The organism is Pseudomonas sp. 5.2 (assembly GCF_059025405.1).
Window position 1 is genome coordinate 284,082 of record NZ_JBYBHH010000001.1, and the last position, 113,338, is coordinate 397,419.

Genomic DNA, 113,338 nt, shown 5'->3' on the forward strand with positions numbered 1-113,338 from the left:
GCCTGGTACAGCAGCCAGCACCACATGCGCCGTATCCTGGGCCGCCACAACAAGGCACTGGTCCTGGAATACGCCGGCCGCGACGCCTCTGCCGCGCCAGCCTGTGGTTACGCTTCGAAGCACGCCGAACAGCAGGAAAAACTGCTGCAAGACGCCTTCACTGTTTAACGCCTTCGCGCACCTGAAACCGAATTTAAGGAAACACTGATAATGGCTATCGAGATCAAAGCCCCAACCTTCCCGGAATCGGTCGCCGACGGCACCGTTGCCACCTGGCACAAGAAGCCGGGCGACGCCGTCAAGCGTGACGAGCTGATCGTCGACATCGAGACTGACAAAGTCGTCCTGGAAGTCCTGGCCACTGCTGATGGCGTGCTGGGCGACATCGTCAAGGGCGAGGGCGATACCGTCCTGTCCGACGAGCTGCTGGGTTCGATCGTTGAAGGTGGCGCTGCCGCTGCGCCTGCTGCTGCTCCGGCCGCTGCTGCCCCGGCTGCCGCTGCCGCCGATGCTGGCGAAGACGACCCGGTTGCCGCGCCTGCCGCACGCAAGCTGGCTGAAGAGAACGGCATCGACCTGGCTACCGTTGCCGGCACCGGCAAAGGCGGTCGCGTCACCAAGGAAGACGTTGTCGCTGCAGTCGCCAACAAGAAGTCTGCACCTGCTGCTGCGCCGGCTGCCAAGCCTGCCGCTGCCGCTGCTGCCCCGGTTGTGACCGCCGCTGGCGATCGCACCGAGAAGCGCGTGCCGATGACCCGTCTGCGTGCCAAGATCGCTGAGCGTCTGGTCGAAGCCCAGTCCAACATGGCGATGCTGACCACCTTCAACGAAGTCGACATGACCGAAGTCATGGCCCTGCGTTCGAAGTACAAGGACCTGTTCGAGAAGACCCACAACGGCGTACGCCTGGGCTTCATGTCGTTCTTCGTCAAGGCTGCCACCGAAGCCCTGAAGCGCTTCCCGGCTGTGAACGCCTCGATCGACGGCAACGACATCGTCTACCACGGTTTCGCCGACGTCGGCGTTGCCGTCTCCAGCGACCGTGGCCTGGTAGTACCGGTGCTGCGTAACGCCGAGTCGATGAGCCTGGCTGAAATCGAGAACGGCATCGCCACCTTCGGCAAGAAGGCCCGTGATGGCAAACTGTCGATCGAAGAAATGACCGGCGGCACCTTCACCATCACCAACGGTGGTACCTTCGGTTCGATGATGTCGACCCCGATCGTCAACCCGCCGCAGGCTGCCATTCTCGGCATGCACAACATCATCCAGCGCCCGATGGCCATCAATGGTCAAGTGGTCATCCGCCCGATGATGTACCTGGCGCTGTCGTACGATCACCGCCTGATCGACGGCAAGGAAGCGGTAACCTTCCTGGTCACCATCAAGAACCTGCTGGAAGATCCGTCTCGCCTGCTGCTGGACATCTAACCCTCTGGCTGCGTACCGTTCGGCCCCTGGCTTCGAAAGAGGCGGGGCCGCGCGGTTCGCGGCTTGTAGCTTGTAGCTGATAAGGAATCTTTTATGACCCAGAAATTCGACGTAGTGGTGATTGGTGCAGGTCCTGGCGGCTATGTGGCTGCCATCAAGGCTGCCCAACTTGGTCTGAAGACTGCCTGTATCGAGAAATACACCGACGCCGAGGGCAAACTGGCCCTGGGCGGCACCTGCCTGAACGTAGGTTGCATTCCGTCCAAGGCGCTGCTGGACAGCTCCTGGAAGTACAAGGAAGCCAAAGAGAGCTTCAACGTCCACGGTATCTCCACTGGCGAAGTGAAGATGGACGTCGCCGCGATGGTTGGCCGCAAGGCTGGCATCGTCAAGAACCTGACCGGTGGCGTTGCTACCCTGTTCAAGGCTAACGGCGTTACTTCGATCCAGGGCCACGGCAAACTGCTGGCCGGCAAGAAAGTCGAAGTCACCAAAGCTGACGGCACCACCGAAATCATCGAAGCCGACAACGTGATCCTGGCCTCCGGCTCGCGTCCGATCGACATTCCGCCGGCTCCTGTCGACCAGAACGTCATCGTCGACTCCACCGGCGCCCTGGAATTCCAATCGGTTCCAAAGCGTCTGGGTGTGATCGGTGCGGGCGTGATCGGCCTGGAGCTGGGCTCTGTATGGGCTCGCCTGGGCGCTGAAGTCACCGTCCTGGAAGCCCTGGACACCTTCCTGATGGCTGCCGACACCGCCGTGTCGAAAGAAGCCCAGAAGACCCTGACCAAGCAAGGCCTGGACATCAAGCTGGGCGCTCGCGTCACCGGCTCGAAAGTCAACGGCAACGAAGTCGAAGTGACTTACACCAATGCCGAAGGCGAACAGAAGATCACCTTCGACAAGCTGATCGTTGCGGTCGGCCGTCGTCCAGTGACCACTGATCTGCTGGCTTCCGACAGCGGCGTCACCATCGACGAACGTGGCTACATCTTCGTCGACGATCACTGCGCTACCAGCGTGCCGGGCGTGTTCGCCATCGGTGACGTGGTACGTGGCATGATGCTGGCGCACAAGGCCTCGGAAGAGGGCATCATGGTTGTCGAGCGCATCAAAGGCCACAAGGCCCAGATGAACTACGACCTGATCCCATCGGTTATCTACACCCATCCGGAAATCGCGTGGGTCGGCAAGACCGAACAGTCCTTGAAGGCCGAGGGTGTTGAGGTTAACGTAGGCACCTTCCCGTTCGCGGCCAGCGGCCGTGCGATGGCAGCCAACGACACCGGTGGTTTCGTCAAGGTTATCGCTGACGCCAAGACCGACCGCGTACTGGGTGTGCACGTGATTGGCCCATCGGCTGCCGAATTGGTACAGCAGGGCGCAATCGCAATGGAATTCGGCACCAGTGCCGAGGATCTGGGCATGATGGTCTTCAGCCATCCAACCCTGTCCGAAGCGTTGCATGAAGCAGCGCTGGCAGTGAATGGCGGCGCCATTCACGTGGCCAACCGTAAGAAGCGTTAATTATAAGAAACCACGGCGGGCTGCCCGTCGTGAGTCTTGCGTGCATGACTCACCGCGGAAAGTCCGCCGGATCGGACTACACGGGATAACCCGGGGTTAACGGTCACAGGTGGTGCGGCGCCAGCAATGGCGCAGCGCCGAAGCGCAGTACCTAACGAAGACGGTAAAAAGCATGAATCTTCACGAGTATCAGGGTAAGCAGCTGTTCGCTGAATACGGCCTGCCAGTTTCCAAGGGTTTCGCTGTCGATACCCCTGAAGCTGCAGCAGAAGCTTGCGACAAGATCGGCGGTTCCGAGTGGGTTGTTAAAGCCCAGGTTCACGCAGGTGGTCGCGGTAAAGCGGGCGGCGTCAAGCTGGTTCGCAGCAAGGAAGACGCCAAGGCGTTCGCTGCGCAATGGTTGGGCAAGCGCCTGGTAACCTACCAGACCGACGCCAACGGTCAGCCAGTGACCAAGATCCTGGTCGAATCCTGCACTGACATCGCCAAAGAGCTGTACCTGGGCGCTGTAGTCGATCGCTCGAGCCGCCGCATCGTGTTCATGGCCTCCACCGAAGGTGGCGTGGACATCGAGAAAGTCGCTCACGAAACTCCTGAGAAGATCATCAAGGCTACTATCGATCCGCTGGTCGGCGCTCAGCCGTTCCAGGGTCGTGAACTGGCATTCCAGCTGGGTCTGGAAGGCAAGCAAGTTGCACAGTTCGCCAAGATTTTCGTAGGCCTGGCCAAGCTGTTCAAAGAACACGACCTGGCCCTGCTGGAAGTCAACCCGCTGGTCATCAAGGCCGACGGCGACCTGCACTGCCTGGATGCGAAGATCAACATCGACGCAAACGCCATGTACCGTCAGCCTAAGCTGAAAACCTTCCACGACCCGTCGCAGGACGATCCTCGTGAAGCCCACGCTGCCAGCTTCGAGCTGAACTACGTGGCCCTGGAAGGCAACATCGGCTGCATGGTCAACGGTGCCGGCCTGGCCATGGGTACCATGGACATCGTCAACCTGCACGGCGGCAAGCCAGCCAACTTCCTCGACGTAGGTGGTGGTGCTACCAAAGAGCGCGTTACCGAAGCCTTCAAGATCATTCTGTCCGACAGCAATGTCGCGGCCGTTCTGGTCAACATCTTCGGCGGCATCGTTCGCTGCGACATGATTGCCGAAGGCATCATCGGTGCAGTGAAAGAAGTCGGCGTTAAAGTTCCGGTCGTCGTTCGCCTCGAAGGCAACAACGCCGAACTGGGCGCTAAAGTACTGGCAGAAAGCGGTTTGAACATCATTGCGGCAACCAGCCTGACCGACGCTGCTCAACAAGTTGTCAAAGCTGCGGAGGGCAAGTAATGAGCGTCCTGATCAATAAAGACACCAAAGTCATCTGCCAGGGCTTCACCGGCTCGCAGGGTACTTTCCACTCCGAACAAGCCATCGCCTACGGCACCAAGATGGTCGGCGGCGTTACCCCAGGCAAGGGTGGCACCACCCACCTGGGCCTGCCGGTGTTCAACACCGTCAAGGAAGCTGTGGAAGCGACTGGCGCTGATGCTTCGGTCATCTACGTTCCGGCTCCGTTCTGCAAAGACTCGATCCTGGAAGCGGCCTTCGGCGGCATCAAGCTGATCGTCTGCATCACCGAAGGCATTCCTACCCTGGACATGCTGGATGCCAAGGTCAAGTGCGACGAGCTGGGCGTTACCCTGATCGGCCCTAACTGCCCAGGCGTCATCACCCCAGGCGAGTGCAAGATCGGCATCATGCCAGGTCACATTCACTTGCCAGGCAAGGTCGGTATCGTTTCGCGTTCCGGCACCCTGACCTATGAAGCCGTTAAGCAGACCACCGACGCCGGCTTCGGCCAGTCGACCTGCGTCGGCATCGGCGGTGACCCGATCCCAGGCTCCAACTTCATCGACATCCTGAAGCTGTTCCAGGAAGACCCGAAGACCGAAGCGATCGTCATGATCGGTGAGATCGGCGGTTCGGCTGAAGAAGAAGCCGCGGCCTACATCAAGGCCCACGTCACCAAGCCTGTCGTTTCCTACATCGCTGGTGTTACCGCACCTGCGGGCAAGCGCATGGGCCACGCTGGCGCCATCATCTCTGGCGGCAAAGGCACTGCGGACGAGAAGTTCGCTGCGCTGCAGGACGCAGGTGTTAAAACCGTGCGTTCGCTGGCCGACATCGGCAAGGCCCTGGCCGAGCTGACTGGCTGGGAAGCCAAGAAGTAATACGCTTCACCCCCCACGCGCACAGAGGCCACCTTCGGGTGGCCTTTGTCGTTTACGGGTTGCGGCAATCCACAGCTAGCCGATTCTGTAGGAGCAGCCTTGTGCTGCGAAGAGGCCGGTGTGGGCATTAAAGATTAGTGATAGCTGCACTGGCCCCTTCGCATCACAAGGCTGCTCCTACAAGGGGAGAGGCATGAAGTGGGTTTTTCGATGGGTTTGATAGGGATTTTCACACAGACACTTTCCGCCGCGCTGCGATAATTACCCCGTCCCCGGTCGCACAGACGACAAACACATACGCACATCGGACAAGCAGCACTGTGCCAGTGCGTTTAACTGCTAAAACAGTTAATCTACGCGTTCACTCTGTGCCCGTCCCCCAAAAGGGAACGACACGCTAAACGGGTCTGGCTCACCAAGCCGGGCAGCATTTCCCTCATCCATAGGGAAATCCCCTCTCGAATCCCGATTTCAGCAGTGTGGTACTACCTTAAATGAAAGTTCTAAAAGGCCAGGATATCCTGGCGCTTGGCTTTATGACGTTTGCGCTTTTCGTGGGCGCCGGCAATATCATCTTCCCGCCTATCGTCGGTCTGCAGTCTGGCCCGCACGTGTGGATGGCGGCCCTTGGCTTCCTGGTGACCGCCGTGGGCCTACCCGTCATCACCGTGGTCGCGCTGGCCAAGGTCGGTGGCGGCATGGATGCCCTGAGCAGCCCGATCGGCAAGTTCTTCGGTGGCCTGCTGGCCGCCGTGTGCTACCTGTCGGTTGGCCCGCTGTTCGCGACGCCGCGTACCGCGACCGTGTCGTTCGAGGTCGGTGTGGCGCCGTTGACCGGTGAAAGCCCGTTGGCGTTGTTCATCTACAGCCTGGTGTATTTCATCGTGGTGCTGGCGGTGTCCATGTATCCGGGCAAACTGCTTGATACCGTGGGGCGTTTCCTTGCACCGCTGAAGATCATCGCCTTGGCCGTGCTGGGCATCGCTGCGTTCGCGCTGCCTGCCGGCACCATTGGTGAAGCGCAACCGGCCTATGCCGCCGCGGCGTTTTCCAAGGGCTTCTCCGATGGTTACCTGACCATGGACACCCTGGGCGCGCTGGTCTTCGGTATCGTCATCGTCAATGCCATCCGCTCGCGCGGTGTCGAATCGCCGAAGCTGATCACCCGCTATGCCATCATCGCCGGCCTGATTGCGGGTGTGGGCCTGGCACTGGTGTACATCAGCCTGTTCCGCCTGGGTGCCGGCAGCCACGAAATCGCGGCTGACGCTACCAACGGCGCAGCCGTACTGCATGCCTACGTGCAGCACACCTTCGGTTCGCTGGGCAGCGGCTTCCTGGCCGTGCTGATCGCCCTGGCGTGCCTGGTGACCGCGGTTGGCCTGACCTGCGCGTGCGCCGAGTACTTCAGCCAGATTCTGCCGCTGTCGTACCGCGCACTGGTGGTGATCCTGGCGGGCTTCTCGCTGCTGATTTCCAACCTGGGCCTGACCAAGCTGATCATGTTCTCGATCCCGGTGCTTACGGCGATCTACCCGCCGTGCATCGTGGTGGTGGGCCTGAGCTTCGTGAAGGACCTGTGGAACTCGCCAACGCGCATTCTTGCGCCGGTCATGCTGGTGTCGCTGGTGTTCGGTATTGTCGACGCGATCAAAGGCAGCAGCTTGGCGCATGTCCTGCCGGACGCCGCTGCACACCTGCCGCTGAGCGATCAAGGCCTGGCCTGGCTGGTGCCGTCGGTGGTCACCCTGGCCGCTGCTGTGGTCTGCGACCGCATGCTGGGCAAGCCGCGCGAAGCGCTGGCTTGATAGGTTGAAGCCTGAGGGCGGCACCGGCCACAAGCCGTAGGGTGCCTGCCAGCGGTTCTCACCTGAAAACCCCGCGTCCGAAAGGGCGCGGGGTTTTTGTTTGTGTGCAACGGCGATGGGCTGGGCAGGCAAAAACAATTTGTGACAGCGGTGTGTCTTTCCGTGCTTGCGGGCGTCGAAATGCGGTCTCTACTCTTGTGCACCTGGCTTTCGGGAAACCTGCATGAACTTCATTCAAAGCAATCTCAACAACCTGCTGGCAATCGCCTGGTTTGTCGCCTGCTGGGGCGGCTATACCCGCTATGCCATCTGGAAAGGCCGCGACACCGCCTGCCTGGCCAGCGTGCTGCACTTGTACCGTGAAGACTGGATGCGCCGCATGTTGCTGCGCGACAACCGCATTGCTGACGCCAGCGTGATCGGCAACCTGGAGCGCAATGCCTCGTTTTTTGCCTCCAGCACGCTGATTATCCTTGCTGGTATTCTGACTGTGCTCGGCGCTTCGGACCGGGCGCTGTCGCTGCTGGCTGACCTGCCTTTGGTGCAGCAGGCGTCCCAGGGCATGTCGGAAATCAAGCTGCTGTGCCTGGCGACCGTGTTCGTCTATGCCTTTTTCACCTTCAGTTGGTGCATGCGCCAGTACAACTTTGCAGCCGTGCTGGTCGGCTCGGCGCCGATGATTGGTGAGCGCCTGGTCAATGAACTGGAGCGCAAGGCTTTTGCCTCACGTGCGGCGAGGGTGCTGTCGCTGGCGGCCAACCAGTTCAACTTCGGGTTGCGCGCTTATTACTTTGGCATGGCCATGTTGAGCTGGTTTATCAGCCCGTGGTTATTTATGGGCATGAGTGTCGGCGTAGTGCTGATTCTGTACCGCCGCGAGTTCCATTCCGATGTGCTGGATGTGATGGTGTACACGCCCACGGAAAGTGCGCCGATTGATACCGCTAAAGAAAGTTCCGTTTCCGGTGCCTGAAACGTTTAATCTTTAAACTGCAGATACAAAAAAACCCGACATTGTCGGGTTTTTTTGTACGCGCCGATTACTGCTTGGCAGGTTCGGCCGGAGTAGCAGGTGCTGCTTCCGTCGACGGAGCGGCTTCTTCAGCTGCCTTCTGCTGCGCTTCGGCCTGATCTTTGGCGGCTTCGGCGTTTTCCTTGGCGGCTTCGTTCATCTTATCCTGAGCTTCGCCCATCTTTTCCTGGGCTTGCTCAGCGTGTTGCTGCGCGTCCTGGGCTTTATCTTCGCTCGCTTTATCGCAAGCGGCCAGGCCCATGGTAGCAGCCAGCATGAGAGCAAAAGCAAAAGGTTTACGCATGGGGGTGTTTCTCCTTGGTGGAATAAGTGACTTGTTCCTTCGAGTGCAACTACGCGGAAGAAGTTCCGCGAAGGTTACAGATATATAACCCCCCGTTCTATATAGACTTTTTAACGTTTTTATGCCGTTGCATCAGCGGCCCGGGAACTTGCGATGAGCGATTCAAGCTTGATGGCCATGGCCGAACGTTTTCTGTCGGCCTTGAAGCATTGTCAGTTGTTGCACATGCGCGTGGCACATGCCGACGCCGACGGCATGACGTTGATCCTGCCGTGGTCGCCTGCGATCGTCGGCAACCCGCAAACCGGCGCGGTCCACGGCGGGGCGCTGACCACGTTGCTGGACACCACCTGCGGCATGGCCACCCTGTGTGCACTGCCGCGATTCGAGGTGTGCCCGACCTTGGACCTGCGCATCGACTACATGCACGCGGCCGAATCCGGCAAGGACATCTTTGGCCACGCCCAGTGTTATCGGGTTACCCGGGATGTGATCTTCACCCGTGGCAGCGCCTACCAGGACGACCCCGACCGGCCGATCTGCCAGGTGGTAGGCACGTTCATGCGCCTGGGGCCGCAAGTCAAGGGCGGCCTGGGCTTTGGCAACCGGCTCAAGGAAGGTGACGCATGATCCCTCTAGAGGTCCGTCAACAGCTCAATGCGGCCCATGCGGTCGGTGACTACCGGCCCCTGCTGGCGTTGATTCCCTATGCTGGCTTGATCGGCATCGAATGCGAGCGCGAGGGCGAGGACCTGTTGTTTCGCCTGCCCGCCAGTGCAGACAACATTGGTAACCCTTTACTGCCCGCGATCCACGGCGGGGTGATCGCAGGCTTCATGGAGCTTTCTGCGGCGCTGTATCTGCTGATCTTCAGCGAGAGTGCGAGCATTCCCAAGGTCATCGACTTCTCCATCGACTACCTGCGCGCCGGGCATTTTCGCGACACGTATGCCCAGTGCCAGCTGTGGCGCCAGGGGCGACGGGTGACCAATGTCGCCATCACTGCCTGGCAGGGTGATCGGCAGTCGCCAATTGCCACTGCGCGGGCGCATTTCAAGATCGAACCGGAAAAGCCCTTGAAATCGTCTGGGCAGCCCCCATCTGCATGACATCCGCCATTAACGCAGGCCGAACTGGCTGCCAGGCGCCCACTGTCATCTGATCGGAGTTTTGAAGACCATGAGTGTGGAAACACAAAAGGAAACCCTGGGCTTCCAGACCGAGGTAAAGCAGCTGCTGCACCTCATGATTCACTCGCTGTATTCCAACAAGGAAATCTTCCTGCGTGAGCTGGTTTCCAACGCCTCCGACGCCGCTGACAAGCTGCGCTTCGAGGCCTTGGCCAAGCCGGAACTGCTCGAAGGCGGCGCGGATCTGCGCATTCGGCTGAGCTTCGACAAGGACGCCGGTACGATCACGCTCGACGACAACGGCATCGGCATGAGCCGCGAAGACGTCATCACCCACCTGGGTACCATCGCCAAGTCCGGCACCGCCGACTTCATGAAGAACCTCACCGGTGACCAGAAGAAGGACTCCCACCTGATCGGTCAGTTTGGTGTGGGCTTCTATTCGGCCTTCATCGTGGCTGACAAGGTCGACGTCTACAGCCGTCGTGCTGGCCAGCCAGCCTCCGAGGGTGTGCACTGGTCGTCGAAAGGCGAGGGCGAGTTCGAAGTCGCAACCGTCGACAAGCCAGAGCGCGGTACCCGCATCGTCCTGCACCTGAAGAAGGACGAGCAGGAGTTTGCTGATGGCTGGCGCCTGCGCAACCTGGTCAAGAAGTACTCCGACCACATTGCCCTGCCGATCCAGTTGCCAAAGGAGCAAGCCGCTGCCGAAGGCGAAGAACAGCCCGCCGAGGAATGGGAAACCGTCAACCGCGCCAGCGCCCTGTGGACCCGTCCGCGTACCGAAATCAAGGACGAGGAGTACCAGGAGTTCTACAAGCATATCGGCCATGACTTCGAAAACCCGCTGGCCTGGAGCCACAACAAGGTCGAAGGCAAGCTCGAATACAACTCGCTGCTGTACGTGCCGGCCCGCGCGCCGTTCGACCTGTACCAGCGTGAAGCACCGCGTGGCCTGAAGCTGTATGTGCAGCGCGTTTTCATCATGGACCAGGCTGAGTCGTTCCTGCCGCTGTACCTGCGCTTCATCAAAGGCGTGGTCGACTCCAACGACCTGTCGCTGAACGTGTCGCGCGAGATCCTGCAGAAAGACCCGATCATCGATTCGATGAAGACTGCGCTGACCAAGCGCGTGCTGGACATGCTGGAGAAGCTGGCGAAGAACGAGCCTGAGCAGTACAAGGGCTTCTGGAAAAACTTCGGCCAGGTGCTGAAGGAAGGCCCGGCCGAGGACTTCGCCAACAAAGAGAAGATCGCAGGCCTGCTGCGCTTCGCCTCCACCCATGACGACAGCGGTGAGCAGAGCGTCGCCCTGGCCGACTACCTGGCCCGTGCCAAGGAAGGCCAGGACAAGATCTACTTCCTCACCGGCGAGACCTACGCGCAGGTCAAGAACAGCCCGCACCTGGAAGTCTTCCGCAAGAAAGGCATCGAGGTCCTGCTGCTGACCGACCGTATCGATGAGTGGCTGATGAGCTACCTCAACGAGTTCGACGGCAAGAGCTTCGTCGACGTTGCCCGCGGCGACCTGGACCTGGGCAAGCTGGACTCCGAGGAAGACAAGAAGGCTCAGGAAGAAGTCGCTAAAGACAAGGAAGGCCTGGTCGAGCGCCTGAAAGGCGCGCTGGGTGAAAGCGTTGCCGAGGTGCGTGTCTCCCACCGCCTGACCGACTCGCCGGCTATCCTCGCCATCGGCGAACAGGACCTGGGCCTGCAGATGCGTCAGATCCTCGAAGCCAGCGGGCAGAAGGTGCCGGATTCCAAGCCGATCTTCGAGTTCAACCCGACCCACCCGCTGATCGAGAAGCTGGATAACGAGCAGAGCGAAGACCGCTTCGCCGAGCTGTCGCACATCCTGTTCGATCAGGCGGCCCTGGCGGCCGGTGACAGCTTGAAAGACCCGGCGGCCTACGTTCGTCGCCTGAACAAGCTGCTGGTCGAGCTATCTGCTTGAGTTGATGCAAAGGAAAGCCCGCTTCGGCGGGCTTTTTTCATGGTGAAGCCTTAAGGAGTGCTTGATGAGCAAGGTAATCGTCGAATCGCTGGTTTATCACCTGTCCGGCAAAACGTATGAAAGCCGTCTGGTCCATGAGCCCGGTGCGCTACCTAAGCCTGGCCTGGTGATGGCGCCGAACTGGATGGGGATTGGCGAAGGTGCCGAGCGCATTGCCAAGGAAGTGGCCGAGAAGGGCTATGTGGTGCTGATTGCCGACCTCTATGGGCAGTCGGTGCGGCCGACCAATGCCGATGAGGCAGGTGTGGCGATGATGCCACTGAAGAACGACCGCACCGAGCTGCGCAAGCGCATGAATGAAGCGCTGTCGCAGTTGCTGGCGCAGTCGAAGGCACTGCTGGACCCTGGCAAGGTGGCCACCTTCGGCTTCTGCTTCGGCGGTTGCTGTGCCTTGGAGCTGGCGCGTACGGGCGCCGACCTGAAGGCGGCGGTGTCGTTCCATGGCACGCTGGACACCCCGAACCCTGAAGATGCCAAGCGTATCAAGGGCTCGGTGCTGGTGTTGCACGGCGCAGCGGACCCGCTGGTGCCGAAGGCGCAACTGCCGGCGTTCGAGGAGGAGATGAACGCGGCCAAGGTCGATTGGCAGCTGCTTAGCTATGGTGGTGCGGTGCACTCGTTCACTGACCCGAATGCCAATGTACCGGGCAAGATGCAGTACGACCGCAAGACATCGGAGCGGGCGTTCCGCTCGATGCACAATCTGCTGACTGAAGTGTTCCAGCGCTGACAGTGCATGAGGGCCGCTGCGCGGCCCTTTCGCCGGCAAGCCGGCTCCCACCCGAACTGTGTAGCCTCCAAGTCTAGCGCCGCACCTGTGGGAGCAACTGTCTTGTGGTGCTTGTCCCGGCCTCTTCGCGGGCAAGCCCGCTCCCACAGGTATCTGCGCAGGCTCAGACCCTGTGAGGACCCTGTGGGAGCTGGCTTGCCAGCGATTGGGGCGCAAAGCGGCCCCCCATTTATCTTGGTAACGCGATCCGCGATGTCTCCCCCGGTACCGTAGGCCAATCCCCCGCAGCCCACCTCACCCTGGCCTGCTCGATCAAGGCCGGATCGCTCGCCACGAAATTCCAGTTCATCCGCCTCGGCCCATCCAGTGGCTCGCCGCCGATCAACACCAGCTGGCATTCACCCTCTGCATACAATGTCATCTGCTCACCCTCGGGCAGTACCACCAGGCTGCATGGCTCAACCTCCTCATCATTGAGCATCAACTCGCCATCCAGCAGGTAGAGCGCCCGTTGCACTGGCTCATCAGGTACCCGCAATGCAGTGGCGGGCTGCATCTGCACATGCGCGTAAAGGGTAGGGGAGAGCACGGGTACCGGCGATTCCAGGCAAAAGCCACTGCCCGCAATCATGCAGATGCGCACACCAAGGCTATCGCTCACCGGCAGGCTAGCCGCCGGGTGGTGGCTGTAATGGGGCGTGCCTTGTTCGAGCGCGCGGGGTGACGCCAACCACACCTGCAGGCCATGCAGGCGCGAGCCGCGGGCAAGCGCACCGGCAGGGGTGCGCTCGACATGCGCCACGCCACTGCCTGCCGTCATCCAGCTGACATCGCCTGGCTTCACGTGCTGTTCGGAGCCGAGGCTGTCCTTGTGCAGGATCTCGCCTTCGAACAGGTACGTCAGCGTCGACAGGCCGATATGCGGGTGCTGGCGGATGTCCATGCCATGGCCTGGGGCGTAGTCCGTTTCGAGCATGTGGTCGAAGAACACGAACGGGCCGACACTGCGGCATTGGGCCGAGGGCAGCGGGCGAAAAATCGGCTGGCCCTCGACCGACTCGGCACGTGGGCGGATGACCAGGGGGCTGCTCATGAGGGGCTCCAGGCAGGTTGCAAGTGCTCCAAGCATAGCGGTTTGCCGGGCAGGGCTGAACTGCTGCGCTTGGCGGTCGGTCTACCCTGTTCGAACCAGGAGAAGGAAGCTGCCCATGATCGCCAGAATGCTGGCTGGCGCGTTGTTGTGCGCAGGGGTGTGCCTGACGGCGCAGGCGCGTGATTACCGCTACAGTGACGCCCACCTGCACTACGTCGACTTTTTCCAGGAGACGGAGGGCATGCCGGCCTTGATCAAGGCCATGGATGAAGCCGGCATCGAGCAGTCGATGATTTCTGGTATTCCGGTGGCCAAGAAATGGCATGAGGACGAACCCAAGCGCCCGCGCTACTACGCCGGGGACGACGCCGATGCCTATTGGTACAGCGCGACCGATACCTACGTGGCGGCAGCGGTGCAAGAACTGCCCGCAGCGCAGCGCAAGCGCTTTCATCCGTTTCTGACCGGCTTCAACCCGGTGGACAAGAACGCGGTCAGCCATATCGAGCGCATGCTCGATCTCTACCCAGGGCTCTGGCAGGGCATTGGCGAGGTGTTCACCCGCCACGACGACCTGACGGCGTTGACCAGCGGTGACACCCCGCGCGCCAACAACGAGGCCATGACCCGCATCTATCACCTGGCGGCCGAGCGGGACTTGCCAGTGCTGCTGCACTCCAACATCACCTCCAAGCGTGAACGCAACCCACTGTACCTGGCCGAAATCGAAGAGCCGCTGCGCAATCACCCGCACACGCGTTTCATCTGGGCGCATGCTGGCAGCAGCATGGAAATTCATCGGCATCAGACGCAGATGGACTTTCTGCTGCCGGTGCTGACGCGCTTGCTGGAGGATTACCCGAACCTGTATGTCGACCTGTCGTGGAGCGTGCTCGAGCCTTATCTGCTGGATGACAAGGGTGTGCCGCGCAAGGCTTGGGTGGCGTTGGTAGAGCGTTACCCGGAGCGGTTCATGCTCGGGTCGGATGTGGTGGGCAAGTTTGGGAGCCTTGGCGAGCAGATGCACGGGTTCAAGCCGTTTCTGGATGCGTTGCCGGAGGCGGTGGCGCACAAGGTGGCCAAGGATAATTTTCTGGCTGTGTTGCCCAAGGCTAGGTAACACAAAAGAAAACGCCCCGAACCAGTCGGGGCGTTTTCATTACTGCTTCAAGGCCTTACTTGCCTTCCCAGCGCTTGAGCACCAGGGTAGCGTTGGTGCCGCCGAAGCCGAAGCTGTTGCTCATGACCGTATCGATCTTGGCGTTTTCTTCGGTTTGACGCAGGATCGGCAGGTCGGCGACCTCCGGGTCCAGCTCGTCAATGTTGGCGGAGCCGGCGATGAAGTTGTTTTCCATCATCAGCAGGCAGTAGATCGCCTCGTGCACGCCAGCGGCGCCCAGCGAGTGGCCCGACAGGCTCTTGGTCGAGCTGATCTTCGGTGCCTTGTCGCCGAACACGGCGCGAACACCTTTGATCTCGGCAACATCACCGACCGGGGTCGAGGTGCCGTGGGTGTTCAGGTAGTCGATCGGGGTGTCGACGGTGGACAGCGCCTGCTGCATGCAGCGGATGGCGCCTTCGCCGCTTGGGGCAACCATGTCGTAGCCGTCGGAGGTCGCGCCGTAGCCGACGATTTCGGCGTAGATCTTGGCGCCACGGGCCAGAGCGTGCTCCAGCTCCTCGACTACCACCATGCCGCCACCGCCCGCGATGACGAAGCCATCACGGTCGTTGTCGTAGGCGCGCGAGGCCAGTTCCGGGGTTTCGTTGCGCTTGGTCGACAGGGCGCCCATGGCATCGAACAGGAACGACTGGCTCCAATGCTCTTCTTCACCACCACCGGCGAAGACGATGTCTTGCTTGCCCCACTGGATTTGCTCCAGCGCGGTGCCGATGCAGTGTGCACTGGTGGCGCAGGCGGAGGAGATCGAGTAGTTCAGGCCCTTGATCTTGAACGGCGTGGCCAGGCAAGCCGAAACGGTGCTGCCCATGGTGCGGGTAACACGGTATGGGCCGACGCGCTTGACGCCTTTCTCGCGCAGGGTGTCCAGCGCTTCCATCTGGTTCAGGGTCGAGGCGCCGCCGGAGCCGGCAACCAGGCCGGTACGCGGGTTGGAAACCTGCTCTTCAGTCAGGCCGGCGTCCTTGATCGCGTCCTGCATCGCCAGGTAGGCGTAGGCCGCGGCGTGGCCGACGAAGCGGTAGACCTTGCGGTCGATCAGTTCTTCGAGGTTGAGGTCGATCGACCCGGAAACCTGGCTGCGCAGCCCCATTTCCTTGTATTCCGGGTTGAAACGGATACCCGGACGGCTGTTACGCAGGTTTTCGGTGACGGTCTCTTTGTCATTGCCCAGGCACGATACGATGCCCAGACCAGTGATAACGACGCGGCGCATGCGAATAACCCTTAGAAATTGTCAGTGGAGGTGAACACGCCGACCCGCAGGGCTTCGGCGGTGTAGATCTCGCGGCCGTCGACGCTGACCGAGCCATCGGCGATGGCCATGTTCAGCTTGCCCTTCAGGACGCGCTTGATATGAATGTTGTAAGTGACTTTCTTGGCGGTAGGCAATACCTGGCCGAAGAACTTCACTTCACCCGAACCCAGCGCACGGCCGCGGCCCGGCAGGCCTTGCCAGCCGAGGAAGAAACCGACCAGCTGCCACATGGCGTCAAGGCCCAGGCAGCCCGGCATCACCGGGTCGCCTTCGAAGTGGCAGGCGAAGAACCACAGGTCCGGATTGATATCCAGCTCGGCGACCAATTCACCTTTGCCGTACTTGCCGCCTTCTTCGCTGATATGGGTGATGCGATCGACCATCAGCATGTTCGGCGCGGGCAGTTGCGCATTACCTGGGCCGAACAGCTCACCGCGACTGCAGCGCAGCAGGTCTTCCCGAGTAAAGGCGTGTTGTTTGGTCATGCGAGCTCCTCAATAACCCCCTGCGGCAGGGGATGAATCTTCCCGGCCGGCCCGAAAAGCGATGACTCCGGGGCGGCAGCCTACAGGTAGACTATTGCGTTGTGGTGAAAGTCACAGTGCACCTGGCGAAAGAAGTACAGGTGTTCACTGAAACGTCTATTTTCAGGTCCGAAGAACGTCCTGTCCAGTCCTTAAGACTGCCGCACTTTAGCATTTATCGCCAGTCGCGGTTGTCTGACCGGGTAACCAGCGTTGCAGCGCCCGCTGCAGCTCGGTGCGGCGCAAGGGTTTGCTCAGGTAGTCGTCCATGCCCGCGGCCATGCAACGCTCACGGTCGCCCTGCAAGGCGTTCGCGGTCAAGGCGATGATCGGCACGTGGATGCCGTTTGGCAGCAGGCGGATGCGCTGGGTGGCTTCATAGCCATCCAGGTTCGGCAACCGGCAGTCCATCAGAATGGCGGCGAACGGTTGCTGGCTGACCTGTTCGACCGCCTGGATACCGTCTGCCGCCACGCTCACCTCAAGCCCCAGGCTGCGCAGCATGGCTTCGATGACGTTCTGGTTGACCGGGTTGTCCTCCACCAGCAGCACCCGCTCGCTGCCGGTAAGTGGGCGCTGTTCACGCACCGCCCCGGGCAGTGGCGCCTGGGCCGGTGCGGCCAGGGCCAAGGGCATTTCCAGGGTAAAGGTCGAGCCCAGGCCTTCGCGGCTCTCACCGCGCAGCTTGCCGCCCATGCGTTCGGCCAGCGTACGTGCGATCGACAGGCCCAGGCCCGTGCCGCCATAGCGCCGGGAAATCGAGCTGTCGGCCTGCTGGAAGGCCACGAACATCATTTCCAGGCGGTCGCTGTCGATGCCGATACCGGTATCGCGCACGCTGCAGGTGAACCACAGCAGTTGGCGGTCCAGCACCTGGCAGCGCGCTTCGACCTGCACCTGGCCCTGCTCGGTGAATTTCAGGGCATTGCCGACAAGGTTCAGCAGAATCTGCCGAATACGCGTGGGGTCGCCGTTCACGTTCAGGTGCTCGATGCCCGTCGGCATGTTCAGGTGCAAGCCAAGGCCACGTTGCTGGGCACTGTGCTGGAACGACTGGACACTGCTGGCGATCAGCTCGCCGAGGTTGAAGTCGATGCGCTCCAGCTCCAGTGCGGTGCGTTCGATGCGCGAGAAATCGAGAATGTCGTTGATGACCTTGAGCAGGTGCCCGGTGGACTCGCTGGCAACGGCGGTGTACTCGGCCTGCTCGCTGGTCAGGGGCGTGGTTTCGAGCAATTGCAGCATGCCCAGCACGCCATTCATGGGGGTGCGCAGCTCATGGCTCATCATCGCCAAGAAGTCCGACTTGGCCCGGTTGGCCTGTTCGGCTTCTTCACGGGCCTGGGTCAACTGGGCGATGGCGCGCTTCTGCTCGTCACTGGCTTGCTCCAGGGCGTTGGCCAGGTTGTTGATGTGGTGCGCCAGATGGCCCAGTTCACTGTCATCCACCACGGGCAGGGGCGTGTTGTACTCGCCTTGCTGAATGGCCTTGACCGCGTGGCCCATGTCGCTGATCGGCTTGGCCAGGCTCATGGCCAGGCGGCGGGCCAGCAGGAAGGTGAACAGCAGGGCGAACAGGGCCAGGATGCCCGCCTTGATGACGATTTCCTGCTGGCGCTGGCTGAAGGCGTCATCGGACATGCCCACGATCACCCGCCCCAGGTAGTCGTCGCCAATGGCCGGCGTGGAGGTGTTGCCGGGCTGCAGGAAGTCGGTGTCCAGGCGGATTTGCTGAAGGCGGATGGGCGCTTGGAACACTTCCACTTGCTGCGCCCGGTTGGCGCTTTCGTCGGACTGCTCAACGTAGACCAGGATGTGGTTGCGGCTGTCCTGCACCTCGAGAAAGCGCACGTGCGGAATGCTCAGGGTGGCGCGCATCAGCCCTTCGAGCACCTCGTTGTTGCCCGAGATAACCCCGTACTCGGAGGCGGGCGCCAGCTGGTTGGCGATCAGTTGGCCGGTGTGGTTGAGTTCCTGGCGCAAGTCCTGGATACGCACGAAGGTAAAGAAGCTGATCAGCAGCAAGGTCAGCAGCAGGGCCGGGCCAAGGCTGATGATCTGGGTGCGGGTGTGGATGTCCCAGCTCAGGCGTCTGCTCATGGGGTGGATTCTCCTTCGGCCAGGGCCTTGGCAGCGGCGTTCGGGTCGATCGGTTCAAGGCCCAGGGCGCGTGCCACCTGCTGGTTGCCACTGACGCCGTAGCGCGCCGGGTAAAGGCTTCGCGGCCAGCGCGCGGGTGGCTGGTCGAGCAAATGGTCGAGCACGGCCAGCCAGTCGTCCTGGTCGCTGTAGGTGCTGGCCAGGGCGCCTGCGCGAACGAAGCCGGCATTTGGGCCAATCAACGCCATTTGCCGGCCGTAGCTGCTGAGCAGCAGGTTTTTCGCCGTCTTGGGGTTGTACAGGGCGGGGTCGTCGAGGCCCAGCAGTACATCGCTGTTGCCTAACAGCTGTTGCAGGGGCCGGCTGTCACGTTGGTCGGGCCAGTCCTGGGCAATGATCTCAAGGCCCAGCGGGCGGGCGGCATGGCGCAGTTCATCCAGCAAAAAGGCACTTTGCCTACCGTAAAGCACCCCGATGCGTTGCGCCTGTGGCAGCAGGTAGCGCGCCAGGCGCAGTTGCCGGGCCAGGGGCGGGTCGCTCCACAGCAGTGTAAGGAAGGGGGGGCGCGACTTTCCCAGGCGCTGTTCAGCCTGTACTCGGCTGACCCGCATGGCCAATGCTGGTGGCCCGGCGTTTTCACTCAGGCGCCAGTCCAGCGCGGCACTGTCAAGCAGCACCAGGCGTTGATCGCCCTTGAGCTGGCTTGGGCGGGGCAAGTCGGCAGTGGTTTGGAAACGCACCCGATCATGCGGGCGATGGCTTTCGAATGCGGCGACGAAGCTGCGAATGCCGGGCTGATCCTCGCCACCGACCAGCAAGATTTCACCGGCGGACAGCGGCCCCAGGGGCCACAGGCAAAGCAGCAGCACGCGCAGCAAGCGGGCCATCAGAACTCCAGCTCCGCGCTGACACTCAGGCGGTGGCGGCTGTCGTAGCGGTTTTGCAGCGCAGTCGTGGGCTCATCGTCCAGGCGTTGTTGCCACAGCGCCGCCAGCTCAAGGTTGCTGCCCTGTACCCGGAAGCGCTTGGCCAGGCGCAGGTCCAGGCGCTCGTAGCGGTACTGGTTGAGGGCATCGTCACCGTAATAGAACAGCGCACTCGACCAGCCGTCGCCCCACTCGCGCATCCAGCCCGCCGAGCCGCTGTTGCGGGCGCTGAGGCGGCGGTCGTCGGGGTTGCTGGCCCAGGCGTCGACGTAGGCGTAGGTCACGCGCAGGCGGTCACGCAGGGTGGGGCGCCAGTCCAGTTGCGCCTCGCTGCCGGTGAAACGCGCCTTGTTGCTGTTGCTGGCGATGTATTGGTTGTTCTTCAAAGGCTCGCTGATCATTCCGGTGATCTCGTCGTAGAACAGCTTCACATCCATGCTCAGGTCGATGTCGCTGAAATAGCCGTTGTAGCCCAGCTCGCGCGAGCGCATGCGCTCTTGCTCGAGGTCGCCCGGGCCGCGGGTCTTGACGAAATACTCACCGTGCGGCTGGCCAAACGCACTGGGGTTGAGGTTTTTGACCGTGTAGCTCCAGTTGACGTTGTTCTCGAACATGTCGGGGGAGCGAACCGCTTCGGAATAGACAGCACGCAGGCCATGGCGCGGGGTGATCAGGTAGTTGACCGCCACCCGTGGGGTCAGCGAACTGCCAGACAGGCGCGCGTCTTCGAACATCGCCCCGCCCTGGATGATCCAGTGTTCGTCGGCCCGCCATTCCAGCTGGCCGAACAGGCGCCAGGTCTGGTCGACGAGGCTGCCATTGAAGTACGTCTGCGAGTCGGCACGATCATAGCGGTAGTTCATGCCGCTGAGCAGGCGCAGGCTGTCGGTCAGGCTCAGGGTGTCCTGGATTTCCAGGTCGTAGCGGGTTTCGCGGGTGCTCTGGTCGACATCGCCGCAGACCACATCGCGGCCACCTTGGTTGTTCCACTGGTCCTTGATGGCATCGACCAGCGCCTGTTCTTCGGGGTTGCTGCTGCGCGGTGGAGCGTTTGCGCCGCGCGCCACCAGCTCGGCAAAGTTCGGGTTCAACTGCCACAGGCGGGTCAGCTCTGGGCTGAACGACAGCGCCGCATCGCAGGCGCGCCAGACTTGCTGGCGGTCGAAGTGCTGGGCCGAACCCTGGACGTACAGGCTGTGCTCGGGGTTGAAGTCGATGTTCCAGCGTACCGAACCCGCGTAATCCTTGGCGTTGGCGTCGGTGTTGTCGCCGCGCTCGGTGACGTAGGGGAACACCGGCTGGTAGGTATAGGGGCGCTGGTTGCTGCCTTCTTTGGCCGCCAGTTGCCATTCCAGGGTCTGGTCGGGGGCCAGGGTGTGGCTGGCGCTGAGGTTGAAGCGGGTGAGGCGGCGGCTGTCACGGTAGTCCTGGCCGTACTGGTCCTGATCGAAGCCATCGTCTTGCTGGCCGGACACCGACAGGCGCATGTCGCCGCCGTCCCAGCCAAAACCATGGCTGGCGTAGAAATCGTTGATGCCATCCTCGCCGCGGGTGACCTTGAGGCGCGTGCCATGGCTGTCCGCCGGGTTGCGGGTGAGGATGTTGACCACGGCCATCAAGGCGTTGGCGCCATAGCTGACCGTGTTGGGGCCGCGGAACACCTCGATGCGCTCGATGTCTTCCATGGCCAGGGGGATGTCGCTCCAGTCCACCGTCGCCAGGCCCGCGCGGTACACCGAGCGGCCATCGATCAGCACCTGCATGCGCCGCGCGTCGTTGACGTTGCTGCCATGGTAGTTGACCGTCGGCTGGTTGCCGGCGCCGTAGCCGATCATCATGCCCGGCACCAGGCGCAGCAGTTCGGGGATATCGCGGGCGCCGCTGGCGCGGATCAGCTCACTGTCGAGCACGGTCATGCTGCCAGGGACCGCCGCCGGGGATTGTTTGAGCCGGGTGGCGGTCAGAACCTGCGGCAGGTCGGTGTTGTCGATGAACAGATCGTCGGCCATGGCCGGGCCGCCGAGCAGGGCAGTCAGAAGCAGAAGACGCGGGTAAGGAGGCGTGCCTGGGAACACGGTACGACCTTGTTTCAGGGATGAAACAGGCATGTTAACCGACCGCAGGGCTTTTGCCAGTGATCAGGGCTTCCTTGCCAGCCCTTTCGTAGGCGCTGGCACTGGCCCTGTCGAATACGCACCGTATAATGCAGCGTCGCCACTTAACTTTTGGCTTTAACGGATTAGATATGACTGAACAGCAGCCTGTTGCAGTTCTGGGAGGCGGCAGCTTCGGCACCGCCGTGGCGAACCTGCTGGCGGAAAACGGTGTGCCGGTGCGCCAATGGATGCGCGACCCCGAGCAGGCCGAGGCCATGCGTGTCAACCGCGAGAACCCACGCTACCTCAAAGGCATTCGCCTGCACGACGGCGTAGAGCCGGTCAACGACCTGCTGGGCACCTTGCAGGCCTGCGACCTGGTGTTCGTCGCTTTGCCGTCGAGCGCCTTGCGCAGCGTGCTGGCACCCCATGCCGAGTTGTTGCGCGGCAAGGGCCTGGTCAGCCTGACCAAGGGTATCGAGGCGCAGAGCTTCAAGCTGATGAGCCAGATCATCGAAGAAATCGCACCTCAAGCCCGTATCGGCGTCCTGTCGGGGCCAAACCTGGCCCGCGAAATCGCCGAACATGCGCTGACCGCCACCGTGGTCGCCAGCGAAGATGAACAACTCTGCCAACAGGTGCAGGCCGTATTGCACGGGCGTACCTTCCGCGTCTACGCAAGTGCTGACCGCTTCGGGGTCGAGCTGGGCGGGGCACTGAAAAACGTCTACGCCATTATTGCCGGCATGGCCGTGGCCCTGGGCATGGGCGAGAACACCAAGAGCATGCTAATTACCCGTGCCCTGGCCGAGATGACCCGCTTCGCCGTGAGCCAGGGTGCCAACCCCATGACCTTCCTGGGCCTGGCCGGTGTCGGTGACCTGATCGTTACGTGTTCCTCGCCCAAGAGCCGCAACTATCAGGTCGGCCACGCCCTGGGCCAAGGCCTGAGCCTGGAGCAGGCCGTCAATCGGCTGGGCGAAGTTGCCGAAGGGGTGAACACCCTCAAGGTGCTCAAGGCCAAGGCGCAGGAAGTTCAGGTGTACATGCCGCTGGTGGCGGGCCTGCACGCCATCCTGTTCGAGGGCCGTACCTTGAACCAGGTGATCGAGCACCTGATGCGCGCCGAACCCAAGACCGACGTCGATTTCATTTCCATCAGTGGTTTTAATTAAGCCGTCAGCGGCTTCGACCGGAACAAGGAGCGACACATGAACGATACGCCCGAACGCGCCCAGCGCGAGTCGATCATCCTGCGGGTGCTGTGGATGTTGGTGTTCCTGGTGGTCTGGCAATTGGCCGAGCTGCTGTTGGGCGGCCTGGTGCTGGTACAGCTGATCTACCGCTTGGTCTACGGCGCCCCCAGCGCCAGCCTGATGAACTTCGGCGATAGCCTCAGCCAGTACCTGGCGCAGATCGGCCGCTTCGGCAGCTTTCACAGCGACCAGAAGCCTTGGCCATTCGCCGACTGGCCAGCCCCGCGCGCCCCAGAAGGTGAGGCGCCCCATGCTGTGGCACCCGCGCCGCACCCGGTGCGTGACGAAGAGCCCAAGCTGTGAAGCTGTGGGTGCTGCGCCACGGTGAGGCAGAGCCTCGGGCCAACAGCGACGCCGAACGCCGCCTGACCAGCCATGGCCGCGAGCAGGTGCTGCACACTGCCGCGCGCCTGCTTGGGCAGCCGTTGCAGGCCATCATCGCCAGCCCTTATGTCCGTGCCCAGCAAACGGCAGCGCTGGTGCATGACACCTTGGATTTCCCCGCGCCAGTGCGCACCGCGGCCTGGCTGACGCCGGACAGCAATGTGCAGCAGGTGATCGGTGAAATCGAAAAGCTCGGCCTGGAGCACGTGCTGTTGGTTAGCCACCAACCACTGGTGGGGGCCTTGGTCTGTGCCCTGGAGCATGGTCATGTACAGCAACCGGCGCCCATGAGCACCGCCAGCCTGGCGGAGCTGGAAGGGGAGTGGCCGTTGGCAGGCCTGATGACCTTGCGCGCAATCAGTTCGCCAGCCTGACGCCTCTTGGCAACTGGCATTTCTGCCAGTTGCCGCTTCACTCGACCGCTTGCTAGCGTGGCGCCACATCGAATGAGTGGCCAGGCAGGGAGCAGTTGATGAAGGGTGATATGCAAGCGCTGTTACGTTCACTGGACTTGCAACCCACAGTAGACAAAGTGCAGGAAGGCGTGGTGCTGGACTTTGCCCGGTACAGCGTGTTGCGCGACTCGGCCGACGCCAAGCTTTATCACCTGATGGGCAAGGTGGGCGATGCTAAAGACGACCTGGGCGAGCTGCAGGAAGCCTGCCTGCGGGTGTCCCGCTTGCTGCAGACCAGTTGCCTGGCGCTGCGCCGATTGCAGCTCGACTATGAGGACCAGTGCCTGGCGCGTGAAGTGCTCGAGAGCCAGCTGGCCTATATGCAGGCCTGCCTGCAGCGTTCGCTGGCCAGTTTTGTGCGTACCCGATGACCTGATAGCCCTCGCCGATGACCTTTCCGGACATTGCCGAGCGGCCCCGCGATGCCGACAATGGGCCATCCTCCCACCGTCCGGACCAGGCGCCATGTCGCAGCACATCTTCTTTGCCCACGCCAATGGTTTCCCGTCTGCCACCTACGGCAAGCTGTTCGCTGCCCTGGCGCCGGACTATCACGTTCACCACCTGCCCCAGCATGCCCACGACCCGCGCTTCCCGGTGAATGAAAACTGGCAGAACCTGGTCGATGAATTGCTGCACCACCTGGCGCAGCAGGACGCGCCGGTCTGGGGGGTTGGCCATTCGTTGGGCGGGGTACTGCACTTGCATGCCGCCTTGCGTTGCCCCGAGTATTACCGCGGGGTGGTGATGCTCGACTCGCCGGTGCTGACCCGCGCCGATCAGTGGCTGCTGCGCACTGCCAAGCGTTTTGGCTTTATCGACCGCATCACCCCGGCCGGCCGCACTTTGGGGCGGCGCGAGGCGTTTGCCGATCGCGACAGCGCACGGGACTATTTCGCCAGCAAACGCTTGTTCCGCCACTTTGACCCCGACTGCCTGGAAGCCTACCTGGAGCATGGCTTGGAGCCCGCGCAAGAAGGGCTGCGCCTGCGTTTCGACCCGGCTACCGAGATCAGTATCTACCGCAGCATCCCCCATGCCAGCCCAGCGCCTGCCCGGCAACTGCAGGTACCACTGGCGATGGTGCGCGGCGAGCGCAGCAACGTGATCCGCCGGCACCACACGCTGGCCGTGCGCGGCATGGCCAAAGGCGAGTACCACAGCGTGCCGGGCGGGCACATGTTCCCCCTGGAACGCCCGACCGACACCGCCAGCCTGATCAAAGGCCTGTTCGACCGTTGGAGCCACGAATGAGCGCGCACATGGAGGAAATCCGCCTGAGCCTGGGCCATATCGAGCTGGCTGCGCACCTGTTCGGCCCTGAGGATGGGCTGCCGGTGATTGCCCTGCACGGCTGGCTGGACAACGCCAACAGCTTTGCCCGGCTGGCGCCGCGGCTGCAGGGCCTGCGCATCGTCGCCCTGGACCTGGCGGGCCATGGTTACTCGGAGCATCGCCCGCCTGGCGCCAGTTATGCCCTGGCCGACTACGCCCACGATGTGTTGCGGGTGGCCGAGCAGTTGGGTTGGCAGCGCTTTGCCTTGCTGGGCCATTCACTGGGGGCGATCATCTCAGTGCAACTGGCGGGCGCCTTGCCGGAGCGGGTCAGCCACCTGGCGCTGATCGATGGCGTCATTCCGCCCACCGGGGCCGAGCAGGACGCCGGTGAACGCCTGGGCATGGCATTGCAGGCGCAGCTGCGCCTGGATGGCAAACGTAAATCCGTCTACCCGGCGTTGGAGCAGGGCGTGCAGGCGCGCATGAAGGGTATGGTCGCCGTCAGCCGCGAGGCAGCCGAACTGTTGGCCCAGCGTGGGCTGATGCCAGTAGCGGGGGGGTACAGCTGGCGCAGCGACAGCCGCCTGACCTTGCCGTCCCCTGTTCGCCTGAGCCACGCGCAAGCCATGGCCTTTGTCAGGCGGGTGAGTTGCCCGGCCTGCCTGGTGGTGGCCGCCGATGGCATGCTGGCGCGCCACACCGAGTTGCTGGAGCAGCTACGCTTTGAGCAGGTGACGCTGCCTGGGGGGCATCACCTGCACCTGAACGATGAGCAGGGCGCGGCCCTTGTCGCAGACTGTTTCAATCGCTTCTTTGGCTTTGCTTGACTTGCACCGGACAAGTGCCGAGGCTTGGCGGGTTGAACAGGGAGACAACCATGCACATGCCAGACACGCTGGACCTTAGCTTCGGCGCTCCGCGCCGACTGGGCTGCCGATGAGCGCGCCCGTAACCCTCCGTACTACCCTCGCTGCCTGCTTCGTGCTCGCCAGCCCCTTGCTGTGGGCAGGTAGCCTGCCCGTTCCCGTGGATGCCAAAGTGGTCGACCAACGCCCTGCAGTGGAGCAGGAGCGCGTGTACCCCATGGGGCCTTTGCGCAAGATCAGCGGCCGCCTGCGGGTCGACGACAAGGTCGAAAGCCGTGGCCAGGTCAGCTCGGTCACCTATGAACTGCCGGTGGAGCGCACGGCCCGCGAAGCGTTCACCAGCGCCCGCGAAGCACTGCAACACGACGGGGGTTACCCGTTGTTCTGGTGCCAGGGCCGCGACTGCGGCGAAGCCAGCCTTTGGGCCAATGATGTATTCGGCAGTGCACGGCTCAATGGCGGAGACGAGCAGCAGGCGTTCATCCTCCTACGCCGTTCTGCAGAAGAGGCCGACACACTGGTGGCGTTGTACAGCGTCACCCGCGGCAACCGCCGCGCCTACCTGCACGTGGAAGAGTTCGTCGCTGCCAGCCCGCTGGGTGAGCTGCTGCCCACGGCCGCCACGGTGCTGCGCGAAATGCGCGACACCGGCAAGCTCGACTACCCTGACCTGAGCACGCCGCAACCTGCCTGGGTGGCGTTGTTGGGGCGTAGCCTCAACCTGGACAGCACCTTGCGCGCCAGCCTCAGCGGCAAAGAGGCCGAAGCGTGGCGTGAGCAACTGGTCAAGGCGGGCGTGCGCAGCAACCGGCTCGAGGTCGGCAACGCCCCCACCGATGGCCTGCACCTGGAACTGATCCGTTGAACGAGCACCGCCATGGCCAATAATGACCGCCTGCTGATCCAGATCGTCCTGTTGACGCTGCTCGGCGCTGCGTTGTGGGTCATGGCACCGTTCATTTCGGCGCTGCTGTGGGGCGCCATTTTGGCCTTTGCCAGCTGGCCGCTGATGCGCTTGCTGACGCGTGCGCTGGGCGGGCGCGAAACGTTGGCCGCCAGCCTGCTGACGGCGGCCTGGATTCTTATCGTGGCGTTGCCGCTGGTATGGCTGGGTTTCAACCTGGCGGATCACATTCGTGATGCCACGGCGTTTGTCCGTGATGTGCAGGTGGATGGCCTGCCCGAGGCGCCGGCCTGGCTGGGCAGCATTCCCCTGGTGGGTGAGCGCATGGTCAATTGGTGGCAATCGCTCGACCAGCAAGGTGCGGCCTTGATCGCTTCGATCAAGCCTTACCTGGGCCAGGTGGGCAACTGGTTGCTGGCGCGCAGTGCGCAGATTGGCAGCGGCATGCTCGAACTGAGCTTGAGCCTGGTCTTCGTGTTCTTCTTCTACCGTGACGGCCCGCGCCTGTCGGCGTTCGTGCTGCGCCTGTTGCAGCGCTTGACCGGCGATCGCGCCGAGTACTACCTGGACCTGGTGGCGGGCACCGTGCAACGCGTGGTCAACGGTGTCATCGGCACGGCAGCGGCCCAGGCCTTGCTTGCGCTGATCGGCTTCCTGATTGCCGGCGTCCCCGGGGCCATCGTGCTGGGCCTGGTGACCTTCATGCTCAGCCTGATCCCCATGGGGCCACCCCTGGCGTGGATCCCCGCGACGGCCTGGTTGGCGTGGAAAGGGGAGTACGGCATGGCGGTGTTCCTGGGTATCTGGGGCACCTTCGTCATCAGTGGCGTGGACAACGTGCTCAAGCCCTACCTGATCAGCCGTGGCGGCAACCTGCCGCTGGTCATCGTGCTGCTCGGTGTGTTCGGCGGGTTGATCGCCTTTGGCTTCATTGGCCTGTTCATCGGGCCGACTTTGCTGGCGGTGGGGTATAGCCTGCTGCTGGACTGGAGCCGCAACGCCGGGCAGCAAACACCGTAGCGCCCTTGAACGGGGCGCGTTTTTTACACATTCTTTATGCGTTGATCCATCCCTCGATCTCGCCCCTTTACGCCCCTCCCTCGGACAATTTCCCCAAAGCGGCCCAAGCGCCGCACCACGGGGAGCTCCACACATGAACATGCTCGACGGGCTGTCACTGCTGCTGGCAGTGGCATTGGCGATTTACCTGCTGATGGCGCTGCTGCGCGCCGATCGCAGCTAGGGAGTGGCCATGCACAGTTACGACTTTGCCTTGTTACTGGCGTTTTTCGCCATCGTGCTGCTACCGGCACCTTGGCTTGGGCGGTTCTACTACAAGGTGATGGAAGGCCAACGCACCTGGCTGTCACCGGTGGTGGGCCCGGTTGAGCAGGCCTGCTATCGACTGGCAGGCGTACGCGCCGACCAGGAGCAGAACTGGAAGCAATACACCCTGGCGTTGCTGGCCTTCAACCTGGCCGGGTTCCTGTTGTTGTTTGCCGTGCTGTTGTTGCAGGGCTACTTGCCGCTCAACCCACAGCAACTGCCCGGGCAGGAATGGTCGCTGGCGTTCAACACCGCCGTAAGCTTCGTCACCAACACCAACTGGCAGGCTTACAGCGGCGAGTCATCGGTCAGCTACCTGAGCCAGTTGCTGGGCCTGACGGTGCAGAACTTCGTCAGTGCTGCCACTGGCCTGGCAGTACTTGTGGCCCTGTGCCGCGGCATTGCCCGCCGTTCGGCCGCCACCCTGGGCAACTTCTGGGTCGACATGACTCGGGCCACGCTCTACGGGTTGTTGCCCCTGTGCCTGGTGCTGGCGCTGCTGCTGGTGTGGCAGGGTGTGCCGCAGACCTTTGCCGACTATGCGCACGCACTGACCCTGCAAGGCACTGACCAGACCATCCCGCTCGGTCCGGCCGCCAGCCAGATCGCCATCAAGCAGCTGGGCACCAACGGCGGCGGCTTCTTCGGCGTCAACGCGGCACACCCGTTCGAAAACCCCACGGCGTGGAGCAACCTGTTCGAGGTGGCGTCGATCATTCTCATCCCGGCGGCGCTGGTGTTCACCTTCGGCCATTACGTGAAAGACCTGCGCCAGAGCCGGGCGATTCTTGCCTGCATGCTGAGCCTGTTCCTTATCGGTGGGGCTACAGCGCTGTGGTCCGAATACCAGCCCAACCCGGCCTTGCAGAGTGCGCAGGTGCAGCAAAGCGCGCCGCTGGAAGGCAAGGAAAGCCGCTTCGGCACCACCGGATCGGTGCTGTGGACAGTGACCACTACGGCAGCCTCCAATGGCTCGGTCAATGCCATGCACGACAGCCTCAACCCGCTGACCGGCATGGTTGCGATGGTCAACATGATGGTCGGCGAGGTGATCTTCGGCGGCGTCGGTGCGGGGCTCTACGGCATGCTGTTGTTCGTGCTGATCGCCGTGTTCCTGGCCGGCCTGATGATTGGCCGTACCCCGGAATACCTGGGCAAGAAGCTGCAAGCGCGTGAGGTGCAACTGTTGGTGGCGACTTTGCTGGTGATGCCGGTCGGCGTGCTGGTGCTGGGCGCCATCGCCGCCAGCCTGCCGGGCCCGGCGGCGGCGGTGAGCAACCCCGGTGCCCATGGCTTTAGCCAACTGCTGTACGCCTACACCTCCGGCACCGCCAACAACGGTTCGGCCTTTGCTGGTTTTGGCGCCAACACGGTGTACCACAACCTGATGATCGGCCTGGCCATGCTGGTCGGCCGCTTCGGCTACATCCTGCCGATATTGGCCCTGGCCGGCAGCCTGGCGGCGAAAAAGAGCGCACCCCAGGGGCTGAACAGCTTCCCCACCCACGGCCCGCTGTTCACCGGCCTGTTGCTGGTGACCATCCTGTTGGTGGGTGGCCTGACCTTCCTGCCGACCTTGGCCCTCGGGCCAATTGCCGAACACCTGAGCCTGGGCTTCTGAGGAACCACCATGAACATGCCCATTCCTGAAGTAAAAGCCCCCCACAGCGCCAAGGACCAGACCCGCTTCGCCGCGCTCTGGCGCCCGGCCCTGATCCAGGCCTTCGTTAAACTGGACCCTCGGCAGCTCAAGCGCTCGCCGGTGATGCTGGTGGTGGCGCTGACTGCCGCGCTGACCACTGTGTTGTGTTTTGCCCCCGGCAGTGGCGTGAGCACAACAGTGGCGGTGCAAATTGCCTTGTGGCTGTGGTTTACCGTGGTGTTCGCCAACTTCGCCGAAGCCCTCGCCGAAGGCCGTGGCAAGGCCCGCGCCGACAGCCTCAAGGCTGGGAGCCAGGGGTTGAGTGCCCAGCGTCGCGACAGCGCTGGCGCTTTCGAAACGGTTGCCGCGACCGCGCTGCGCAAGGGCGATGTGGTCAAGGTGATCGCGGGTGAACTGATCCCGGGTGACGGTGAGGTAATCGAAGGCATCGCGGCGGTCAACGAGGCGGCCATCACCGGTGAGTCGGCCCCGGTGATCCGCGAGTCCGGCGGCGACCGTTCGGCGGTCACCGGCAACACGCGGCTGGTGTCTGACTGGTTGCTGATCCGCATCACCAGCAACCCTGGCGAGTCGACCCTGGACCGCATGATCGCCTTGGTCGAAGGGGCCAAACGGCAGAAGACGCCCAACGAGATTGCCCTGGATATCCTGCTGATTGGCCTGACCCTGATCTTCCTGATCGTGGTCGTGACCCTACAGCCGTTCGCCCACTTTGCCGGCGGTAGCCTGCCGTTGATCTTCCTGGCCGCACTGCTGGTGACGTTGATCCCCACCACCATCGGCGGCTTGCTGTCGGCCATTGGTATTGCCGGCATGGACCGCCTGGTCCGGCTCAACGTCATTGCCCGCTCCGGCCGCGCGGTGGAAGCTGCGGGCGACGTGCACACCCTGATGCTCGACAAGACCGGCACCATCACCTTCGGCAACCGCCGCTGCAGCGCGCTGCATGCCGCGCCGGGCGTCACCGCCAAGGAGCTGGGGGAGGGTGCCTTGTTCGCCTCGCTGGCCGATGACACAGCCGAGGGCAAGTCGATCGTCGAGTACCTGCGCCAGTTGCACGACTTCGTCGAACCCTCCGGGCAGCAGCTCGAACCGATCGCCTTCAGCGCCGAGACACGGTTGTCGGGTGTCGACTTCCAGCAGCACCGCTACCGCAAGGGTGCTGTCGATGCGGTGCTGGCATTCGTTGGCCTGCAACGGCTGGAAATGCCGCCGGCATTGGCCCGCGAGGTCGAGCGCATTGCCCAGAGTGGCGGCACGCCGCTGCTGGTGTGTGTCGACCAGCGCTTGCTTGGGGTGATCCACCTCAAGGACGTGGTCAAGCCGGGTATTCGCGAGCGCTTTGCCGAGCTGCGCAAGCTGGGTATCCGCACCGTGATGGTAACCGGTGACAACCCGCTGACGGCCGCTGCCATTGCCGCCGAGGCCGGGGTCGATGACGTGCTGGCCGAGGCCACCCCAGAGAAGAAGCTGGCGCGCATCCGTCAGGAGCAAAACGACGGCCGCCTGGTCGCCATGTGCGGCGACGGCGCCAACGACGCCCCGGCGCTGGCCCAGGCCGATGTGGGCATGGCCATGAACGACGGCACCCAGGCAGCCCGTGAGGCGGCCAACATGGTCGACCTGGACAGCGACCCGACCAAGCTGCTCGACGTGGTCCAGGTGGGCAAGGAACTGCTGGTGACCCGTGGCGCCTTGACCACCTTCTCGATTGCCAACGACGTGGCCAAGTACTTCGCTATCCTGCCGGCGTTGTTCGCGGCCATCTACCCGCAGCTGGGCGTGCTCAACCTGATGCACCTGGCCAGCCCGCAGAGCGCGATCTTGTCGGCGATCGTGTTCAACGCGCTGATCATCATCGTGTTGATCCCGCTGGCGCTGCGCGGTGTGCGGGTGCACGCGGCGAGCGCGGCCCACCTGCTGCGGCGCAACCTGCTGATCTACGGGCTGGGCGGGATCATCGTGCCGTTCGCCGGGATCAAGCTGATCGACATGCTGCTCAATGCCTTGCACCTGGTCTGAGGAGGCCGCCATGAACACTTATGTACGCCCGGCCTTGAGCCTGGCCTTGTTGATGACGCTGGTCACCGGCGCGTTGTACCCGCTGGCGGTGACCGGTATTGCCCAGGTCGCCTTCCCTGAACAGGCCAATGGCAGCCTGGTGCGTGACGTGCGCGGCGAGGTGCGCGGCTCGGCACTGATCGCCCAGGATTTCCAAGGCGATGGCTGGTTCCATTCGCGGCCCTCGGCAGGGGCTTATGCCACGGTTGCCAGCAGTGCCAGCAACCTGTCGCCGAGCAACCCGGCGCTGGCCGAGCGGGTGGGCAGCGAGGCCGCGAAGCTGTACCGGGCTGAGCAAGGGCCTGTGCCGCAAGCCTTGCTGACCACCTCAGGCAGTGGCCTGGACCCGCATTTGCCGCCGGAGGCGGTGGCTTATCAGGTAGCGCGTGTGGCAGCGGCCCGCAAGGTGCCCGTTGAGCGCTTGCAAGCCCTGGTGGAAGAGGCCACCCTCCACCCATTGATCGGGCCGCCTGTGGTCAATGTCCTGGCGCTGAACCAGGCCCTGGAGATATTGGGCCGCTGACAGTTGGGCCGCGTTGCGGCCCTTCGCGGGTAAACCCGCTCCCACAGTAATAGCGCAGCTGCAGAATGTGGCGCGGTACCTGTAGGAGCGGGCTTGCCCGCGAAGGCCTGCAGAGCAGGCCCAGATTCACCGATCGCCGCACAATCGAAGGATGAAACATGAGTGATTCCGCCCGCGCAGACGCGCTGTTGGCCAACCTCCCGCGCGAAGGCCGCGGCAGGCTCAAGGTATTCCTCGGCGCCGCACCGGGTGTGGGCAAGACCTACGCCATGCTGCAAGCCGCCCACAGCCAGCAACGCCAGGGCGTACACCTGCTGGCCGGGGTCGTCGAAACCCATGGCCGCGCCGAAACCGAGTCGCTGCTTGGTGGCCTGCCCCAGCAGCCCCTGCTGCGCAGCGAGTACCGCGGCGTCACCCTTGAGGAAATGGACCTCGACGGCCTGCTCAAGGCCGCACCTGCGTTGGCCCTGGTCGACGAACTGGCCCACACCAACGCCCCCGGCAGCCGCCACGCCAAGCGCTGGCAGGACGTTCAGGAACTGCTCGCCGCCGGCATCGACGTGTACACCACGGTCAACGTCCAGCACCTGGAAAGCCTCAACGACAAGGTCCGCGATATCACCGGCGTGCAGGTGCGCGAAACCCTGCCGGACTGGGTACTGCAGGAAGCGTTCGAATTGGTCTTGATCGACCTGCCACCGCGCGAATTGCTGGAGCGCTTGCGCGAAGGCAAGGTGTACGTGCCCGAGCAGGCGCGGGCTGCGATCGATGCCTATTTCTCCCAGACCAACCTCACCGCATTGCGCGAGCTGGCCATGCAGACCGCCGCCGCCCAGGTCGACGCCGACCTGGCCCACGGCTACCGCCAGCGCGGGCAGGAGGCTCCGGCCCTGCGCGGGCGCCTGCTGGTGGGCATCGATGACGACGACCAGGCCGAACGCCTGGTGCGCCACGCCAGCCGCGTAGCGCAACGCCGGCACCTGCCCTGGAGCCTGGTGCATGTCGACAACGGTAAGTTGCGCGACGAAGCCGCACGCCAACGCCTGCAAGCCGCGCAGCAACTGGCTGAGCGCCTGGGCGGCGAAGTGGTGCTGCTGCGCGCTGGTGAAGTGGCGCGCACGCTGATCCAGCATGCCGGCGAGCGGCGTGCCAGCCTGGTGCTGGTGGGGCAGTCGCGTGATCGCCTGCGCCGTCGCTTCTTCGGCGCCGGTGTAGCGGCGCGGCTGCTGCGCGAAAGCCACGGCCTGGAGATCAACGTGCTCGACCGCGATGCCCAGCCGCCCCGGGCCAGTGCGGCCGTGCAACGGGTATGGGTGTGGCGGCACTACCTGCTGGCCCTGGTTGCCACGCTGCTGGCGGCCGGTTTGTCGTGGGCCGTGTCCAGCGTGCTGGCGCTGCCCAATATCTCCCTGGTGTTCCTTGCCGCCGTGCTGCTGGTAGCGGTGCGCAGCAGCCTGGGGCCGGCCTTGGCCTGTGCTGCCCTGTCGTTTCTGACCTACGACTTCCTGTTCATCCCGCCCAATTTCTCGTTCAGCATCCAGCGCGAAGAAGACGTGCTCACCCTGGTGTTCTTCCTGCTGATGGCGGCCCTCACCGGCAACCTTGCGGCTCGCCAGCGCCGCCAGTTGCAGGCGCTGCGCGAGACGCAGGCGCAGACCAACCAGTTGCTTGATTTATCCCGCCGCCTGACCGTTGCCGCCGACCGCCAAGCGGTGTTCAACGCCGCCGGCCAACACCTTGACGGCTGGCAGGATGTGCAAGTCTGCCTGCTCGAACGTAACCCCGAAGGCCAGCTGCACCTGGCCAGCGGCGAGGCCCACGGCCTCAGCGACAACGAGCGCGCCGCCGCCGAGTGGGCCTGGCAGCACGGGCAGGCGGCGGGCCATGGCAGCGACACCTTGCCCAATGGCCGCTGGTGGTGGTGGCCGCTGGCGGTCGATGACCACCCGCTGGCCTTGCTCGGCGTGCGCCCGCGCTCTGGCGACCCGCTCAGCGCCCAGCGCCGGCGCCTGCTCATGGCCCTCGGCCAACCCCTGGCCCAAGCCCTGGCCCGCGCCCGCCTGGCCGAACAATTGGAAGCGGCGCGCCTGCATGGCGAAACCGAGCAACTGCGCAGCGCCTTGTTAGCCTCGGTCTCCCACGACCTGCGCACGCCCTTGACCGCCATGCGCGGCAGCATTGACAGCTTGCTGGCGCTGGGCGAGGCGATCCCCGAGGACGACCGCCGCGAGCTGCTGGAAGGCACCCGCAACGAGGCCGAGCGCCTGGACCGCTACATCCAGAACCTGCTCGACATGACCCGCCTGGGCCATGGCGGCCTCAAGCTGGCCCGCGACTGGGTGGCCCCCGCAGACATCGTCGGCAGTGCGCTGAACCGCCTGCGGGTGGTGCTTGCGCCCCTGCGCGTGCACACCGATGTGCCGGCCGAGCTGCCGTTGCTGTTCGTGCATGCGGCGCTGATCGAGCAGGCCTTGGTCAACGTGCTGGAGAACGCTGCACGCTTCTCGCCGGCCCAGGGTCGGCTGGAACTGCAGGTGTCGGTGCAGGGCGAACAACTGCGCATTGCCGTCAGCGACCAGGGCCCAGGCATTCCTGTGGCCGAGCGGGAGAAGATTTTCGACATGTTCTACACCGCCGCCCGCGGTGACCGGGGCGGGCAGGGCACTGGCCTGGGCCTGGCGATCTGCCAGGGCATGATCGGCGCCCATGGCGGGCAGATCCTGGTGGGTGAAGGGATCGATGGCCAGGGCACCGGCATCACTTTATGCTTGCCGCTGCCCCCTCAACCTGAAGCCGAAAGCGAAGCCCCATGAGCCAGTCCGCCACCCTCCTGGTCATCGACGACGAACCGCAGATCCGCAAGTTTTTGCGCATCAGCCTGACGTCCCAGGGCTACAAGGTGATCGAGGCCGCCACCGGCAGCGAGGGCCTGGCGCAGGCTGCCTTGGGCAAGCCCGACCTGGTGGTGCTCGACCTCGGCCTGCCGGACATGGACGGCCAGCAAGTGCTGCGCGAACTGCGTGAGTGGAGCGCAGTGCCGGTGCTGGTGCTGTCGGTGCGGGCCAGTGAGGTGCAGAAGGTCGATGCGCTGGACGGCGGCGCGAATGACTACGTGACCAAGCCGTTTGGTATTCAGGAATTTCTGGCGCGGGTGCGCGCCTTGCTGCGCCAGGTGCCGCAGGCCGGCGGGGGCGAGGTGGCGGCCAGTTTTGGGCCGTTGACCGTGGACTTTGCCTTCCGCCGCGTGACCCTGGAAGGCGTCGAGGTGGCGCTGACCCGCAAGGAGTATGCGTTGCTGGCCCAGCTGGCCGGGCACCCGGGCCGGGTGATTACCCAGCAGCAGTTGCTCAAGGACATTTGGGGGCCGACCCATGTGGACGATACCCACTACCTGCGGATCGTGGTCGGGCACCTGCGGCAAAAACTCGGGGATGACCCCATGGCGCCGCGTTTCATCATCACCGAGGCGGGCGTCGGCTACCGGTTGGTCGCGCCCGCCTGATGATGCCGGCCGCTGTTACCACCCTAACTGCTTGTGCAAGCCCAGGGCGTCGTAGTAGTCCCCTTGGTAGATGATCTTGCCGTCTTTGACCTTCACATAGCTCACCCCATCGAACGACAGTGCTTTGTGGGTGGCGGGCGTTTGCGCGTCCCAGGCGCCAGTGTTGGTGCCGCTGAAGGTCCACTGGAAGGCGATGCCGTCTTTGTCGACGATCGGCGTGCCGTTGATCTTCCATTTGAGGTCTGGCACGGCGCCCACGAACACCTTGATCACGTTGTCGCGTGCGGCTTCGCGGCCCTTTTGCGGGGTGCCGACGGTGACGTCGAAGTACTCGGCGTCCTTGGCCAGGTAGCTGGCGGCCTTTTCGGCGTCATGGGCGTTCCAGGCTGCCATGTAGGCGTCGACGATCTGCCTGGGGGTTTCGGCCGCCTGGGCGAGGCTGGCGAAGGTGAACAGCGACAGCAGGTAGAACGCTCTAATCAAAGGACGCATGTTTGCCTCGCTTGCGGGCGTGCCCGCGGGTTGTCGGCCGGACGGCCATTGCGCGTGGTCAGGCCCTTGGCGGCTCCTTTTCGAACAGTTGCCGTACGACTTCCAGGTAGCGCCGCGCGCCCAGGCCCAGTGGCCGCGGTTTGACCCAGATGATGTCGACCCACAGCCGTAAGCGGCTGGCCATGTTGTCGAAGCGCACCTCGGCCAAGGCGCCCGAGGCAATCAACGGTTCGACCAGCGGCTGCGGCAGGTAGGCCCACCCCAGGCCGGATTGCACCAGATCCAGCGTAGCCAGATAACTGTCGGTCAGCCAGATGCGCCGCGACAACACCATGCGCGGGTCGGAGCCGGTGGCTTTGCCGGAGGCCACGATGATTTGCCGTTGCTCGGCGAAGGCTTCTTCGGGCAGTGGCGTGCCGCTGTTGCGCCCGGCGGGGTGGCGGGGGGACGCGACGGCGACCAGCAACTGGCTGCCGGCTTCAAGAAACGACTCACGCTCATCGATGCCGGGCCGTTCGAAAACCAGCGCCAGCTGCACGCTGCCGTCATGCAGCAAACGAATCGCTTCGGCTTGTGTGGCCGAACGCACTTCGATCTCAAGGCTTGGGAATTCTTGCGCGAGGGTTTCCAGCGGTTGGCTCCAGCGGCCGGTTTGCAGCTCTGGGGCCATGGCGATGGTCAGGCGCTTTTCCAGCCCCTTGTGCAGTTGCAGGGCCTGGGCGTCGAGCAGGTTGAGCTGGCAGATCACCTGCCGGGCCTGGGGTTCGAGGGCCAAGGCGGCGCTGGTTGGCAAGGCTTTGCGCGTGGCCCGGTCGAACAGGGCCATGTCCAGCTCGGCTTCCAGCTGGGCGATGGCCATGCTCACGGCAGAAGGCACGCGGCCCAGCTTGCGCGCTGCTGCGGAAAACGACCCTGCCTCCAGTACGGCCAGAAAAACTGCAAGTGAGTCGCTGGTGAAGGCCATTGTCAGAAAACCTGATTGATCGGTTGAGCCGCGTAGCGTGTAGGAGCAGCCTTGTGCTGCGAAGAGGCCGGTGACAGCAGCAAGATTCACTGTGCGGTCCTATGGCCTCTTCGCAGCACAAGGCTGCTCCTACAGGGGATCGGGATAGTGCGAAGGCACTGGCCTCACAGCCTATAACAATCCCTCTCGGGCAGGTTACAGATCTTCCGACAGGATACGGTCCACGCTGTCGACAAAGTAGTCCACGCTCGCCAGTGTGGTGCACATCGGTGGTTTGATCTTGAGGATGTTCAGGTAGTCGCCGGTCGGCTGCATGAAGATGCCCAGGTCACGCAAGCGGTCGCACAGCAGCAAGGTCTCCTCGGTCGCCGGCTCCAGCGTCTGCCGGTCGCGCACCAACTCAAGCCCCAGGTAGAAGCCCGAGCCATGCGCCGCACCTGCGAGCGGGTGCTTGTCGACCAGCGCCTGCAAGCGCGCCTTGAAGTAGCGGCCGGTGTCGCGGGCGTTGTCCCACAGCCCTTCCTCTTGCATCACGTCCAGCACCGCCATGCCGATGCGGCAACTGACCGGGCTGCCCCCCGCCGATGAGAAGAAGTAACCCTGCGCCTCCAGTGCCTCGGCGATTTCGCGCCGGGTGATCACTACCCCCAGCGGCTGGCCGTTGCCCATGCCCTTGGCCATGGTGATGATGTCGGGCACCACCCCTTGCTCCTCGAAGCCCCAGAAGTACTCGCCCAGTCGGCCATAACCCACCTGCACCTCGTCGGCGATGCACACGCCACCGCGGGCGCGCACCTTGGCGTAGGCGTCCTGCAGGTAGCCCGCTGGCAGCGAGATGCCCCCGGCGTTGCCGTACACCGGCTCGCAGATGAAGCCGGCCAGTTGGCGGCCACGGGCATCCAGGTCGGCCAGCTTGGCGTCGACGTCGCGCAGGTAGTCGGCGGCGCTGTCGGCTCCACGGAAGCGCCCACGGAAGGTGTTCGGTGCCTCGACCGGGTGCACCCAGTCTGGCCGGGTTTCCAGGGCTTGCGGGTTGTCGGCGATAGAGGTGGAAATGGCGTCTGTAGCCACCGACCAGCCGTGGTAGGCCTCCAGCACGCTGAGCAGGTCGCGCCCGCCGCTGTAGGCCCAGGCCAGGCGAATGGCCAGGTCGTTGGCCTCGGTGCCGCTGTTGACCAGGAACACCCGGTCGAAGCCTGCTGGCGCCAGCTTCAGCAGGCGTTCGGAGAACTCGGCGATGGCCGCGTAGTGGAAGCGCGAGTTGGTGTTCAGCAGCGACCATTGCCGCGCCGATTCCGCCACCATGCGTGGGTGCCCGTGGCCAAGCACGGCCACGTTGTTGAGCATGTCCAGGTAAGACCGGCCCTGCATGTCGATCAAGTAATTGCGCCAGCCGCGTTCGATATGGGGCGGTTGCGCGTAGTAGTGCTTTTGCGAACGGGCGAAGCTGGCATCACGACGTGCCAGCAGCGCCTGTGCATCGGGCAGCGGTTCGGCGTCGCAATCAAAGCCCAGCAGCGCGGCAGGCGACGGGCACAGCGCCAGCCAGGCAGCGGCCTGGGAGGGGGTGGCGAAAAACGGCGGGCGGGCGTCGTTATCCAGGCACAGCTGAATGCTGAGCAAGCCACCGCTGCTGCCCAATTTTTGACCTTTTGCCAGGGCCTGCCCATCTGCCGGAGCATCCTCCAGGCCACCTAGCCACAGGCTCCAGTGGGGTGTGCGCAGGCAGCCGCGGCCATCGCCATGGCGCTGCCAGGTACCGGCCTGCGGCGCCTGCACGGTGCTGGCGTTGGGCACATGCAATTCGACACCCAGCGCGCAGGTGGCAGGTTCTTCAGCGCGGTCGATATGGGTTTGTGACAGACGGTACTGGCCATGCAGCGTGCACGCCGGGGCCGGTTGTGCAGCCAGCAGGCGCTGGTCGAAGCCTGGCTGTTCCCAGTTGCCTGCTTCGCAGTGCGGGCTGAGCACGCCCAGGTCGAGGCGAGCCACCGGCTGGCCGACCCGTTCAGGCAGCAGGGGCGCGCAACTGGCCAGGTCGGGCCGGCTGGGTTGAACACCGGCCGCCTGCAGAATAGCCGCCTCCATCAGCGCGAAAGGCACGGCAGTTGCGGTGTCGAAAATCTCCCATTCGTGCGCGATGTTGTTGCGGATGTACTGATTGCCCGGGTCTACAGCCAGCTGTTGCTCGCTGCTCAGCACCAATACCGCGGCGCGGTTGAGCACCAGCGGCCACAGGGCACGCAGTTCGGCTTCGCTCAGCGGGTTGAGGGCCTGGTAGGCCCGCACCGCCGGCAGAATGCGCAGTGGGTCGCCTTCGGCATGGTGCAGCAGTGCCGCGCAGGTCACCGAGAGGTCGGCAATGCGCCAGGTACGCAGCAGGTCGCCAAAATCGATGACGCCCTGCACCTGCCACTGGCGCTCGTCATCGCGGGCCCACACGGCGTTGTCATCGGTGATGTCCAGGTGCACGGCTTGGCTTGGCAACTGCTCCACCAGCGGCGCCAGGCGCTCGGCAGCCAGTTGAGTGGTTTGCTCGACACGGGCGCGTTGCCCGGCGTTTTGCAGCACCGGCAGCAGGTGCTGGATCAACGCCTGCGCGTGCTGCGGGTCCCATTGCAGGGTACGGTTCAAGCCAGGGTGGTCAAATTCGGCCAAGGCTTGATCCACTTTCGCGCAGAGCCCGCCCAGCTCGGCAATCAGGCGCGGCGCCATGTGCTTGAGGCGGGTCAGCGGTTGGCCGTCGATGTAGTCGAGCAGGCGCACCCGCAGCGGTTGCCCGTCGATGTCCAGGGCCAGCAATGCCTGCCCGTTTTGCGCCGGGCGCACTGCGGGTACCGGCAAGCCCTGTTCGCGCAGGTACGCCAGCGCGGCATGCTGGGCCTCCAGTTCGACCTGGGCATAGCTGCCGTGGCAGGCCTTGAGCACGAAACGGCCCTGGGCGGCATCCACGCGGAAGTTCAAGTCTTGCTGGCTGCCCAGCGATGACAGGCTGCCCGCCAGGCCGTAGTGTGCCTTCAGCAAGGCGTGTGCCTGGGCCTCGCTGAGCGCAGGGCTGGGCAGGGCGGAGCGCTGGATCAGGATGTCCAGGGCAGGGGAGGCGGGCGTTTGGTGGTGGCTGGGCATTGGGCTCTACCGTTGGTGCTGGGGGTTGACGGTAAAGAATTTATGCCCGTTTTGGCTGATGATGGAAGACGATTGTTGTCAGAATTTTTGATGGTTGGGTGTGGGTGCATGTCTTGAGTTTTGCGGCGCCTATGAGATCGAGCGCCGCCCGCGCGGCGCTTCGCAGCACAAGGCTGCTCCTACATCTGTTTCAGGCCAGTGAGGCCTGTGATATCTGCGCGCGACCGCCTCAGGAATAATTGGCCCCAAAAATGTAGGAGCAGCCTTGTGCTGCGAAGCGCCGCGCGGGCGGCGCTCGATCTGACAGGCGCTGCAAATCCATCGCCATGCACCTGGCGGCCCTATCTCAATCTACCGCCACCCACCCTCACATCAAAAACTGGCCTTGACCGACACCATGAAATTACGCGGCTCCCCATAATAATTACCAAACGTCTCCGTCCCGATACTGGCGTAATAACGCTTGTCGAACAGGTTGTTGCCGTTAACCGCCACCGACCAGGTATCGTCGATCCGGTAACCGATCCGGCCATTCCAAACCGCATACCCCGCCTGGCTGATCTTCTCGCCACTGGCAGGCGAAACCCGGAAGTTATCGCTCTGCGCATTCACCCCGGCACCCAGGCTGAACCGCTCAAAAGCGCCACCGAGTGCGTACTCGCCCCACAGGCGCAGCACGTGCCGAGGCACATAGCTGTTGAACGCCGCGCCGTTCAGGCTGGTGTCGATATCGTCGAGGGTCTTGGTCTGGGTGTAGGTGTAGCCCGCCAGCAATTGCAGGCGCTCGATGACTTCGCCGCTGATCTCGGCCTCGAAACCCTGGGCGCGGACCTTGCCAGCGTTGACATAGCAGTAGCCATCCGAGGAGGGGCACGACGAGTTGTAGTCGGTCTGCGCCTGGTCCTTCTGAATGGTGCGGAACAGGTTGAAGGCGCCGTTCAAACGCCCGTCGAACCAGGCCCCCTTGATCCCCAGTTCATAGCTCTGGCCCACCAGCGGTTTGAGCGCCGAACCTTGTTCGTCCCGGTAGCTGCCTTGCGGGGTGAAGATGTCCGAGTAGCTGGCGTAGGCCGTCAGGTTTTCGTTCAGGTCCAGCAGCACGCCGGCAAAGGGTGTGACCTGCCCGGTCTCGCGGGCGTTGGAGTGCTGCGGCGGCGTGGCGGTGTCGATGAAGACGGTATCGGTCTCGGCGTTATACCAACTCACCCGGCCCCCCATCACCAGGGTCAACGGGTCGGCCAGTTTCAGGCGCAGGGTCGAGTAGAGGCCTTTTTGTGTGGTCACGGACTTGACCGGGCCACCGCGCGACGAGTGCTCGATGAAGTAGCTGTCATCTGGCTCAGGGATGAACTTGTCGGGGTTGAACACATTCTGCCGTTGCGCAAGGAACGCCACCGAGTAGAAGTCATCTTTCTTCGAGCGGCTGGCGTTCATGCCCAGCACCAGTTCATGTTGCTGGCCGAAGGCATCAAACTTGCCATCCACATAGGCATCCAGGCCGTAATCGACCTGGTCATAGTCATACATACTGCCCAGCATGCCAGTGGTATCAATGCCAGGCGTCACCGCACCGGAGGCGAAGGCGTACTTGATGTCCTGGGTGTTCTTTGTATAAACGCTCGCCACCTTGAGCTTCCAGTCTTCGTCGAGCTGGTGGGTGAGGTCGGTGAACACCGTGGTGCGCTGGCTGCGCCAGGTATTCCACGAAGGGTCGAGGCAGGTCGAGCGGCTGAGGTTCAGATCGCTGCGGTCCCGGTAGCGCGGCAGGCCGCCCCAGCAGGGGTTGGCATCCACGTCCTCGTAGGCAACGCCTAGGCCCAAAGTCGTGTCGGGGCTGACATCGAAGTCGAGGGCGCCGTAGTACACCTGGTCCTTGCGGTTGGCATCGTCGACCGAGTAATGCCGGCTCTGCTCCGCCACGACTGCCCGGCCACGCAAGGTGCCGGCTGCGTTCATCGGCCCACCGGTGTCGAGCTGCCCGCGGTAGTTGTCCCAACTGCCCCCGGACAGGGTGATGTCGGTATGCGCCGCCGCCAGGCCACGCTTGCGCACGAAGTTCACCCCGCCAGCGGTACCGCCCGACCCTTTCATCATGCCGGCTGCGCCGCGCAACACTTCGACCCGGTCGTAGTAGGCCATGTCACTGCTGAAGCTGTCGGCCTGGACATAGAGGTTGCCCATGTCCAGCGGCACACCGTCGTACTGGTACTGGCCCGACATGCGGAACCCGCGCGAATAGAAGTATTTGCCGCCCATGGTCGAGTCGTACACGGTGATGCCGGGCGTCTTTTCCATGACCTGATCGATGGTGTACAGGTTCTGGTCGTCCATCATCTTGCGCGTCATCACCGTGACCGATTGCGGCGTCTCCTTGAGCGAGTGCTCGCCCTTGCCGATGGTCACCGCGCCCGTGGTGTACGAGCCGCTGTTCTCAGTGGTTGCACCCAGCACCTGGCTGGTGATGTTGGTGGCCCCCAGCTCCAGCGCCGAGCCCGACGACGGCACCGCCTGCAGCACATAAGTGCCGTTTGACCGCGGCTCGGCCTGCAGGCCGCTGCCTGCCAGTATCTGGGTAAAGCCCTCGCTGACACCGAACGCACCTTTCAGGCCGGGGCTCTGCAAACCGTCTGTTTGCCGGGCATCGAACGAAATCGCAGCGCCCGCCGCACTGGCGAAGCGGCTGAGGACTTCAGTCAGGCTGCCCCCCGCAATATTGTACGACCGGACGGCACTTTGCTGCGTCGGCTGCGGCGCTGCATACGTCGTCATGGGCCAGGCACCGGCGGTGGTTGCCGTCAACAGCCCGACATTTATTGCAGTCGCCAGACGACCACGCTTGAACACAGCAGACATACCAATCCTCCCCCTGAAAACGATCAATAGAACCCTTTGGGGGATGAGCCGAACGTCGTGTAAGAAAAGTGCAAAACCCGCGAAAGTTTTTTCAGCCCGCTGGGGGAGGGGGCGGCGATACGGTGACCCAAAAACGGCTGTAGCGCGTGACGCGCAGCGCAAACCCGGTCTCCAGTGCAGCCAATGCCCGGTCGGTGTCATCGATGGGGAACGCGCCAGAAACCTTCAGCTGGGCAATGCGGGGATCACAGCGCAGCACCCCGGTGCGATAGCGCGACAGGTCCACCAGCAGTTCACCCAAGGGGCGATCCAGGGCGATGATGCTGCCTTGTTGCCAGGCCCCTACAGAGGCGTCATTGCGCCGTATTGCCCCCACCGAACGGTCAGAAAACGCAATGGATTGCCCAGCTTCAACACGCACTGCCAAAGCACCGCTGGATGCCCTCACTTCCACCGCCTTCTCGAGCACGGCCACGTCACCCTCCAAGGCTTGGGAGCGAACCAGAAAACGCGTGCCCAGCGCCCGTACCTGGCCATGCCGGGTGCGCACAATGAACGGCCGTTGCGCGGGGTCGGCCGCCGTGGTCACCAGAATTTCGCCGCGCAACAGTTCCAGCACCCGTTGCTGGCCGTCGTACTTGAGGTTCACCGACGTGTCGGTGTTCAGCAGCAGCGAGCCGCCATCGGGCAAGCGAAACGCGCGGCGTTCACCCACAGCGGTGCGGTAGTCGGCCAGCAGCTGCTGCGAGGTGTCGCTGCGCCAACCCAGCCAGCCCAGCGAAGTGGCCGGCACCAGTATCACGACACTGCGCAACAGCTGGCGCCGAGAGCGCTCGGCGCCGCGCAAGGCAGGGGCCGCCAGGGCGCCGGGCACGCGGGTCATCTGCTCGCCCACGGCGGCCATGCGTTGCCAGGCCTGACGGTGGGCCGGGTCGGCAACCAGCCAGTCGTTCCAGGCGCTGCGGTCGGCGTCGGTGGCGATGCCCGAGTGCAGCCGCGCGTACCAGCGCGCGGCGACACTGATGGCGTTCAACTCGGCGGGCGACAGGCTCATGCCAGTTGCAACTGCATCAAACAGCAATGCTCCATGGCTTTGGCCATGTAGTTGTTGACGCTGCGCACGCTGATGTTCATGTGCTCGGCAATCTGCGGGTAGGTCAGGCCGTCGAACTGCGACAGCATGAACACCTGCTTCACCTTCGGGCCAAGCCCTTGCAGCAGGCGGTCGATTTCTACCAGTGCCTGCAACAGGATCGCCTGTTCCTCCAGCGAAGGCTGCAACGCCTCCGGCAGGCTAGCCAAGGCCTCCAGGTAGGCCTGCTCCAGTGAGCGCCGTCGGAACAGATCGATCAGCAGGCCTTTGGCGATTCGCGACAGGTAGGGGCGTGGCTCGCGAATATCCAGCGCACTGCGTGCCTTGATCACCCGCACGAAGGTGTCCTGCGTCAGGTCGGCGGCATCGAACGCATTGCCCAGGCGTTTGCGCAGCCAGCCATTGAGCCAGCCGTGATGTTCGCAGTACAGATCATTGACGGCGCTACGCAGGGATAGATCGTTGGCGGGCATGGTGATGGAATGGTTCGCGAGTGGTAATGAATCTTATTGTCGTGCGGGCTGTGGTTTTTTTGCAAGCGCTACAAAGATTCAAGAAACGCACGTATCGCCTGCCGCTCGCCCTTGCCCAGCGCCGCATAGCGCTGCCGGGCCACTTCTGCTTCACCGCCATGCCAGACAATCGCTTCTTCCAGGGTGCGCGCTCGGCCGTCGTGCAGATAGCCGCTGCCGGGGGTAATCCGCTCGCTCAGGCCAAGCCCCCACAGCGCCGCCGTGCGCCACTGCCGGCCGTTGGCGAGATAGTCTTCACGGCCATCGGCCAGGCCGGGGCCCATGTCGTGCAGTAACAGGTCGGTATACGGCGCGATGCGTTGCTGTGTCAGGGCGGGATAAAGCGGGTGTGTGCCGGTGATCAGCTCGGGGCGGTGACAGGCGGTGCAGCCACTGGCAGCGAACAGTTTTTCGCCCTCAATGACCGCAGGTTCGCCCTGTTGTCGACGGGCCGGTACGGCCAGGTGAGCGAGGTAGAAATGCAGGTCGCCGAGTTGCAGGGCGTCCAGCTCCGGCTCGCCGCCGTGCGCTGCGTGGGCACAGGCCTGTTGAGTGGGCGTGCAGTTCTGCACCGGGGCGAGCGGGGAGGTGATGCCAAGATCACCTAGCATGGCGTGGGCGATCTGTTGGCGCAGGTCCGGCTGATTGGCCTTGAGGCCAAAGCGGCCTGCCTCGGTGCGTTGTCGCTCGACACTCCACACCTGATTGACCTGCCCCGTCACGCCGTCTGGTTTAGCTTCGGAGGCCATGGCGTGCAGGGTGCGCTCATCGATAGCCTCCAGCAAACCAAGGCCAATGACTGGCGAACCCACGCGTGCCGACGTTAACACCGCGTCCAATGGCCCATAAGCCAGCTCACGCAGCTCGACACGCGGCTTGCGCAGCATGACGGTTTCGCCATCGCCCAGCGACACCGCCTGCTCCTCCCAGTGCACATGGGCGCGCCCTTCACCCGGCACGCCAGGCACACCCTGGTCGTTCAGCTGATCGCCGTATATGGGGTGCGGCTTTGGCCCGCCATGGCCGTCGTGCCCTGGCAGGGCCAAGCGCAGCAACATGCTGCGCATCGGCTGCCCGTGTTCAGGCGCCTGGCCACGGCCGTTCTTGGGGTGGCAGGCGATGCACGACACCCGGTTGTACAGCGGCCCAAGGCCATCCACCGCCTCGTCTCGGGACGGTGCAACCACCCAGGCCTGGCGGAACAGGCTGCGCCCGCGGAAGAAACGTTCCAGTTGGCCTTCGTCCAGCCCGCTGAACGGTTGGGCGTAGGCTTCACGGTTGGCCGCCGTGTGCGTGGTCTCGGCGCTGGCGAGCAGGCTAGTCAGCACACCCATCGTTAACCAAGCGGCGCGCACGGCAGTCACTGCCCCAAACCATCGAGCAAACGGGCTGCCTCTGCTCGGTGAAGCGCGGCCTGGAACTGCCAGCTGATTTCCCGGCGGCCGAGTTCGTCCGCGTCGGTGGCCGGCGCTTGCGTCATGCCCTGGTCCTGGCGCGCCGCGAACAGTGCCAGCAAGGGCTTCGCTTCGGCTTGTTCGGCATCCAGGGGCGGTGCAGTCAACTGTTGGCGTATGGCGGTGACGTCCAGCCCAGCTGCTTCGGCCGCGTGCAGCCGAGCCCAGAGCTCGCCCAAGGCTTCATGGGGCATGCCGAGCCAGTGGGTGAACAATGAGCTGATCAAGGCCAGGCGTTCGCGTGAGCTGCCGTTGCCGTAGTCATAGGCGCCCAGGCCGGCAGCAACGAACGGGTCATGGTAGTCCGCCGGCAACTGCCGATAGACACTGGGGCGCACGGGCAGTTTGCGGATATCGGCATCGGCCAGCAGCCCTTGGCCTGCTTCCGACAGCACGAACTGCGCAAACGCTCGGGCACCCGCCAATGCCTGGCTGTGGGCGGTAATAGCGATGAAGGCTGGGTTAAGGCCGCCATGCGCCGGATAGACGAAATCCACCGGCTCGCCATTGGCTTTGGCCGAGGCGACAAAGAAATCGATCGACAACCCGACTGCTGCACGCCCGCTGGTCACTTCATCACTGACCAGGGTGCCACCCCGCGTTACCAGGCGCGCCTGGCCGGCCAGTTCACTCCAGAGGGCCCAGCCGCGTTCCCAGCCATAGGCACGCAAGACGATATCCAGCAGGACCGGTGCAAAGCCGACCCGGCCTGGGTCTGGCAGCGCAATGCGCCCGCGCAGTCGTGGGTCGAGCAAGTCTGGCCAGTCCCTTGGTACCGGAACCCCCAGTTCGCCCAGCGACGTGGCGTTGATGGCAAAGCCATAGCCCGCGAGCTCGGTTGCCTGGTACAGCTGGCGTTGGTCACGCAATGACAAACCACCGATCTGTGCCGGCAGGCCCTTCAGGCTGATCCCCAGGGGTTGCCAGCTACCGGCTTTCGCCAGCCGGGCGAAGTTGCCCGGCGACGGTGCCCAATAGACATCGACACCCCCCTGCTGTGCTTGCAGCAGATAGGGCAGGGCATCGAAGCCCTGGCGCCAGAGGATGTGCAGGCGATAGCCCGGGTGGGCTTGAGCAAACCCGTCCTCGATCCGCGTCATTACCTCTTCGGGGTAGCTGGTCATGACCACCACGGTTTGCGGGGCAGCGCTCAGCAGCGTGCTGACCGTCAGCAGCAGGCCGGCTAGCCAGCGGTTACAGCGGCACATTGAATTGCACGAAGTATTGACGGCCCATTTCAGGGTAGCCCTCGCTGTACTCATACAGCCGGTCGAACAGGTTGCGAATGCCGCCCTCGATCAGCACATCGTTGCTGAAGCGGTAGCCGCTCTTGAGGTTGTACACCGCGTAGCCGGGCGCCATTTGGTTGCCGTCCGAGGTGTTGTAGCGACGCGATGCAGCTTCCACGCTGGCAGTGTGTTGCCAGTCACCCAGATGCCACGAGGCCGAGCCGAACGCGCTGTGGCGTGGGGTGTCGGTAGGGTGCAGGTCGTGGTCGCTGAGGTTCTCGCGGTCGAGCCAGGTGTAGTTTGCCGCCAATTCCCAGTTGCCCAGGTCGCCGTTGATGCCAAGCTCCACACCCTGGTTTCGCGCTTTGGCAATGTTCTGGTACTGGCCACAGGGCGCGGCGCAGTTAGGCTGCGCCGGTACCGTGACGTTTTGAATGGAGTCCTCGATGTTGGCCACGAACAGCGTGGCGTCCAGCTTCCATTGCGGGGCGATCTGGCCGCTGTAGCCGAGCTCATAGTGAGTCGCCCGCTCAGACTTCAAGTCGGGGCTGGGGATCACCGTGCCGAAGCGCGTCGAGTAGCGATCCTTGATGGTCGCGAAGCGGCTTTTGCGTGCCACGGTCAGGCGCAGTTGGCCGTCGTCGTGGGTGCCCAGCAGCGGGTTGGTATTGGCGAACAGGCCCAGTTGCGCGTTGACGGCGTCGTTGCTGCCGGTGGGTTCGTCGTAGAGCGTGGCCTGCGATGGCGAGCTGGCGTTGGTGCCGTAGTTCTGTGCGTCCAGGCTCTTGCGGTAGTTGTACGAGACGCCGCCCACCACGCTGAAGATGTCGTTCAGGCGCAGGGTGTCTTCCAGGGCAATCGACTGAGTCTGATCGCGGAAGTGGGTCTGGGGGTTGGCGCCATCACGCGAGCGATGCACATCGTCTTTGAAGTGATAGGCAATGCCCAGGCGGTTGGCCTCGCTCAAGGCCAAGTCGCCTTCCACCGAAAAGCCGCTGCTCTCGTCATCGTATTTGCTGGGGAAGCCCGGCTGCAAAGCGCCGACCACGCCATTGCGATAGGTGAAGCTTTCCAGCGAGTTCTTGAAGGTGTCGTGGTACACGCGCGTTTTCAGGGCGTGCTCGCCAAAGCCGGTCTTGGTGGCGATGAAGACACTGGTATTGTCCGACCGCGGCCATTCCCACCAGCGCGCACGTTGGCCGGTGGTCGGCAGGTCGCCGGCATACGGCGGTTGGCCCTTGCTGCCTTCCTGCTGAACGTAGCCGAGCACGTATTCATCGGTTTCACTGGGGGTGAAGCCCACTTTGAAGCTGAATTTGCTGTCGCGGTGGTTGCTGTTCTCGCGCCGCCCCGTGCCCTGCTGGTTGTTGGTCGGCTTGAAGTCATCGGGCAGCAGGGTGTAGTCGTAATCGACATACGACACGCCGCCCTGAACCCACCACAGGCCCTGGTTGGAACCCACGTTGGCGTAACTGCGGTAGGCATTCACGTTACCGTGATCGGTCAGCTCCAGCCCCCCACCCACTTCGCCCTCGAACGCTTGCGTGGGGCGGCGGGTCACCAGGTTGATCGCCCCGCCCAGGGTGTTGGGGCCGTACAGCAGCGAGGCGAAGCCCTTGTCCACCTGGATGCGTGACAGGTCGTAGGTGGTGAAGCGCCCCAGATCGATGTTGCCGTCGTAAGGCACGTAGGTGGGAATGCCGTCGATGAACACCGGCACCTGCAAGCGATCGAAACCGCGTACGAATACCACCTGCTCGGCGCGACCGCCGATGTAACCGAGGTTGACCCCAGGGGCCAATGTGAGCGCGCTGCCGACGGTCTCGCGGTCGTGCAGCCGAATGTCTTTCAAGTCGATGACGCTACCACCCGTGGACAGCGTTTCGTCCCGTGGTGCGGAGATTTGGATTTCGCCGAGGTTGAAGGTGTTGTTCTGTTCGGCGACAGCGGGTTGAGCACCGAGGGCTGCGACGGCAACCATCACGGTGCGCGGTGTTAGCGGCTTCATTACTGCTCCTGGGTCGGCCATGGCAGTGGCGGGCCTGGCGACGTTATATATTGTTGTATATAGCGATAGGCGAAATTAACCGACCACGACCTCCCCAGGGCGTGATCAGTCAGCAATCGCAAAAAGAGATAGCAGGATGGCAGATGGCCAACCGCGGGGAATCCTAGCGTTGTTTACGGGGGGTTACAACGATGTATACAAAAATATATAGCGTGTGCCGAGATCGGTAGGGAGGGAGGTCGCAATGGTGCCCCTCCGGTCATGCGCGATCTGTGTAGGAGCAGCCTTGTGCTGCGAAGAGGCCGGTGGCAGCGCTGAAGATTCCCGGTGGGGTCACGGGCCTCTTCGCAGCACAAGGCTGCTCCTGCAGTGGAAGGCGTATGCCTGGAGGATCAAACAACGCTCCGAAACCTAGCTCGCCGTCTCAACTTCCAAAAACGCCGCCTCCAACAACTGCCGCGTATACGCATGCTGCGGCGCGTGGAAGATCGCCTGCGCATTCCCTTGCTCCACCACCTGCCCCTGCTTGATCACCATCAACTGATGGCTCAGCGCCTTGACCACTGCCAGGTCATGGCTGATGAACAGGTAGGTCAGGTTGTACTTCTGCTGCAAGCTGCGCAGCAACTCCACCACCTGCCGCTGCACCGTGCGGTCCAGCGCCGAGGTGGGTTCATCGAGCAGGATCAACGCCGGTTTCAACACCAACGCCCGGGCAATCGCAATGCGCTGGCGCTGCCCGCCCGAGAACTCATGCGGGTAGCGGTGGCGTGTCCGCGGGTCGAGCCCCACTTCTTCCAGCGCAGCAATGATCGCCGCTTCCTGCTCTTCAGCGGTGCCGATGCGGTGAATTCGCAACCCTTCACCCACGATGTCTGCCACGCACATGCGTGGGCTGAGGCTGCCAAACGGGTCTTGGAACACCACCTGCATTTCTCGCCGCAGCGGGCGTACTGCCTTCTGGTTCAGCCCTGCGAGGTCCTGGCCGTGAAAGCGAATGCCGCCCTGGCTTGAAATCAAGCGCAAGATGGCCAGCCCGAGCGTCGACTTACCCGAGCCACTCTCGCCGACAATCCCCAGCGTCTGCCCTTGGGGCAAGCTGAAGTTGATGCCGTCCACCGCCTTCACATGGTCGACTGTACGCCGCAAGAAGCCTTTCTTGATCGGGAACCAGACCTTGAGGTCATCCACCTCCAGCAGCGGCGCGCCGACTGGGTTGTGGGCAGGTTGGCCGCTGGGTTCGGCATTGATCAGCATCTGCGTGTAGTGATGCTGCGGTGCACTGAACAGCGTCGCGCAATCCGCCTGCTCGACAATCTGCCCGCGCTGCATCACGCACACGCGGTGGGCAATGCGCCGCACCAGGTTCAGGTCATGGCTGATCAACAGCAGCGCCATGCCCAAGCGTGCCTGCAGCTCCTTGAGCAGGTCGAGAATCTTCAACTGCACGGTCACGTCCAGCGCGGTGGTGGGTTCGTCGGCAATGAGCAGTTCTGGCTCGTTGGCCAGCGCCATGGCGATCATTACCCGCTGCCGCTGCCCACCCGACAGCTCGTGGGGCAGGGCCTTGAGGCGCTTGCGCGGTTCGGGAATCCCAACCAGTTCCAACAGCTCCAGCGTGCGTGCGGTGGCTTCCTTGCCGGTCAGGCCTTTGTGCAGCAGCAGGATTTCGTTGATCTGCTTCTCGATGCAGTGCAGCGGGTTCAGCGAGGTCATCGGCTCCTGGAAGATCATGGCAATGCGGTTGCCACGGATATGCCGCAAGGCCTTCTCGCTCTGCTGCAGCAGGTCTTTGCCCTCGTAGCGGATGCTGCCGCTGGGGTGGCGGGCGAGGGGGTAGGGCAGCAGGCGCAGGATCGAGTGGGCGGTCACCGATTTGCCCGAGCCGCTCTCGCCGACCAGGGCCAGGGTCTCGCCCTTGCGGATGTCGAAACTGATGCCGTCGACCACCCGGTTGACCTGCTCGCCGGTGACGAACTCCACCGCGAGATCACGCACTTCGATCAGGTTATGTTCGCTCATGTCATTTCCTTGGGTCGAAGGCATCGCGGGCGGATTCGCCGATGAACACCAGCAAGCTCAGCATCACCGCCAGCACGGCGAATGCGCTGATGCCCAGCCATGGCGCCTGCAGGTTGGATTTGCCTTGGGCGACCAGCTCGCCCAGCGACGGCGAGCCGGCCGGCAGGCCGAAGCCGAGGAAGTCCAGGGCGGTTAGCGTGCCGATGGCGCCGGTGAGGATGAACGGCATGAAGGTCATGGTCGAGATCATCGCGTTGGGCAGAATGTGCCGGTACATGATCGCGCCATTGCGCATGCCCAGGGCGCGGGCGGCGCGCACGTATTCAAGGTTGCGGCCACGCAGGAACTCGGCGCGCACCACGTCCACCAAGCTCATCCACGAGAACAACAGCATGATCCCCAGCAGCCACCAGAAGTTGGGCTGCACGAAGCTTGCGAGGATGATCAGCAGGTACAGCACCGGCAAGCCCGACCAGATCTCCAGAAAGCGCTGGCCGGCCAGGTCGACCCAGCCGCCATAAAAGCCCTGCAAGGCACCGGCGATGACGCCGACGATGGAACTGAGGATGGTCAGGGTCAGGGCGAACAGCACCGACACGCGGAAGCCGTAGATCACCCGCGCCATCACATCACGGCCCTGGTCATCGGTGCCCAGCCAGTTGTCCGCCGAAGGCGGGGCGGGGGCCGGGACCTTGAGGTCGTAGTTGATGCTTTGGTAACTGAAGGGGATTGGCGCCCACAGCACGAAGCTGTCTTTCTTGGCCAGCAGTTCGCGGATGTACGGGCTCTTGTAGTTGGCCTCCAGTGGGAACTCGCCGCCAAAGGTGGTCTCCGGGTAGCGCTTGAACGCAGGGAAGTACCACTCGCCGTCGTAACGCACGGCAATCGGTTTGTCGTTGGCGATCAGCTCGGCGCCCAGGCTCAGGCCGAACAGGATGAGGAACAGCCACAACGACCACCAGCCGCGGCGGTTGGCCTTGAAGCGCTCGAAGCGCCGGCGGTTGAGAGGGGACAGTGCCATGTCAGTGCTCCCGGCTGGCGAAGTCGATGCGTGGATCGACCAGGGTGTAGGTCAGGTCGCCGATCAGTTTCACCACCAGCCCCAGCAGGGTGAAGATGAACAGGGTGCCGAAGACCACCGGGTAGTCGCGGTTGATGGCCGCCTCGAAGCTCATCAGGCCCAGGCCGTCGAGCGAGAAAATCACCTCGATCAGCAGCGAGCCTGTAAAGAAGATGCCGATGAAGGCCGAAGGGAAACCGGCAATCACCAGCAGCATGGCGTTACGGAACACATGCCCGTACAGCACCCGCGAGCGGCTCAGGCCCTTGGCCTTGGCGGTGACCACGTATTGCTTGTTGATCTCGTCGAGGAAGCTGTTTTTGGTCAGCAGGGTCATGGTGGCGAAGTTGCCGATGACCAGTGCGGTGATCGGCAGCACCAGGTGCCAGAAGTAGTCCAGCACCTTGCCGGTAGTGGACAGTTCATCGAAGTTGTTCGAGGTCAGCCCCCGCAGCGGGAACCAGTCGAAGTAACTGCCACCGGCGAACAATACGATCAGCAGGATGGCGAACAGGAACGCCGGGATGGCGTAGCCGACGATGATCGCCGAACTGGTCCAGACGTCGAAGTGGCTGCCGTGGCGCACGGCCTTGGCGATGCCCAGGGGGATGGACACCAGGTACATGATCAGGGTGCTCCATAACCCTAGCGAGATCGACACCGGCATCTTCTCGATGATCAGGTCGATGACCTTGGCATCGCGGAAGAAGCTGTCGCCAAAATCCAGCTGGGCGTAGTTCTTGATCATGATCCACAGGCGTTCGGGCGGCGACTTGTCGAAGCCGTACATACGCTCGATTTCGGCAATCAGCGCCGGGTCCAGGCCCTGCGCGCCGCGGTAGCTGGAGCCGGCCACCGAGACTTCGGCGCCGCCGCCGGCGATGCGGCTGGTGGCGCCTTCGAAGCCTTCGAGCTTGGCGATCATTTGCTCGACCGGGCCGCCGGGAGCGGCCTGGACGATGATGAAGTTGATGATCAGGATGCCGAACAGAGTCGGGATGATCAGCAGCAGGCGGCGCAGGATATAGGCCAGCATCTCAGTTGGCCTCGCCCGCGGAGGCATCGGTGACGGCTGGGGTCACGCCAGGCTTGATCCACCAGGTGTCGATGCCGATGTCGTACTTGGGCGACACGCTCGGGTGGCCGATGTGGTTCCAGTAGGCCACGCGCCAGGTCTTGATGTGCCAGTTGGGGATCACGTAGTAGCCCCACAGCAGTACGCGGTCGAGCGCCCGTGCGTGGTTGATCAGGCTCTGGCGTGAGTCGGCGTTGATCAACTGTTCCACCAGTTGGTCGATGGCCGGGTCACGCAGGCCGATGAAGTTGCGGCTGCCGGGGTTGTCGGCGGCGGCGCTGGACCAGAATTCGCGCTGTTCGTTGCCCGGCGAATTGGATTGCGGGTAACCGCCGACAATCATGTCGTAGTCGCGTGAGCGCAGGCGGTTGATGTATTGCGAAACGTCGACCCGGCGGATGTTCAGGTCAATGCCCAAGTCGGCAAGGTTGCGTTTGAACGGCAGCAGAATGCGCTCGAATTCGGTCTGGGCCAGCAGAAACTCGATGGACACCGGCTTGCCGTCCTTGTCGACCATCTTGTCGTCGACGATTTTCCAGCCGGCTTCCTGCAGAAGCTTGTAGGCCTGGCGCTGCTGTTCACGGATCATGCCGCTGGCGTCGGTGACCGGGTTGTGGAACGCCTCGCTATAGACCTGCTCGGGCACCTTGCCGCGCAGCGGTTCGAGTATTTTCAGCTCGTCAGGGGAGGGCACGCCCCTGGCGGCCATGTCGGAGTTTTCGAAGTAGCTGCCGGTGCGGGTATAGGCGCCGTTGAACAGCTGCTTGTTGGTCCACTCGAAGTCCAGCAGCAGGCTCAGCGCCTGGCGCACGCGGATGTCCTGGAAGACCGGTTTGCGCAGGTTGAAGATGAAGCCCTGCATGCCGGTGGGGTTGCCGTTGGGCAGTTCTTCCTTGATCAAGCGGCCATCGCGGACCGCCGGGACGTTGTAGGCGGTGGCCCAGTTTTTTGCGCTTACCTCGAGCGCATAGTCGAACGCCCCAGCCTTCAATGCCTCCAGCGCTACGGCCGTGTCGCGGTAAGCGTCGAAGGTCATGGCATCGAAGTTGAACTGACCACGGTTGATCGGCAGGTCTTTGGCCCAGTAGTCCTTGACCCGCTCGTAGCGGATGGTACGCCCGGCCTTGACCTCGGCGACCTTGTACGGGCCGCTGCCCAGCGGTATTTCCAGGTTGCCGCGGTTGAAGTCGCGGTTTTCGTACCAGTGTTTGGGTAGCACAGGTAGCTGGCCGAGAATCAGCGGCAGTTCGCGGTTGTTCTGGTGCTTGAATTTGAACAGCACCCGCAGCGGGTCTTCGGCGACCACTTCGGCAACGTCGGCGTAGTACTGGCGGTACAGCGGCGCGCCGTCCTTGATCAGGGCATTGAAGGTGAAGACCACGTCGTCGGCACGCATCGGGTGGCCGTCATGGAAGCGGGCTTCGGGGCGCAGGTAGAAGCGTACCCAGCTGTTGTCCGGGGCTTTTTCGATCTTGCCGGCAACCAGGCCGTATTCGGTGAACGGCTCGTCCTGGCTCTGGCGCATCAGGGTGTCGTAGATGACGCTGATGTTTTCGGCGGACACACCCTTGTTGATGAAGGGGTTGAGGCTGTCGAAGCCGCCGAAGCTGGACTGGCGGAACGTGCCGCCCTTGGGCGCATCGGGGTTCACATAGTCGAAATGCTTGAAGTCGGCGGGGTATTTTGGCGCCTCGTCGTAGAGCGTCAGCGCGTGTTGCGGGGCGGCCAGCGTGGGCAGGCTCAGGCACGCGAGCAGCAGGCTGCCGGCCAGCTGGCGCAGGCGGTGCGTTGGCATCATTTGGCTTTCTCCGAAGGCTTGATCCACCAGCTATTCAGCCCGAGGGTGTAGGGCGGCGTGGTGACAAAGGCGAACCGGTTGCGGTAGGCCAGGCGGTGATTGTCGAGATACCAGTTGGGGATCATGTAGTACTGCCATGAAAGCACGCGGTCCAGGGCGCGGGCGGCGGCGACCTGGTCGTCGCGGGTGCGCGCGGCGAGCAAGGTGTCGAGCAGGTGGTCGACCACCGGGTCCTTGACCCCAGCATAGTTCTTGCTGCCCTTGGTCGCGGCTTGGCTTGAGTGAAAGTACAGCCACTGTTCTAGGCCTGGGCTCAAGGTCTGGTTCAGGGTCATCAGAATCATGTCGAAATCGAACTGGTCCAGGCGTTGTTTGTACTGGGCGCGGTCCACGGTGCGCAAGCGTGCGTCGATACCGATGCTGGACAGATTTTCGACATAAGGTTGCAGGATACGTTCGAGGTTCGGGTTTACCAGCAGTAGCTCCAGGCGCAACTGCTGGCCTTTGCTGTCCACCAGGCGCTGGCCGTTGAGCTTCCAGCCCGCTTCGCCGAGCAGGGCCAGGGCTTGGCGCAGGGTTTGGCGGTTGATGCCACGGCCATCGGTCTGGCTGACCTTGTAGGGCTCGCTGAACAGCTTTTCGGGCAGTTGGTCGCGGAACGGTGCCAGCAGCAGCCATTCCTTGCCGGTGGGCAGGCCGCTGGCGGCGAATTCGCTGTTGGGGTAGTAGCTGGTCGAACGGCGGTAGGCGCTGCTGAACAGGGCGCGGTTGGTCCACTCGAAGTCGAGCATCAGGCCCAGTGCCTGGCGCACGCGCGGGTCGCTGAACGTGGCCCTGCGGCTGTTCATGAACAGGCCTTGGGTCTGGGTCGGAATACGGTGCGGGATCTGTGCTTTGATCACATCACCGCGGCGCACCGCCGGGAAGTTGTAGCCATTGGCCCAGTTCTTGGCCTGGTGTTCGATATAGATATCGAACTCGCCGGCCTTGAACGCTTCGAACGCCACGGTGGCGTCACGGTAGAACTCGTATTCGACCCGCTTGAAGTTGTACTTGCCACGGTTGACGGCGAGGTCCTTGCCCCAGTAGTTCTTCACCCGCTCGAATACCAGCCGCCGGCCAGGCTCAACCTGGGTAATGCGGTAGGGGCCGCTGCCCAGCGGCGGCTCGAAGGTGGTCGCCTTGAAATCGCGGCCCTGCCAGTAATGTTTGGGCAGCACCGGCATTTCGCCCAGGCGCAGGATCAGCAGCGGGTTGCCGGCGCGCTTGAAGACGAAGCGGATGCGCAAGGGGCCAAGTATGTCTACCCGCTGCACTTCCTGCAGGTTGGTGCGGTAGAGGGGGTGGCCATCCTTGAGCAGCGTGCGATAGGAGAACGCGACGTCCGCTGAGGTGATCGGGTGGCCGTCATGGAACCGTGCCTGCGGGCGCAGGTTGAACACGACCCAGCTGCGGTCCTCGCTGTACTCCACCGAGCGCGCGATCAGGCCGTAGCTTGAGGTCGGTTCGTCGCCCGAGGGGTCGTATTGCCCGGTGCCGATCATCAACGGCTCGTTCAGCTCGCTGATGCCATATTGCTGGAAGTTTGGCGTGGTAATCGGGCTCGATCCCTTGAAAGTGTAAGGGTTGAGCGTGTCGAAGGTACCGAATGCCATGGCCCGCAAGGTGCCGCCTTTAGGCGCTTGCGGGTTGACCCAGTCGAAGTGGGTGAATGTGGCTGGGTACTTGAGCGTGCCGAACTGCGCGTATCCGTGGCTTTCGCTCACCATCGCGACGGCGGGAAAGCTCAAGGCCAGGCTGATTGACAGCAGGAGGGGACGTATCAAGTCGGCATCCGATCCAGAGGCGTTGGGCTTTGATCGAGTACAGTAACAGCTTGGTGGGGTTGGAAAAAGAGAGGTTTTGAAGGCGGTATTGGCGGGAAAGCCCAGTGCAGGTAATGCTGTACCTGTAGGAGCGGCCTTGCGTCGCATAAGGGCCGCAGCGCGGCCCCTGGCGTTACATCAATGCGACAGGTAAACAGTCAGCGTCTGACCGGGTTTGAGCGCATGCCCGCTGCGCGGGTTCCAGCGCTTGAGGTGCTTCATCTCGACATTGAAGCGCTTGGCCACGAGGTACAGCGAGTCGCCCTTGCGCACCTTGTATTGGGTTGAACGCTGCGAAGACGCCGCTACCCGGTTGCCCGCGGCGCTCGGCGCATTACCACCGCGCAGTGCCAATACCTGGCCTGCCTTCAGGCTGTTGCCCGACATGCGGTTCCAGCGCTTGATGTCCCGGACCGACACGCGGTTGGCCTTGGCGATGCTGCCCAGGTTGTCGCCCCGTTTTACCCGGTAGCTGCGCGCGGCCGTCGCGGGTGCCTTGGCTTCGGCCACGGCGCGGGCGAACACGGCCTTGTTCGGTTGCAGGCTGACCAATTGCTCAGGCTTGAGGTTGGACAGGCTCGCGGACAGCAATTGCGCCTTGGCAGTCGGTACCAGCAGCTGCTGGGGGCCGTCCACGGTCATGCGCTTCTTGAAGGCCGGGTTGAGCTGGATCAGTTCGTCTTCGTCGATGTCGGCAAAGGCGGCAACGCGCGACAGGTCGAGGCGATCATTGATGGCCACCGCCTCGAAGTAGGGTTCGTTGGCGATCGGGTTCAGGTTGACGCCATAGGCGTCAGGCGTGGACACCACCTGCGACAGGGCCAAAAGCTTGGGCACGTAGTCGCGGGTTTCCTGCGGCAGTGGCAGGTTCCAGTAGTCGGTCGGCAGGCCGAGCCGTTCGTTGCGTTCGATTGCACGGCTGACGGTGCCTTCACCGGCATTGTAGGCCGCCAGGGCCAGCAGCCAGTCACCGTTGAACATGTCGTGCAGGCGGCTCAGGTAGTCCAGTGCGGCGTTGGTCGACGCGGTCACGTCGCGGCGGCCGTCGTAGAAATTGGTCTGGCGCAGGTTGAAGTGGCGCCCGGTGGACGGGATGAACTGCCACATACCCGCTGCATGGGCACGCGAGTAAGCCATCGGGTTGTAGGCGCTTTCGATGGCTGGCAGCAGGGCCAGTTCCAGCGGCATGTCGCGCTCTTCGAGGCGTTCGACGATGTAATGCAGGTAGAGGCTGCCACGCTCGCCCGCGCTTTCGATGAAGCGTGGGTTGCTGGCAAACCACAGGCGCTGCTGTTCGATGCGCGGGTTGACGTCGATGCTGTCCTGCAGGGCGAAGCCTTGGCGCATGCGTTCCCACACGTCCTGCGGCGCCTGCTCGGCCGGTTTGACCAGCAGCGGTGCCGGTTTGTGCTTGATCCGCGCCTGATAGTTGTGCGCGCGAACGCTATCGGATTCGTCGAGCTGACGGGTGCTCTGGCAGCCCACCAAGGTGGCGGCCAGGGCCAGCGCACTGATCTGGGCCAGGCGCGTCAGGGCGACGGAATGAGAGGTTCTGCGGCTACGGGAAGGCATCGGCTGGGACAGGTTTCCGGGCGAAAAATTTCGGCGATTCTAGAAACCGCTACCCGCCGGGTCAACCGTTGTGCCGCATATGCGATATATCTTGAGGTTATCAGAAGGTGTCCTTCCAAGACCTCAAGGCAGCAAAAACAGCGACATGCGTGGTGTTTGAATGTCCCTTCCATTCGTCTGCTTTTTGTTTAACGGATGTTTCAGTCGTGCGAATAAAGGGGTTCGTCAGGCGTTCCAAGCCGATCGTTGATGGCAATGTGATGCGATTTTCGGCGCGCAGCTGGGTAACCTCGTCGAAGCGTTGCAGAACGTGCAGGTTCTGCGGTTCGACGGCTTTTGCAAAACGCAGGTTGCTCAGCGTGTATTCGTGGGCGCAATACACCTCGGTGTGCTCGGGCAGGGCGGCCAGGCGCTGCAGCGACGGGTGCATCTGTTCGGCGGTGCCCTCGAACATGCGCCCACAGCCGGCCGCGAACAGGGTGTCGCCACTGAACAGCAGGGGCGTTGCCGGTTGCGCCGAATAGAAGGCGATATGGCCAAGGGTGTGCCCGGGCACGCCGATGACCTGGAAGGGCAGGCCCAGTACCGTGATTTCATCGCCGTCCGCCAGCGCTACATCGCGGGCGGGGATGCGCTCGTTGGCCGGGCCGTAGACCTTGGCATCGGTCAGTTGCTTGAGCCGTTCGACACCGCCGACATGGTCGTTGTGGTGGTGGGTGACCAGAATATCGGTCAACACCCAGTCGGGGTGGGCCGCCAGCCATCCTTCCACTGGGCCGGCATCGCCAGGGTCGACCACCGCACAGCGGCGTTTGGCAGTATCCTGTAACAACCAGATGTAGTTGTCGGAGAAAGCGGGGAGAGCATCGATCTGTATCATGGTGCGGATCCGTATCGCCAAGCGTGGGACATGAGGGCATCTTAGCCGCGATGGCGTGGCGCGAGAACCTTCGAGGGAGAACGCAATGACCGACCAAGCCTTTGCCCAGGCCGACCCCGACTGGGTCGAGCTGATCAGCCTGGCCCGTGAGTGGTTCAACGGCCCGCTCGGGCAACTGATGCTCAAGGAAGAAGAAAAACTGCTGGAAGAAGAGCTCGGGCGCTTCTTCGGCGGTTACCTTGTGCACTATGGGCCCTGCGCCGAAGCACCGCCCAGCGCCCCTCAGGTGCAACGCAACGTACGCCTTGGGGCACCGCTGCCGGGGGTGGAGATCGTCTGTGAGGAGCAAGCCTGGCCGTTGAGCGAGCACGCCGCCGACGTGGTGGTGCTGCAGCATGGCCTGGACTTCAGCCTGTCACCCCATGGCCTGTTGCGCGAGGCCGCCAGCGCCGTTCGCCCGGGTGGGCATCTGCTGATCGTCGGTATCAACCCTTGGAGCGGTTGGGGCATGCGCCACCTGTTCAGCCATGGCGCCCTGCGCAAGGCGCGCTGTATCTCGGCTTCACGGGTGGGCGATTGGCTCAACCTGCTGGGCTTCGCGCTGGAGAAACGCCGCTTCGGGTGCTATCGTCCGCCGCTTGCCTCGCCGGCCTGGCAGCAACGCCTGGCGGGCTGGGAACGCGCGGCAGGCAACTGGCAAACCTCGGGCGGCGGCGTCTACCTGCTGGTGGCGCGCAAGATGGTGGTCGGCCTGCGGCCGTTGCGCCTGGAGCGCCGCGAACCCATGGGCAAACTGCTGCCGCTGCCGCTGGCCAAGGTCAACCGTACGGCGGCCAATCCTGATTCTGAAAAGCACTGAACAAGAGTGGTACATGAGCGATAGCGTCGAAATGTTTACCGATGGCGCCTGCAAGGGCAACCCGGGCCCTGGCGGCTGGGGCGTGCTGATGATCTACAAGGGCGTCGAGAAGGAACTGTGGGGCGGCGAACGCGAGACCACCAACAACCGCATGGAGCTGATGGCCGCGATCCAGGGCCTGATGTCGCTCAAGCGTGAATGCGAGGTGGTGCTGACCACCGACTCGCAGTACGTGATGAAGGGCATCAACGAATGGATGGTCAACTGGAAGAAGCGCGGCTGGAAGACCGCCGCCAAGGAGCCGGTGAAAAACGCCGACCTTTGGCAACTGCTCGACGAACAGGTCAACCGGCACAAGGTGAGCTGGAAGTGGGTGCGCGGCCACATCGGCCACCCGGGCAACGAACGCGCCGACCAGCTGGCCAACCGTGGGGTGGATGAGGTGCGCGCCGCGCGCTGAGCTGGGGTACAATCCCCGGCTTTGTCACTTTTGTCACTGAAGCAAGTGGGAGCCCCCGCGTGGAGCAGCAGCAAGATAAACGCCTGGTCATTCTCGATACCGAAACCACCGGTATGCCGGTCAGTGAAGGCCATCGCATCATCGAGATCGGCTGTGTCGAGGTCATTGGCCGTCGCCTGACCGGGCGGCATTTCCACGTCTACCTGCAGCCCGATCGCGAGAGTGACGAAGGCGCCATTGGTGTTCACGGCATCACCGACACCTTCCTGATCGGCAAGCCACGGTTCGCCGAGGTCGCCGAGGAGTTCTTCGACTTCATCCAGGGCGCCACGCTGGTCATCCACAACGCGGCGTTCGACGTTGGCTTCATCAACAACGAGTTCGCCCTGCTGGGCCAGCACGACCGCGCCGACCTTTCGCAGCATTGCACCATTCTCGATACCCTGCTGCTGGCGCGTTCCCGGCACCCGGGGCAGCGCAACAGCCTCGACGCCCTGTGCAAACGCTACGACATCGACAACTCGGGCCGTGAGCTGCACGGCGCTTTGCTCGACTCGGAACTGCTGGCCGACGTCTACCTGGCGATGACCGGTGGCCAGACCAGCCTGTCGCTGGCTGGCAATGGCGCTGAAGGTGATAACGAAGGGCAGGGCAGTGGCGGCAGCGAGATTCGCCGCATTGCCGGCCGTGCGCCCGGGCGGGTGATCATGGCCAGTGCCGAAGAGCTCGAGGCGCATGCCGAGCGGCTGGCGGCAATCGCCAAGTCGGCCGGGGCGCCTTCGATGTGGCAGGCGTTGACCGAGGCCTCTGCGGGCTAAACCCCACCACACAAGGCCGCACCTGCAACTACCCTGAAAAGGACACCCCGTCCTTCAGAGGTAGTTGCCTGATGTACAAGGACCTCAAGTTCCCCATCCTCATCGTCCACCGTGCGATCAAGGCCGACAGCGTCGCCGGTGACCGCATACGGGGGATTGCCGAAGAGTTGAGCCAGGATGGCTTTGCCATTTTGGCCGCAGCGGACCACGCCGAAGCGCGACTGGTCGCCGCCACCCACCACGGCCTTGCCTGCATGCTGATCGCAGCCGAAGGCGTGGGCGAAAACACCCACCTGCTGCAGAACATGGCCGAGCTGATTCGCCTGGCCCGCTTGCGCGCGCCAGACCTGCCGATTTTTGCCTTGGGCGAACAGGTCACCCTGGAAAACGCCCCCGCCGAGGTCATGAGCGAGCTGAACCAGCTGCGCGGCATTCTGTATCTGTTCGAAGACACCGTGCCGTTTCTCGCACGCCAGGTGGCCCGCGCTGCCCACAGCTACCTCGACGGCCTGCTGCCGCCCTTTTTCAAAGCCCTGGTGCAGCACACCGCGCAATCCAATTACTCCTGGCATACACCGGGCCACGGCGGCGGCGTGGCCTATCACAAGAGCCCTGTAGGCCAGGCCTTCCACCAGTTTTTTGGGGAAAACACCCTGCGCTCGGACTTGTCAGTCTCGGTGCCGGAGCTGGGTTCGTTGCTTGATCACACCGGCCCGCTGGCTCAGGCAGAGGCCAGGGCCGCGCGTAATTTTGGTGCCGACCACACCTTCTTCGTGATCAACGGCACCTCCACCGCCAACAAGATCGTCTGGCACGCCATGGTCGGACGTGATGACCTGGTGCTGGTGGACCGCAACTGCCACAAGTCGGTGGTCCACGCGATCATCATGACCGGGGCCATCCCGATCTATCTTTGCCCGGAACGCAATGAGCTGGGCATCATCGGCCCGATTCCGCTCAGTGAATTCAGCCCAGCTTCGATCCAGGCAAAGATCCAGGCCAACCCCCTGGCCCGTGACCGCGGGCAGCGCATCAAGCTGGCGGTGGTGACCAATTCCACCTACGACGGCCTGTGCTATCACGCCGGGCTGATCAAGCAGACGCTCGGTGCCAGCGTCGAGGTGCTGCACTTTGACGAGGCCTGGTTCGCTTACGCAGCGTTTCATGAGTTCTTCGAGGGGCGCTACGCCATGGGCACGGCCTGCGCGGCCGACAGCCCATTGGTGTTCAGCACCCATTCCACGCACAAGTTGCTGGCGGCGTTCAGCCAGGCTTCGATGATTCATGTGCAGGACGGCGCCAGGCGCCAGCTGGACCGGGACCGCTTCAATGAAGCGTTCATGATGCACATCTCGACCTCGCCGCAGTACAGCATCCTGGCGTCGCTGGACGTGGCCTCGACCATGATGGAAGGGCCGGCCGGGCGCTCGCTGTTGCAAGAAATGTTCGACGAGGCACTGAGCTTTCGCCGCGCGCTGGCCAATCTGCGCACGCACATCGCTGCCACCGACTGGTGGTTCAGCATCTGGCAGCCGCCGACGGCAGAAGGCATCCAGCACTTGGCCGCGCAGGACTGGCTGCTGCAGCCAGGGGCAGAGTGGCATGGTTTTGGGGAGGTGGCGGGCAACTACGTGCTGCTCGACCCGCTGAAGGTGACCTTGGTCATGCCCGGTTTGAGCGCAGGCGGTGTGCTGGGTGAGCAAGGTATTCCGGCAGCGGTGGTCAGCAAATTTCTCTGGGAACGTGGGCTGGTGGTGGAAAAGACCGGCCTGTACAGCTTCCTAGTGCTGTTCTCCATGGGCATCACCAAGGGCAAATGGAGCACCTTGCTGACCGAGTTGCTGGAGTTCAAGCGCCACTACGATGGCAACACGCGGTTGAGCGCCTGCCTGCCCAGTGTGGTGGCAGCCGATGCCTCACGTTATCAGGGGATAGGGCTGCGCGACCTGTGTGACCAGTTGCACGAATGCTACCGCGCCAATGCCACGGCCAAGCAGCTCAAGCGGCTGTTCACGCGTTTGCCGGAGGTGGCTGTCAGCCCGGCCCGGGCGTATGACCAGATGGTGCGCGGCGAAGTGGAGGCCGTGCCGATCGAGGCCCTGCTGGGACGGGTGGCGGCGGTGATGCTGGTGCCATATCCGCCGGGCATTCCGTTGATCATGCCGGGAGAGCGGTTCACCGAAGCGACCCGCTCGATACTCGACTACCTGGCATTTGCCCGGGCGTTCAACGATGGCTTCCCCGGATTCGTCGCCGACGTGCATGGCCTGCAGAACGAAAACGGTCGCTACACCGTGGATTGCATCAAGGAATACGAATGATCTCGACGCCGGTCTGTGCCAGCTCGAAACGGTTTTCGCCCAGGTGGTTGACCCGATCGCCGATGGCCAGGCGATAGGTGGTGATTGGCGCGCCCAATGTGCTGCCGTCGACTTGGAGGGTCGACTCTTGGAACTCGTGGACGGGGTAGATGCGGCCTTCGGCGTCACGGGCGTGGAATTGGCCGACCATTACTGCTGCCATTTGGGTGAAAACCTCTGAATTACGTAAGAAATGTCTGGAAACATAGACCGTACAAGATACCCGGAAGTTTTCGCCGGGTGGAAAAAAAACCAAAGCGCCGAGAAACGGTCATCTATAACTACAACGTCCTCTTAGCCAGCAAAGGTTGGAAATCGCCATGAGCCAGGTGTATTCGGTAGCGGTCGTCGTCGGCAGCTTGCGCAAGGATTCCTACAACCGCAAGGTAGCCCGCGCACTTTCGGAGCTGGCGCCGTCCAGCCTTGCCTTGAAGATTGTCGAGATTGGCGATCTGCCCCTGTACAACGAAGACGTCGAGGCCACCGCGCCAGCGTCCTGGAAGCGCTTTCGTGACGAGATTCGCCGCAGTGACGCAGTGCTGTTCGTCACGCCGGAGTACAACCGTTCGGTGCCGGGTTGCCTGAAGAACGCAATTGATGTTGGCTCACGGCCTTATGGCGAAAGCGCTTGGAGCGGCAAGCCGACGGCAGTGGTGAGTGTGTCGCCGGGGGCCATTGGCGGCTTTGGTGCCAACCATGCCGTGCGCCAGTCGCTGGTGTTTCTCGACATGCCTTGCATGCAGATGCCTGAGGCGTACCTAGGGGGCGCGGCGAACCTGTTCGAGGAATCCGGCAAACTCAACGATAAGACGCGGCCGTTTCTGCAGGGGTTTGTCGACAAGTTCGCTGCGTGGGTGAAGTTGAACAGGGCGGTCTGAAGCCCTGTTCAGGTGCGGGGGCGCAGGGCGGCCTCGGCGTTTATCGGAAGCTGTAGGAAACCCCCGCATAAACCCCAAACCCTTCACCCGGCGTCGAGCGGGCAATGTCCTGCCCGGCGTCGTTGTAGCCTGGCGTTACTGTCGCGGCGTAGCGTTTGTTGGTCAGGTTGCGCAGGTCCAGCCAGGTCTGCCAGTCCTGTTTCGGTGAGTCCCAGCCCAGGCGCGCGCCCAGCAAGGCATAGGCGTCGGCGTGATAGCTGTTGGCATAATCCACCTGCACCTTCGACGCCATCTGCGTGTTGACCCCGGCATAGAAGCCGCTGGGCCAGTCGTAACGCAGCTCACCCTGGTAGTAGTGCATGGGGATGCCCGGCAGGCGGTTGTCGCCGAACTGCTCGTCGTCACGGTAGTGGAAGTCACTGAAGGTGTAGGCCTGGCGCAGGCTCAGCTTGCCTGTGCCTGCGTGCTCCCACAGCGTAGTGTCCAGGCCTGCCTCGACACCCTGGTGCACGGTGGCGCTGGCATTGAACTCCTTGGCCGGCAAGCCTGGCACGATTTCCACGGCCAACAGTTCGTGGCGCACTTGCGAGTAATACCAGGCCAGGTCCCAACGCCCCAACGCCGAGTCGCCGCGCGCGCCGAGCTCCAGCGTGGTGGCTGTCTGATTTTGCAGGTCGATCGGCTGCGTCGCTACCGGTGAGCTCCAGATCAGCGACCAGGGGTGTGGCGGCTCGACCGAGCGGCTCAGGTTGCCGTAAACCTGCAGTTGCGGGCTGATGTCGTAGCGCAGGCCGAGGCGCGGCGCGTAGTCCCAGTCATGCTGGCTGACCTTGCCACCCGTGAGCGGGTAGCTGACGTCGCTTTCGCGGCGGGTATAGATCATCGCCAGGCCGGTGGTCAGCCACAGGTCCGGGATTAGCTCCAGATCGTTGCCTGCATGCAACACGGTGTCCGAGCCCTGGTAGCTGAAGTCGCGGCTGCGTGCGCCGAAGTCATCGCCGCTGGTACGGGCAAATTGCGAGGCACCACTGTTGGGCAGGTGTTTGGTGGTTCGCCAGCCTAGGGTGGTCTTGCTCTCGCGGCCCAGCAGGGTGTCGCGGCGGAAGTAGTTCAGGGTGCCGCTGACATCGGTGTAAGCGACCTTCAGGCGCATCGGGCCTTCGCGCAGGTCCATGGGGAAGTCGTGATAGACCAGCCCGGCTTCCACCCGGGCATCGTCCTCGAGGTAGAAGGTGGTCTTGTTGGCCACCCAGGTGCTGCCCGGTTGCGGGCGGCTGTCGTCGCGCGCCAGGTACGCCGCGTTGGCGGCACGCGGGTCATGCTTGATCTGGTCTTTGGTCAGGCGCCCGGCCAGGTCGTTCTCGGTTTCCCGGTAACGCAGGTAGAAACGCGTTTCCAGGTTCGGGTTGAAACGGTAGCCGACGTTCGCGGCAATACCTTTGGCACTGCCACTGCTGTGCGCCTGATAGCCGTCGTATTCCGAGTCGGTCAGCGCCACGTAGTAATCGAGGTTGCCCAGCACCTGCCCAGAGCTGATGTGCCGATGCTGATAGCCGCGGCTGCCGACCTCGTATCGCACCTGCAAGGGCGCGGCATCGTAGCCGGTATGGGTCACGTAGTTGAGGGCGCCACCCAGGGCCAGGGCGCCTTGATCGAAGCCATTGGCCCCGCGCAAAACCTCGGCACGGCTCAGCCACAGCGGTTCGAACAGCTCGTATGGGGTACCGCCTGGGCCGGTGAGCGGCAAACCGTCGAACATCGTGTAGACCCCGGAACCGTGCGCCCCAGGTGCCCGGTTGATGCCCGACCCACGGATCGACAGCTTGATACCGTCATTGCCCGCCGACTGGGCGAACACGCCAGGCTGGTAGGCGAGTACATCCTGGTTACTGGCGACCCGGCCTTGCCCCACACGCTGCATGTCCACCAGGTTGCTGGCGCCTGGGATTTCGCGCAAACGCTCGCTGGCGGCCGTCAGTTCGCTTTGCTCCTCGTCGGTGATCAGCACCTGGCCCAACTCGACCGATTGTGCGGCCAGGGCCGGTGGCGTGGCGGTGATGGCAGCCAGCAGGCCAAGGCAAGACGAGAGGGGTAAAACGGAACGCATTGTACGACTCCAGGCGAAAGGCGAATGGACAACGGCGTTGAGACGAGCGAAACGGCGATTGGAGCACGAAGAACTGCAGTAAATCTCGCGCAACCTTCGTCAGACGGTTTTGTAGGCAAGTTCTTTACAAGTTGCTTGGCTGGAGAGGGTGCGGGGGGCTTCGTAAGGTGTTTGCAGATCGGCAGTGATGCCTCTCTCAAACACTCGTGGAGTTCAACGATGAATGACAACGCACGACACTCGCCCGAATCCCTCTCGGATTCACCCATCCACCTGACGCCGCGTGAGCGGCAGGTATTGCTGTGGTGTGCCTACGGCAAGAGCTCGTGGGAAATTGGCCAGATCTTGGAGTGCAAGGAGTCAACGGTGAACTTTCACGTTGCCAATATCTTGCGCAAGTTCGATGTGCCTACACGCGTGGCGGCCGTCATCAGGGCGATTCGCTACGGCATGCTGGCCGAGCAGTGAGGGGGGATGAACATGAATCAGCGAACAGCAACTCATCTTGAACCTGCTGCCGTAGGGCCCCGGTTCCCAGACTGCCATGACCCGTTCTGGCCGCGCCTGGAGCTGGCGGCATTGCGTGAGCGCTTGCAGCTTCGGCCCGATACCAGCCAGGCGCATTTCGAGGTTGCAGCACAATGCGCCGCTATCGATGCAGCGCGAGAGTTCGCACGTTGGCGCGCGGCACTGCGTGAGCGGGGCTATAAACGCCTGGAGGATGTATCTGGGCACGATCATGGGCGGGCACTGCTGGTTTGTTACACGCGCTTTGTAGAGGCCTCGATCCTGCGAGATCTGCGCGCAGTTCCCCAGCGGAAGGCGTCGCGCAGGGGAGGTGCTTATGCGTGAATGCACATTGTTCGAGGGCCTGTTCGTGGCCGCTCTGGAGCTCGTGGGCATGGATGGCACGGTCCTGTTCAGCGCGTTGCTGGGGGCCCTGTTGGTCAGCGCCGCTCGAGACCGCTTGATCACCAATACATCCACGCGCCTGACGATCTGCAAGAAAGGGCTGCTGGTGTTCGTGACCGTAGGTGTGGGCCACCTGTTCGAGCCGTTGGTGATGTCCCTGGCGCCCATGCTTACCCGCGGCATGGCCGCCTTCGTGGCAGCAGTGGTGGTAATCCCGATCAGCCTAAAGGTCATGGCTTCGCTGGATGCGCTGGACCCGAGCGAAATCATCCAGCGTTGGCGCCGCAGAGGTTAACGGCTGAGGGTGTCAGGCAGGTATTTGGCAAGCGCGCTCAGTTGCTGTTCCAGTTGTTGGATACGTTGTTTGTCCTGGATGAGCAGCAGCACCGCCTGGCGGTCGTCTGCAGAAAGCGTGCGTAGCCGCTCGAGCATGTCCCGCTCCCAGTCATCCTTTTCAGCGTTGCGATGTTGTACGGGTTCACCCAGCAGCAGCCAGTCGAGGGAGCACGCATGCTGCCTGGCGATTGCTATGCATATTGAGTATGGAATGCTGTCGCGTACCTTCCAGCTGCTCAACGTCTGTGGGCTGATGGCCAGCGCTCTGGATAGCTCAGCATCCGTCTCGCACCCCATCAAAAGCTTCAGGCGCGCAAGTACAGGCGATAGCAAGTGAGTACTCATAACAATTATCCATGTCTGGTTTAATGATATTCCATGGGCTTAAACTACTCGTTATGAATACAGCCCTGCGTTTTAAGGAGCATTTCTGCAATGAAAAGCATCAAACTGAAGAATACATTCACTTCCGCAGTAAATACTGACAAAACTAAACGATCATTCTCACAGATCGGCGGCGTGTTTAATGCCTGCAGGTGCCTGCCGTGAGTACGTATAAGCTGGTCTGCCCGCATTGCAACAGCCGTATGCGCATACGTACCAGTGAGGGGCGCCATATATTTCTTCGGGTCGCCTACCTGCAATGCACCACCGAGGCCTGTGGCTGGTCAGTGCGAGCCGAGTTTGAAATGACCCATGAACTTTCTCCCAGCGGGATGCCCAACCCTGAAGTCCACTTGCCATCGGCCAATGGTGACCTGCGCAGGGCCGCATTGCCTGAAGCGGTCGAGTAGGCAGCCCATTGGCGCAGAAAAAAAAACACCCCGCATGAGCGGGGTGTTTTGTATTGCAGGGCTGATCAGCCGATCAGTTGCAAGCCGGCCTGCTGAACCATTTCCAGCAGCGGTTGCGGGTAGACACCGAGCACGAAGGCGAGGATAGCGATGGCCAGCAGCATGACGCCGCCGGTGCGCTGTTCCCACTTCAGCGGGGCATCGTGACGACGCAGGTTTGGCTCGACCAGGTACAGGGTGACCATGACGCGCAGGTAGTAGTAAACACCGATGGCGCTACCGATCACCAAGGCGCCGACCAGCCACCACAGGTGCGACTCGACGCCGGTGGCGATGATGTAGAACTTGCCGATGAAGCCTGCAGTCAGCGGGATGCCGGCCAGCGACAGCATCATCACGGTGAGCACGGCAGTCAGGTACGGACGGCGCCAGAACAGGCCACGGTACTCGTACAGGGCGTCCGCATCACGGCCGCCGTACGGCGAGGACATCAACGTGATGACGCCGAAGGCACCCAGGCTGGTGATCACGTAGGTGACCAGGTACACGCCCATGGCTTCCAGGGCCAGGCCCTTGCTGGCGACCAGGGCGATGACCAGGTAACCGAAGTGGGCGATCGACGAGTAACCCAGCAGACGCTTGAGGTTGCTCTGGGTCAGTGCCAACAGGTTCCCGACCAGGATCGAGGCCACCGCGATCACCGCCAGAACGGTGCTCAGCACGCCGCTACTGGCAGCAGGGGAGAGCATGAACAGGCGCACGACCACGGCGAATACCGCAACCTTGCTGGCGGTGGCCAGGAACGCAGCGACCGGCGCCGGAGCACCTTCGTACACGTCCGGGGTCCACAGGTGGAACGGCACCAGCGACAGCTTGAAGGCCAGGCCGACCAGCATCATGCCCAGGCCCAGTTGTGCGACCAGGCTTGGCATGTTGGTGGCTGCCAGGGCTTTACCGATCTGGTCGAAGCTCAGGCTACCGGCATCAGCGTACAGCAGTGCCATGCCGAACAGCAGGAAGGCAGAACCTGCAGCCGACAGCACCATGTACTTGATGCCGGCTTCCAGCGAACGCTTGTTGAAGAAGGCATACGCCACCAGGCCATAGACCGGCACCGACAGCAGCTCCAGGCCGATGAACAGGCCAGCCAGGTGGTTGGCACTGACCAGCACCAGGCCACCCAGTGCCGACATCAGCAGCAGCAGGTAGAGTTCTTCACGGTTGCCCGGGAAGCCTTTGGCGCCTTCGCCCAGGTAAGCGTGGGCCAGCGTGACACAGGCCAGCGTGGCCACCAGGATGATCGCCATGTACAGGCAGGCGAACTTGTCGATGGTGATCAGCGAGGTGACCGCCAGGGGCGCGACCTTCAGTGCTGGCAAGATCGACAGCAAGGCCAGGTTCAGGCCCACGGTGGACAGCAGGAAGGTCTGCGAGTGGTTGCGCTTCCAGGCGATCGCCAGCATCACCACCACCGTGGTGATGGTGGTGATCAGCATCGGCGCCAATGCGATGAAGTGTTGAGTGGTGAATTCCATAGCGCTCTTACCGGGCCGAAGCGAGTTGAGTGAAAGCGGAACCAAGCCACTGCTGCACACCGCTCATGGTGGCGGCAGAAGTGTCGAGGAACGGCTGCGGGTACACACCAAGCACGATCAGCAGCACTGCCAGGCCCAGCACCATGATCAGCTCGCGGCTGTCCATGCCGGCCAGCACGGTGTCGCTTTTGCTTGGGCCGAAGTAGGCGCGGTGGATCATGATCAGCGAGTAGACCGAGCCGAAGACCAGGCCGGTGGTGGCGATCACGGTGATCCACGGCACGCTGGCGAAGCTGCCGATCAGGATCAGGAACTCGCCGACGAAGTTGCCGGTGCCTGGCAGGCCCAGCGATGCGGCGGCGAAGAACAGGCTGATCGCAGGCAGGTAGGCGATGCGGTGCCACAGGCCACCCATTTGACGCATGTCACGGGTGTGCAGGCGCTCGTACAGCTGGCCGGACAGGATGAACAGCGCAGCAGCCGACAGGCCGTGGGCCAGCATCTGGATCACCGCGCCTTGCAGGGCTTGCTGGCTGCCGGAGTAGATACCGATCAGCACGAAGCCCATGTGCGAAACGCTGGAGAAGGCGATCAGGCGCTTGATGTCGGTTTGCGCGAAGGCCAGGAAGGCACCGTAGAAGATACCGATCAGGCCCAGGGTCATGGCGATCGGTGCAAACTCGGCCGAGGCGTTCGGGAACAGCGGCAGGGCGAAGCGCAGCAGGCCGTAGGCCGCCGTCTTCAGCAAGATACCCGCCAGGTCCACGGAACCTGCAGTCGGTGCCTGGGCGTGCGCATCAGGCAGCCAGGAGTGGAACGGCACCACCGGCAGCTTGACCGCGAAGGCGATGAAGAAGCCCAGCATCAGCACGTACTCGACACCGGCCGGCAATTCGGCCTTGAGCAGGTCGCTGTAGTTGAAGGTCAGTACGCCGGTGGTGTTGTAGTTGACCAGCACCAGGCCAAGGATCGCCACCAACATGATCAGGCCGCTGGCCTGGGTGAAGATGAAGAACTTGGTTGCTGCGTAGATCCGGGTCTTCTTGCCGTCTGCAGAGCTGTGACCCCAGAGCGCGATGAGGAAATACATCGGCACCAGCATCATTTCCCAGAAGAAGAAGAACAGGAACAGGTCCAGGGCCAGGAACACACCGACCACGCCGCCCAGAATCCACATCAGGTTGAGGTGGAAGAAGCCGACGTGGCGCTGGATCTCTTTCCAGGAGCACAGTACCGACAGCACACCGAGCAGGCCGGTCAGCAGGATCATCAGCAGCGACAGGCCGTCGAGGGCCAGGTGGATGCTGATGCCGAAGCGCTTGATCCACTCGACTTTGTATTCGAGTGCCCAGGCAGGTTCGGCGCCCGGAGCAGGGGCCAGGGTGTAGTCGCCGGTGCCCCACAGGTACAGGCCGATGCCGAGCAGCAGGGACATGGTCAGCAGCGCGATCCAGCGCGGCAGGGTGGCGCCGAAGCGCTCACCCAGCCAGCACAGGAAGCCGCCGATGAAGGGGATCAGGATCAGCCAAGGCAAAATCATGACGGGTTGGTTTCCTTTGGCAAAGTCGCAAGATTCATAGTCATACCGCGGCCACTACCACAGCGCCGAGTACCAGCACGGCGCCGACGGCGATCGAGGCGGTGTACCAACGCAGCTGGCCGGTCTCGGTCTTGCTCATGGCGACGTGGCCGCCACGGGCCATCCGAGGGATCAGGCCGATGCTGCGGTCAACCGGGTCCTTGCGCAGGATGTGGCTGATCAGCAGGTAAGGTTTGACGAAGAGCTTGTCGTAGATCCAGTCGAAGCCCCAGGCAGCGAACCACCAGGCCGACAGGACGCGGCCGATGCTGCTGTTGGCGACGGCGCTGACGAAACGACGCTTGCCCAGGAACAGCAGGGCCGACAGCAGGATACCGGCGATGGCGATGGCACCCGAGGCGATCTCCAGCGAGTGCTTGGCGTCGCCACCGGCATGGCCGGCGCTTTCAGGCAGTACACCGGCCAGTGGCGGGGTGATCCAGGCGCCGACGAAGGTCGACAGCACGATCAGCACGCCCAGCGGCAGCCAGTGGCTGATGCCGTGGCCCGCGTGGGCTTCGGTCTTGGCTTCGCCGTGGAAGGCGATGAAGATCAGGCGGAAGGTGTACAGCGAGGTCATGAACGCACCGACCAGGCCGGCGTACAGCAAACCGGTGTTGCCGCTGGCGAAGGCTTCCCAGAGGATCTCGTCCTTGGAATAGAAGCCCACGGTGACGATTGGCAGGGCAGCCAGGGCAGCACCACCGACCACGAAGCTGGCGTAGGCCAGCGGCAGTTTCTTCCACAGGCCGCCCATCTTGAAGATGTTCTGCTCGTGGTGGCAGGCAACGATCACCGCACCGGAGGCAAGGAACAGCAGGGCCTTGAAGAAGGCGTGGGTCATCAGGTGGAAGATCGCCGCGTCCCAGGCGCCAACGCCCAGGGCCAGGAACATGTAGCCGATCTGGCTCATGGTCGAGTAGGCGAGGATACGCTTGATGTCGGTCTGAACCAGCGCGGCGAAGCCGGCCAGTACCAGGGTCACACCGCCGACTACGCCGACCAGGTGCAGGACGTCCGGCGCCAGCAGGAACAGGCCGTTGGTACGGGCGATCAGGTATACGCCCGCGGTCACCATGGTTGCGGCGTGGATCAGTGCCGAAACCGGGGTCGGGCCCGCCATTGCGTCGGCCAGCCAGGTCTGCAGCGGCAGCTGGGCCGATTTACCGACCGCGCCACCCAGCAGCATCAGGGTAGCCAGGACCATCCAGGTGTCACCCGCCTGGAACTTCTGCGGTGCCAGCACCAGCAGTTCCTGCACGTTCAGGGTACCCAGCTGGGCGAACAGGATGAACAGGCCGATGGCCATGAACACGTCGCCGATACGGGTGACGATGAAGGCCTTGAGTGCTGCATTACCGTTGTTGCGGTTGCTGTAGTAGAAACCGATCAACAGGTACGAGCACAGGCCCACGCCTTCCCAGCCGAAGTAGATGAACAGCAGGTTATCGCCCAGCACCAGGAACAGCATGCTGGCGATGAACAGGTTGGTGTACGAGAAGAAGCGCGAGTAACCGGCTTCGCCACGCATGTACCAGGACGCGAACAGGTGGATCAGGAAGCCTACGCCGGTGACCACGCCGAGCATGGTGACCGACAGGCCGTCCACGTACAGGGTGAAGTTCGGCGCAAAGCCGTCCACCGACATCCACTGCCACAGCAGCTGGCTGTACGCACCGCCTTCAGGCGGGGCGACGTTGAACTGCCAGATCACGTAGGCGGCTGTTGCGGCCGAGAGGCCCACCGAGCCGACGCCGATCAGGGCGGACAGGTTCTCCGAGAACCGCCCGCGCGAGAACGACAGCAGCAAGAAGCCGATCAGGGGGAAGACGAAAGTCAGGAAGATAAGGTTCATCCGCGCATCTCACTGGCAGCATCGATGTCGAGAGTGTGGAAGCGGCGATACAGCTGCAGCAGGATAGCCAGGCCAATACTGGCCTCGGCGGCTGCCAGGCTGATCACCAGAATGAACATCACCTGGCCGTCGGGTTGGACCCAACGGGCACCGGCGACGATGAACGCCAGCGCAGAGGCGTTCATCATGACTTCCAGGCTCATGAGCACGAAGAGGATGTTGCGGCGGACCATCAGGCCAACCAGACCTAAGCAGAACAGGATGCCGGCGACCGCCAGACCATGCTCGAGAGGGATAGCACCCATGATTTACTCCTTCGCCTCGTTGCGGCCCAGGTGGAAGGCGGTGACGGCTGCGGCGAGCAGCAGCATCGAGGCCAGTTCGACCACCAGCAGGTACGGGCCGAACAGGCTGATGCCCACGGCCTTGGCGTCCACGGTGGTACCGCTGATGGCTGCGCCGCTTGGGGTGACGAACAGCACGTACAGCAGCTCGAGCAGCAGCAGGGCGGCGAGGATCACCGGCCCGGCCCATATGCCAGGCTTGAGCCAGCCGCGCTCCTGGGCGACCGACGCCGGCCCCAGGTTGAGCATCATTACCACGAAGACGAACAGCACCATGATGGCGCCGGCGTAGGCGATCACTTCCAGGGCGCCGGCGAACGGCGCACCCAGGGCGAAGAAGATCATTGCCACGGAAATCAGCGAAATGATCAGGTAGAGCAGGGCGTGCACGGGGTTGGTGCCGGTCACCACCCGAAGGGTGGAGACCACGGCGATCCCGGATGCGAAGTAGAAAGCGAATTCCATCTTTCTGTCCTTATGGGAGCAAGCTCTTCACGTTGATCGGCTCGGCTTCGTTCTGTGCAGAGCCTTTCGGCTTGCCAGCGATCGCCATACCCGCAACACGGTAGAAGTTGTAGTCAGGGTTCTTGCCGGGGCCGGAGATCAGCAGATCTTCTTTCTCGTACACCAGGTCCTGACGCTTGAACTCGGCCATTTCGAAATCCGGAGTCAGCTGGATTGCGGTGGTCGGGCACGCCTCTTCGCACAGGCCGCAGAAGATGCAGCGCGAGAAGTTGATGCGGAAGAACTCGGGGTACCAACGACCGTCCTCGGTCTCGGCCTTCTGCAGCGAAATGCAGCCGACCGGGCAGGCCACCGCGCAGAGGTTGCACGCTACGCAGCGCTCCTCGCCGTCGGGGTCACGGGTGAGGACGATGCGGCCGCGGTAGCGCGGCGGCAGGTACACCGCTTCTTCGGGGTACTGCAGGGTGTCGCGCTTGCGGAACCCGTGGGAGAACACCATGGCCAGGCTGCGCAGCTGAGTGCCGGTGCCCTTAACGATGTCGCCGATATACTTGAACATGGGTCAAATCCTCACTGGGCCGCGACGGCTGGCGTGTTGTAAAGCACGATCGCAGCGGTCACCAGCAAATTGATCAGGGTCAGCGGCAGGCAGAACTTCCAGCTGAAGTCCATCACCTGGTCATAGCGTGGGCGCGGGATCGAGGCGCGCAGCAGGATGAACAGCATGATGAAGAACGCGGTTTTCAGCGCGAACCACAGGAACGGCACCTGAGGCAGCAGGTCGAACGGACCGTGCCAGCCGCCGAAGAACAGGGTCACCAGCAGCGCCGAGATGAGGATGATGCCGATGTACTCACCGACGAAGAACATGCCCCATTTCATGCCGGCATACTCGATGTGGTAGCCGTCGGCCAGTTCCTGTTCCGCTTCCGGCTGGTCGAACGGGTGACGGTGAGTCACGGCGACGCCAGCGATGAAGAAGGTGCAGAAGCCGAAGAACTGCGGAATGATGAACCACAGGTTCTGGGCCTGGTATTCAACGATGTCGCGCATGTTGAACGAACCCACCTGCACCACCACGCCCATCAGCGCCAGGCCCAGGAACACCTCGTACGAGACGGTCTGTGCCGATGCCCGCAAGCTGCCCAGCAGCGCGTACTTGTTGTTCGACGACCAACCGGCGAACAGCACGGCGTACACCGACAGGCCGGCCATGGCGAAGAAGAACAGCAAGCCGATGTTCAGGTCGGCGACGCCCCAGCCCGGTGTGATCGGGATGATCGAGAAGCCGATCAGCAGGGCGCTCATGGCCACGACCGGGGCCAGGGTGAAGATCATCTTGTCGACGAAGGGCGGATTCCAGTCTTCCTTGAAGAACATCTTCAGCATGTCGGCGGCGATCTGGAACATGCCGAACGGGCCGACCCGGTTCGGACCGTAGCGGTCCTGCCACCAGCCCAGCAGGCGGCGCTCGACGAAGCTGAGCAGCGCACCGCAGACGACTACGGCCAGCAGCACCACGATAGCCTTGACGACCTGGATGATCACATCGATCACTTCGGGGGTGAACCAGCTCATTGTGCTGCCTCCTGCAGGCCTTCGACGGATGCACCGAAGATGGCAGGCGGAATGCCGGCCAGGCCTTTCGGCAGCGCGACCAGGCCAGCGCCCAGCTCTTCATTGATGCGCAGCGGCAGGCGCAGGGCCACACCGGCGACGTTCAGGCTCAGCAGGGCACCCTCGTTGACACCCAGGCGGTCGGCTTCGGACTTGGCCAGGGCCACGTAGGCAGGCTGAATGCGCTCTTGCACCGGGGCGGCGCGCGAGGAGCTTTCTTCGCTGCCGAACAGGTGGAAGAACGGCACGGCGGTCCAGGTGCCACGGGCCGGGTTGAACGCGCCCGGAATGGCGTTGAACCAGTTCAGGCGGTCGCCTTGCGATTCGATCAGGCGCACGCCCGGGTCACCGGCACGCAGATGGCCACCGACCTCGTCCTGGAACTTGTTCCAGGCTTGCGGCGAGTTCCAGCCCGGCGACCAGGCGAACGGCACTTGCTGGCGCGGTTCGACGGAGCCCGAGTAACCTTCCATCGAGAAGGCGAACGCGGTGTCCTTGTCTTGCGGGGTGCGCGGTTCGTGCACGCTGATGTTGGCGCGCATGGCGGTACGGCCGGAATAGCGCAGCGGCTCACGGGCCAGTTTCATGCCCTTGATGCGGAACGCGGCGGAAGGCGCTGCGTTGACGATGCCAGCCAGTTGTGGGGCGGCTTCGGCGCAGGCGCTGGTGACGTGGTCCAGTTGGGTCCAGTCGACCGGCTTGTTCAGCAGGGTCGCACGCAGGGCGTGCATCCAGCGCCAGCCTTCGTGGACCAGGATGCTGCTGTCCAGGTATTGCGGGTCGAACACCTGGAAGAAGCGCTGGGCGCGGCCTTCCTGGCTGACCAGGGTGCCGTCGCCTTCGGCGAACGAGGCTGCCGGCAGTACCAGGTGAGCGCGTTCCAGGGTGGCGGTGTTGGAGTGGTCGGCAACGATCACGACTTTGGCTGCAGCCAGGGCGGCATCGACCTTGGCGGCCGAGACGCGGGTGTACAGGTCGTTTTCCAGGACCACAATGGCGTCGGCTTTGCCGCTGATGACCGCGTCCAGCGCGGCATCGACGGACTCACCGCCCAGCATCGCCAGGCCGAAGCTGTTGGCTTCAGGCACGACCAGGCTCAGCGAACCGTTTTTCTCGCGCAGCTTCAGGGCCTTGGCGATGTTGGCGGCGGCTTCGATCAGCGCCGGCTCGGCCAGCGAGGTACCGGCAACCACCAATGGGCGCTTGGCCGCGACCAGGGCATCGGCGATGCGCTGGGCCAGGGCCTTGGCTTCTTCGTCCAGGCCTGCAACGGCCGGGGCGCTCGGGTCGATGGCGTGGGCCACGGCGAAGCCGATGCGGGCCAGGTCAGCCGGGGCTGCGTGTACGCATTCTTCAGCGACGTCATCCAGCTTGGTTTCAGCCAGGCTGGCGATGAACAGCGGGTACAGCGCGTGCTGGCCGATGTTTTTCACCGCGGCGTCCAGCCAAGGCTGCACTTTCATCGCCTCGGCCATGGCTTCGGCCTTGCCTTTGGTGGCCTGGCGTACGGACAGGGCAACGCGGGCGGCGGTCTGGGTCAGGTCTTCGCCAAGCACGAACACAGCGTCGTGGTCTTCGATATCGCGCAGGGTCGGCACCGGCAGCGGGCTGTTGTTCAGCACGTTCAGGGCCAGGCGCACACGGGCCAGTTCGCCCGCTTCCATGCCCGAATAGAAGTAGTCGGCGCCGACCAGCTCACGCAGGCCGTAGTTGCTTTCGAGGCTGGCGCGCGGCGAGCCGATACCGACGATGGTGCGGCCGCGCAGCAGGTCGGCGGCTTTGTCCAGTGCGGCGTCCAGGCTCAGCTTGGTGCCATCGGCCAGGCGTGGCTGGCGTGGGCGGTCGGTGCGGTTGACGTAGCCATAACCGAAGCGGCCGCGGTCGCACAGGAAGTACTGGTTGACCGAGCCGTTGAAGCGGTTTTCGATGCGACGCAGTTCACCGTAGCGCTCGCCGGGGCTGATGTTGCAGCCACTGGAGCAGCCGTGGCAGATGCTCGGTGCGAACTGCATGTCCCACTTGCGGTTGTAGCGCTCGGAGTGGGTCTTGTCGGTGAACACGCCGGTCGGGCAGACCTCGGTCAGGTTGCCGGAGAACTCGCTCTCCAGCACGCCGTCTTCAACGCGGCCGAAGTACACGTTGTCGTGGGCGCCATAGACACCCAGGTCGGTACCGCCTGCGTAGTCCTTGTAGTAGCGCACGCAGCGGTAGCAGGCGATGCAGCGGTTCATCTCGTGTGCGATGAACGGGCCGAGGTCCTGGTTCTGGTGGGTACGCTTGGTGAAACGGTAGCGGCGCTCGTTGTGGCCGGTCATTACCGTCATGTCCTGCAGGTGGCAGTGACCGCCTTCCTCGCACACTGGGCAGTCGTGCGGGTGGTTGGTCATCAGCCATTCGACGACGCTGGCGCGAAACGCCTTGGACTCTTCATCTTCGATGGAGATCCAGGTGCCGTCGGAGGCAGGGGTCATGCAGGACATGACGATACGACCACGGGTGTCGTTTTCGTCGGTGTACTGCTTGACCGCGCACTGCCGGCAGGCGCCAACGCTACCAAGCGCGGGGTGCCAGCAGAAATAAGGGATGTCGAGGCCGAGCGACAGACACGCCTGTAACAGGTTGTCTGCACCGTTGACTTCGAGCGCTTTGCCGTCTACGTGGATAGTGGCCATTGTTCAAAGTTCTTCGTTGGCCCGCGTGAGCGGGCGTGGCTAATGGAAATCTGTACGCCTGCGGCCCGCCGCGAATCGTTCGGGCCGGCCTGCAGGCTGGCGGGTGGCACGGACCACCCGCAGCTCATCTTGTTATGCGCCGACCACGATCGGCCCGCTCGGTACTGGCTTGGCCAGGTTCGGGCGCAGGGCATCGGCAGCACTGGCTGGGGCGACACCGGCCTCGAATTCGGAGCGGAAGTATTTGATGGCACTGCCCAACGGCTCGACGGCACCCGGTGCGTGAGCACAGAAGGTACGGCCTGGGCCGAGGAAGTTGACCAGGCCCAGCAGGGTCTCGATGTCTTCGGCGCGGCCTTGGCCTTGCTCCAGCGAGCGCAGCATTTTCACGCTCCACGGCAGGCCGTCACGGCATGGGGTGCACCAGCCGCACGACTCGCGGGCAAAGAACTCTTCCATGTTGCGCAGCAGCGAGACCATGTTGATGCTGTCGTCGACCGCCATGGCCAGGCCAGTACCCATCCGGGTGCCCACTTTGGCAATGCCGCCGGCGTACATCTGGGCGTCGAGGTGCTCGGGCAGCAGGAAGCCGGTGCCAGCGCCGCCTGGCTGCCAGCACTTGAGCTTGAAGCCATCGCGCATGCCGCCGGCGTAGTCTTCGAACAGCTCACGGGCGGTGACGCCGAATGGCAGTTCCCACAGGCCAGGGTTTTTCACCTTGCCGGAGAAGCCCATCAGCTTGGTGCCGTGGTCTTCGCTGCCTTCGCGGGCCAGCGACTTGTACCAGTCGTTGCCGTTGGCGACGATGGCCGGCACGTTGCACAGGGTCTCGACGTTGTTCACGCAGGTCGGCTTGCCCCATACGCCAACGGCGGCAGGGAAGGGCGGCTTGGAACGTGGGTTGGCGCGACGGCCTTCCAGCGAGTTGATCAGTGCGGTTTCTTCACCGCAGATGTAGCGGCCGGCACCGGTGTGCACGAACAGCTCGAAGTCAAAGCCCGAGCCCAGGATGTTCTTGCCCAGGAGGCCAGCGGCCTTGGCTTCGTCGATGGCGCGGTTTAGGTTTTTCGCTGCGGTGGTGTACTCGCCACGCAGGAAGATGTAGCCACGGTAGGCCTTCAGGGCGCGGGCGCTGATCAGCATGCCCTCGACCAGCAGATGGGGCTGTTGCTCCATCAGCATGCGGTCCTTCCAGGTGTTCGGCTCCATTTCGTCCGCGTTGCACAGCAGGTAGCGGATGTTCATGGATTCGTCTTTAGGCATCAGGCCCCACTTCACCCCCGTGGGGAAGCCTGCGCCGCCGCGGCCCTTGAGGCCGGAGTCTTTGACGTTCTGCACGATGTCGTCTTGCGACATCTCGCTCAGTGCCTTGCGGGCAGCAGCGTAGCCGTTCTTGGCCTGGTACTCGGCAAGCCAGACCGGCTCGCCGTCGTCACGCAGACGCCAGGTCAGTGGGTGGGTTTCGGCCGAACGCGCGATGCGGTTGGCCGGGCCGAAGGAAGTAATGGTCATACGTAACCCTCCAGCAGTTTGGAAACGCCAGCAGGCTGCACGTCGCCAAAGGTGTCATCGTCGATCATCAGGGCCGGGGCCTTGTCGCAGTTGCCCAGGCAGCAGACCGGCAGTAGGGTGAAGCGCCCGTCGGCGGTGGTCTGGCCGAGGCCGATGCCCAGTTCGCTTTGGATCTGGCTGACCACCGACTCGTGGCCACCGATGTAGCAGACCATGCTGTCGCACACACGGATGATGTGGCGGCCGACCGGCTGACGGAAGATCTGGCTGTAGAACGTAGCCACGCCCTCGACGTCACTGGCCGGGATGCCCAGCACCTCGCCGATGGCGTGAATGGCGCCGTCCGGCACCCAGCCACGTTCCTTCTGGACAATCTTCAAGGCTTCGATGGACGCCGCGCGCGGGTCCTCGTAGTGATGCATCTCGTGCTCGATGGCCGAGCGCTCGGTTTCGCTCAGGGCGAAACGGTCTGTCTGGATAAGCGTGCTGTTCATGCTTAGCGGTCCACGTCAGCCATAACGAAGTCGATACTGCCCAGGTACGCAATGAGGTCGGCGACCATGCTGCCTTTGATCACCGAAGGGATCTGCTGCAGGTGCGGGTAGCTCGGGGTACGGATCCGGGTGCGGTAGCTCATGGTGCCGCCATCGCTCGTCAGGTAGTAACTGTTGATGCCCTTGGTCGCTTCGATCATCTGGAACGACTCGTTGGCCGGCATGACCGGGCCCCACGAGACTTGCAGGAAGTGCGTGATCAAGGTTTCGATGTGCTGCAGGGTGCGCTCTTTCGGCGGCGGCGTGGTCAGCGGGTGATCCGCCTTGTACGGGCCTTCCGGCATGTTGCGCAGGCACTGGTCGATGATGCGGATACTCTGACGCATCTCCTCGACACGGACCATGCAGCGATCGTAGGCATCGCCGTTGTGGGCCAGCGGTACTTCGAACTCGAAGTTTTCGTAGCCAGAATACGGGCGCGCTTTACGCAGGTCGAAGTCGCAACCAGTGGAACGCAGGCCGGCACCGGTGGTGCCCCATTCCAGCGCTTCCTTGGTGTTGTACGCGGCGACGCCGACGGTACGGCCCTTGAGGATGCTGTTCTGCAGGGCGGCCTTGGTGTATTCGTCGAGGCGCTTAGGCAGCCAGTCGACGAAGTCCTTGACCAGCTTGTCCCAGCCGCGCGGCAGGTCGTGGGCGACGCCACCGATGCGGTACCAGGCCGGGTGCAGGCGGAAACCGGTGATTGCTTCGATCACGGTGTAGGCGCGCTGGCGGTCGGTGAAGGTGAAGAACACCGGGGTCATGGCGCCGACGTCCTGGATGTAGGTCCCCAGGAACAGCAGATGGCTGGTGATGCGGAAGAACTCGGCGAGCATGATGCGAATCACGTCGACCTTCTGCGGCACCTTGATGCCGGCCAGCTTCTCTACCGCCAGTACGTACGGCAGGTTGTTCATCACCCCGCCGAGGTAGTCGATACGGTCGGTGTAGGGGATGAAACTGTGCCAGGACTGGCGCTCGGCCATCTTCTCGGCGCCACGGTGGTGGTAGCCGATGTCCGGGACGCAGTCGACGATCTCTTCACCGTCCAGCTGCAGGACGATACGGAACGCACCGTGGGCAGAGGGGTGGTTGGGGCCGAGGTTGAGGAACATGTAGTCCTCGTTGGCGCCCTGGCGCTTCATACCCCAGGCTTCCGGGTTGAAACGTGCCGATTCCTCTTCAAGCTGCTGCTTGGCCAGGGTCAGGCTGTAGGGGTCGAACTCGGTGGCGCGGGCAGGGTAGTCCTTGCGCAGCGGGTGGCCTTCCCAGGTGGGCGGCATCATGATGCGGCTCAGGTGCGGGTGGCCGGCAAAGTCGATGCCGAACATGTCCCAGACTTCGCGCTCGTACCAGTTGGCGTTGGGCCAGATGCCGGTCACGGTCGGCAGGTTCAGGTCGCCTTCGCTGAGCGACACCTTGATCATCACGTCGCTGTTACGCTCGACCGACAGCAGGTGGTAGAACACGCTGAAATCGGCGGCGGGCAGGCCGCGGCGCTGGGTGCGCAGGCGCTCGTCGACGCCATGCAGGTCGTACAGCATGCTGTACGGCTTGGCGACGTTGCGCAGGAAGCTGAGTACTTCTTTGAGCTGTGCACGTTTTACCCACAGCACCGGCATGCCGGTGCGGGTTTCCTGGGCGACGAATGCGTCGGCACCAAAACGGTTGTGCAATTCGACGACCACATCCTGGTCGTCAGCCTTGTAAGGCGGAATATAAATAGCGGTGTCCGCTGTCATGGTCTCGGTCGCTTTGAGTCAACGTAGAGAATGAAGCCAGGCCGCCGGCTCCTTGGGGAGCGGGCGGCAGGTCGCTGGATCAGACTTCGTCGGGGCTGCGCAGGTTGGTTACCGCGATACGCTGTTCACGACGCAGGTCTTTCTGGGCAGGCATCTCGGCACGGTAAATGCCTTGATCACCAACAACCCAGGAAAGCGGGCGTCGCTCCTGGCCAATCGACTCCTGCAGCAGCATCAAGCCTTGCAGGAACGCTTCAGGGCGAGGCGGGCAGCCAGGCACGTAAACATCCACGGGGAGGAACTTGTCGACCCCCTGAACGACCGAGTAAATGTCGTACATGCCACCGGAGTTGGCGCACGAACCCATGGAGATGACCCACTTCGGCTCGAGCATCTGCTCGTACAGGCGCTGAATGATCGGCGCCATCTTGATGAAGCAGGTACCGGCGATGACCATGAAGTCGGCCTGACGCGGCGAGGCCCGGATGACTTCGGCGCCGAAGCGGGCGATGTCGTGGGGCGCCGTGAAGGCCGTGGTCATTTCCACGTAGCAGCAGGACAGGCCGAAGTTATACGGCCAGAGGGAGTTCTTGCGACCCCAGTTGACCGCGCCACGCAGCACATCTTCGAGTTTCCCCATGTAGATGTTCTTGTGGACCTGGTCCTCGAGCAGTTGGTCGGTGACGGTTTCCCGTTCACCTACCGGGTACTGCTCGTTGGGCGCATCCGGATCGATTCTGGTGAGATTGTATTGCATTGCCAAAGCCTCATTGTTTCAGCTTCGCTTGCCGCTTGCGGCGACCTTCGGGAGCCCAATCAAGAGCACCGACGCGCCAAAGGTAGACAAGACCTGCCAACAGAATTGCTATGAAAACGAGCGCTTCGACGAACCCGGTCCAGCCGCTTTCGCGGACGGACACAGACCATGCAAAGAGGAAGAGGGCTTCGATATCGAAGATCACGAACAGCATCGCGACCAGATAGAATTTGGCGGACAGGCGCAGGCGGGCGCTGCCGACGGGCAGCATGCCGGATTCGAAGGGTTCGTTCTTGGCGCGGCCCCAGGCCTTGCTACCGAGCAGGCTGGACAGACCGAGCATGAAGGCACACAGGCCGACGACACCCAAAAGGAAGATGGCAAAGCCCCAGTTGTGGGCGATGAGTCCTGCCGAATCGGACATGCTAGAGATCCTTATACAGAGACCCAGCTCTGCAGTCTGAAATAAGTAGAGCGGCGACCTGGTGTCGCACATGCAGTGACCAAATGTCGCAGCTGAATCAATCGCGCTGATTTTATGGGTAAACCCGGTGCAAGTAAAATTTCTGTGGCAATTTATTCGTAGGATTAAGAACAAAAATCTTTCGTAACTGGCTGAAAGCCTTGAATTTCGGGCATTGCGCGCGTTTTTGTTAATTATGTTTCTTGCGCGATGTAACGAATTCCTAATTATGTAATGATAATTAATCGCATTGAGACTGGTGCGGTGAAACTCTCCTCTTGTGAGTCTTGCAAAGTTGCCCGGGCGGGTGGGCTACTTGCAAATGCGAAAAAGGCTCGTTCTAACAGCTTCCAGCGCCTTGCGCACCGCTCTGGGTCAATACTTTATCGGTTAAGCCGTGGCGGGCCGATGAAGCGATTGCCCACTGGCCCAGCCAGTAAGCGACGATGATCAGGTAAGGCGCAGCAGCGAACGGGCTGACGAAGCGGTCGATTCCGATCAGGCTGTCAGAAAATACGAACATGCACGCGCCGAGCCCGGCGATACCGCCGCATGCCAGAGCGCGCCAGAGCATGGCACTGATCGCCAGGGCATACAGCGCCACTGGGACCAGGAGTGGGCCGAGGCCGTGGCTTGCCAGCACCCCCAGCAGCGTCGAGCCCGTTGCCGCGCTCAGCAGCAGAGCTGGCAGGGCCGGGCGTAACGTCATGCTGCAATAGGCACGCAGGTAAGCCAGGTGGGCGCAGAGAAACGCTGCCAAACCGAACACGAACAGGTCGGCTGGGATGGCCAGAAGTACGTCACCCAGTACCGAGAAACCCAGGCCGATGACGATCCAGTGGCGGTATATAGTGTCGGGTCCCTGGTAGAGCCAGGCGATCAGTGCCAGTACCGGAGCGGGTTTGACTAGCAGGCCAAGCAGGGCATTGTCGCTGGCCAGTGCATAGAGATAAAAAGCAGCGGCTGCGACGGCGATTGTGATCAGGTGGCTTGGACGAAGCATGGGCAGTCCTTGCTACTGTGCTGCCACAAGCATAGTCCGGATCCTGGGTTTTGCTTTCGTCTGCACTGGCCTCTTCGCGGGCAAGCCCGCTCCCACAGGTATCGCGCCATGCTCGAAATAGGCGCAGAACCTGTGGGAGCGGGCTTGCCCGCGAAGAGGCCAGGGCAGGTAAAAAAGAAGGCCCGAGACGCTTGCGAGTCCCGGGCCCTCCTTCAACAGCCCGCTGTTATCAGTGGAACTGCTCTTCCTCGGTCGAACCGGTCAGCGCAGTCACCGACGAAGCCCCACCTTGAATCACGGTGGTCATGTCATCGAAGTAGCCAGTGCCCACTTCCTGCTGGTGCGCAACGAAGGTGTAGCCTTTGCTGGCATCAGCGAATTCCTGCTCCTGCAGCTTCACGTAGGCAGTCATGTCGTTGCGGGCGTAGTCGTGCGCCAGGTTGAACATGCCGTGCCACATGTTGTGAATGCCAGCCAGGGTGATGAACTGGTGTTTGTAGCCCATGGCCGACAGCTCGCGTTGGAACTTGGCGATGGTCGCGTCGTCCAGGTTTTTCTTCCAGTTGAAGGAAGGCGAGCAGTTGTACGACAGGATCTGGTCCGGGTATTCCTTCTTGATCGCTTCGGCGAAGCGGCGGGCTTCGTCCAGGTCCGGCTTGGCGGTTTCGCACCAGATCAGGTCGGCATACGGTGCGTAGGCCAGGCCGCGGGAGATTGCCTGGTCGAGGCCTGCACGCACTTTGTAGAAGCCTTCGCGGGTGCGCTCGCCGATCACGAACGGTTGGTCGTACGGGTCGCAGTCACTGGTCAGCAGGTCGGCGGCGTTGGCGTCGGTACGGGCCAGAATGATGGTCGGCACGCCCGAAACGTCAGCTGCCAGGCGCGCGGCAACCAGCTTCTGTACAGCTTCCTGGGTGGGTACCAGTACCTTGCCCCCCATGTGGCCGCATTTTTTCACCGAGGCCAGCTGGTCTTCGAAGTGCACGCCGGCGGCGCCCGCTTCGATCATGTTCTTCATCAGCTCGTAGGCGTTCAGTACGCCGCCGAAACCGGCTTCGGCGTCAGCCACGATTGGCGCGAAGTAGTCGATGTAGCCTTCGTCGCCCGGATTCTTGCCGGCTTTCCACTGGATCTGGTCGGCGCGGCGGAACGAGTTGTTGATGCGCTTGACCACGGTCGGTACCGAGTCGACTGGGTACAGCGACTGGTCGGGGTACATGGACTCGGCCGAGTTGTTGTCGGCGGCAACTTGCCAGCCGGACAGGTAGATAGCCTGGATGCCGGCTTTGACCTGTTGTACTGCCTGGCCGCCGGTCAGGGCGCCCATGCAGTTGACGAAATCTTTTTCTGGGCGGAAGGACGGGTGGGCACCCTGGGTGACCAGCTTCCACAGTTTTTCTGCGCCCTGACGGGCCAGGGTGTGCTCCGGCTGCAGGGAGCCACGCAGGCGAACGACATCAGCGGCGGTATAGGTACGGGTCACGCCTTTCCAGCGCGGGTTTTCGGCCCAGTCTTTCTCGAGGGCTGCAATTTGCTGTTCGCGTGTCAGTGCCATGGAAATAAACCTCGTCGCATCGATCTTGGGGTAATTGTGCTGATGCTCGGGTGCAGATCAGAGGCCTGGCGGCTGTCCTGTTCGGGGGCGTGCGGCGGCGAACGCGAAGGCTCGAAGGGGAAGGAGGTGCAGGCCAGGCGAAGGTGTGCGCTGCAGGTCGGCTCGTGGATGCCTTGCTGCGGTGCTACGCGATTGCCAGAACTGCGGTGATGCGCTTCCGTCCCTCGGGACAACTTCTTCGTTGCAGTCGCAATCCCGTCGAACCGCCTTGTGGGCCGTATAGACACGAGGCGCCTCCAGGGGTGGGAGGAGTACGCCTCGAAGGCCCTTGCCAGGGCCCCTGATTAGCGGGAGCGAGGCCATCATGCCCTTGAGAAAAAGTACCTGTCAAATGTTTTGTAGTGACTTTTGTCACTTACTACATCTTTGGTCTAATACGACTCGGCAGTCAGTTTCTAGGCCATTGGTCGAGGCCTTGAATTGCCTGGGATCAGTCCAGAAGGTCGACTTTTACACGTAAAGTCATGTTTTCACCGCGCTGGGTACTGTAAGTGTGGCTTGACGCGCTACGATCGGACTGGCTCTGCTGGTTGAACCCCGCCAAGGTGATCCATTCCCCGAGCTTGCCGGTGACTGTCGTGTCGGTGCTTTGCACGTTCACTACATCTGCACGTTCCTGGCTGATGCGATCATTATTGGTGCTTATTTGCAGACGAACCGTTTCGCCGCTCAGGCTGGGGGTAACGTAGAAACCTTGGGTCACATTGCGGTATTCGGTGTTGCTTTGAATGCGCCCATAACCGTCGGTACTGGTGCTGGTGACCGGGATGCTCTGGCCAACCTGGATCAGCGCGGCCTGGCCTTCGCTGGCCTGAACCTGCTGCATGCCGCCTTCGCGGTTGCTGGTGCCGTAGCGGATGACGTGAGCGTTGCCGCGGGTGTCCTGGAAGTTGCTGTCGTTGTTGTCGACGCTGATCAGCAGGCGCTTGGGCGCGGTGTCCAATTGTTGCAGCAGGCTGCGCAGGTCGTCGATGCGCTCGGTGCTGGCATTGACGATCAGCTTGTTCTCGAAGGCGCTGACGGTGCCATCCTTGCCGATGAACGATTGTGCAGCGGGCAGCAGTTCGGCGCTGCTGCGGTACTGCAAGGGGAGGACTTCGGTGGCGGCGTGAGCGCTGAGGGTGGCAGCCAGCAGCAAGGAAGTGAAAAGCGGGCGTAGCGGCATGTCCATGATCTCCGCAGTGGGTATCAACATGATGGCAAATTTGCCCAGGTTGTGCAGGTTATGCATCAAGGGGCGGCATCCTGCACTTTTGAGCGGTGGCCGCTGTCAGACAAATTCCGTAACATCGCGCCCCTCGATTGCCAGCCCCTCCGCCTGGACCGCCTCACAGGAACTTCATGAAACCCGTACGACTGCGCGCCGACCTGCTCGCCGGCCTGACCACTTCGTTCGCCCTGGTGCCTGAGTGCATCGCCTTCGCCCTGGTGGCGCACCTCAATCCGCTGATGGGCCTATATGGCGCTTTCATCATTTGTACACTGACCGCATTGTTCGGGGGCCGTCCGGGCATGATCTCTGGCGCTGCCGGCTCCATGGCGGTGGTGATCGTCGCGCTGGTGGTGCAACACGGGGTGCAATACTTGCTGGCCACGGTGCTGCTTGGCGGGGTGGTGATGATCTTGTTTGGCCTGCTGCGCCTGGGCAAGCTGGTGCGCCTGGTGCCTTACCCAGTGATGCTGGGCTTCGTCAACGGCCTGGCGATCGTCATCGCTCTGGCTCAGTTGGAGCACTTCAAGCAGGGCGGTCAGTGGCTCAGCGGTTCGCCGCTGTACCTGATGGTCGGCCTGGTGGCGCTGACCATGCTGGTGGTCTACATGCTGCCCAAGCTGACTCGCGCCGTACCGCCCGCGCTGGTGGCCATCCTGGGGGTAGGCCTATTGGTGTACCTGCTGGGTTTGCCGACCCGCACCCTCGGCGACATGGCGCACATTGCCGGTGGCCTGCCGCAAGTGACGCTGCCAGATGTGCCATGGAACCTTGAAACGCTCAAGATTATCGCCCCCTACGCGGTGCTGATGGCCATGGTCGGCCTGCTGGAGACCCTGCTGACGCTCAACCTCACCGACGAAATCACCGAAAGCCGTGGCTTCCCTGACCGTGAGTGCGTGGCCCTGGGCGCCGCCAACATGGTTTCGGGCCTGTGCGGTGGCATGGGCGGCTGCGCGATGATCGGGCAGACGGTGATCAACCTCAGCTCCAATGGCCGCGGCCGGCTATCGGGCGTGGTTGCCGGGGTGATGATCCTGCTGTTCGTGTTGTTCTTGTCGCCGCTGATCGAGCGTATTCCGCTGGCTGCCCTGGTGGGGGTGATGTTCGTGGTTGCCCAGCAGACCTTCGCCTGGGCTTCGTTGCGCGTGTTGCACAAGGTGCCGGTGAACGATGTGCTGGCGATCATTGCGGTGACCATCGTCACGGTGTTCACCGACCTGGCCGTGGCGGTACTGTTTGGTATTGTCATCGCGGCGGTGAACTTTGCCTGGCAGCATGCGCGGGAGCTGTATGCCGACAGCCATGAGGAAGCGGGCGGCGGCAAGCGTTATCAGGTACATGGCACGTTGTTCTTTGCCTCGACCGCCTCGTTCCTCAACCAGTTCGATACGGCGAAGGATCCGGCGCAGGTTACGCTGGACTGCCAGCATTTGAGCTTTGTCGATTATTCGGCAGTTGCGGCGCTGAAAACGCTGCGTGAGCGGTATACCAAGGCGGGCAAGCATTTGCGCGTGGTGCACTTGTCGGAGCGGTGCAAGAAGCTGTTGAAGCGGGCTGGCGAGCAGCTCTGAGAAGGGTTATTGCCTGCACCGGCCCCTTCGCGGGCAAGCCCGCTCCCACAGGTATGGAGCGGATTCAAGGCGGATGGAGGCCCTGTGAGCTTTGAGAAGGGTTATTGCCTGCACTGATCCCACAGGTATGCCACCGGATTCAAGGCGAATGGAGTTCCTGTGGGAGCGGGCTTGCCCGCGAAGGGGCCGGTACAGGTGAATGAATTATTCCCCGCGGTTCTTCTTCACGATCCCGTCAGCAATGCTGGCCGGTGCCTCGGCATAGCGGATGAACTCCATCGTGTAGCTGGCGCGGCCCTGGGTCATCGAGCGCATGGAAGTGGCATAGCCGAACATTTCGCCCAGCGGCACTTCGGCGCGTATCACCTTGCCGGCTGGCGTCTCGTCGCCATCCTGGATCATCCCGCGGCGCCGGCTCAGGTCGCCCATGATGTCGCCCTGGTATTCCTCGGGGGTCACCACCTCAACCTTCATCACCGGCTCTAGCAGCACTGCCCCGCCTTTTTGCGAGAGCTGCTTGGTGGCCATGGACGCGGCTATCTTGTAGGCCATTTCGTTGGAGTCGACGTCGTGGTAGGAGCCGTCGAACACGGCAGCCTTCAAGTTGATCAGTGGGTAGCCGGCGAGCACGCCATTCTTCATCTGTTCTTCGATACCTTTTTGGATGGCCGGGATGTACTCCCGAGGTACCACGCCACCGACGATCTCGTTGATGAATTCCAGGCCTTCCTTGCCTTCGTCGCCCGGGGCGAAGCGGATCCAGCAGTGGCCGTATTGGCCGCGCCCGCCCGATTGGCGAACGAAGCGGCCTTCGATCTCGCAGGTGTTGCGGATCTTCTCGCGATAAGCCACCTGCGGCTTGCCGATATTGGCCTCGACGTTGAACTCGCGGCGCATGCGGTCGACGATGATGTCCAGGTGCAACTCGCCCATGCCGGAGATGATGGTCTGGCCGGTTTCCTCATCGGTGCGCACGCGGAACGACGGGTCCTCCTGGGCCAGCTTGCCCAGGGCTATGCCCATTTTTTCTTGGTCGGCCTTGGTCTTAGGCTCCACGGCCACGGAGATCACCGGGTCTGGGAAGTCCATGCGTTCGAGAATGATGGGGTTGTTGATGTCGCACAGGGTATCGCCCGTGGTCACGTCCTTCATGCCGATCAAGGCGGCAATATCGCCGGCGCACACGTCCTTGATTTCGGCGCGTTGGTTGGCGTGCATCTGCACCATGCGGCCGATGCGTTCTTTTTTGCCCTTGACCGAATTCAGCACCGCATGGCCGGAACTGAGCACGCCGGAATACACCCGGGCAAAGGTGAGGGTGCCGACGAAGGGGTCGGTGGCGATCTTGAAGGCCAGGGCCGAGAAGGGCTCTTTGTCGTCGGCGTGGCGCTCCAGGTGCTTTTCTTCGTCGTCGGGGTCGGTACCTTTGATCGCCGGGATTTCGGAGGGGGCGGGCAGGTAGTCGATGACGGCATCGAGCATCAGCGGCACGCCCTTGTTCTTGAACGACGAGCCAAGGATGGTCGGCACGATTTCGTTGGCAATGGTGCGCTGGCGCAGAGCGGCCTTGATCTCATCGATGCTGAGCTCCTCGCCATCGAGAAACTTCATGGTCAGTTCATCGTTGGCCTCTGCCGCGGCTTCGATCATGTGCGCGCGCCATTCGTCGGCGAGCGCCTGGAGCTCGGTGGGGATCGCTTCTTCGCGGTAGGTGGTGCCGTTGTCGGCATCGTTCCAGTAGATGGCCTTCATCTTCACCAGATCGATCTGGCCGATAAAGTGCTCTTCGCTGCCGATGGCCAGCTGGATCGGCACAGGGTGATGCCCCAGGCGCTTGTCGATCTGCTTGACCACGCGCAGGAAGTCGGCACCCTGGCGGTCCATCTTGTTGATGTAGGCCAGGCGCGGCACGTGGTACTTGTTGGCCTGGCGCCACACGGTTTCCGATTGCGGTTCGACCCCGTCGGCGCCGCTGAATACCACCACCGCGCCGTCGAGCACACGCAGCGAGCGTTCTACCTCGATGGTGAAGTCGACGTGGCCAGGGGTATCGATGATGTTGAAGCGGTACTTGTCGGGGAACTGCTTGGTCGAGCCCTGCCAGAAGGCCGTGGTGGCTGCCGAGGTGATGGTGATGCCGCGCTCCTGTTCCTGGGCCATCCAGTCCATGGTCGCGGCGCCATCGTGCACCTCGCCCATCTTGTGATTGACCCCGGTGTAAAACAGGATGCGCTCGGTGGTGGTGGTCTTGCCGGCATCCACGTGGGCGACGATGCCGATATTGCGATACAGCTCGATGGGCGTTGTACGGGCCATGGCGGACTACCTGCGGATGGGCGGATTCTCCCACGTTAGCAGACCGGAAGAATCCTGCTTTACCGCCGGGCCGTCAGTCGGCCTGAGCCTGCAGCAGCCATTGGCCGTCCACTTCACGGGCCAGGCCGCTAGCAGGCAGCAGGGCCAGCAAGCGCTCGTGCAGGGCGCCGTCGGTGAAGGTCTTGAGCTTGGCCATGTCCAGCGCGCCGACCAGGTTGAGGTCTTCTTTGTGGTACGACAGCCAGGCTTTTTTCAGCACCAGCAGCACGTCGCTGCCTGCGGTGTTGGCGAAGCGGCGGTTGAGCGGGCGGCCTTCGAGGGTGAAGTTGTGCGCGTGGCTGTAGCTGCTCTGGTCGCCACCGTCACGGCAGCGGTGGCACTGGCACGGGCCTTCGGCGAACGCGTTGCGCAGGTAGGTGTTGAAGTCCACGACGGGCTTGAGGGACAGGCGTTTGTCGACCTCGAACAGGTCGGCGATCAGGGGTTCTTCGGCGCTCACTCGGGATCCTCGTGTGGTGTGGCGTGCATCGGCGGGCACCCTAACAGATCGGGGCGGGGGAGGCCATTTTGATCTGTTGATGGCGGCCACCCAGGTGCCAGGCATGACGCTGTACCTGTGGGAGCGGATCACCCGCGAAGAGGCCAGTAGAGACAACAGGCAAAGGCTGCCGTACTCTACGCGCCAAAACGCCTACACATCTAATTGAGGTAACCCCGCTTGAGCAGCAAGTTCCCGTACACCGCCACCGTGACCATCAGCGCTGAAGACCGCGGGGGCGACATCGAGGCCTCGGAAAACCCCAGCATGCGCGTGGGCCTTGAAGCGGTGACCGAAACCCTGAAGAAGGTGCATTTCGTCGGTACGCTCGCAGCTCCCGAAAAGCCGGCCACGCACATCTGCGTTACCCTGGAAAACGGCCTGGCCTACTACGGCCCGATCGTCAACGGCCACGCCGAACTCGAAGGGGGCTGGATTGCCTTCGAGTCCGACATGCTCACCCCTGAAGAGCTGGGCCTGTAAGCCTTAGTTCAACTCTGCCAGGCACTGCTCGAGGATATCCAAGCCTTCTTCGAGCACCTCGGCTTCGATGGTCAGTGGTGCGAGCAGGCGGATGATATGCCGCGCCTTGCCGCTGGGCATCAGCAACAGGCCTTTGGCCCGCGCTGCTTCCATGACCTTGGCCAGCTGGGCCGGTGCCGGGCTGCCATCGGCGTTGACGAACTCGATGCCGCGCATCGCGCCGACACCGGTCAGCCGCCCGATGAACGGGTACTGGGCTTTCCAGCGCTCGACGCGGCTGACAATCGCCTGTTCCTGGCGTTCGCCCCAGGTGGCGACGTTCTCGTCGGTCATCTGCGCCAGGCTCGCCAGCGCCGCTGCGCAGGCAATCGGGTTGCCCGAATAGGTCCCGCCCAGGCCACCCTTGGGCAGCGATGCCATCAGTTCTTTACGGCCCACGACCGCACCCAGTGGCATGCCGCCCGCGATGCTTTTGGCCAGCAGCAGCAGGTCGGGCTCGATGCCCAGGCGCGGGAAGGCAAAGCGCTGGCCGGTACGGCCAAAGCCCGACTGGATCTCATCGATGATGATCAAAATGCCGTGCTCGTCGCAGAAGCGGCGCAGTGCCTGGGCGAATGCCGGGTCGAGGGCGAGGAAGCCGCCTTCACCCTGGACCGGTTCGAGGATGAAAGCCGCCACGTCTTCAACCGCCAGCTCGACGCTGAACAGCCGGTCCATGGCCTTGAGTGCCTGTTCGCAGGTGACGCCGGTGTCGGCACTGGGGTAGGGCAGGTGGTAGACCGGGCCCGGCAGATCGCCGACGCGTTGTTTGTATGGGGCGACCTTGCCATTGAGGTTCAGGGTTGCCAGGGTGCGGCCATGGAAGCCACCGTCGAAAGCAATCATCGCGCGCTTGCCGGTGGCGCCACGGGCCACTTTCAGGGCGTTTTCCGCCGCTTCCGCGCCACTGTTGGTAAGCATGCCGGCCAGCGGGTAGCTGACCGGGACAAACTCGCTGAGGCGCTCCATCAGGGCAAGGTACGGGCCGTGGGGGGCTGCGTTGAAGGCATAGTGGGTGAGGCGGGTGGCCTGGGCCTGGATCGCTTCGACCACGGCTGGGTTGCAATGGCCCAGGTTGAGTACGCCGATACCGCCGACGAAGTCGATATAACGTTTGCCGTCGGTGTCCCAGACTTCCGCATTCTTGCCGTGGGAAAGTGTAATTGGGTGAACGATGGCAATGGACTGGCTGATACTTTCCTGATTCATGGTGCACGCGGACCTTGTTCGAGTTTCCCACTATCGAAGCGTGCCGGGGCTGTATTGCGCAAACGAATTATTTGATTGCGATCATTCCTTGGATTCGTGATCTTGTAAGATTTTGTGTTACCTGCACTGGCCTCAATCCCCTTCAGCCACCCGCTCGCGAATCCACTGCACGAAGGCCCTGACCTTCGGCACCTCCGCCGCATGCTCGGCATGGGCGATGAAGTGCCTGCCATTGCTCGGCACCGGGTGGTCCCAGGCCACCACCAGCTTGCCTTCGTTCAACTCCTCCGCCACCAGGTACCGCGGAATCAGGGCAATGCCACAGCCGGCGATAGCGGCCCGGATGCACAGGTAGAACGTGTCGAAGCGCGGCCCGTGGTAGCTGTTCTGGCTGTGCAATCCCAGCCCCAAAAACCATTCATGCCAGGCCTCCGGGCGCGATACACACTGCAGCAGGCGGTGCTCGGTCAGCGCCTCGGCGCTGGTGAAGCGGTGGTTGGCGAGCAGCTCTGGGGCGCACACCGGCACCACTTCTTCGCTGAACAGCTCGATACACGTCGCCCCAGGCCAGGTGCCCTGGCCGAAGAAGAAGGCGATGTCGGCCTTGGACTGCACCAGGTCGAAGGGTTCCAGCTCGTTACGGATATCCAGGTGAATACGCGGATAGCGATCACCAAACCCCTTCAGCCTGGGCACCAGCCAGCGCGCGCCGAAGGTCGGCTGGGTGGCGATGCGAAGCACTTCGGTCTCATCGCCATAGCTGAGGATGTAGCGGCTGGAGATGTCGATCTGGGTGAGGATCTTGTTCACCTCGGTCAGGTACAGCGCACCGGCCGGGGTCAGGTGCAGGCGCCGGCGAATGCGCTGGAACAGCGAGTGCGACAGCATGTCCTCCAGTTGCGCGACCTGTTTGCTGACCGCGCTCTGGGTCAGGTGCAGCTCTTGCGCCGCGCGGGTGAAGCTCAGGTGGCGGGCAGCCGCTTCGAAGCACTGGAGGGCGGTGGTCGAGGGCATCAGGCGTTTGGACATGACAGGCGCGTACCGAGCAAAAAAGGAAGAAGTTCATTCCGAATTGGAATCATGTGCTTCGAAAAGGTCGTTTGTTGACCCAGGCCTATAGATTAATACTGACCTGGATCAACGATTACAACCGGTCGTGCGAAGAGGAGGGAAGTAGCCACCGCCGGCATCTACAAAACAACAAAAAACGCACACCAGAAATTAATAAGAATTCTGCTCCATTTTTTAGCCGTCCCACGACGGCGACCCATTCGAGGGTTCTCCATGGCTTCGCTAGAAAACAAGAAACAGCGGTCCTTGCAGCACGGCCTGACGTCCCGTCAGGTTTCCATGATCTCCATCGCCGGCATCATCGGCGCCGGCCTGTTCATCGGCTCCTCCAACGCCATTGCCACCGCCGGCCCGGCCATCCTCATCTCCTACGCCATGACCGGCCTGCTGGTGCTGCTGGTGATGCGCATGCTGGGCGAAATGGCCATCGCCAACCCCAACAGCGGCTCGTTCTCCACTTACGCCTCCGAGGCCATCGGCCCTTGGGCAGGCTTCACCATCGGTTGGTTGTACTGGTGGTTCTGGGTGCTGATCATCCCGGTCGAGGCTATTGCTGGCGCAGACATCCTGCATGCCTACTTCCCCGGCGTGCCATCGTGGTTGTTCGCCTTCCTGATCATGGTCGTGCTGTCGGGTACCAACCTGATCAGCGTGAAGAACTTCGGTGCCTTCGAGTACTGGTTCGCGCTGGTCAAGGTGGTTGCCATCGTTGCCTTCATCATCGTCTGCAGCCTGGCCGTGTTCGGCTTCTGGCCGTTGGCCGAGGTCTCGGGCGTGAGCCGGCTGTGGGACAATGGCGGCTTCATGCCCAATGGCTTTGGCACTGTGCTGGGTGGCGTGCTGATCACCATCTTCTCGTTCTTCGGCGCCGAGATCGTCACCATTGCCGCTGACGAAACAGCCAACCCGAAAGACAAGATCCGCCGTGCCACCAACCTGGTGGTGTACCGCATCGCCATCTTCTACCTGGCCTCGATCTTCCTGGTGGTGTCGCTGGTGGCCTGGAATGACCCGGCCCTGAAAGCCGTGGGCTCGTTCCAGCGGGTGCTGGAAGTGCTCAATGTGCCGGGCGCCAAGCTGCTGGTCGACCTGGTGGTGCTGGTGGCGGTCACCAGTTGCATGAACTCCGGCCTGTACACGGCCTCGCGGATGCTCTACTCCCTGGGTGCCCGTGGCCAGGCGCTGAGCATGACCAAGCGCATTTCGGGTGCTGGCGTGCCAACGGTAGCGGTCATCTTCTCGACCCTGGCAGGCTTTGCCGGTTGCTTCGTCAACTATGTGTTCCCCGGCAAGGTGTTCGGTTTCCTGCTGTCCACCACCGGCGCCATTGCCTTGCTGGTGTACCTGGTGATCGCCGTGTCTCAGCTGCGCATGCGAGCCCGTGCAGACCGTGAAGGCACGCCGCTAGAGCTTAAGATGTGGCTGTTCCCTTATCTGACCTGGCTGGTGATCGGCACCATCGTTATGGTCCTGGGCTACATGCTGTTCAGCGATGCCTACCGCTACGAGACGCTGATGACTGCCGGGGTGACGCTGTTCATCCTGCTGGTGTCGCTGACCCAGCGGCGCGGCAAGGTGGTCGCACAGACTGCTTGATCCAGAGGGGGCGCTTGGCGCCCCTTTCTCATTGGCGCTGGCCCAGCGCGGCGCTACCATCGACGCTTGCCTCACTTCCCATTCCAACAAGCACAGGAAGCGTATGAACGAGCACACCCTTTCCCTCCAGCAGTTGGCTGCCCCGGAAGGCACCTGCTACGGCTGCGGCTGCTCCCACCCTAGCGGCCTGCACCTGCAAAGCCATTGGGACGCCGACGGCATCCACCTGCTGTGCCGCCACGCGCCGGACAGCACCTTCATCGGCTGGCCCGGCCTGGTTTATGGCGGCTTGCTGGCCATGCTGGTCGATTGCCATTCCAACTGGACCGCCATGGCCTACCACTACCGCAACGAAGGCCGCGAACCGGGCAGCCTGCCGCGTATCGACTGCGTCACGGGCACACTCAGCCTCAGCTACCTGAAACCGACCCCCATGGGTGTCGAGTTGCTGCTCAAGGCCCGCGTTGAAGGCGACGTCGGGCGCAAGAGCCGGGTTATCTGCGAGGTCTGGGCAGACGATGTACTCACGGTGACGGCGGACTCGGTGTTCGTTCGGGTCGACACTGAAAAGCTCAAGCTCAAGGCCCACGGCCAGGCTTGAGCCGCCTGTGCCGATGAAGGGTCGGTGATGGTCAGCCACGCGGGATGTCACTAAAGTAACAGCTCCATTCCCCAGGCAAGGTTGACCATGACCGATCTGAGCGCATTCCCCATCACCCGCAAATGGCCCGCCCAGCACCCCGAGCGCCTGCAGCTGTATTCGTTGCCGACGCCGAATGGGGTCAAGGTGTCGATCATGCTCGAAGAGATCGGCCTGGCGTACGAGCCGCACAAAGTCAGCTTCGACAACGATGACCAGTTGAGCCCGGAGTTCATTTCCCTCAGCGCCAACAACAAGATCCCCGCCATCCTCGACCCGAACGGCCCCGGCGGCCAGCCGCTTCCGTTGTTCGAGTCGGGCGCGATCCTGCAGTACCTCGCGGAGAAGAGCGGGCAGTTGCTCAGCCAGGACCCCGCCACCCGTTACCAGACCCTGCAGTGGTTGATGTTCCAGATGGGCGGCATCGGGCCGATGTTCGGCCAGGTCGGGTTCTTCCATTTCTTTGCGGGCAAGGAATACGAAGACAAACGCCCGCGGGATCGCTACGTCAACGAATCGAAGCGCCTGCTGGGTGTGCTGGACCGCCACCTGCAAGGCCGCGAGTGGATGGTCGACGCATACAGCATCGCTGACATCGCCATTTTCCCTTGGGTGCGCAACCTCGTGGAGCGCTACAACGCTCATGAACTGGTCGGGTTCGATGCGTTCAAGGAAGTGCAGCGGGTGCTGGCGACGTTTTTGGAGCGGCCGGCGGTTCAGCGTGGCCTGAAAATCCCGGGATGATCGGGCATCCCTGAACCTGTGGGCTTGCCCGCGAATGCTGTGGTAGGTCCACCATCACATTCGCGGGCAAGCCCCACAGGTTCTTTATTGCAGCCTAGAAAATCTGGTTAAGAAGCCAGTACAGGCTACCTGCCAGCAGCATTGCCGCGGGCAGGGTCAGCACCCAGGCCATCAGTAAGTTGATCAACGTACGCTTCTGAATCCCCGAGCCATTGGCGACCATGGTCCCGGCCACACCCGAGCTCAGCACGTGGGTAGTCGAGACCGGCAGCCCGAACATGTCGGCCGCCCCGATGGTGCACATCGCAACCACCTCCGCCGATGCGCCTTGGGCATAGCTCAGGTGGGTCTTGCCGATCTTCTCGCCCACTGTCACTACGATGCGTCGCCAGCCGACCATGGTCCCAAGCCCCAGCGCGATGGCCACGGCCACCTTGACCCACAGGGGAATGTAGCGCGTAGCATCGTCCAGCTGTGTCTTGAACAGTTGCACATGGCTGCGGGTGTCGGCATCGAAGTTTGTCAGCTGGTGCTTGTCGAGCAGGCGGATGGCTTCGCTGGTCAGGTACATGTCATTGCGCACGTTGGCCATGGCTTCGGCCGGCACGCGCTTGAGCGAACCGTAACCCTTTACCTCTTCGCCGATCATGCCGGTGAGGGCGGCCAGGGCCGGTACCAGTTGCGGGTTGGGCTTGGGTTCGGCGATGAACGCGGTCAAGGTTTGGCGCGGGTCTGCGGGCGCCGCTTGCGGGTCATGGCGCACCAGGGCCTGGCGCGTCACTTCGGCCACGGCCGAAAACTGCAGGGCCTGCTCGCTGGGCATGGTCTTGTTCAGCGCATACGCCATCGGCAGCGTGCCGACCAGAATCAGCATGATCAGCCCCATGCCTTTTTGCCCATCGTTGGAGCCATGGGCAAACGATACCCCGGTGCAGGTCAGGATCAGTACGCCACGGATCCACCACGGTGGCGGCGTCTGGCCTTCCGGCGCCTGGTACAGCTCTTTGCGCTTGACCAGCGCGCGCAGCGCCAGCAGCAACAGGGCCGCGCAGGCAAAGCCGATCAGTGGCGAAAACAGCAGGGCATACCCCACCTTGCTGGCTTGGGTCCAATCCACGCCGCTGGTGCCGTCCCGCCCATGCATCAGCGCATTGGCCACGCCTACGCCGATGATCGAGCCAATCAGCGTGTGCGAGGAGGACGCCGGCAAGCCCAGCCACCAGGTGCCCAGGTTCCAGATGATCGCGGCCAGCAGCAGGGCGAAGACCATGGCGAAACCGGCCGAAGAACCTACCTGCAAAATCAGCTCGACCGGCAACAAGGCAATGATGCCAAAGGCCACCGCGCCGCTGGAAAGCAGCACCCCCAGGAAGTTGCATAACCCCGACCAGACCACGGCGACCGGTGCCGGCAAAGAGTGCGTGTAGATAACCGTGGCGACGGCGTTGGCGGTGTCATGGAAGCCGTTGACGAACTCGAAGCCCAGGGCAATCAGCAGCGCCAGGCCCAACAACAGGAAGGGGGTAACGGTGGTGATCACCGTGCCGCTGGCGCTGACGTCCTGTTTCAGGCTCCAGGCGGTGTAGACGATGCCTGCCAGTAGCAGGCCGAAGAACAAAACCAAGGTGGCACGCCCGGGCTTGTGGGACAGCTGCGGGCGGGAATCGCGTTGGGCCAGTGGCGGCTGGCTGGCCAGGGACGGGGTTGCCATGGGGGCTCCGGTTGGCGTCGGGCGAAGGTGCCGAAGGCTGTGAGCTTAGGAGCAATTCGTGACCGGTCCGTGACCTCGGTCAATGAATTCACTAGGCTCAAGACAGACGGTAAATCCGGGAGAAAGCCATGATCCGCTGCAAACGTGTCTACGAAGCAGCCGCCGACGAAGATGGCCAGCGCGTGCTGGTCGACCGCCTGTGGCCGCGCAACAAACGCAAGGAAGACCTGCAGGGCCAATGGTTGCGCGAGGTGGCACCTTCGGACGAATTGCGCAGGGCGTTTCACCAGGGTGAAGTGGATTTTGCCGGTTTCACCCAGCGCTACCAGCAACAGCTGGCCGCCCACCCCGAGCACTGGTACCCACTGCTGGACCTGGCGGCCAAAGGGCCGCTGACCTTGCTTTATGCCGCCAAAAACACCGAGCACAACAATGCCCAGGTGCTCGCCGAGTGGCTGGAGGATGAGCTGGAACGCCGTGGCCCAGGCAGCTCGCCGGTGTGCTACGCCACCTGAGCAGTGCACAATAATGGCCATGAACCTCGTACCTGCCACCGACGCCCACCGCACCTTTGCCCGCGACCTTACGCGCCGGGCCATGCTGCCGTACTACCGTGAGTTCGACCTGTTGTGGCTCGAAGACGCCTTCGATCAGGCCTGGGGCTGGCGCGAGCAATGGCTGGTGATGGAAGGTGACACGGTGCTGGGCTACTGCAGCCTCAGCCAAGACCGCCAGGCACTGTTCATTCGCGAGTTGCACCTGCTGCCCGAGCACCGCGGGCGCGGTATCGGCAGTTGGGTGTTGGAGGCGCTCGCCGGTTGGGCGCAGCAGCGGCGCCTGCCACTGCTGCGTTTGATGGTGTTCCGCAGCAACCCGGCCAGGCAGTTGTATCAGCGCAGGGGCTTTGTCGAAATGGGCGAGGATGAGTGCTTCGTGCGCATGCAGCGCGCAATCGACTGATAGCTCAGTGATGGCTTGTCGTGGCCGGTGACCATGGGCATAGTGGACCCAGGGATTTACAGCTGCTTACAGGAAGGTGAGCGGCGTTGGATGATGTCTAGGGACTAAGGAGATGCACCCTATGAATGGATTCGGTCCGCGACTGCGGGAAGAACGTGAGCGGTTGGGGATGACCCAGCGGGTGTTTGGTGACATTGGCGGAGTCGAGCCCAATGCCCAGGGTAAATACGAAAGTGGCGAACGCACGCCGCGTGCCGATTACCTGGCCGCAGTGGCCGCCCATGGCGTGGATGCCCTCTACGTGCTCAGCGGTGTGCGCACCCCGGCGCCGCTGGAAAACATGACCCAGGATGAGGCCGAATTGCTGGGGGCCTTTCGGCAATTGCCGCTCGCCGATCAAGCAGCGCTCTGGCACTTGCTGGGGCGTTTGTCAGGTGAGGTTAAAAGCCGCGAAACAGTGAGGCCTTTCACACTTGGCCGTCAGGCCTATCTGACAGAAGTTTTGCGTTAGGCCCGCCATGAAAAATTTTGTTAAGGTGGCGGGATCCAATCGCCCTGTAGACGAGGTGTGTGCTTGATTAGGGTGTTAGTGGTCGATGATCACGATCTGGTACGAACCGGTATTACACGCATGCTGGCCGACATCGACGGCTTGCAGGTGGTGGGTGAGGGGGATTCAGGGGAGGCGGCGCTGAAGCTGGCCCGGGAACTGAAGCCGGACGTCGTCCTGATGGACGTGAAAATGCCGGGCATCGGTGGCCTGGAGGCTACCCGTAAACTGTTGCGCAGCCACCCCGACATCAAGGTGGTCGCGGTCACCGTGTGCGAGGAAGACCCATTCCCCACGCGCCTGCTGCAAGCCGGCGCGGCCGGTTACCTGACCAAGGGTGCCGGGCTCGACGAAATGGTCCAGGCCATTCGCCTGGCCTTTGCCGGCCAGCGCTACATCAGCCCGCAAATCGCCCAGCAATTGGCGCTGAAGTCGTTCCAGCCGCAAGGCTCGCCGTTTGACGCCTTGTCCGAGCGGGAAATCCAGATCGCCTTGATGATCGTCGGCTGCCAGAAGGTGCAGATCATCTCGGACAAGTTGTGCCTCTCGCCCAAGACCGTCAATACTTACCGTTATCGGATCTTTGAAAAACTCTCGGTCACCAGCGACGTCGAACTGACCTTGCTGGCCGTTCGCCACGGTATGGTTGACGCAAGCCTGTAAACCTCATGCCCCAAGCTTTTGATGCCAGCGCGTTCCTGGCGACCTGCAGCGGTCGCCCGGGCGTCTACCGTATGTTCGACGCCGAGGCGCGGCTGCTCTACGTGGGCAAGGCCAAAAACCTCAAGAAGCGTCTGGCCAGCTATTTCCGTAAAACCGGCCTGGCCCCCAAGACCGCCGCGCTGGTGGGCCGTATCGCCCAGGTCGAGACCACCATCACCGCCAACGAGACTGAGGCGCTGCTGCTGGAGCAGAACCTGATCAAGGAATGGCGGCCGCCGTACAACATCCTGTTGCGCGACGACAAGTCGTACCCTTATGTCTTCCTGTCTGACGGCGACTTCCCGCGCCTGGGCATCCACCGCGGTGCAAAAAAAGCCAAGGGCCGTTACTTCGGCCCGTACCCCAGCGCCGGCGCCATTCGCGAAAGCCTCAGCCTGTTGCAAAAGGCCTTTTCGGTGCGCCAGTGCGAAGACAGCTACTACGCCAACCGCACCCGGCCGTGCCTGCAGTACCAGATCAAACGCTGCAAAGGGCCGTGTGTCGGCCTGGTGGATAAAGACGAGTACGCCGACGATATCCGCCACTCGGTGATGTTCCTCGAAGGCCGCAGCCAACAGTTGGGCAATGAGCTCAACGCCGAAATGGAGAAGGCCGCCATGGCCCTCAATTTCGAGAAGGCCGCCGAACTGCGCGACCAGATCGCCCTGTTGCGCCGCGTGCAGGACCAGCAGTACATCGAAGGCGGTACCGGCGACGTCGACGTCATCGCGGCCTTCGTCAACCCCGGTGGCGCCTGCGTGCACCTGATCAGCGTGCGCGGCGGCCGGGTGCTGGGCAGCAAAAACTTCTTCCCGCAGGTGGGCATCGAGGAGGAGGTGGCTGAAGTCATGGCCGCGTTCCTGTCCCAGTACTACGTGGGCAACGCCGAGCGTGAGCTGCCAGGCGAACTCATCGTCAACGTGGTGCACGAAGACTTCGAAGCCATCAGCGAAGCACTGCAGACCCTACGCGGCCGCGAGCTGACCATCACCCACCGAGTGCGCGGCACTCGGGCCCGCTGGCAGCAATTGGCCGTGACCAACGCCGAACAGGCCCTCAACGCCCGCCTGGCCAACCGCCAGCACATGGCCGCGCGCTTCGAGGCCCTGGCCCAGGTGCTGGGCCTGGACGAAGTGCCGCAGCGCCTGGAGTGCTACGACATCAGCCACTCCAGCGGCGAAGCCACCGTGGCCAGCTGCGTGGTGTTCGGCCCCGAAGGCCCGATCAAGTCCGACTACCGCCGCTTCAACATCGAAGGCGTCACCGCCGGTGACGACTACGCCGCCATGCACCAGGCCCTGACCCGCCGCTACGGGCGCATCAAGGACGGCGAGGGCAAGTTGCCCGACGTCTTGCTGGTGGACGGCGGCAAAGGCCAGTTGAACATGGCCCGCGACGTGATGCAGGAGCTGGCCTTCACCGACCTGACCCTGCTCGGCGTGGCCAAAGGCGTGACCCGCAAGGCCGGTTTCGAAACCCTGTACCTCAACGACGTGCACCACGAGTTCACCCTCAAGGGCGACTCACCGGCGCTGCACCTTATCCAGCAGATCCGCGACGAAGCCCACCGCTTCGCCATCACCGGCCACCGTGCCCGCCGCGGCAAGGCCCGTCGCGTGTCCAGCCTGGAAGACGTGGCCGGGGTCGGCCCCAAGCGCCGGCGCGACCTGCTGAAACACTTCGGCGGCCTGCAAGAGCTCAACCGCGCCAGTATCGATGAGATCGCCAAAGCCCCCGGCATCAGTAAAAAGCTTGCCGAGTCGATTTATGCCAGCCTGCATAGCGAGTAGAATGCCGGGCTCAACCCGCAGCCAGTCGTACCGATGAATATTCCAAACCTGCTCACCGTTCTACGCGTCCTGCTCATCCCGATCTTCATTCTGCTGTTCTATATGCCCTATCACTGGAGCTATATGGCCGCCAGCAGTGTGTTTGCCGTTGCCGCCGCCACCGACTGGCTGGACGGCTACCTGGCGCGTCGCCTGCAGCAGAGCACGCCGTTCGGTGCCTTCCTGGACCCAGTGGCGGACAAACTGATGGTCGCCGTGGCGCTGGTGCTGCTGGTGCAGGTACACGCCAACTTCTGGCTGACCTTGCCCGCAGCGGTGATCATTGGCCGCGAGATCGTCGTTTCGGCGCTGCGCGAGTGGATGGCCGAACTGGGGGCGAGGGCCCACGTGGCGGTGTCCAACCTCGGCAAGTGGAAGACCGCGGCGCAGATGCTGGCGCTGGTCATTCTGCTGGGCAACCCACCTGCGGTGACGATGTGGGTGATTCTGGGTTACGGCCTGCTGCTGGTGGCGGCAGGGCTGACGCTGTGGTCGATGGCGCATTACCTGCTGGCCGCCTGGCCGCACTTGCGCGAAGGCTCGGAACAAAAATAAAACTTTTTTGAATCAAGGGGTTGACGGCGTTTTAGATATCGCTAGAATGGCACCCATCACGACGCGGGAATAGCTCAGTTGGTAGAGCACGACCTTGCCAAGGTCGGGGTCGCGAGTTCGAGTCTCGTTTCCCGCTCCAAATTCGATCCTCAGTGCGTCGCTGGGATCACAAAGAAGAGGCCTTAGGGCCTCTTTTTTTGTGCCTGGGATTTGGCGTTTGGTGCGCGCTGTGGGGTTTGTCCTGTGCTTGTAGGTGCTGGCTTGCTCGGGCGCCGGACTGTGGTAGCGGGCCGTAACGCCGTCCCGGGGCACTACATGTGTGCATGGCTTCATGCCTAATCAGGATTTTTTCTGCCCACTGAAGCCGAGGGCGGGCTGCCCCTGTTCGCTCGGTCAAGCCAGGTTACCCTCAATCAAAACGACAGAGGTTGTGTGAGTCGTAGTCTTGGGGAGCCGCTGTTGATCGCCATCGCTGCCCTAATCGGTGAAGTCATCGCGCCAGCATCGAAGCACCGAATTCCTCGCATCCTGAGGGAAATCGACGCATCAGTTCCTGCTGAGATGCCGATTCACCTGATCATGGATAACTACGCAACACACAAAATCGAAAAGGTCAGGGCATGGCTTGCGGGGAGGCCGCGCTACAACATCTACTTCACGCCGACTTCGGCGTCATGGCTTAATTTGGTTGAGCGATTTTTCTCAACGCTGAGCGAGAGGTGGATCAAGCGCCAGGCCCATGTCAGCGTCAAGGAGCTTGAAGCGTCGATCGAGCACTACCTGTAAACCTACAACCAAAGCCCGAAGCCATATCGGTGGCATAAAAAGGCCGAGGACATCCTTGCCTCAGTCACCCGCGCGGCACGAGTTTTGAGCAGTTAATTTTCAGTGGTATTTCTGAAACACCGCACCAGTTGACTAAGCTATGCACGCTGCCGTGAGATGCGCTGGCGATCAAGCTTACGCCGCATAGGATCCTCTATGTCACGAAGCAGCTTGGCTTCGGGTCTGGGTCGTGTTCATATGCTTGCAGCAGGATAGTGTTCCAGGAGGCGCACTTTAGAAACATTACATTCTGGATATATCCATTTCTCCCAGTTAGCTATCAGCCACTCAAGGCGAACACCTCGCCCTAACTGTGACTCGCATTCAGCAGGGAGTCTAACTAAAATTAGTCCCGCCTTTTGCCCTGTGGTCACGACAAGTCCGAATTCGGACTCATCATCGGGTATGCTGGTAAGCATTAAATCTACGGTGTCTTCATATGGCCATTTAGCAGGGAAGCGTAAGATGGTTCCATTTGATACAATGCCTTCAGTGTGTTCAATCAATTTGTTCATTTATTTTACTCTCAGGTCATGTCCGCCACTAGGGTCAAGGGAATTTAATATGGGCTTTAGACTCATGTCAACTTCATCCACATGCTTGCCATTTTTTAAGCTAGACTGCTCGAATCGTCCTTGCTGAGTATCTATGGAGTAGTAGTGTTTTCCATCCGTGTAAATCGTTCTGCCTCGGTTGAATCTCTCAATCTTGGTTGCTCTCTTCCAGTTGCGCGCGCTAGCAACACTGCTGGCCATCTCCCTAATCAGTGCTACTCGCTCATTCGCAGGGAGTTTAGAAAGGGCTCTTTCAAATTCGAGTACTTGAGTTCCATTCGGCAGTAAGTTGCAAGGTGACCATCCGAAAGGATCAATCCACAATAGGGGGTTTGGTGCGTATAGGTAAAGATTAATCCCGCCTTTTAGGCTAATCGGATCGCACTGTGTAAATCGTCCGATCTGCGGATCAAGATATCTAAATGTGGTGTAGTGCAGGCAAGTTTCCCGGTCAAGGTACTGTCCCTGATACCGCAGATTCTGCTCCCGCGCCTGCCGCTGGCTGTGCCACTCGTCCCGCGATGTACCCCATCCACGATAATCACTGCGCCAGAGTGTCTCTCCGTCCGCATCCGTCAGTTGCTCGGGCAGCCCCGCAAGGTTGGTATGGAAGTACTGAAGGTCCTCTTGCCCCGGCTTCCCGTCGATCCTTGCCAGGGGTTCGTAGTTGTCCGGACTGGCGTAGAAATAGACGCTCGACAGGCCTCGCTGCACTTCCTGCAATAGCCGTAGCCCTTGCCAGTGAAACAGGGTACGGCGTACCGGCTCGGCAATGCCTGGCTTGTACACGGCCTTGCTGATCTGTCGCCCCAGCGGGTCATAGCCGAACACAATGCGCTCGACATCCCCGCACCGGGTTTGTTCCACGCACACCAGCCGGTGCTGGGCGTCATACGAGAAGCGCTGCCTCCGATTGTTGCCGATACGCTTCTCGTCCAACGGCAAAAGTGGTAGATTTTTTGTTGTGTCATGACATGGTTTTTATTTTTCATTCCACTCGCCGACTAGCTGGTGAATAGCTAGAAAATATACATAATTAATGTTCGTGGCGGTAAGTTAGGTCGAGAAATTTTATTATTATCCTGGCGTCCTCAAATATCAGTTCGTGGGTCAAAGTGCCGTTTTTATTGACTAGCAATTCATCTATCAGGAGATCTCCGTGTGTTGAGGTTTCGCTTGGCCACTGGGTTTTGGTTTTTTTGCAATAGTAGCTGGTCACATTGGTGTAAAAAAGGGAGATTTTATTTCCGTAGGCCCCTTGAAGTGAAATCTCAATTTTGCAGTTGCTTGCTTCTTTTTCCTCGAATTCAGTAGTGGTGAAAGATATAAGCTTGGCGTCGTGAAGGCAACGATGATCTTGCGTGTTATAGTGCCAGTCATTACTCATGAAAGAGTAAATATGCTTTTCGACTTTGTGCCTGACGCTTTCCGCGTAGGCGGCGTACAAGCTACTATCAAGTGTATATCCATCTTTTTGTTTGATTAATTTTATTATCTTCATTATTACAAGTCACACCCTGATTTTCCGGCATTTTTTATCGAGTTTGTATATTCGCGGATTGATTTTTTTCCATTTGGTGCACCTTTGATTGGTAGCTTTCCGTTTTTTCTAAGTTCTTCAACAGCTATTCCGTTTAGCGTGCGCGACACGCTGCTGGGTACTTGAATGGCAGATGCATGATGCCCATGCTTGTTGAAAAATCCATTAGGCCCATAAATCCCAATCTCTTTTCCATTAGGGGCGTATACATGAACTTCGAATGAGGCCCCGCCACTAAGGTTGAATCTGTCAATTCTAGCACGATATCCGTCGGGCAGAGATAATGGTGCTTTAGGTGCTAGGCCGAGAGGATCAATCCATACTGTCGGATTTGAAGCATAGGTGTATAGGTTAGTGATCCCGTTAAGTCCTATCGGATCACATGTTGTAAAACAGCCAACTTCTGGATCATAAAACCTAAACGTGTTGTAGTGTAGCCCTATCTCCCGGTCAAGGTACTGCCCCTGATACCGCAAGTTCTGCTCGCGCTCTTGTCGTGGACTGTGCCACTCGTCCCTTGTGTTCCCCCAACCGCGATAATCACTGCGCCACAGCGTATGCCCCTGTTCATCCGTCAACTGCTCGGGCAGACCGGCCAGGTTGGTGTGGAAATATTGCATTTCTTCCTGGCCCGGCCTCCCGTCGATTCGGGCCAGCGGTTCATAGCTGCCCGGGCTGGCATAGACGTAGAGGCTGGGCATGCCACGCTGTACTTCCTGTAGCAAATGCAGCCCTTGCCAGTGAAACAGGGTACGGCGTACCGGCTCGGCAATGCCTGGCTTGTACACGGCCTTGCTGATCCTTCGCCCCAGCGGGTCATAGCCGAACACAATGCGCTCGACATCCCCGGACCGCGTTTGTTCCACGCACACCAGGCGGTGCTCGGCGTCATACGTGAAGCGCTGTATGCGGTTGCCGCCGGTACGTTTCTCGCTCAAACGGCCAAAGCGGTCATATCGGTAGCGCTTGTCCTGATAGACCAGAACGCGGTTGTGCTTGATCAGGCCGTTGAGCTTCGGCCCGTCGAACAGGTTGCCGGCCTTGTCGTATTTGAAGTCCTCAACTTGTGTCGCCTGCCAGGCGGGGCGTACCTGTTGAACGGTTTGCAACTGCTCGTTGAGGTCGTAGCCGTAGAGATTTTTGGCGGTGTAGCTTCTGCCGCTGTAGGGCAGGTCGTGGAAACAGCCAATCACTTGCTCGACATGCCCCACCTCTTCATTGCCGGTCTTGCCCATCCCTTGGTGCTGGGTCTGGGTCAGCAGTTCGGCGATCAGGTTGTCGCAGGTGTCATAGCGGTAGTGCTTTTCCAGCAGGGGCAGCACTTCGAGCGGCGCATCGCGGTAGTGCAACGCTTTACTGCTCAGACGCCCGCTTTTGTCGTAACGGGTGCGAGTGCTCAAGCGACCCTGGGTCCGCAGTACCTCTCCGTGCAGGCTGTCTCGCTCGAAATCGCAAATCACCCGACCGTTCAGGTTGATCTGGTGCAGGTGGCCACTGCCGTAGTACAGGTGATTGAGTTCGCGCAGGTCAGGCAGCGTGACGGTTTGCAGGTTGCCTAGCGCGTCGTAACGGTACTGCAAAAGGCCGCCGCTGGTGGCCTCACTCAGCAGTTGCCCCAGGCTGTCGTAACAGTAGTCCAGTTGCTGCTTTTCGCCCTGCCTGTTAGTGAAGGCGACACACAGAAGGTTGTCAGCGGCGTCGTAGCGGTAGTCGGTGGTGCCGTCGTCGGTGGTCTTGCGCAGCAACCGGCCCAGGGCGTCACGCTCGTAAGCATGCTGGATCGGCAGGTGCTGATCCTGAAGCGAACCTTCGCCGAGCGGCGGCTGCTCGTGGGGCGAGGGGTAGTGGGTGACGGCAGTGACTTCGCCGAGCGGGTTGTAGGCGTAGGCACGGCCGCTGCCGTCCAGGTCTTGCTGGGCCACCAACCGGTCGAGGGCATCCCACTTAAAGTGGTAGGCCTCACCATTTTCATTGGTAAGTTGCAGCAGGCGGCCGTAGGCGTCGTAGCGGAAATGGATGCTGTAGCCCATGCAATCTGTGCGTTCGACTAACCGGCCACTGGGATCGTAGCGGAACTGCATGGGCTTTTCTGCCGGGTTGGTGTAACGCGTCAGTTGCCCGGCAGCGTCGACGTCGTAGCGGTCGAGACGACCGTCGGGGCGTTCGCTTTCGGTAAGATAGCCACGTGCGTCGTAGCGGTAGTAAGTGTGCTCGCCCCGGGCATTGACGGTTTCACGCAGGTAGCCGCGCGTGTCGTAGTGGCACAGAGTCTGGCTGTTGCTGCAGTCGCGGTAGCTGAGCAACTGGCCTCGTGTGTTCCAGCCCAGGTACTTGTGTTTGTCCAGTGCATCCGTGACACGTATTGCGCGACCTTCCGGGTTGTATTGATAGTGGGTCTTGAGGCCTGTGGGGCCTTCTTCTGACAGCAAGTTGCCGTGTGTGTCGTAGGTGTAATGGTGCGAGTGCCCAGCGCCGTCGGTAACCTGAACCGGCAATGCCCAATGCGGCAGGTACTTAATGTGTTCCCTTCGTCCTAACGGATCGCGTGTCTCGACCAAGCGGCCGATATCGTCGTAGCGGTAGTGCCACTCGCCGCCTTGCGGGTCGGTGCTGCTGATCAGCTGGCCGGCAATGATTTCTTCTTGCCAACAGTTGCCGAGGGGGTCGATGTACTTGTACACCTCATACATTGACCCCCAGTAGTAGTGGTCCTGGCGGCCGAGGCTGTCTGTTACGCGCGTTTGCCCGCCCACCAGGTCGTACTCGAAGCGGTATGCTTCGCCATCACTTCCCCAATGGCGTATCACTCGCCACTCGTGGCTGGGCTGGGGCTCCAGCAGGGGCGGCAGGTGATACGGCGAGCCATCGGCACGCATGGGCGTAGGGCGTTTGCATGGGATGGTGAAACGTGACCACTCGTAGTGGCGGATAGCACCGCTGGCGAGCTGGTGGCTGCTAAGGTAGCCCTCGGCGGTATAGGTGAAGCGGCGCACGACTTGGCCGGTTGCGTCCAGCACTGCCTGCAACTGACCATTGTCGGTGTAGCGATAGCTGGCCAGTTGCTCGGTGCGCTCGATGTGTTTTGCGTCTGCCGAGAGCCACACACGTGAAGCCGAGCTGACCCGCTGTGGGTGCTGCCGGTCATGGTGAAGCTGCACAATTGTCTGACCGTAGTTGTCATATAGCGCGTGCAAGCGACCGTGCTGGTCGTACAGCACATCCACGGCATTGAGATTGCGGTCGCCGAGCCGGATCAGGCGTGAACGATCGGGGTTGTGCGGGTCAACATCAAACACCCGGTAACGCCCTTCGTGGATGTCTTCGACAACGGTCTGGCCATCCTTAAGCTGGAAAAAGGCCATGCCGTCCATGGCGCTGACGAAGGCGTCGCCGGCCGTGAGCCGACCCAGTTCCAGGCGGTTGCCTTCCTCGTCAATGTAGACCCATAGCTGCCCGCCTTGCGGGTGCGGCACACGGACGATCTCGACCTCATAAGGCACACTCCAGCCCATGCCAAACAGGCCGCCAGCGCGGGTGTCGTTGCTGTCGTAGCCGCGTGCCCATTCAATATCCAGCAGCCCGGGCAGGTTGAAGTCGATATCCTCCGGACCACCCAGGACTTTGCTACCCGTCGAGACGATGACAGGGTTGCCTTTGCAGCGACGGAACAGGGAAAAGGGGAACAGGCTCTTCAGCGGCCGAGGCCGAAACTTTATCCGCCGCGAAATGAGTATTCCCGCAATTATTCCGGTGAACATCGCAATCTTGCTCTTGCCATTGCGAATATCCCGAACCGTCGCCGTCCCGCCGCCAATGCGCACATTCGGCGATACCTTCTCATTCACATCGATCGTGGCGTCGCAGGTGGTCTTGTCACCCGATCGCGCGGCGGGCTGGCCGTTGATGAAGACCTTGTTTGACCCTTGCGCGATATGGTTTTCGGGCAGAGGCGGGTGACGGCTGCATGAAACTTTGTCCTCCTCCTTGGATTCCGAGCCTGAGTCCTTGGGTGTAGTGACAGGCGGATTGAAGATGTCGCGTATCGCCATGCCCAGCCCCACCACCGGGAGCAGGTAGGGCACCGCCGCCATGGCCATGGAACCCACGTTCTCCAGAATCGAGGGTTCCGCCTGCTCGGCATCAGACGCTCCCCCTCCAGGGGGGCCAGTGATACCGGCCGCGCGTGCGGCGGGCTTGCTGTTGATAAACACATTGCCTGACCCGCTTTCGATCTTTCCGTAGGGGTCGGGTGCGTCCACGCTGTTGCCAAGGCTATCGCAAAAGCTTGAGATGGCATCGCCTACAGTCTGTCCTTCACTGACCGAAAGGGTGCTCATCGCACCTACCGCCACCCCAGCAACTGCGGCGATGGCGATGCCTGCTGCGCCGCCGGTTGCGACAGTACCGACAACGGCCAAGCTTACAGCGGCCGCCACGGCGGCGGTGGCTGCGGCATAAACGACGGCCTCGGCGACCGCGCTGACCATTTCGGCGAAAAGGGAGGGATGCAGTATGTCGTCGCCCATCCGGGCGGCGTGAACGATCTGCGCCATGAGTTGTGAGCTCCAAACGATTTGAGAGGTGTTGTCCTGGGTTGGGGCTCAGGTAAATCGAAGTTGCTGTTTGATGGCGCGCCAGTGCTCGATATCGTTACTGCTCAACGAGCTGGGCTTGCTGTAGTTGAGCACTAGCAGGCGGTGTTGACCCGGGATTAGGCAGGCGGCCTGGAGCTGGAAATTGGGCTTGTCACCCACTCTGAACTCAATGGCCATTTCGCGGCCTTCGATGGGATCTTCATCGCTACCCAAACGCGTGATCCTGGTGGGCGTGATGGTCATTGCCCTGGACTTTTTGCGTAGCATCCGCAATTGGTCATCGATGGCTTCGTCCAGGCTCTTGTCGTTGGCGACGGGGCTGCGGGCCACCACTAAAGTGGTGTCTCGGGCGGGAAAGCGCAGCATGTTAAGAGTCAAGTCTTCGGGTACCTCCTCGCCTAAATTGAGAGTGAGGTCGTGAGTCAGGTATTCAGTCATTGCGGGAGTCCTTTCAGGTGTTCATTACGTGCGCAGACGTGCAAGCAGCTACTCAAAATGCCCATCCACCTCGGCCTTCAGTGCACTGCTGTCGCGTCCATCTGCAGCGGCACCCGCTGTCCCACCTGTTGGGTTAAGGTCGAGCTTCGCTGCGGGCGTGTTGATCTGTCCGGTTTGTTGCCCGGTGAGGTTGAAGGTCTCGCAGGTGATATTGAGCGTGCCGTTGGCCTGCATCTCGATCAGCGTCTTGCCGCACTTGAGGCGCAGGGTGTTGCCTGCTTCGATCTCGTAGTCACCGGCAATGAGGTCGTTTTTTCCGCCGCCGACTTTCAAGGTGTCGTTGGCTTTCACGACGCGCAGACGATTGCGGCCGATGGCAACAGATTCGTCCTGGCCAATGCTCTGGGTCCGATCAACACCGACTGTGAGGGACTGGTCGTTGTTGACCTGGGTGTTCTGGTCCTTCTGGGCGTGGATGAACACTTCCTCTCTTCCCAACTCATCTTCGAAACGCAGCTCGTTGAAGCCATCACCCTTGTGGGTCTGGCTCTTGATGGTCATGCGGGTTTTGTGATCGGGCAGGTCGTACGGTGGCAACTGATCGCCACAGTAGGTGCGCCCAGTGATCATCGGCTGATCGGGGTCGCCGTTGACGTACTGGATGATCACGTCCTGGCCGATCCGTGGGATGGCCATTGAGCCCCAGCTGCCACCAGCCCAGCCTTGGGAGACCCGCACCCAGCAGGAGCTGAACTCATTGTTCTGGCTCTCGCGGTCCCACGGAAAGCTGACCTTGACCCGGCCCCACTCATCGCAATAAATCTCTTCTCCCTTCGGGCCGACCACGGTAGCCATGTGCG

The 113,338-nt window shown here is 62.4% G+C and carries 100 protein-coding genes and 1 tRNA gene (2 of these 101 only partly in view); 48 read left to right on the forward strand and 53 right to left on the reverse strand.

What is annotated here, in order from left to right:
• From AC5PZ0_RS01265 to AC5PZ0_RS01295, 7 genes are all read left to right on the forward strand, one after another.
• On the forward strand, positions 1–168 hold the final stretch of the coding sequence (locus tag AC5PZ0_RS01265; protein WP_027592874.1) for a 2-oxoglutarate dehydrogenase E1 component. The gene continues 2,664 nt to the left of window position 1, outside the view; the window shows 168 of its 2,832 coding nt (coding positions 2,665–2,832); its start codon lies off the left edge, out of view; its stop codon occupies positions 166–168.
• Between the two features lie 42 nt (positions 169–210).
• Complete coding sequence (gene odhB, locus AC5PZ0_RS01270) at positions 211–1,431, forward strand: 2-oxoglutarate dehydrogenase complex dihydrolipoyllysine-residue succinyltransferase (RefSeq protein ID WP_027592873.1); 1,221 nt, start codon at positions 211–213, stop codon at positions 1,429–1,431.
• Between the two features lie 93 nt (positions 1,432–1,524).
• On the forward strand, positions 1,525–2,961 hold the full coding sequence (gene lpdA, locus AC5PZ0_RS01275) for a dihydrolipoyl dehydrogenase (RefSeq protein ID WP_027592872.1): 1,437 nt from the start codon (positions 1,525–1,527) through the stop codon (positions 2,959–2,961).
• A 172-nt stretch (positions 2,962–3,133) separates the two neighbouring features.
• On the forward strand, positions 3,134–4,300 hold the full coding sequence (gene sucC / locus AC5PZ0_RS01280) for an ADP-forming succinate--CoA ligase subunit beta (protein ID WP_008091914.1): 1,167 nt from the start codon (positions 3,134–3,136) through the stop codon (positions 4,298–4,300).
• Positions 4,300–5,184: a succinate--CoA ligase subunit alpha gene (gene sucD / locus AC5PZ0_RS01285; RefSeq protein WP_003254203.1), complete on the forward strand. Its 885-nt coding sequence runs from the start codon at positions 4,300–4,302 to the stop codon at positions 5,182–5,184. The genes sucC and sucD overlap by 1 nt, the downstream gene beginning before the upstream one ends.
• Positions 5,185–5,678: 494 nt before the next feature.
• Complete coding sequence (brnQ, locus tag AC5PZ0_RS01290) at positions 5,679–6,992, forward strand: branched-chain amino acid transport system II carrier protein (RefSeq protein ID WP_027592871.1); 1,314 nt, start codon at positions 5,679–5,681, stop codon at positions 6,990–6,992.
• Positions 6,993–7,215: 223 nt separating this feature from the next.
• Entirely contained in the window at positions 7,216–7,965 is a 750-nt protein-coding gene (locus AC5PZ0_RS01295) for a DUF599 domain-containing protein (RefSeq protein WP_027592870.1), read from the forward strand.
• Positions 7,966–8,032: 67 nt separating this feature from the next.
• Here the strand turns inward: AC5PZ0_RS01295 and AC5PZ0_RS01300 are convergent, their stop codons facing one another.
• A complete protein-coding gene (locus AC5PZ0_RS01300; protein ID WP_027592869.1) occupies positions 8,033–8,308 on the reverse strand; it encodes a hypothetical protein in 276 nt (91 codons plus the stop codon).
• Positions 8,309–8,461: 153 nt separating this feature from the next.
• Here AC5PZ0_RS01300 and AC5PZ0_RS01305 point away from each other — a divergent pair, with 153 nt between their 5' ends.
• From AC5PZ0_RS01305 to AC5PZ0_RS01320, 4 genes are all read left to right on the forward strand, one after another.
• Entirely contained in the window at positions 8,462–8,938 is a 477-nt protein-coding gene (locus AC5PZ0_RS01305; RefSeq protein ID WP_274888178.1) for a PaaI family thioesterase, read from the forward strand.
• Positions 8,935–9,417 carry a PaaI family thioesterase gene (locus AC5PZ0_RS01310; RefSeq protein WP_238215980.1) on the forward strand — a complete coding sequence of 161 codons (483 nt, stop codon included), beginning with the start codon at positions 8,935–8,937 and terminating at the stop codon, positions 9,415–9,417. The genes AC5PZ0_RS01305 and AC5PZ0_RS01310 overlap by 4 nt, the downstream gene beginning before the upstream one ends.
• 70 nt (positions 9,418–9,487) lie before the next feature.
• Entirely contained in the window at positions 9,488–11,392 is a 1,905-nt protein-coding gene (gene htpG, locus AC5PZ0_RS01315; protein ID WP_027592866.1) for a molecular chaperone HtpG, read from the forward strand.
• Positions 11,393–11,456: 64 nt separating this feature from the next.
• The gene (locus tag AC5PZ0_RS01320; protein ID WP_274888181.1) at positions 11,457–12,182 is read left to right on the forward strand and encodes a dienelactone hydrolase family protein; all 726 of its coding nucleotides are present in this window, start codon (positions 11,457–11,459) and stop codon (positions 12,180–12,182) included.
• 229 nt (positions 12,183–12,411) lie between these two features.
• Here AC5PZ0_RS01320 and AC5PZ0_RS01325 read toward each other — a convergent pair whose 3' ends face one another.
• Positions 12,412–13,275: a pirin family protein gene (locus AC5PZ0_RS01325; protein WP_493854141.1), complete on the reverse strand. Its 864-nt coding sequence runs from the start codon at positions 13,273–13,275 to the stop codon at positions 12,412–12,414.
• Between the two features lie 115 nt (positions 13,276–13,390).
• Between AC5PZ0_RS01325 and AC5PZ0_RS01330 the strand changes: the two genes are divergently transcribed.
• Entirely contained in the window at positions 13,391–14,395 is a 1,005-nt protein-coding gene (locus AC5PZ0_RS01330; protein ID WP_493854142.1) for an amidohydrolase family protein, read from the forward strand.
• 55 nt (positions 14,396–14,450) lie between these two features.
• Here the strand turns inward: AC5PZ0_RS01330 and fabB are convergent, their stop codons facing one another.
• The 5 genes from fabB to AC5PZ0_RS01355 all read right to left on the reverse strand — a co-directional run bounded on the left by fabB (position 14,451) and on the right by AC5PZ0_RS01355 (position 21,371).
• Entirely contained in the window at positions 14,451–15,671 is a 1,221-nt protein-coding gene (gene fabB, locus AC5PZ0_RS01335) for a beta-ketoacyl-ACP synthase I (protein ID WP_027592862.1), read from the reverse strand.
• An 11-nt stretch (positions 15,672–15,682) separates the two neighbouring features.
• Positions 15,683–16,198: a 3-hydroxyacyl-[acyl-carrier-protein] dehydratase FabA gene (gene fabA, locus AC5PZ0_RS01340; RefSeq protein ID WP_027592861.1), complete on the reverse strand. Its 516-nt coding sequence runs from the start codon at positions 16,196–16,198 to the stop codon at positions 15,683–15,685.
• Positions 16,199–16,405: 207 nt separating this feature from the next.
• Positions 16,406–18,337 carry an ATP-binding protein gene (locus AC5PZ0_RS01345; protein WP_027592860.1) on the reverse strand — a complete coding sequence of 644 codons (1,932 nt, stop codon included), beginning with the start codon at positions 18,335–18,337 and terminating at the stop codon, positions 16,406–16,408.
• Positions 18,334–19,224, reverse strand: a complete 891-nt coding sequence (locus AC5PZ0_RS01350) for an ABC transporter substrate-binding protein (protein ID WP_085272569.1) — start codon at positions 19,222–19,224, stop codon at positions 18,334–18,336. Before AC5PZ0_RS01350 ends, AC5PZ0_RS01345 begins: the two co-directional genes overlap by 4 nt.
• On the reverse strand, positions 19,224–21,371 hold the full coding sequence (locus AC5PZ0_RS01355) for a TonB-dependent receptor plug domain-containing protein (RefSeq protein WP_172960343.1): 2,148 nt from the start codon (positions 21,369–21,371) through the stop codon (positions 19,224–19,226). Before AC5PZ0_RS01355 ends, AC5PZ0_RS01350 begins: the two co-directional genes overlap by 1 nt.
• 137 nt (positions 21,372–21,508) lie before the next feature.
• On the opposite strand from AC5PZ0_RS01355, the gene AC5PZ0_RS01360 reads away from it, so the two are divergent.
• The 14 genes from AC5PZ0_RS01360 to AC5PZ0_RS01425 all read left to right on the forward strand — a co-directional run bounded on the left by AC5PZ0_RS01360 (position 21,509) and on the right by AC5PZ0_RS01425 (position 35,577).
• Positions 21,509–22,534: an NAD(P)H-dependent glycerol-3-phosphate dehydrogenase gene (locus AC5PZ0_RS01360; RefSeq protein WP_099428728.1), complete on the forward strand. Its 1,026-nt coding sequence runs from the start codon at positions 21,509–21,511 to the stop codon at positions 22,532–22,534.
• A gap of 36 nt (positions 22,535–22,570) precedes the next feature.
• Positions 22,571–22,918, forward strand: a complete 348-nt coding sequence (locus AC5PZ0_RS01365) for a DUF4389 domain-containing protein (protein ID WP_027592856.1) — start codon at positions 22,571–22,573, stop codon at positions 22,916–22,918.
• Positions 22,915–23,373 (forward strand): phosphohistidine phosphatase SixA, encoded by a 459-nt coding sequence (sixA, locus tag AC5PZ0_RS01370; protein ID WP_493854143.1) that lies wholly within the window; start codon positions 22,915–22,917, stop codon positions 23,371–23,373. The genes AC5PZ0_RS01365 and sixA overlap by 4 nt, the downstream gene beginning before the upstream one ends.
• 110 nt (positions 23,374–23,483) lie before the next feature.
• The gene (locus AC5PZ0_RS01375; RefSeq protein ID WP_027592854.1) at positions 23,484–23,825 is read left to right on the forward strand and encodes a hypothetical protein; all 342 of its coding nucleotides are present in this window, start codon (positions 23,484–23,486) and stop codon (positions 23,823–23,825) included.
• A 94-nt stretch (positions 23,826–23,919) separates the two neighbouring features.
• The gene (locus AC5PZ0_RS01380; protein WP_027592853.1) at positions 23,920–24,708 is read left to right on the forward strand and encodes an alpha/beta fold hydrolase; all 789 of its coding nucleotides are present in this window, start codon (positions 23,920–23,922) and stop codon (positions 24,706–24,708) included.
• Positions 24,705–25,559: an alpha/beta hydrolase gene (locus tag AC5PZ0_RS01385; RefSeq protein ID WP_099428729.1), complete on the forward strand. Its 855-nt coding sequence runs from the start codon at positions 24,705–24,707 to the stop codon at positions 25,557–25,559. The genes AC5PZ0_RS01380 and AC5PZ0_RS01385 overlap by 4 nt, the downstream gene beginning before the upstream one ends.
• A gap of 109 nt (positions 25,560–25,668) precedes the next feature.
• A complete protein-coding gene (locus AC5PZ0_RS01390; protein WP_265967956.1) occupies positions 25,669–26,463 on the forward strand; it encodes a DUF4892 domain-containing protein in 795 nt (264 codons plus the stop codon).
• A gap of 12 nt (positions 26,464–26,475) precedes the next feature.
• Positions 26,476–27,522, forward strand: a complete 1,047-nt coding sequence (locus AC5PZ0_RS01395) for an AI-2E family transporter (protein ID WP_027592850.1) — start codon at positions 26,476–26,478, stop codon at positions 27,520–27,522.
• A gap of 133 nt (positions 27,523–27,655) precedes the next feature.
• The gene (gene kdpF, locus AC5PZ0_RS01400) at positions 27,656–27,745 is read left to right on the forward strand and encodes a K(+)-transporting ATPase subunit F (RefSeq protein ID WP_033693985.1); all 90 of its coding nucleotides are present in this window, start codon (positions 27,656–27,658) and stop codon (positions 27,743–27,745) included.
• A 9-nt stretch (positions 27,746–27,754) separates the two neighbouring features.
• Positions 27,755–29,449: a potassium-transporting ATPase subunit KdpA gene (gene kdpA, locus AC5PZ0_RS01405; protein WP_493854144.1), complete on the forward strand. Its 1,695-nt coding sequence runs from the start codon at positions 27,755–27,757 to the stop codon at positions 29,447–29,449.
• Positions 29,450–29,458: 9 nt separating this feature from the next.
• The gene (gene kdpB / locus AC5PZ0_RS01410) at positions 29,459–31,513 is read left to right on the forward strand and encodes a potassium-transporting ATPase subunit KdpB (RefSeq protein ID WP_493854145.1); all 2,055 of its coding nucleotides are present in this window, start codon (positions 29,459–29,461) and stop codon (positions 31,511–31,513) included.
• Between the two features lie 10 nt (positions 31,514–31,523).
• Positions 31,524–32,075, forward strand: coding sequence for a potassium-transporting ATPase subunit KdpC (kdpC, locus tag AC5PZ0_RS01415; protein ID WP_493854146.1), 552 nt, complete (start codon positions 31,524–31,526; stop codon positions 32,073–32,075).
• Between the two features lie 158 nt (positions 32,076–32,233).
• Positions 32,234–34,888, forward strand: a complete 2,655-nt coding sequence (locus tag AC5PZ0_RS01420; protein ID WP_493854147.1) for a DUF4118 domain-containing protein — start codon at positions 32,234–32,236, stop codon at positions 34,886–34,888.
• On the forward strand, positions 34,885–35,577 hold the full coding sequence (locus AC5PZ0_RS01425) for a response regulator (RefSeq protein WP_027592845.1): 693 nt from the start codon (positions 34,885–34,887) through the stop codon (positions 35,575–35,577). Before AC5PZ0_RS01420 ends, AC5PZ0_RS01425 begins: the two co-directional genes overlap by 4 nt.
• A 15-nt stretch (positions 35,578–35,592) precedes the next feature.
• Here AC5PZ0_RS01425 and AC5PZ0_RS01430 read toward each other — a convergent pair whose 3' ends face one another.
• The 16 genes from AC5PZ0_RS01430 to gloB all read right to left on the reverse strand — a co-directional run bounded on the left by AC5PZ0_RS01430 (position 35,593) and on the right by gloB (position 59,580).
• Complete coding sequence (locus tag AC5PZ0_RS01430) at positions 35,593–36,069, reverse strand: ester cyclase (RefSeq protein WP_027592844.1); 477 nt, start codon at positions 36,067–36,069, stop codon at positions 35,593–35,595.
• A 58-nt stretch (positions 36,070–36,127) separates the two neighbouring features.
• Positions 36,128–37,033, reverse strand: a complete 906-nt coding sequence (locus AC5PZ0_RS01435) for a LysR family transcriptional regulator (protein WP_099428736.1) — start codon at positions 37,031–37,033, stop codon at positions 36,128–36,130.
• Positions 37,034–37,228: 195 nt separating this feature from the next.
• Positions 37,229–40,159 (reverse strand): aminotransferase, encoded by a 2,931-nt coding sequence (locus AC5PZ0_RS01440; RefSeq protein ID WP_493854148.1) that lies wholly within the window; start codon positions 40,157–40,159, stop codon positions 37,229–37,231.
• A 372-nt stretch (positions 40,160–40,531) separates the two neighbouring features.
• Entirely contained in the window at positions 40,532–43,012 is a 2,481-nt protein-coding gene (locus AC5PZ0_RS01445) for a TonB-dependent siderophore receptor (RefSeq protein ID WP_493854149.1), read from the reverse strand.
• A gap of 91 nt (positions 43,013–43,103) precedes the next feature.
• On the reverse strand, positions 43,104–44,066 hold the full coding sequence (locus AC5PZ0_RS01450; protein WP_265967968.1) for a FecR domain-containing protein: 963 nt from the start codon (positions 44,064–44,066) through the stop codon (positions 43,104–43,106).
• A complete protein-coding gene (locus tag AC5PZ0_RS01455; protein ID WP_238214948.1) occupies positions 44,063–44,578 on the reverse strand; it encodes a sigma-70 family RNA polymerase sigma factor in 516 nt (171 codons plus the stop codon). The genes AC5PZ0_RS01450 and AC5PZ0_RS01455 overlap by 4 nt, the downstream gene beginning before the upstream one ends.
• 68 nt (positions 44,579–44,646) lie before the next feature.
• Positions 44,647–45,951: a di-heme oxidoreductase family protein gene (locus AC5PZ0_RS01460; RefSeq protein ID WP_493854150.1), complete on the reverse strand. Its 1,305-nt coding sequence runs from the start codon at positions 45,949–45,951 to the stop codon at positions 44,647–44,649.
• A gap of 26 nt (positions 45,952–45,977) precedes the next feature.
• On the reverse strand, positions 45,978–47,279 hold the full coding sequence (locus tag AC5PZ0_RS01465) for an ABC transporter substrate-binding protein (RefSeq protein WP_493854151.1): 1,302 nt from the start codon (positions 47,277–47,279) through the stop codon (positions 45,978–45,980).
• Complete coding sequence (locus AC5PZ0_RS01470) at positions 47,266–49,308, reverse strand: TonB-dependent receptor plug domain-containing protein (protein ID WP_493854152.1); 2,043 nt, start codon at positions 49,306–49,308, stop codon at positions 47,266–47,268. The genes AC5PZ0_RS01465 and AC5PZ0_RS01470 overlap by 14 nt, the downstream gene beginning before the upstream one ends.
• Before the next feature lie 411 nt (positions 49,309–49,719).
• Positions 49,720–51,330: an ABC transporter ATP-binding protein gene (locus AC5PZ0_RS01475; RefSeq protein ID WP_493854153.1), complete on the reverse strand. Its 1,611-nt coding sequence runs from the start codon at positions 51,328–51,330 to the stop codon at positions 49,720–49,722.
• Between the two features lies 1 nt (position 51,331).
• Positions 51,332–52,351, reverse strand: a complete 1,020-nt coding sequence (locus AC5PZ0_RS01480) for an ABC transporter permease (protein ID WP_027592834.1) — start codon at positions 52,349–52,351, stop codon at positions 51,332–51,334.
• 1 nt (position 52,352) lies between these two features.
• Positions 52,353–53,426 (reverse strand): microcin C ABC transporter permease YejB, encoded by a 1,074-nt coding sequence (locus AC5PZ0_RS01485; protein ID WP_027592833.1) that lies wholly within the window; start codon positions 53,424–53,426, stop codon positions 52,353–52,355.
• Between the two features lies 1 nt (position 53,427).
• A complete protein-coding gene (locus tag AC5PZ0_RS01490) occupies positions 53,428–55,263 on the reverse strand; it encodes an extracellular solute-binding protein (protein ID WP_265967978.1) in 1,836 nt (611 codons plus the stop codon).
• Positions 55,260–57,089 (reverse strand): extracellular solute-binding protein, encoded by a 1,830-nt coding sequence (locus AC5PZ0_RS01495; RefSeq protein ID WP_216642501.1) that lies wholly within the window; start codon positions 57,087–57,089, stop codon positions 55,260–55,262. Before AC5PZ0_RS01495 ends, AC5PZ0_RS01490 begins: the two co-directional genes overlap by 4 nt.
• Positions 57,090–57,266: 177 nt before the next feature.
• Entirely contained in the window at positions 57,267–58,700 is a 1,434-nt protein-coding gene (locus AC5PZ0_RS01500; protein WP_027592830.1) for a lytic transglycosylase domain-containing protein, read from the reverse strand.
• A 100-nt stretch (positions 58,701–58,800) separates the two neighbouring features.
• A complete protein-coding gene (gene gloB, locus AC5PZ0_RS01505) occupies positions 58,801–59,580 on the reverse strand; it encodes a hydroxyacylglutathione hydrolase (RefSeq protein WP_085272589.1) in 780 nt (259 codons plus the stop codon).
• 85 nt (positions 59,581–59,665) lie between these two features.
• On the opposite strand from gloB, the gene AC5PZ0_RS01510 reads away from it, so the two are divergent.
• The 4 genes from AC5PZ0_RS01510 (at position 59,666) to AC5PZ0_RS01525 (ending at position 64,038) form a co-directional block, all read left to right on the forward strand.
• Positions 59,666–60,439 carry a class I SAM-dependent methyltransferase gene (locus tag AC5PZ0_RS01510; RefSeq protein WP_027592828.1) on the forward strand — a complete coding sequence of 258 codons (774 nt, stop codon included), beginning with the start codon at positions 59,666–59,668 and terminating at the stop codon, positions 60,437–60,439.
• A gap of 13 nt (positions 60,440–60,452) precedes the next feature.
• Positions 60,453–60,899, forward strand: coding sequence for a ribonuclease HI (gene rnhA / locus AC5PZ0_RS01515; RefSeq protein WP_027592827.1), 447 nt, complete (start codon positions 60,453–60,455; stop codon positions 60,897–60,899).
• A gap of 59 nt (positions 60,900–60,958) precedes the next feature.
• On the forward strand, positions 60,959–61,717 hold the full coding sequence (gene dnaQ / locus AC5PZ0_RS01520; protein ID WP_027592826.1) for a DNA polymerase III subunit epsilon: 759 nt from the start codon (positions 60,959–60,961) through the stop codon (positions 61,715–61,717).
• A gap of 71 nt (positions 61,718–61,788) precedes the next feature.
• A complete protein-coding gene (locus AC5PZ0_RS01525; protein WP_265967983.1) occupies positions 61,789–64,038 on the forward strand; it encodes an Orn/Lys/Arg family decarboxylase in 2,250 nt (749 codons plus the stop codon).
• Here AC5PZ0_RS01525 and AC5PZ0_RS01530 read toward each other — a convergent pair.
• Positions 64,022–64,240, reverse strand: coding sequence for a hypothetical protein (locus AC5PZ0_RS01530; protein ID WP_027592824.1), 219 nt, complete (start codon positions 64,238–64,240; stop codon positions 64,022–64,024). The genes AC5PZ0_RS01525 and AC5PZ0_RS01530 overlap by 17 nt on opposite strands.
• Before the next feature lie 157 nt (positions 64,241–64,397).
• Here AC5PZ0_RS01530 and AC5PZ0_RS01535 point away from each other — a divergent pair, with 157 nt between their 5' ends.
• Positions 64,398–64,955, forward strand: a complete 558-nt coding sequence (locus tag AC5PZ0_RS01535; RefSeq protein WP_238214959.1) for an NADPH-dependent FMN reductase — start codon at positions 64,398–64,400, stop codon at positions 64,953–64,955.
• A gap of 40 nt (positions 64,956–64,995) precedes the next feature.
• Here AC5PZ0_RS01535 and AC5PZ0_RS01540 read toward each other — a convergent pair whose 3' ends face one another.
• The gene (locus tag AC5PZ0_RS01540) at positions 64,996–67,062 is read right to left on the reverse strand and encodes a TonB-dependent receptor family protein (RefSeq protein ID WP_493854154.1); all 2,067 of its coding nucleotides are present in this window, start codon (positions 67,060–67,062) and stop codon (positions 64,996–64,998) included.
• Between the two features lie 219 nt (positions 67,063–67,281).
• Between AC5PZ0_RS01540 and AC5PZ0_RS01545 the strand changes: the two genes are divergently transcribed.
• The 3 genes from AC5PZ0_RS01545 to AC5PZ0_RS01555 are packed head-to-tail and all read left to right on the forward strand — an operon-like array spanning position 67,282 to position 68,269.
• The gene (locus AC5PZ0_RS01545) at positions 67,282–67,530 is read left to right on the forward strand and encodes a helix-turn-helix domain-containing protein (RefSeq protein ID WP_027592821.1); all 249 of its coding nucleotides are present in this window, start codon (positions 67,282–67,284) and stop codon (positions 67,528–67,530) included.
• A gap of 12 nt (positions 67,531–67,542) precedes the next feature.
• A complete protein-coding gene (locus AC5PZ0_RS01550; protein ID WP_081717462.1) occupies positions 67,543–67,914 on the forward strand; it encodes a head completion/stabilization protein in 372 nt (123 codons plus the stop codon).
• Positions 67,907–68,269 (forward strand): hypothetical protein, encoded by a 363-nt coding sequence (locus AC5PZ0_RS01555; protein ID WP_099428747.1) that lies wholly within the window; start codon positions 67,907–67,909, stop codon positions 68,267–68,269. Before AC5PZ0_RS01550 ends, AC5PZ0_RS01555 begins: the two co-directional genes overlap by 8 nt.
• Here the strand turns inward: AC5PZ0_RS01555 and AC5PZ0_RS01560 are convergent.
• Positions 68,266–68,655 (reverse strand): helix-turn-helix domain-containing protein, encoded by a 390-nt coding sequence (locus tag AC5PZ0_RS01560; RefSeq protein WP_493854155.1) that lies wholly within the window; start codon positions 68,653–68,655, stop codon positions 68,266–68,268. The two genes, AC5PZ0_RS01555 and AC5PZ0_RS01560, sit on opposite strands and share 4 nt — an antisense overlap.
• Positions 68,656–68,855: 200 nt before the next feature.
• Between AC5PZ0_RS01560 and AC5PZ0_RS01565 the strand changes: the two genes are divergently transcribed.
• On the forward strand, positions 68,856–69,104 hold the full coding sequence (locus tag AC5PZ0_RS01565) for an Ogr/Delta-like zinc finger protein (RefSeq protein ID WP_081717454.1): 249 nt from the start codon (positions 68,856–68,858) through the stop codon (positions 69,102–69,104).
• Between the two features lie 65 nt (positions 69,105–69,169).
• On the opposite strand, the gene nuoN is transcribed toward AC5PZ0_RS01565, so the two are convergent.
• From nuoN to AC5PZ0_RS01645, 16 genes are all read right to left on the reverse strand, one after another.
• On the reverse strand, positions 69,170–70,639 hold the full coding sequence (gene nuoN / locus AC5PZ0_RS01570) for an NADH-quinone oxidoreductase subunit NuoN (RefSeq protein ID WP_085272593.1): 1,470 nt from the start codon (positions 70,637–70,639) through the stop codon (positions 69,170–69,172).
• A 7-nt stretch (positions 70,640–70,646) separates the two neighbouring features.
• Entirely contained in the window at positions 70,647–72,179 is a 1,533-nt protein-coding gene (gene nuoM, locus AC5PZ0_RS01575) for an NADH-quinone oxidoreductase subunit M (protein ID WP_493854156.1), read from the reverse strand.
• A 40-nt stretch (positions 72,180–72,219) separates the two neighbouring features.
• Entirely contained in the window at positions 72,220–74,073 is a 1,854-nt protein-coding gene (nuoL, locus tag AC5PZ0_RS01580; protein WP_027592816.1) for an NADH-quinone oxidoreductase subunit L, read from the reverse strand.
• Complete coding sequence (nuoK, locus tag AC5PZ0_RS01585) at positions 74,070–74,378, reverse strand: NADH-quinone oxidoreductase subunit NuoK (RefSeq protein WP_008096201.1); 309 nt, start codon at positions 74,376–74,378, stop codon at positions 74,070–74,072. The genes nuoL and nuoK overlap by 4 nt, the downstream gene beginning before the upstream one ends.
• Positions 74,379–74,381: 3 nt before the next feature.
• Positions 74,382–74,882: an NADH-quinone oxidoreductase subunit J gene (gene nuoJ / locus AC5PZ0_RS01590; RefSeq protein ID WP_027592815.1), complete on the reverse strand. Its 501-nt coding sequence runs from the start codon at positions 74,880–74,882 to the stop codon at positions 74,382–74,384.
• A gap of 10 nt (positions 74,883–74,892) precedes the next feature.
• Entirely contained in the window at positions 74,893–75,441 is a 549-nt protein-coding gene (nuoI, locus tag AC5PZ0_RS01595; protein WP_027592814.1) for an NADH-quinone oxidoreductase subunit NuoI, read from the reverse strand.
• 11 nt (positions 75,442–75,452) lie between these two features.
• A complete protein-coding gene (nuoH, locus tag AC5PZ0_RS01600; protein WP_027592813.1) occupies positions 75,453–76,460 on the reverse strand; it encodes an NADH-quinone oxidoreductase subunit NuoH in 1,008 nt (335 codons plus the stop codon).
• Positions 76,457–79,171: an NADH-quinone oxidoreductase subunit NuoG gene (gene nuoG, locus AC5PZ0_RS01605; protein WP_493854157.1), complete on the reverse strand. Its 2,715-nt coding sequence runs from the start codon at positions 79,169–79,171 to the stop codon at positions 76,457–76,459. The genes nuoH and nuoG overlap by 4 nt, the downstream gene beginning before the upstream one ends.
• A gap of 132 nt (positions 79,172–79,303) precedes the next feature.
• Positions 79,304–80,683, reverse strand: a complete 1,380-nt coding sequence (nuoF, locus tag AC5PZ0_RS01610) for an NADH-quinone oxidoreductase subunit NuoF (protein ID WP_027592811.1) — start codon at positions 80,681–80,683, stop codon at positions 79,304–79,306.
• Positions 80,680–81,177 carry an NADH-quinone oxidoreductase subunit NuoE gene (gene nuoE / locus AC5PZ0_RS01615; RefSeq protein ID WP_003251433.1) on the reverse strand — a complete coding sequence of 166 codons (498 nt, stop codon included), beginning with the start codon at positions 81,175–81,177 and terminating at the stop codon, positions 80,680–80,682. Before nuoE ends, nuoF begins: the two co-directional genes overlap by 4 nt.
• Before the next feature lie 2 nt (positions 81,178–81,179).
• Complete coding sequence (gene nuoC / locus AC5PZ0_RS01620; protein ID WP_027592809.1) at positions 81,180–82,961, reverse strand: NADH-quinone oxidoreductase subunit C/D; 1,782 nt, start codon at positions 82,959–82,961, stop codon at positions 81,180–81,182.
• 79 nt (positions 82,962–83,040) lie between these two features.
• The gene (locus AC5PZ0_RS01625; protein ID WP_012313769.1) at positions 83,041–83,718 is read right to left on the reverse strand and encodes a NuoB/complex I 20 kDa subunit family protein; all 678 of its coding nucleotides are present in this window, start codon (positions 83,716–83,718) and stop codon (positions 83,041–83,043) included.
• 10 nt (positions 83,719–83,728) lie between these two features.
• Positions 83,729–84,142, reverse strand: coding sequence for an NADH-quinone oxidoreductase subunit A (locus tag AC5PZ0_RS01630; RefSeq protein WP_003251427.1), 414 nt, complete (start codon positions 84,140–84,142; stop codon positions 83,729–83,731).
• A gap of 379 nt (positions 84,143–84,521) precedes the next feature.
• On the reverse strand, positions 84,522–85,184 hold the full coding sequence (locus AC5PZ0_RS01635) for a lysoplasmalogenase (RefSeq protein ID WP_493854158.1): 663 nt from the start codon (positions 85,182–85,184) through the stop codon (positions 84,522–84,524).
• A 229-nt stretch (positions 85,185–85,413) separates the two neighbouring features.
• Entirely contained in the window at positions 85,414–86,739 is a 1,326-nt protein-coding gene (aceA, locus tag AC5PZ0_RS01640; RefSeq protein ID WP_012273289.1) for an isocitrate lyase, read from the reverse strand.
• Positions 86,740–87,229: 490 nt separating this feature from the next.
• Positions 87,230–87,964: a secretin N-terminal domain-containing protein gene (locus AC5PZ0_RS01645; RefSeq protein ID WP_493854379.1), complete on the reverse strand. Its 735-nt coding sequence runs from the start codon at positions 87,962–87,964 to the stop codon at positions 87,230–87,232.
• Between the two features lie 176 nt (positions 87,965–88,140).
• Here AC5PZ0_RS01645 and AC5PZ0_RS01650 point away from each other — a divergent pair, with 176 nt between their 5' ends.
• On the forward strand, positions 88,141–89,583 hold the full coding sequence (locus AC5PZ0_RS01650) for a SulP family inorganic anion transporter (protein ID WP_493854159.1): 1,443 nt from the start codon (positions 88,141–88,143) through the stop codon (positions 89,581–89,583).
• A gap of 204 nt (positions 89,584–89,787) precedes the next feature.
• Here the strand turns inward: AC5PZ0_RS01650 and fusA are convergent, their stop codons facing one another.
• Together fusA and AC5PZ0_RS01660 are read right to left on the reverse strand one after the other, a co-directional pair.
• Positions 89,788–91,899 (reverse strand): elongation factor G, encoded by a 2,112-nt coding sequence (fusA, locus tag AC5PZ0_RS01655; RefSeq protein ID WP_099428753.1) that lies wholly within the window; start codon positions 91,897–91,899, stop codon positions 89,788–89,790.
• A gap of 73 nt (positions 91,900–91,972) precedes the next feature.
• The gene (locus AC5PZ0_RS01660; protein ID WP_027592805.1) at positions 91,973–92,398 is read right to left on the reverse strand and encodes a hypothetical protein; all 426 of its coding nucleotides are present in this window, start codon (positions 92,396–92,398) and stop codon (positions 91,973–91,975) included.
• A gap of 219 nt (positions 92,399–92,617) precedes the next feature.
• Here AC5PZ0_RS01660 and AC5PZ0_RS01665 point away from each other — a divergent pair, with 219 nt between their 5' ends.
• On the forward strand, positions 92,618–92,920 hold the full coding sequence (locus AC5PZ0_RS01665; protein ID WP_493854160.1) for a hypothetical protein: 303 nt from the start codon (positions 92,618–92,620) through the stop codon (positions 92,918–92,920).
• A gap of 3 nt (positions 92,921–92,923) precedes the next feature.
• On the opposite strand, the gene AC5PZ0_RS01670 is transcribed toward AC5PZ0_RS01665, so the two are convergent.
• Positions 92,924–94,168, reverse strand: coding sequence for a 2-aminoadipate transaminase (locus tag AC5PZ0_RS01670; protein ID WP_027592803.1), 1,245 nt, complete (start codon positions 94,166–94,168; stop codon positions 92,924–92,926).
• Positions 94,169–94,300: 132 nt separating this feature from the next.
• The gene (gene gcvA, locus AC5PZ0_RS01675) at positions 94,301–95,197 is read right to left on the reverse strand and encodes a transcriptional regulator GcvA (RefSeq protein WP_027592802.1); all 897 of its coding nucleotides are present in this window, start codon (positions 95,195–95,197) and stop codon (positions 94,301–94,303) included.
• Between the two features lie 255 nt (positions 95,198–95,452).
• On the opposite strand from gcvA, the gene AC5PZ0_RS01680 reads away from it, so the two are divergent.
• The 3 genes from AC5PZ0_RS01680 (at position 95,453) to AC5PZ0_RS01690 (ending at position 98,219) form a co-directional block, all read left to right on the forward strand.
• On the forward strand, positions 95,453–96,835 hold the full coding sequence (locus AC5PZ0_RS01680) for an amino acid permease (RefSeq protein ID WP_027592801.1): 1,383 nt from the start codon (positions 95,453–95,455) through the stop codon (positions 96,833–96,835).
• A 103-nt stretch (positions 96,836–96,938) separates the two neighbouring features.
• Positions 96,939–97,436, forward strand: coding sequence for a PaaI family thioesterase (locus tag AC5PZ0_RS01685; RefSeq protein ID WP_493854161.1), 498 nt, complete (start codon positions 96,939–96,941; stop codon positions 97,434–97,436).
• Between the two features lie 87 nt (positions 97,437–97,523).
• Positions 97,524–98,219: a glutathione S-transferase N-terminal domain-containing protein gene (locus AC5PZ0_RS01690; RefSeq protein ID WP_493854162.1), complete on the forward strand. Its 696-nt coding sequence runs from the start codon at positions 97,524–97,526 to the stop codon at positions 98,217–98,219.
• 94 nt (positions 98,220–98,313) lie between these two features.
• Here AC5PZ0_RS01690 and AC5PZ0_RS01695 read toward each other — a convergent pair whose 3' ends face one another.
• Positions 98,314–99,930, reverse strand: coding sequence for an inorganic phosphate transporter (locus AC5PZ0_RS01695; protein ID WP_493854163.1), 1,617 nt, complete (start codon positions 99,928–99,930; stop codon positions 98,314–98,316).
• 128 nt (positions 99,931–100,058) lie between these two features.
• Here AC5PZ0_RS01695 and AC5PZ0_RS01700 point away from each other — a divergent pair, with 128 nt between their 5' ends.
• The 8 genes from AC5PZ0_RS01700 to AC5PZ0_RS01735 all read left to right on the forward strand — a co-directional run bounded on the left by AC5PZ0_RS01700 (position 100,059) and on the right by AC5PZ0_RS01735 (position 105,312).
• A complete protein-coding gene (locus AC5PZ0_RS01700) occupies positions 100,059–100,445 on the forward strand; it encodes a DUF488 domain-containing protein (RefSeq protein WP_027592797.1) in 387 nt (128 codons plus the stop codon).
• 13 nt (positions 100,446–100,458) lie between these two features.
• A complete protein-coding gene (locus AC5PZ0_RS01705) occupies positions 100,459–100,890 on the forward strand; it encodes a GNAT family N-acetyltransferase (protein ID WP_493854164.1) in 432 nt (143 codons plus the stop codon).
• A 121-nt stretch (positions 100,891–101,011) separates the two neighbouring features.
• A complete protein-coding gene (locus tag AC5PZ0_RS01710; protein ID WP_027592795.1) occupies positions 101,012–101,401 on the forward strand; it encodes a helix-turn-helix domain-containing protein in 390 nt (129 codons plus the stop codon).
• A 63-nt stretch (positions 101,402–101,464) separates the two neighbouring features.
• Positions 101,465–102,103 (forward strand): response regulator transcription factor GacA, encoded by a 639-nt coding sequence (gacA, locus tag AC5PZ0_RS01715; protein WP_027592794.1) that lies wholly within the window; start codon positions 101,465–101,467, stop codon positions 102,101–102,103.
• 5 nt (positions 102,104–102,108) lie between these two features.
• Positions 102,109–103,932, forward strand: a complete 1,824-nt coding sequence (uvrC, locus tag AC5PZ0_RS01720; protein WP_027592793.1) for an excinuclease ABC subunit UvrC — start codon at positions 102,109–102,111, stop codon at positions 103,930–103,932.
• A 33-nt stretch (positions 103,933–103,965) separates the two neighbouring features.
• Positions 103,966–104,526 carry a CDP-diacylglycerol--glycerol-3-phosphate 3-phosphatidyltransferase gene (gene pgsA, locus AC5PZ0_RS01725; RefSeq protein ID WP_027592792.1) on the forward strand — a complete coding sequence of 187 codons (561 nt, stop codon included), beginning with the start codon at positions 103,966–103,968 and terminating at the stop codon, positions 104,524–104,526.
• Between the two features lie 63 nt (positions 104,527–104,589).
• Positions 104,590–104,665: transfer RNA gene (locus tag AC5PZ0_RS01730), tRNA-Gly, on the forward strand.
• Between the two features lie 320 nt (positions 104,666–104,985).
• On the forward strand, positions 104,986–105,312 hold the full coding sequence (locus AC5PZ0_RS01735; protein WP_493854165.1) for a transposase: 327 nt from the start codon (positions 104,986–104,988) through the stop codon (positions 105,310–105,312).
• Positions 105,313–105,545: 233 nt separating this feature from the next.
• Here AC5PZ0_RS01735 and imm45 read toward each other — a convergent pair whose 3' ends face one another.
• The 6 genes from imm45 to AC5PZ0_RS01765 all read right to left on the reverse strand — a co-directional run.
• A complete protein-coding gene (gene imm45 / locus AC5PZ0_RS01740) occupies positions 105,546–105,866 on the reverse strand; it encodes an Imm45 family immunity protein (protein ID WP_493854166.1) in 321 nt (106 codons plus the stop codon).
• A complete protein-coding gene (locus tag AC5PZ0_RS01745; RefSeq protein ID WP_493854167.1) occupies positions 105,867–106,844 on the reverse strand; it encodes an RHS repeat domain-containing protein in 978 nt (325 codons plus the stop codon).
• Positions 106,845–106,941: 97 nt separating this feature from the next.
• Positions 106,942–107,406 (reverse strand): hypothetical protein, encoded by a 465-nt coding sequence (locus AC5PZ0_RS01750; protein ID WP_493854168.1) that lies wholly within the window; start codon positions 107,404–107,406, stop codon positions 106,942–106,944.
• A gap of 2 nt (positions 107,407–107,408) precedes the next feature.
• Positions 107,409–111,998: an RHS repeat-associated core domain-containing protein gene (locus tag AC5PZ0_RS01755; protein ID WP_493854169.1), complete on the reverse strand. Its 4,590-nt coding sequence runs from the start codon at positions 111,996–111,998 to the stop codon at positions 107,409–107,411.
• 48 nt (positions 111,999–112,046) lie between these two features.
• Positions 112,047–112,478: a DcrB-related protein gene (locus AC5PZ0_RS01760; protein ID WP_099428762.1), complete on the reverse strand. Its 432-nt coding sequence runs from the start codon at positions 112,476–112,478 to the stop codon at positions 112,047–112,049.
• A 48-nt stretch (positions 112,479–112,526) separates the two neighbouring features.
• Positions 112,527–113,338, reverse strand: partial view of a type VI secretion system Vgr family protein gene (locus AC5PZ0_RS01765; RefSeq protein ID WP_493854170.1) — the 3' end only. It continues 1,174 nt past the right edge of the window; 812 of the gene's 1,986 nt are visible here — the last part of the coding sequence; its start codon lies beyond the right edge, outside the window — the gene reads right to left on this strand; the stop codon is at positions 112,527–112,529.

What these genes read in the sequence shown, in the direction of transcription:
- AC5PZ0_RS01750 (WP_493854168.1), bottom strand. Translation starts at nt 107,406, where the DNA reads ATGAAGATAATAAAATTAATCAAACAAAAAGATGGATATACACTTGAT.
- AC5PZ0_RS01685 (WP_493854161.1), top strand. Translation starts at nt 96,939, where the DNA reads ATGAACGAGCACACCCTTTCCCTCCAGCAGTTGGCTGCCCCGGAAGGC.
- aceA (WP_012273289.1), bottom strand. Translation starts at nt 86,739, where the DNA reads ATGGCACTGACACGCGAACAGCAAATTGCAGCCCTCGAGAAAGACTGG.
- AC5PZ0_RS01560 (WP_493854155.1), bottom strand. Translation starts at nt 68,655, where the DNA reads ATGAGTACTCACTTGCTATCGCCTGTACTTGCGCGCCTGAAGCTTTTG.
- AC5PZ0_RS01625 (WP_012313769.1), bottom strand. Translation starts at nt 83,718, where the DNA reads ATGCAATACAATCTCACCAGAATCGATCCGGATGCGCCCAACGAGCAG.
- AC5PZ0_RS01445 (WP_493854149.1), bottom strand. Translation starts at nt 43,012, where the DNA reads ATGTCTGCTGTGTTCAAGCGTGGTCGTCTGGCGACTGCAATAAATGTC.
- AC5PZ0_RS01480 (WP_027592834.1), bottom strand. Translation starts at nt 52,351, where the DNA reads ATGGCACTGTCCCCTCTCAACCGCCGGCGCTTCGAGCGCTTCAAGGCC.
- AC5PZ0_RS01420 (WP_493854147.1), top strand. Translation starts at nt 32,234, where the DNA reads ATGAGTGATTCCGCCCGCGCAGACGCGCTGTTGGCCAACCTCCCGCGC.
- AC5PZ0_RS01710 (WP_027592795.1), top strand. Translation starts at nt 101,012, where the DNA reads ATGAATGGATTCGGTCCGCGACTGCGGGAAGAACGTGAGCGGTTGGGG.
- AC5PZ0_RS01395 (WP_027592850.1), top strand. Translation starts at nt 26,476, where the DNA reads ATGGCCAATAATGACCGCCTGCTGATCCAGATCGTCCTGTTGACGCTG.
- AC5PZ0_RS01760 (WP_099428762.1), bottom strand. Translation starts at nt 112,478, where the DNA reads ATGACTGAATACCTGACTCACGACCTCACTCTCAATTTAGGCGAGGAG.
- AC5PZ0_RS01535 (WP_238214959.1), top strand. Translation starts at nt 64,398, where the DNA reads ATGAGCCAGGTGTATTCGGTAGCGGTCGTCGTCGGCAGCTTGCGCAAG.
- lpdA (WP_027592872.1), top strand. Translation starts at nt 1,525, where the DNA reads ATGACCCAGAAATTCGACGTAGTGGTGATTGGTGCAGGTCCTGGCGGC.
- AC5PZ0_RS01510 (WP_027592828.1), top strand. Translation starts at nt 59,666, where the DNA reads ATGACCGACCAAGCCTTTGCCCAGGCCGACCCCGACTGGGTCGAGCTG.
- AC5PZ0_RS01390 (WP_265967956.1), top strand. Translation starts at nt 25,669, where the DNA reads ATGAGCGCGCCCGTAACCCTCCGTACTACCCTCGCTGCCTGCTTCGTG.
- AC5PZ0_RS01375 (WP_027592854.1), top strand. Translation starts at nt 23,484, where the DNA reads ATGCAAGCGCTGTTACGTTCACTGGACTTGCAACCCACAGTAGACAAA.
- AC5PZ0_RS01670 (WP_027592803.1), bottom strand. Translation starts at nt 94,168, where the DNA reads ATGAATCAGGAAAGTATCAGCCAGTCCATTGCCATCGTTCACCCAATT.
- AC5PZ0_RS01645 (WP_493854379.1), bottom strand. Translation starts at nt 87,964, where the DNA reads ATGCCGCTACGCCCGCTTTTCACTTCCTTGCTGCTGGCTGCCACCCTC.
- uvrC (WP_027592793.1), top strand. Translation starts at nt 102,109, where the DNA reads ATGCCCCAAGCTTTTGATGCCAGCGCGTTCCTGGCGACCTGCAGCGGT.
- nuoE (WP_003251433.1), bottom strand. Translation starts at nt 81,177, where the DNA reads ATGAACAGCACGCTTATCCAGACAGACCGTTTCGCCCTGAGCGAAACC.
- fabB (WP_027592862.1), bottom strand. Translation starts at nt 15,671, where the DNA reads ATGCGCCGCGTCGTTATCACTGGTCTGGGCATCGTATCGTGCCTGGGC.
- kdpC (WP_493854146.1), top strand. Translation starts at nt 31,524, where the DNA reads ATGAACACTTATGTACGCCCGGCCTTGAGCCTGGCCTTGTTGATGACG.
- pgsA (WP_027592792.1), top strand. Translation starts at nt 103,966, where the DNA reads ATGAATATTCCAAACCTGCTCACCGTTCTACGCGTCCTGCTCATCCCG.
- nuoL (WP_027592816.1), bottom strand. Translation starts at nt 74,073, where the DNA reads ATGAACCTTATCTTCCTGACTTTCGTCTTCCCCCTGATCGGCTTCTTG.
- AC5PZ0_RS01680 (WP_027592801.1), top strand. Translation starts at nt 95,453, where the DNA reads ATGGCTTCGCTAGAAAACAAGAAACAGCGGTCCTTGCAGCACGGCCTG.
- nuoN (WP_085272593.1), bottom strand. Translation starts at nt 70,639, where the DNA reads ATGGAATTCACCACTCAACACTTCATCGCATTGGCGCCGATGCTGATC.
- brnQ (WP_027592871.1), top strand. Translation starts at nt 5,679, where the DNA reads ATGAAAGTTCTAAAAGGCCAGGATATCCTGGCGCTTGGCTTTATGACG.
- AC5PZ0_RS01635 (WP_493854158.1), bottom strand. Translation starts at nt 85,184, where the DNA reads ATGCTTCGTCCAAGCCACCTGATCACAATCGCCGTCGCAGCCGCTGCT.
- AC5PZ0_RS01440 (WP_493854148.1), bottom strand. Translation starts at nt 40,159, where the DNA reads ATGCCCAGCCACCACCAAACGCCCGCCTCCCCTGCCCTGGACATCCTG.
- AC5PZ0_RS01345 (WP_027592860.1), bottom strand. Translation starts at nt 18,337, where the DNA reads ATGAGCAGACGCCTGAGCTGGGACATCCACACCCGCACCCAGATCATC.
- fabA (WP_027592861.1), bottom strand. Translation starts at nt 16,198, where the DNA reads ATGACCAAACAACACGCCTTTACTCGGGAAGACCTGCTGCGCTGCAGT.
- AC5PZ0_RS01330 (WP_493854142.1), top strand. Translation starts at nt 13,391, where the DNA reads ATGATCGCCAGAATGCTGGCTGGCGCGTTGTTGTGCGCAGGGGTGTGC.
- AC5PZ0_RS01385 (WP_099428729.1), top strand. Translation starts at nt 24,705, where the DNA reads ATGAGCGCGCACATGGAGGAAATCCGCCTGAGCCTGGGCCATATCGAG.
- kdpA (WP_493854144.1), top strand. Translation starts at nt 27,755, where the DNA reads ATGCACAGTTACGACTTTGCCTTGTTACTGGCGTTTTTCGCCATCGTG.
- AC5PZ0_RS01630 (WP_003251427.1), bottom strand. Translation starts at nt 84,142, where the DNA reads ATGTCCGATTCGGCAGGACTCATCGCCCACAACTGGGGCTTTGCCATC.
- AC5PZ0_RS01435 (WP_099428736.1), bottom strand. Translation starts at nt 37,033, where the DNA reads ATGGCCTTCACCAGCGACTCACTTGCAGTTTTTCTGGCCGTACTGGAG.
- AC5PZ0_RS01690 (WP_493854162.1), top strand. Translation starts at nt 97,524, where the DNA reads ATGACCGATCTGAGCGCATTCCCCATCACCCGCAAATGGCCCGCCCAG.
- nuoF (WP_027592811.1), bottom strand. Translation starts at nt 80,683, where the DNA reads ATGACCATTACTTCCTTCGGCCCGGCCAACCGCATCGCGCGTTCGGCC.
- AC5PZ0_RS01695 (WP_493854163.1), bottom strand. Translation starts at nt 99,930, where the DNA reads ATGGCAACCCCGTCCCTGGCCAGCCAGCCGCCACTGGCCCAACGCGAT.
- rnhA (WP_027592827.1), top strand. Translation starts at nt 60,453, where the DNA reads ATGAGCGATAGCGTCGAAATGTTTACCGATGGCGCCTGCAAGGGCAAC.
- AC5PZ0_RS01650 (WP_493854159.1), top strand. Translation starts at nt 88,141, where the DNA reads ATGAAACCCGTACGACTGCGCGCCGACCTGCTCGCCGGCCTGACCACT.
- htpG (WP_027592866.1), top strand. Translation starts at nt 9,488, where the DNA reads ATGAGTGTGGAAACACAAAAGGAAACCCTGGGCTTCCAGACCGAGGTA.
- nuoG (WP_493854157.1), bottom strand. Translation starts at nt 79,171, where the DNA reads ATGGCCACTATCCACGTAGACGGCAAAGCGCTCGAAGTCAACGGTGCA.
- nuoM (WP_493854156.1), bottom strand. Translation starts at nt 72,179, where the DNA reads ATGATTTTGCCTTGGCTGATCCTGATCCCCTTCATCGGCGGCTTCCTG.
- kdpF (WP_033693985.1), top strand. Translation starts at nt 27,656, where the DNA reads ATGAACATGCTCGACGGGCTGTCACTGCTGCTGGCAGTGGCATTGGCG.
- AC5PZ0_RS01455 (WP_238214948.1), bottom strand. Translation starts at nt 44,578, where the DNA reads ATGCCCGCCAACGATCTATCCCTGCGTAGCGCCGTCAATGATCTGTAC.
- AC5PZ0_RS01475 (WP_493854153.1), bottom strand. Translation starts at nt 51,330, where the DNA reads ATGAGCGAACATAACCTGATCGAAGTGCGTGATCTCGCGGTGGAGTTC.
- gcvA (WP_027592802.1), bottom strand. Translation starts at nt 95,197, where the DNA reads ATGTCCAAACGCCTGATGCCCTCGACCACCGCCCTCCAGTGCTTCGAA.
- AC5PZ0_RS01295 (WP_027592870.1), top strand. Translation starts at nt 7,216, where the DNA reads ATGAACTTCATTCAAAGCAATCTCAACAACCTGCTGGCAATCGCCTGG.
- nuoK (WP_008096201.1), bottom strand. Translation starts at nt 74,378, where the DNA reads ATGGGTGCTATCCCTCTCGAGCATGGTCTGGCGGTCGCCGGCATCCTG.
- AC5PZ0_RS01530 (WP_027592824.1), bottom strand. Translation starts at nt 64,240, where the DNA reads ATGGCAGCAGTAATGGTCGGCCAATTCCACGCCCGTGACGCCGAAGGC.
- AC5PZ0_RS01355 (WP_172960343.1), bottom strand. Translation starts at nt 21,371, where the DNA reads ATGCCTGTTTCATCCCTGAAACAAGGTCGTACCGTGTTCCCAGGCACG.
- nuoC (WP_027592809.1), bottom strand. Translation starts at nt 82,961, where the DNA reads ATGACAGCGGACACCGCTATTTATATTCCGCCTTACAAGGCTGACGAC.
- AC5PZ0_RS01555 (WP_099428747.1), top strand. Translation starts at nt 67,907, where the DNA reads ATGCGTGAATGCACATTGTTCGAGGGCCTGTTCGTGGCCGCTCTGGAG.
- AC5PZ0_RS01465 (WP_493854151.1), bottom strand. Translation starts at nt 47,279, where the DNA reads ATGTGCCGCTGTAACCGCTGGCTAGCCGGCCTGCTGCTGACGGTCAGC.
- AC5PZ0_RS01350 (WP_085272569.1), bottom strand. Translation starts at nt 19,224, where the DNA reads ATGGCCCGCTTGCTGCGCGTGCTGCTGCTTTGCCTGTGGCCCCTGGGG.
- AC5PZ0_RS01500 (WP_027592830.1), bottom strand. Translation starts at nt 58,700, where the DNA reads ATGCCTTCCCGTAGCCGCAGAACCTCTCATTCCGTCGCCCTGACGCGC.
- AC5PZ0_RS01360 (WP_099428728.1), top strand. Translation starts at nt 21,509, where the DNA reads ATGACTGAACAGCAGCCTGTTGCAGTTCTGGGAGGCGGCAGCTTCGGC.
- AC5PZ0_RS01325 (WP_493854141.1), bottom strand. Translation starts at nt 13,275, where the DNA reads ATGAGCAGCCCCCTGGTCATCCGCCCACGTGCCGAGTCGGTCGAGGGC.
- nuoI (WP_027592814.1), bottom strand. Translation starts at nt 75,441, where the DNA reads ATGTTCAAGTATATCGGCGACATCGTTAAGGGCACCGGCACTCAGCTG.
- nuoJ (WP_027592815.1), bottom strand. Translation starts at nt 74,882, where the DNA reads ATGGAATTCGCTTTCTACTTCGCATCCGGGATCGCCGTGGTCTCCACC.
- imm45 (WP_493854166.1), bottom strand. Translation starts at nt 105,866, where the DNA reads ATGAACAAATTGATTGAACACACTGAAGGCATTGTATCAAATGGAACC.
- AC5PZ0_RS01320 (WP_274888181.1), top strand. Translation starts at nt 11,457, where the DNA reads ATGAGCAAGGTAATCGTCGAATCGCTGGTTTATCACCTGTCCGGCAAA.
- AC5PZ0_RS01425 (WP_027592845.1), top strand. Translation starts at nt 34,885, where the DNA reads ATGAGCCAGTCCGCCACCCTCCTGGTCATCGACGACGAACCGCAGATC.
- AC5PZ0_RS01450 (WP_265967968.1), bottom strand. Translation starts at nt 44,066, where the DNA reads ATGAGCCTGTCGCCCGCCGAGTTGAACGCCATCAGTGTCGCCGCGCGC.
- AC5PZ0_RS01470 (WP_493854152.1), bottom strand. Translation starts at nt 49,308, where the DNA reads ATGAAGCCGCTAACACCGCGCACCGTGATGGTTGCCGTCGCAGCCCTC.
- AC5PZ0_RS01300 (WP_027592869.1), bottom strand. Translation starts at nt 8,308, where the DNA reads ATGCGTAAACCTTTTGCTTTTGCTCTCATGCTGGCTGCTACCATGGGC.
- sucD (WP_003254203.1), top strand. Translation starts at nt 4,300, where the DNA reads ATGAGCGTCCTGATCAATAAAGACACCAAAGTCATCTGCCAGGGCTTC.
- AC5PZ0_RS01310 (WP_238215980.1), top strand. Translation starts at nt 8,935, where the DNA reads ATGATCCCTCTAGAGGTCCGTCAACAGCTCAATGCGGCCCATGCGGTC.
- AC5PZ0_RS01430 (WP_027592844.1), bottom strand. Translation starts at nt 36,069, where the DNA reads ATGCGTCCTTTGATTAGAGCGTTCTACCTGCTGTCGCTGTTCACCTTC.
- AC5PZ0_RS01380 (WP_027592853.1), top strand. Translation starts at nt 23,920, where the DNA reads ATGTCGCAGCACATCTTCTTTGCCCACGCCAATGGTTTCCCGTCTGCC.
- AC5PZ0_RS01550 (WP_081717462.1), top strand. Translation starts at nt 67,543, where the DNA reads ATGAATCAGCGAACAGCAACTCATCTTGAACCTGCTGCCGTAGGGCCC.
- fusA (WP_099428753.1), bottom strand. Translation starts at nt 91,899, where the DNA reads ATGGCCCGTACAACGCCCATCGAGCTGTATCGCAATATCGGCATCGTC.
- AC5PZ0_RS01540 (WP_493854154.1), bottom strand. Translation starts at nt 67,062, where the DNA reads ATGCGTTCCGTTTTACCCCTCTCGTCTTGCCTTGGCCTGCTGGCTGCC.
- AC5PZ0_RS01490 (WP_265967978.1), bottom strand. Translation starts at nt 55,263, where the DNA reads ATGATGCCAACGCACCGCCTGCGCCAGCTGGCCGGCAGCCTGCTGCTC.
- AC5PZ0_RS01705 (WP_493854164.1), top strand. Translation starts at nt 100,459, where the DNA reads ATGGCCATGAACCTCGTACCTGCCACCGACGCCCACCGCACCTTTGCC.
- odhB (WP_027592873.1), top strand. Translation starts at nt 211, where the DNA reads ATGGCTATCGAGATCAAAGCCCCAACCTTCCCGGAATCGGTCGCCGAC.
- AC5PZ0_RS01485 (WP_027592833.1), bottom strand. Translation starts at nt 53,426, where the DNA reads ATGCTGGCCTATATCCTGCGCCGCCTGCTGCTGATCATCCCGACTCTG.
- AC5PZ0_RS01525 (WP_265967983.1), top strand. Translation starts at nt 61,789, where the DNA reads ATGTACAAGGACCTCAAGTTCCCCATCCTCATCGTCCACCGTGCGATC.
- nuoH (WP_027592813.1), bottom strand. Translation starts at nt 76,460, where the DNA reads ATGAGCTGGTTCACCCCCGAAGTGATCGATGTGATCATCCAGGTCGTC.
- AC5PZ0_RS01700 (WP_027592797.1), top strand. Translation starts at nt 100,059, where the DNA reads ATGATCCGCTGCAAACGTGTCTACGAAGCAGCCGCCGACGAAGATGGC.
- gloB (WP_085272589.1), bottom strand. Translation starts at nt 59,580, where the DNA reads ATGATACAGATCGATGCTCTCCCCGCTTTCTCCGACAACTACATCTGG.
- AC5PZ0_RS01755 (WP_493854169.1), bottom strand. Translation starts at nt 111,998, where the DNA reads ATGGCGCAGATCGTTCACGCCGCCCGGATGGGCGACGACATACTGCAT.
- sucC (WP_008091914.1), top strand. Translation starts at nt 3,134, where the DNA reads ATGAATCTTCACGAGTATCAGGGTAAGCAGCTGTTCGCTGAATACGGC.
- AC5PZ0_RS01365 (WP_027592856.1), top strand. Translation starts at nt 22,571, where the DNA reads ATGAACGATACGCCCGAACGCGCCCAGCGCGAGTCGATCATCCTGCGG.
- kdpB (WP_493854145.1), top strand. Translation starts at nt 29,459, where the DNA reads ATGAACATGCCCATTCCTGAAGTAAAAGCCCCCCACAGCGCCAAGGAC.
- AC5PZ0_RS01305 (WP_274888178.1), top strand. Translation starts at nt 8,462, where the DNA reads ATGAGCGATTCAAGCTTGATGGCCATGGCCGAACGTTTTCTGTCGGCC.
- AC5PZ0_RS01460 (WP_493854150.1), bottom strand. Translation starts at nt 45,951, where the DNA reads ATGGGTGTGCTGACTAGCCTGCTCGCCAGCGCCGAGACCACGCACACG.
- AC5PZ0_RS01545 (WP_027592821.1), top strand. Translation starts at nt 67,282, where the DNA reads ATGAATGACAACGCACGACACTCGCCCGAATCCCTCTCGGATTCACCC.